We start from the raw sequence: 112,519 nt of genomic DNA on the forward strand, positions 1-112,519 counted from the left end.
CCAAGAAGTCACCCGTCTTGAACTCACTCTGGAGCTACTCCCTCGCAATCAATGGGGCGGGTTATCCCATCTTCCCGACATGACCGCGGCCTTCGTCCAGCCTAACGACCTCGCGGTTGAGCGGCTGCTGAAGAAGGCCGCGGAGTTACTGCGCGACCAAGGCAAGAACCCCGCGCTGAACGGTTACTCCAGCGGCTCAGCGCACGCCTGGGAGATTGCATCGGCGATCTGGGCCGCGGTCGCGTCCCTAAAACTAGACTACGCCCTCCCCCCAGCTAGTTTCGAGCAGTTCGGCCAGAAAGTGCGCAGTCCAAGCCACATCCTCGAGAGTGGCCTGGCGACGTGCTTCGACTTGTCGTTGCTGTTCTGTGCAGCGCTAGAGCAAGCAGGCCTGAACCCGCTGCTGATCTTCACTCGAGGCCATGCATTCTCGGGCTTCTGGCTCAAAGCCGAGGAGTTCTCCAACAGTACCGTCGATGACATCACCGCGCTGCGCAAACGCATGAAGCTCAACGAGCTGAAGCTGTTTGAGACCACACTGATCACCCAACCCAACATCCCGTCACTGTCCTATGCCATAGAGCGCGGTGCCCAACATCTGGCTGAGGGCCAGGCGCAGGAATTTGAGCTCGCCCTGGACATCCGGCGGGCCCGGCTGCAGCGGATCAAACCACTGGCCACTGCAGAGGCAGCTCCTGCTCTTGGTACCGCTAGTAGTGAGCAGAACCAGGCTGGCCAGGAACTACTCATCGACTGGCCACCCGAACTGCCTGACGAGGCCCCGGTTGAAGTTGACGTTGCGTCACTTGATCCCAAAGATCGCCTCGCCCGCTGGCAACGCAAGCTGCTCGATCTGTCCTTGCGCAACAACCTGTTGAACTTCAAGGCCGGCAAGAAAGCGGTTCGCCTGGAGGCACCCGATGCCGCGGCGCTTGAGGACATCCTCGCCAGTGGCCAGCAGCTCAAACTGCACACACGTCCTGACCTGATGGAAGGTGCTGACCCACGCGATCAAGCCCTGCACGAAGAAAGGGAACGCGAAGACCTTCGACGTCAGCATGCTTTGGATGCATTGAAGCGCAATGAAGTGTTCGTAGGCCTGCCGGTCACTGAGCTCGATGCCCGCCTCACCGAACTATATCGGGGAGCCCGCACGAACCTGCAGGAAGGCGGCTCCAACACGCTGTTCCTCGCGCTGGGCTTCCTGACCTGGACACGTGAGGACAGAGAAAGCCAACGCTATCGAGCGCCGCTAATACTGGTACCGGTAACGCTTGAGCGAAAGAGCGCTCGTGCAGGCTTTACTCTGGTGATTCACGACGACGAGCCACGCTTCAACCCAACCCTACAGGAAATGCTCCGTCAGGACTTTGAGCTAAGTCTGGGCATCGGAGATGGCGCGCTACCGAAAGACGACTCAGGTCTGGATGTCGCGTTGATCTGGAGAACGGTTGCCCACGCGATCAAGGACATCAAGGGCTGGGAGGTCAGCGAAGATGTCGTCCTGTCGATGTTCTCGTTCGCCAAATACCTGATGTGGAAAGATCTCTCGGAGCGCTCTGATGCGCTGCGTCAGAGCCCCGTGGTTAAGCATCTGCTGGATACCCCACGCGAGGCATTCAACGGCGGCGGTGGTGGGGCATTCCCGGAAGAGCGGAAGCTGGACACGCAATACAGCCCTCAGCAGGTCTTCTGCCCTCTTCCCTCTGACTCGTCACAACTCTCCGCGGTGCTGTCGGCAGCACAGGGACGCGACTTCGTTCTGATCGGGCCACCCGGCACCGGCAAAAGCCAGACGATCGTGAACATGATTGCTCAGTTCATTGCGCAGCAAAAACGCGTGCTTTTCGTCTCCGAAAAGATCGCCGCGCTCGATGTTGTGTACCGGCGCCTACGCGAGGTAGGCCTGGGTGAGTTTTGCCTTGAGGTTCACTCGAACAAGTCGAAGAAAACCGAAGTCCTTGCCCAACTGCACTCCGCCTGGGAGGCCCGTGGCACTGCTGACGCAGACACATGGCAGGCCGAGGCACAACGCCTGCAAGGGCATCGTGATGTGCTGAACCAGTATGCCGAGAGACTGCACGAGCGCTACCCCAATGGGTACACAATCTATGATGCCATCGGCATCGTCAGCACCAATCAGGATGTCGCTCCGATTAATCTCGCGTGGACATCGCACACGCAGCATCAGTCCGCGGATCTACTCGCTAAGCGGGAGATCGCCGATCGCCTGGAAGTCAATGCTCAGGCGGTCGGTTTCGGCACGCTGAACCAACACCCGCTGCATCTGATTGGTAACAACGATTGGTCTCCAACCTGGCAGCACCAGGTGATCGAGGCGGCACATGAGCTCGGCCCTGCCATCCATGCGGTGCAAAAGGCCAGTGAGCGTTACATCCAAATGTCCGGCCTACCCTCGCTGCCAGCCAATACCAGGACGCTCAAAGGTCTGGCCGCGTTGGCGAAGATCCTTCCCGCCGCCGTAGGGCATAACTGGAGCTTCGTGCTCCGTCCCGATTCCCGTGCAATCGGGCAACGTCTGGATGCAGGCCTGAAACTCATCGAGCAACACCGCACGCTCAACCAGACGCTCCCCGCATTCTGGACATCCAGTACGCTGGAGGAGTGCCAACGCGGACTGGGACTGCTGGCCCAGCATGCGGAGCTCAGATCTGGTCTTCCCCAACCCTGGCCAGTAGCGAGCATGATTCTGCTCAACCAGGGCCTGGAGACCCTTGCAGAGGTTGCACGAGTCACGCAAACGCTGTCCGTGGGTTACTCCGATGCCATTGAGGCACTGGATGTCCGTGCTCTGCTGCAGGAGTGGGATCAAGCCGGCAAATCGATGTGGCCGAAATCCTGGCTTGTCCAACGCAGAATCCGCGGGCAAGTGGTGAGCACTCAATCGACGCCAGCGCCGACGACCATTGCGGAAGATCTTCAGCGCTGGATCACCATTCGTGAACTCCGCGCTCGCCTCGACGCCATTGATCCAGAGCCCTCTTCCAGCGCTGTATGGAAGGGTCACAACACTGATCCAGCCCTTCTGTCGGTGGTCATGCGCCTGCAGGCTTCGCTCGCTGCGTGCGTTGAAGGCCGTGCTTGGTCAGACGACGGCTTCGACCTCATCAGTCAGGGGCAGGCGGGCCTCGCACTGAAGGAAACGCTAGAGCGAATGCGAGACGTCCGGGCGCTCGAGGGTGAGATTTCCACACTCAATCCACTCACCCCCGCGACAGGATCGCTTTGGGCCGGACTGCAGACCCAAACCAAAGCGCTCAACGCTGCGCTGGCCTTCCAACGCGGAAGACGGTCTATCCAGCAGGAAGGACGCCTGGAGGACGAGCATGAGCTCGTTGCTAGCGGCGCCTGTGGAGAGTGGCTCCAAGGTGAGCTGAAAATTCTCCGGCAGCGAGAAGCCATCGAGCGAGAACTAAGCGACCTGGCAGACCTGCGAGAACTGACATCCGGTCTGTGGCTGGGCCTGCATACGAAGGAAGACACGGTCTCCCGCGTACTCAAGTTCCACGCCCACCTCGCCAGCGCCATCTCTGCCCTTGTGCAAACACCAGAACATGTCGAGGGCATCAAATCAGCGTTGGGGCGTTTGCTAGGTGACGCCAATGCCCTGCTCGAGCCCGAGGGTCAGTTGGCCCAGGCCGGCGGGCAGTTGCTGGAGTCGCTTGATAAGTACGTCGCGCATACGCAGAAGCTCGTCGACGCCGGGCATTTCTTGGCCGAGGACGCGGCCGACTTCACGGAGCAGGAGCTGAGTCAGCAGCATGTGCAGTGTGAGCAGATCGTGCAATCCGGCAATGGCCTGCACGCCTGGTGCGCCTGGAAGAAAGCATGCGATGAAGCATCCGCTCTCGGCCTGCTTCCGCTGGTCGATGCGCTGAAAGCAGGGCATGTTCCACAAGGCTCTGTGCGCAAGGCATTCGAAACGAACTATGCCCGTTGGTGGTTGAACACGGCCGTTGATCACGAGCCTGTCATTCGCACATTCGTGAGCGTAGAACACGAGCAGCGCATTCGAGACTTCCGTGCCCTGGACGACCGCTTCACCGCGCTGACCCGTGATTTGCTGCGCGCACGCCTGTGTGCCGAGCTCCCCACACAGGACTCGGTGAGCAAGAACTCGGAATGGGGCGTCCTTCGGCACGAAATCACGAAGAAAACGCGCCACCTTCCGCTGCGCGAGCTGATGTCCAAAATCCCCGATGCCCTCACCAAGCTGACGCCGTGCTTGCTGATGAGTCCGCTCTCCATCGCTCAGTACCTGGCAGCGAACTCCAGCGTCTTCGATGTAGTGATCTTCGACGAAGCCTCACAGATTCCTGTATGGGATGCGATCGGCGCCATCGCTCGTGGCAAGCAGGTGGTGATGGTTGGCGACCCCAAACAGCTCCCCCCAACCTCCTTCTTCGATCGTGCCGAATCCACCCAGGATGACGTTGATGTCGAGGCCGACCTCGAAAGCATTTTGGATGAATGCATCAGTGCCAACCTGCCGATCCGCAACCTGAACTGGCACTACCGTAGTCGACACGAAAGCCTGATTGCGTTCTCGAACCAGCGCTACTACGAGTCCAAGCTGGTGACCTTCCCCTCCCCTGTTACAAATGATCGTGCCGTCAGCCTGCACGTCATCAACGGGGTGTACGAGAAAGGCTCTGCACGTACCAACCCTGCAGAGGCCAAGGCATTGGTCGCTGACCTGATCGGCCGGTTGCGTAGCCCTGGGTTCAAAGAGAGCAAGCTGACCATCGGCGTCGTGACATTTAACGGCGAACAGCAAAAGCTGATCGAGGATCTGCTCGACACCGAACGCCGAAAAGACCCGGCGCTGGAAAGCTACTTCTCGGAGAGCGAGCTTGAACCCGTCTTCGTGAAAAACCTGGAAAGTGTTCAGGGTGACGAGCGCGACATCATGTACTTCTCGATCACTTACGGCCCCGATGCTGCGGGCAACGTTGCCATGAACTTCGGCCCGCTCAATCGCACGGGAGGTGAGCGCCGGCTCAACGTCGCCGTCACCCGGGCTCGCCATGAACTTCGCGTCTTCAGCACCCTGCGAGCCGAGAAGATCGACCTGGCACGCACACAAGCTTTCGGCGTCCGCGACCTCAAGCACTTCCTCGAGTTTGCCGACCGTGGCGCTCGTGCACTGGCGGGAGCCGATACCGGAAGCCTGGGCGGTTACGACAGCCCCTTCGAAGAAGCCGTTGCGAATGCGCTTCGCCAAAAGGGCTGGCAGGTCGTCACCCAAGTCGGCGTGTCGTCGTTCCGCATCGACCTCGCAGTTGTCGACCCCGATGCGCCTGGGCGCTACCTCGCCGGCGTCGAGTGCGACGGAGCAACCTACCACCGCAGCGCAACAGCCCGTGATCGGGACAAGCTGCGCGAGCAAGTGCTACGAGGTCTTGGTTGGGAGATTCTGCGCATCTGGTCGACCGACTGGTGGATCGACTCCTTGGGCACGGCACAGAAAACCCATGAGCACCTTGAGGCTCTGTTGGTCGAAAGCCGTCAGCAACGTGCGGCTCGTGAAGCCCAGGAGCAGTTGGCCGCGAATGCCGCTGAGTACGAGTACCAAGCTCCGCTGGCCGACAACGTTGTAGCACTCCCTGTCGACCGTCCCCAGCTCAAAACCCCTGATGAGTCAGTGGAACCTGAAACCGAGAACGAGGCGTTGGACATGCCGAGCGTGCGCTACGCCGATATGCAGGCAGACGCAGCACGCACTTCGACAACCTTCCCTTTCTACCGAGGGAGCGACCCGCTGAGCGCCGTGGAAGGCGTGGATCCGGATGCATTCTTCGATGCGCGCTATGACACTGTCCTGGCGATGATGATCAAGCATGTGGTCGAAGAGGAAGGCCCCGTCCTCGATACCTCGCTCGCCCGCCGAATCGCCCGGGCACATGGCTGGACTCGTACTGGCGCACGCATTCGTGATCGTGTCGTCAGCGTGGCCGATCGCGTACACCGCAAGGTTGAAGATGACGCTGGACACTTCTATTGGCCCAGCCGCTTACCAAACTGCGAAGCCGTAGCGTATCGCCGACCGGCCGGCGCTGATCACACCCGTCCTGTCGACGAGATCTGCAGCTTGGAGCTCCTTGCCTTGGCACGTGCATTGGCAGACCAAAGCCTCGTCGGCGAAGACTTGCTCTACGCCATGGCACGAGAGCTCGGGCTGAGCAAAGTCTCGGCATCAACCCGGGCCAGAATCCAAGGCGTGATCGACCAGTTGTTCTCCTGACCAGCTCGTCGATCTCGAGGGTACAGAGTTGGCTGCGCAAGAAGACCGTACGATCGAGGGATGCCCCCGCTGCAAGGGGGCAGTTTCAAAGCCCGGAGGGAACATGGGATTGTCAGTGCGTAAGTCAGTGAGAGTGGGCCCGTTCAGGTTCAACCTCTCGAAGTCTGGAATTGGTGTTTCCGCCGGTATTAAGGGCCTCCGGGTTGGAACTGGGCCGAGGGGCAATTACATTCACATGGGGCGCGGAGGCTTTTACTACCGCCAAACCCTCCCATCCAATGGCTCGGCCCCTGCCATTGCACCACCCAAGCCGGCGAGAGCGCCTACCCCGCTAGTCGATATCCCATCGCATACACACGAGCCCCTCAAGGAAATCGATAGTGGCGAGATCGGCTTGATGGTGGATTCCTCATCGCAAGCGCTCGTCGACGAGCTGAATACCAAGCGAAAGCGCTTGCGCCTTTGGCCCTTCGTCGCCGCACTCACCGTTGGCGCGCTTCTCCTCTCAGCGAAGCAGCTACCACCCTGGGCACTACTTACCCTGCTCCTCGTTGGCGGTCTGCTGATGGCCGTAACGTACTACTGGGATCTGCTGAGAAAAACAACAGTCATGCTCTACGACTTCGAGTCGGAATTCGCCGGTGTTGTCGAGCAATTGCATACCGCCTTCGACGGCGTTCGAAGCTGTCGCGCAACCTGGCATCTTCAGGCTCAAGGGAAGGTGCTTGATAGCAAGTACCACGCCGGAGCCAGACACCTGGTAACCAGAAGCTCGATCGCACTCGGACTGCAAAACCCGCCCTTAGTAAAAACCAACGTTGCCACGCCCAGCATCCCCGTGGGCCGCCAGACCCTCTATTTCTTCCCGGACAAGGTGCTTGTGTTCGAAGCCAACGGGGTCGGCGCGGTGTCCTATGAAAACCTGCGAATCGACATCTCCACGACAAACTTCATCGAAGACGGCGCCGTTCCGAAAGACTCCGAGATCATCAGCAGAACCTGGAAGTTTGTGAACAAAAAAGGCGGCCCAGACAGGCGTTTCAAGAACAACCGAGAACTGCCTGTCGTGCGCTACGAAGAGGTGCAATTTGCGAGCGATACAGGCTTACTCGAACGCATCCAGATCTCCTGTGTAGGGCGTACATCCAGCTTCGCCCAGGCAATCGGCAGCATCGGTAGAGCGAAAGGCGAGCGCCAGTAGCCATTGCGTACTTGCTACCACAGGAGCAGATCGCTGAGCATTGGTCAGGCAACGCTTGTAAAACCTACTGTCAGTTCACTAGTTCAAATCCCAATAGCGCAGCGATTCCACCCAACCAGAATTAGCCACTCAACTACGGTTTTTCTTGTACCGTCCTTGACGCTCGCAGAATCCTTCCTATGTTTGAGCATTGAGAAAGCCAGACAACACCGGGCCTCGGCCCGCTCTCGGCTTGATCCCCAAGGCGCTGAAGATCCGATCCTGAAACCGAGGTCGGATCCCCCCGGCTCCACCAAACGCAAACGATAAGCCCCTGATTTTCCTAGTGAATTTCAGGGGCTTTTTCTTTGCCCAGTTCCTTGCCTGCTCCTCCAGCGCCGGGCCTTTCCTGTTGCCGGCTCGCCTTGCTGCTCCCTCCCCTACCGTGACCGGCACCCGGCGAGCTTCGCCAGCCCGCCCTTTTGGTTGCGGACGCGTGGAATGATATTTCCCGAATCTTTTAATGAGACCGTTCGATTCCGCCGCCAACAAGGCTCTGGAACGCTGGCAGGAAAACATTCATGGATTCAGGTTCGAAACTCCCCGCCCAAGAAAACGAGCCTCCGAGAAACCAACGCATACTTTTCGTCAAGCACAGAAAAAGAATTTGAGCTAGACACTCACTACCAGGGTAAGCAGGCGTCTTATATCCCTGGAAAGCGAAACCTAAAACAGAGATTCCAAAACACGATAAACCGGCCTCCACAGACGCTCGAAGGACAAGAAAAATGAAAAAGGAACCGAAAGGAGCAAAAAACAGGATAGTCATCGCCAAAGATGAGAAGAACGTTCTGACCTGCACCAGCGAAGGGTTCGAATATACGCCAGACATCGTCAAGAACGTCTACGGAAAGAGCAGCCGACCCGCACTGGAAGACTGGTTCCTGACGGAACTTGATTTCTTTCGCAGGTATTACCCGGGATACGAGATTTTCACCCTCGGCTCCAGTTGTGTCTTCGGCGAAAAGTTCGTGAACTACCTGACCATCTGCGAATTCGACATAGACAGTACCTACGCCTTCGACTGTCTCAAGAAGGCCCTGAGGGAGTCCGACCAGGCCATTAGGCGGAAACTCTCCGCCATGTGGAAATGGGACATAGCCGCCAGGAAGGACTGGAGCATCGTCTTCATGGTTGGGCACATGGACTTCGCCTACTTCCTCCAGCACAGGAAGGAGTTCCAGGGGGATGCCCATAAGCGCTTCATGAGTACATTCACCACGGCGGAGACGAAAATCACCTCTCGCGACTACAAGGTCATGCATGACGGCGCGATCCTGCCCTTCGACGAAACGGCCCTGTCGCCGGAAGACAGGTTCATTTTCGAGAACTATCAAAAGATAAAGTTCGAAACCACGCCACTATGAAGTTAACGGACAAAAGCGAAAGGCGCCCGGCCGGACGCCTTTCGCCAATAAACTCCAGCCACTCGCCAGTTTGTTTTAAGCGCTTCTACGAAGTCCAGGAGTTCCGACTCCTGGCCGACTCTTCCAGAGCCCCGCAATAAAACTACAAATCAAAAACATCCTCAGACTGGACGCTTGAAAAAACACCGTTGGCAACGTTTCAATTCCCACCATGTCTTCCGCATGGATCAGTGGGAAAACTCATGTCACTACAGTCTGAAATGCTCGTGGAGCAGAAAGTTTCCAACGCCCAGAAATCCACCGGCACCGCCTATCTTCTGTGGTTCTTCCTGGGCGGTTTCGGCGCACACCGCTTCTACCTGGGGAAAACCGGCACGGCGTTTACCCAACTGATCATCACGCTGATCGGTTGTTTCACCCTGTTCCCCCTGATCATTACCGGCATCTGGTGGATCGTCGATGCCTTCCTGATTCCCGGCATCATCCAGGGCCATACGGAGCAGACCCGCCGCGACGCCCGGCTGGAAGTTGCAGCGCTGCAGGTAGCCGGCGCTTCCGCGTCGCACCCTCAAGACTGACCGGCGCACCTCGCTACGGTCCTCGGCGGGCCGGAGAAGAAACCAATGCCGGGAGGTGGGACAAGGAGAAGTCCCCTTCTGCGTTTCTTCCGCTGGCGATAGGTGCCGACTCGTTCAATCCCGAATTGGCCGCCAGAGCGGCCAGCACATCTCACTGATGCAAGGACCCGCACATGAGTGGAAAACCCGCCGCCCGCGTCACCGATCCAACGACCTGCCCAGTGCCAGGGCATGGCAGCAACCCCATCGTCCAGGGCTCTCCCGACGTCGTTTTCGACGGCCTGCCGGCAGCACGGCAAGGCGACGCCTCAGCCTGCGGAAGCCCGATGATCTCAGCCGTTTCGTCGACGGTACTCATCAACGGCCTACCGGCGGTGACGCTGGGTAGTATCGGGGCGCACGGCAACGTGGTGATCGGCGGCTCGGGGACGGTACTCATCGGCGACGTCTTCACGCCCGCCCCGCGCGCTCCCGCCCTTCCCCTTAACCGCAACGGCGTGCCCTGTTCCGGGCGCTTCCAGCTCATCGACCACGAAACGGGCAAGCCCGTCGCCGGACGCCGGGTCAGGGTCTGGTCGAGTGGCGGCTGGAATGCGTTCGACACCACGGATGCCGACGGCATGACCTCCTGGATCGAGCGCCCCACCGCGGAGACCCTCTACATCGACCTGGTGCAGAGGTGCGACGCATGAGCGACCAGCCCAGCCTGTCCCGGGGAGGCATGAGCCCCGAAGGCAGGACCAACCCCGTCGGCACCCTGGAATCCAGGCTCGATCCGCAGGACAAGAAGGTGCTGTGCTCGGCGGTCTGCCATTGCAGCAGCACGCCCAACCTCAGCCAGGATGGCAAAAGCCTCAAGCAGGCGTGCGTGGCACAGCGGCTGGGAGAGTTGGACGAAGTTCTCCAGGGACGCAGCCCCTACAAGCCCGAGGTCAGCTACGACATGACCAAGAACCCACCGCAGCCGATTCTCGATAGCCAGACCGGTAACAGTCCACATGGCTGGATACCGGGATGGATCAGCAAGTATTGGGATGAAGATCCGGAGCATCCGCCGTTCAAGCCAGGGAAAGGAATGATTCGCAGGCCCGACGTGATCATCGTTCAGAATCCCAACAGGCCGCCAACCCAGGACAATATCAAACAGGTGGTGGAGATGAAGTTTCCGCCTGACCCACATAATAGGGAACAACTTGAGGATTATGCAGCGATTGCCGGCAACAAGAACAAGATTGTTGAAATGAAACCCTCCGACTGCGACTGTGGCCAGGAAAATCAACGATCCAAGGTGCCAGTAGAGCAAGCAGGGTGGGCCGTCGCCATCGCAGGTGGAGTGATGTTCGTCTTGACCCGAGGCCGTTCCCCTCGCCCGATGATTCCCGCCTATTGATCAAGAGGAAAAGCCCATGGAACAGCCATTCGATCTGGCTGCAGAGTTAGCCAAGCAACCCCATCTACTGGAAATAGCCGGCAACCTGTTGATGAAGGGCGGCCCCGAAGACTATATCGGTGCCGTGCTTTGTCTGCGCGGTACTCTCTACTTCAAAGATGCCCATACCCCACTGGTACGTGAGTCATTATGCCAATGCTTCGATGAGTTCAAGCGCCTAGCAGAGCCTCACCTCACCTGGCTCTGGCGTGAAGAGCCTGCACAAGGAAAGCCACTGACCGCATACCGTGACACCCAACCACTGCGCGAGATGATGGGGGCAATGGATGAAGACGATCATCTCAGCTTCTGCTACACCAGCGGCAAGAAATCCCGCGATGCAGGCGCCTGGCTGTTTGATATTTACGGCAAGCGGAGCTGGCAAGCCAAAATGGGCCATGATCTTAGTGTTCTGGAGTTCTCCGTACCTCTGCTATATCAAGAGCGGCAGCCATTGGATTTCCTACAGCTGTTTATTGACTTCGCACGGCGACTAGAGCCGGAGCAGGGGTATGCGGGGCATGCCTACAATCTCTCGCCGACCAGTTGGGACAATGACGAGCCCTCCGAAGCCTTTATGGCGGCGCGTATGCCGGGTTTGGATGTAGGGACGGCTTGTCTGCTGGCCAATACTCCCGAGTTCAAACCTACAAGAATCAAAACTGTCAGTTGGCTAACCCTCCTGAACAACGAGCGCCTGGCGCTGGCCGGCGGGCTCGATGCCCTGCGTGCGCAACTGCCCTCCAGCCACTTTGCCTTCTACCGCTACGGCGATGGCGTGGTAATCCAGGCCGGTGCCTATCCCTATATCGCGGGTGATGCGGAAGACTCCAGACCCGCTCCGTATGTGCTGCTGAACCACGCGCTCAAAGGCATTCGCTATGAAACCGTCGGCTCGCTACACGGCGGCTCCCACGACGGCGAATTGCGGCTGGTGGGCTGGGCGGCCGATCAATGGTTGAAACGGCTGGATGTGGAAGACAGCGAACTCCCCCGCTGGCGCGACAAATTGCTCAACACTGAGCCATGCTTGGACGCGACGAACTCACTGCCGGAGCGCCCGTAGGGGCTTACGTTTTCTGGGATCAAAAGTGCTCGCCAAGGCTACACTCCCTATGAGGCGAGCCTGACAGAAAAAATATCTGCACCTCACAAGAGTGCTTATAAGCAAGAATTCAACCTATCTAATCGTGCCTTCAATATCACCCAAACAGTATCTATTACTTATTATTCAACAACCATCCCTCTTTAATAGATTCGCGACTCGAAACCCAAACTCAAACTCAAAATCTGTCTTCTTTACACCTTACTAAAACTTCTTCAAACCCATAAGACCATCTCCATTGGCGTCATTTACTTCTTATCGGTGATATCTAAAATACCTTTAAATTGGAAACAGCTCTAAGGCTTTGAAGTCGAAGAACTGTCGTAACGAATAGCCTTAGGCGCCCGCCTCTTCGATATCAGCGAAGTTGCTGATTTTCACCGCGCCATCCGGGAAGCGTGCAATCACTTCCAGATGGCCGCCCATGGCTTCGATGTGGCTGCGCAAGGTGGAGATGTACATATCCGTACGCCGCTCCATCTTGGCAATTGCCGGCTGCTGCACCTGCAGCACTTCAGACAGCATCTTCTGCGACAAGCCTCTAGCCTGGCGCAACTCATTCAGGGGCATTTCAGCCAATAGTTTCTGGGCCTTGGCCTCGACGCGGGCCTGTGCCTCAGGCGACATTTGCGCCCGAAGGTCGGAGAATTTCTTAGCCATCGATCAGTCCTCCTCACGGAGCTGGTGCAAGTGTTCGTCATAGAGGCGGTCGGCAATGGGCACGTTCAATTCGTACCAACGATCATCGCCAGTCTTGTCGCCACCGATCGGCAGTATCGCGGAGCGTCTGGGGTCAAACGCGTAAAGCGTTCGGAAAGGTCGCCCGCCGTGTTGAGTCCGTAGCTCTCTCATATGGCCATGGCGGGAGCCATTGATGTCGCTGCTGTGGGGGTGCCCCAAGGATGGCCCCCGCTCCTCAAGCAAGCGAACCGTCACAGCTAGCGACTCCTGCTCATCCTCGGACAGAGAACCCCACCAATCACCGAACTCGTCGGTGTACTCGATATCCCACGCCACAAAATATAACCCCCAGGGAATATTCCATCAAAGGAATCCTACTCAAAGAGAGCGCTTCCCGACAACGGACCGAGCGCACGGAGTCCTGAAGACGATCCGGTCCCAGATGGACGCACCAGGACCCGCGAGGCAGCCTCATTCCGTGTGTCGAAAAAGTGTCGAAATTACTCGCCCATACAGGCCGGCATAGCACAGAGCTTGGCCCGTCCCCTCCTCTCCAGCCCCAGTCCTACCCAGCCTTGGCCATTTACCGCCTCCGTCGGTTATCGGTGTCTGCGTGCGTATTCCGCCTCGAACAGCGACAGCAAGGAGCCGGTGATGCGGCGGTGCTTTCGCCGGTCTTCGGTTTCGTCGAGCAGGTCGAGGACGCTCAGCGTTCCGATCGCCAACTCCAGCCGGCGGCGGGCGGTGTCGAACAGATCTTCGCTGGCTGCGCTGCAGTCCAGGTAGAGGGTGGCGCAGCCGGGATGCTGGTTGCATTGCGAGGTGCGTCGCAGGGGGATGAAGGTGGAAGGGGACTGTGCGGTGACAGTTTTGCCCGGCCAAGGCGTCGCTCGGGCAAGGTGCGAAGCGCTTCACAAAATGCCAAACAGAGGGCGAGCGCATCCCATCGCCAACACGTAATCGCCTTGAATGGCCGCTTCGATTCCTCGTCATGCGGGGATGCCGTGCCCGGCTCCAGCGCATCGCCACCCACACCGGAAACCCCATGCCCTACCGCGTTCTCCTGCTCATCCTGGCCCTGACGCCCGCCCTCGCCTCCTCCGCCACCCTGGACGAACGCCTGGGCGACCTTGAACACGCCTTCAAGCCCGACCTCGACGGGACGACAAGCGCAAAGCCGGCCAGCCCGCCGCCGGAGCGGTTCAAGCTGGCGCCGCTGGGTAGCGTGGTGCGCAAGAAAGAGTGCGCAACGTTGAACCTGCCGGATGAGCAGTCCAGCTGCGCGGCGCTGGAGTTCTGCACGGACTGCGCGCAGTAAGCGCAGCCTCCAGGCGGAGCGCCGGCAATCTCACTTGGCGAACAACTGGTCCATGTCGCGGAAGCTCTTGAACTCCAGCGCGTTGCCGCAGGGGTCGAAGAGGAACAGCGTGGCCTGCTCGCCGACCTGGCCCTTGAAGCGGATATAGGGCTCGATCACGAAGCGGGTGCCGCGCTGCTTCAGGCGTTCGGCCAGGGCGTGCCAGTCGTCCCAGGCGAGGACCACGCCGAAGTGCGGCACCGGCACGTCGTGGCCGTCCACCGGGTTGCTACCGGCGTGGCGCTGGGAGTCGGTCTGCGGGTGCTGGTGGATGACCAACTGGTGGCCGAAGAAGTCGAAGTCGACCCAGTGCTCGGCGGAGCGGCCTTCGCTCAGGCCGAAGACCTCGCCGTAAAAGCGCCGGGCGGCGGGCAGGTCGTGGACGGGGATGGCGAGGTGGAAGGGCATCAGGCTCATGGCGCGGTTCCTCTGTGGGTGTGCCGGGATTATTTGCCGTGCCGATTTCGATGGAAAGCGCATAATATTTCGCCTGAGCAATACTTTTTTCGAGGCTTGGATGATCCGCGAACTCCGCACCCTGGTCGCCGTGGCGCGCCGGGGCTCCTTCGCCGCGGCGGGGGAACAGGTGGGGCTGACGCAGTCGGCGGTGAGCGCGCAGATCCGCGCGCTGGAACGCAGCGTCGGCGTCGAGTTGTTCAAGCGCACGCCGCGCGCGGCACACCTGAACGAGGCCGGGCGGCAGGCGGTACGTACGGCCGAGCAGATCCTCGCGCTGTTCGACGGCATCGGCCAGGGCGACAGCCCGCGCGGACGCCTGCGCATCGGTGCGGTGAACACGGCGCAGACCGGGCTGCTGCCGGAGGTGCTCAAGCGCCTCGCCGAACAGGCGCCGCACATCGAGCCGCAGGTGGTGCCGGGCGTCTCGCTGCACCTGCTGGACCAGGTGGACGCCGCCGAACTGGACCTGGCGATCCTCATCCGCCCGCCGTTCAACCTGCCGCGCGGGCTCTTCGCGCAACGGGTCGAGCGCCAGCCGTTCGTGCTGATCGCGCCGCCGCAATGCACCGCGACGGATGCGCTGGAGTTGCTGCGCACGCAACCGTTCATCCGCTACGACCATGTGTCCTTCGGCGGTCGCCTGGTGGGCGATTTCCTCGAGGCGCAGCAGCTCAGGCCGCGCCAGGTGATGGAGCTGGACGAGATCGACGCGATCGCGCGGATGGTGGAGAACGGTCTCGGCGTGGCGCTGCTGCCCCGGGCCGGGCTGTGGCTACGCGAGCCGGCGCGGGTACGGGTGATCGAACTGGGCGCGCTGGAATTCCAGCGCGAGCTGGTGATGGTCAGCCGCAGCGGTTCGGCGCAGGACGACCTGGTCGGTGAATTCCGCCGCGCCCTGCTCGCCGAGACGGCGGCTCAGGAGGCCGCGCCGACCACCGCGTAGCGCGGCGCCGGGCGCGCCAGCTCGCCGAGGAAGGTCCACAGGCGTTCGGCCTCGCCGGGTAGCGGCAGGCGGCGACGGATCAGGGTGTAGCGCAGCGGTACGTCGAAGCGCTGGCCGCCGGCGCGCACCAGGCGACGGCTGGCGAGGTCCTCGCGGACCAGGGTATGCGGCAGCCAGGCGACGCCCAGGCGCGATTGGGCGAAGAAGCGCAGCCCCTCGGTCTGGCTGGAGCTGTGATGGCGCTGGAGGAACAGGCCGCTGTCGCGCAGCAGCGGTTCCAGGGCCCAGCCCAGGTGGCATTCCTCGGAGTAGCCGAGGAACGACAGCGCTTCGGTCTGCAGGCGGTCGAGGTTGAACAGCGGCTGGCCGGCGGCGTCCGGCGCGCAGACCGCCACCAGTTGTTCGTGACCAAGCTCCAGGCGCTGGAACTCGGCTTCGCTGTCAATGCCCAGGCGGCGCGACACCGCCTCGCCTTCGTCGAGCAACGCCACCACGTAGTCCACCGAGCCGTCGCGCAGGCGCGACAGGCATTGCGGCAGGTAATCGCAGTCGACGCTGAACTTGGCGCTGCGGAAGTCCGCCTGCAGACGCGGAATCCAGTGCGGGAAAAACACCGAGGAGAGGATGTGCGGGGCGCAGAAACGGATGCGCCGCTGGGCGTCTTCGTCGCGCTCGCGGATCGACTGGCGCAGGTTGTCCAGGGCGCGCACCGCGTCCTGCGCCACGCCTTGCAACTGGCGGCCGGCCTCGGTCAGTTCGAGGGCGTGCTTGTGGCGCTCGAAGACCGGCGCGCCGAGCCACTGTTCCAGGGTCTGGATACGCCGGCTGAGCCCGGACACGGAGACATGGCACTCCTGCGCCGCACGGCTGAAGCTCTTGATCCGACAGAGGACGAGGAAGTCCTTGAGCATCACCAGGTCGATCATCGTTGCGCGTTCCTCAACGGTCGGGCGTTTTCAGTCTACTTCGCGCGGCGGTGCCTGTTGCAAGGCTAAAGTTCGGTTTGTTTTGCCGATTTGGCAAGCAGCTCGTCGACTCCCGCAAAACAGACCGGGAAAACCGGCCCACAGTAGTGAGGTCGCGCTTTTCCAGCCATCGACCCGCCCGAGCATCGTGGCCGGGCGGGTCCGCCACGAGGACAGGACCATGCAGACATCCCCCGCTCCGGCCATCGTCGCCGGCGGCGCCTACCAGCCGGTGGTGCTCCACGCCGGCATCGCCTACGTCAGCGGCCAGTTGCCGCGCCAGCACGGCGAGCTGCGCTGGACCGGCAAGGTCGGCAGCGAACTCGACCTGGAACAGGCCCGCCAGGCCGCCCGGCTCTGCGCGGCGCGCTGCCTGCTGGCGCTGGAGGAGGCGCTGGGCGGCCTGCAACGGGTCGAGCGGCTGCTCAAGGTGACCGGCTACGTCGCCAGCGCGGCGGGTTTCGTCCAGCAGCCGGCGGTGATCGATGCCGCCAGCGAGTATTTCGACGAGGTGCTCGGCGCGCGCGGCGGCCACGCCCGCGCCGCCGTCGGCGTGGCCGAGCTGCCGCGCGGCGCCGCGGTGGAGGTGGAACTGATCGCGGCGGTGCGGCCATGAGCGCGCTCTTCCCCGCCGGCCCCGACGCCTTCGGTGCCGACGAACTGCTGCGCCTGCGCCGCGAGACCCCGGCCTGGGGCAGCTACGCGCACTTCGCCCATGGCTCCGCCAGCCTGCCGCCGCAGGTGCTCTACGACGCCCTCGACAGCTGGCTGGAAGCCGAGCGGCGCTGGGGCGTGCAGCGCGCCGCCGAGCATTTCGCCGAGCCCTTGCTGGCGGTCCGCGACAGCGTCGCGCGAGTGCTCGGCACCCAGCCACGGCACATCGCCCTGCTCGACTGCGCCAGCCGCGCCTGGTCGGTGGCCTTTGCCGCGGCCCTGGCCGCCCATCCACGGATACGGGCGATCAGCAGCTTCGACGAATATGGTTCCAACAGCCTGTGCCTGCTCGCCGCGCGCCAGCAGCGCGGGCTGGAGCTGCGCCTGATCGACGCACGCGGCGACGCCGCACAGCTGTTGCAACGGCTTGACGAACAGTTGCACGACCTCGCCCCCGGCCAGACGCCGCTGCTGTCGCTCAGCGCGGTGCCCACCGGGCATGGCGCGGCTACCGCGCTGGAGGGCGTAGCCGAGCGCATCCGCGCCCATGACGGGCTGTTCTTCCTCGATGCCAGCCATGCGGTCGGCCAGTTGCCGCTGGCGGTGGAGGCGACCGGCTGCGACGTGCTGGTGTTCCCGCCACGCAAGTGGCTGCGCGGGCCAAAGGGACTCGGCGTGCTCTATCTCGGCGAACGTGCCCTGGAGCGCCTAGCCCTGCCCGACGGGCTGGACGTCGGCGGCGCGCAATGGAGCGACGCCTTCGCCCTGCAGGCGCGGGATGACGCGCGGCGCTTCGAATGCTCGGAGTTCAACCCGGGGCTGCGCCTGGCGCTCAAGGCCAGTTGCGACTACCTGTTGCAGACCGATGTCCGGCGCATCGCCCGGCGTAACCGCCAGTTGCGCGAACGCATCGCCCAGCAGCTCTACCGCCGGCTCGGCTGGACGCCGCTGGAACAAGGGCCGCACGCCAGCGCGTTGATGACCTACGCGGCCCCCGAACTGAGCGGCGAGCAATGGCTGAAGCGCCTCCACGCGCGCGGCGTGAACGCCTCCTACATCGGCCCGCAGTATGCCCGCTGGGCGCTGCGCGAGCAGGCGCTGCCGGGGGTACTGCGCCTGACTCCGCACTACCTGACCGACGACGGCGAGATCGAGCGCCTCGGCGAGGCCCTGGAGGATTGCCTGCGACAGCGCGCCGCCAGTTGAGCGACCTTGCGCGAATGGCAACGTTGCGCCGCCGTGCCGGCGGTTGGCGCAACGCCGGGCGATTTGCGCAAGGTCTTTGTGCCGGCGGCAACGAGCGTTGCCGAATGCGCCGCGCACGGCCGCCGCCATGCGGTTTAAATCCCTCTCGTAGAACAACGCATAACGATCCCGCCAGCGACATCTTTCACCTGCCTGAGACACCGACGACTTTCGACGCCCTGGGCAGCCTTTCGGTCCGCCGCGGACCGCTCCGCCCTCAATGGAATGATGAATGGAGGAAAGACGACCATGACCGGATCCCGGAAAACCCTGATTCTCGGATGCGCCTCCACCGGCGCCAAGTTCACCCCGCGCAACCACGCCGCCACCGGCGACCGCCTGCTCGACAGCATCTGCACCGGCGCCACCATCCGCACCGCCCCCGGCGAACTGCTGGACGAAGCGCGCCAGCTCTACGAGATGGGTTGCCGCTACTACCACTACCACGCGCGCAACCCGCTGACCCAGGAACAGACCACCGACAACGACATCTACCAGGCGGTCAGCCGCGCCCTGCAGAACCGCTTCCCCGACCTGATGCTGAGCTTCGGCGCCAGCCGCAACGGCAGCGAGGTGCAGGAGAACATCCGCCGCTTCGGCGAGTGGGAGCGGGTCAGCCACTGCGCCATCCCGCTGCATCTGGGCGGTGCGCACTTCGTGACGATCCAGGCGGCCATCGAATTGCAGGTGATCTGCGAGCTGGAGAAGCAAAGGCGCAAGCTCGACCTCGACTATGCCTCCAGCCCGGCCTTCCTCGCCGACCTGCGCGACTACCAGCCGTCCACGGCGCTGGAAAAGGCCGAGTTGCAGACCCACTCCACCAGCAAGGGCGCCGACTACGGGGTGACCTCGCCGATGACCCAGTTCCAGGTCTACCGCAACGCCATCCAGGCGCGCCAGAAGCTCGGCCTGTTCCACGAGGTGGAGTGGGTGCAGCATGTGCGCAGCTACGCCATGACCCGTTTCGCCGTGGAGCACCCGCGCCTGCGCCTGGGCGGTTCCGGCCAGTTGAACGTGATCCTGCTGTTTGGCTTCTCGCCACGCCTGCCGTTCCCGGAGACCTACCAGCAGTTCCGCGCGGTGATCGAGAGCGCCAAGAGCCTGGAGTACGACATCGGCGAACCCGGCGTGCGCAAGCGCAAGGTCAGCATCACGGTCGGCGCGGCGGTGATGCCGCAGCATGCCGCGCAGCACTTCCGGCCGCTCGACGTCGGTCCTCGCGCCGGCACCCCGCTCTGCGCGGTGCGCCGGCTGGCCGCCTATGCCGCGCAGGCGGACAGCCAGGTCGATGTGCTGCGGGTCGGCATGGAGGACACGCCCTACGCGGTGGACGATGACGGCCGGGTGACGCTCAGCGACAACTGCCAGCTGCTGCGCCAGGCCCTCGACGAACTGCGCGCCAACGGCGCCGAGGCCGAGCTCGACGGCGAACGGATCTTCCAGCGCATGGGCATGGAACGCACCCTCGGCGAATACCTGTCGCTGCAGCGCCTGCATCCGCTCGGCGAAGCCAACTTCACCCTCGCACGGGAGTTCGTCCAGTGACCGCCGCCCTCGCCGCGAACCCGACCCAGCGCTACCGCTGGGTCATCCTGCTGATCGCCACCTTCGCCCAGGCCTGCGCCTGCTTCTTCGTCCAGGGCATCGGCGCGATCGCCGTGTTCATCCAGAACGACCTGCAACTCTCGTCGCTGCAGATCGGCCTGCTGGTGTCGGCGGCGCAGCTGGTGCCGATCGTCGGCCTGCTGGTGGCCGGCGAGCTGCTCGACCGCTACTCCGAACGGCTGGTGGTCGGCCTCGGCACGCTGATCGTCGCGCTGGCCCTCTGCGCCTCGCTGTGGGCCACCGACTACCTGACCATCCTGCTGTTCCTGGTGGTCGTCGGCGCCGGCTACAGCACGGCGCAGCCGGGCGGCAGCAAGTCGGTGTCGCGCTGGTTCGCCAAGACCCAGCTGGGCTTCGCCATGGGCATCCGCCAGGCCGGGCTGCCGCTGGGCGGCGCGCTGTCCGCCGCGCTGCTGCCGTACCTGGCGGGGATCTACGGCTGGCGCAGCGCATTCCTCGCCGGCGGCCTGGTGGCGTTCCTCGGCGCGCTGGCCTTCATGCTCTTCTACCGCACCCCGCCGGACGCCCCCGCGCCCGGCGCGAACCCCGCCGAACGCGACCTGGGCGCGGTGGTGAAGTCGCGGCTGGCGATGATCACCGATCCGGCGATGAAGAACATCGTCTGTTCCGGGGTGGCGCTGATCTCGGTGCAGTACGGCATCCTGGTGTTCACCGTGCTCTACCTGCACGAGACCCTGGAGATCGGCATCGGCATGGCCGCGACCCTGCTGTTCGTCGCCCAGGGCAGCGGCGTCGCCGGGCGCATCCTGCTGGCCGCCTGGAGCGACCGCTGCCGCGCCGGGCGCTACTTCCCGGTGATGGTCTGCCTCGGCGCGGTGATCCTCGGCCTGCTGGCGCTGGTCCTGCTGCCCCTGCAATCGCCGTTGGGGATGGGCCTGGTAGTGGCCTGGCTGGGCTTCTTCGGCTTCGGCTGGTACGGTCCCTGGGTGGCCTATGTGGCGGATACCGCGCCGGTCGGCAAGACCGGCTTCGCCCTCGGCCTGGCGATGGCCATCAACCAGTTGGCGATCGTTCTCGCGCCGCCGGCGCTGGGGCTGCTCAAGGACTTCAGCCACAGTTTCGTCCCCGGCTGGCTGGCACTCTGCCTGATGGCGGCGGTAGCCCTTGTGGTCACTGCCTGGAGCGGCCGCGGCCTGCCCACGGCGCTGCCACAGAAGCACTGAAGCGATGACGGCCACGGCCGAGGAGGCACGATGCGCGCGATCCTGTTCGATGTGTTCGGTACCCTGGTGGACTGGCGTTCCAGCCTGATCGAGCAGTTCCAGGCGTTGGAGCGCGAACTCGGCGGAACCCTGCCCTGCGTGGAACTGACCGACCGCTGGCGCCAGCAATACAAGCCGGCGATGGACCGGGTACGCAACGGTCAGGCGCCCTGGCAGCACCTCGACCAGTTGCACCGGCAGAGTCTCGAGGCCCTGGCCGGAGAGTTCGGCCTGGCGCTGGACGAGGCCCTGCTGCAACGCATCACTGGCTTCTGGCACCGCCTGCGGCCGTGGCCGGACACGCTCGCCGGGATGCACGCGCTGAAGGCCGACTACTGGCTCGCCGCGCTGAGCAACGGCAACACCGCGCTGATGCTCGACGTCGCGCGGCACGCCGGCCTGCCCTGGGACATGCTGCTGTGCGCCGACCTGTTCGGCCACTACAAGCCCGACCCGCAGGTCTACCTCGGCGCCTGCCGCCTGCTCGACCTGCCGCCGCAGGAGGTGATGCTCTGCGCGGCGCACAACTACGACCTCAAGGCCGCGCGCGCCCTCGGCCTGAAGACCGCGTTCATCGCCCGGCCGCTGGAATACGGCCCCGGCCAGACCCAGGACCTCGCCGCCGAGCAGGACTGGGACCTGATCGCCAGCGACCTGCCGGACCTGCACCGGCAACTGGCGGCCTCGGCCTGACCAACTTCCTCCTTCCTGCCCCCTGAACCGCTCGCCCAACCTGCGCGCCACGGCGCGCCGGGAAAGGCGCGCGCAGCGCCGGCACGCGTCCGGCAGGAGCTTCGTCATGTCCGCGAAGGATACCCCGGCCCCCCAGGCCGCCGAGCCCGGTCGCGCCCAGCCGGTCGAAGTCCCCGGTGGCGGCCACTGGTGGCGCCGCCTGCTGGCCTTCGCCGGCCCCGGCTACCTGGTCGCGGTGGGCTACATGGACCCGGGCAACTGGGCCACCGACGTCGCCGGCGGCGCGCAGCTGGGCTACCTGCTGCTCTCGGTGATCCTGCTCTCCAGCCTGATGGCGATGCTGCTGCAGGCGCTGTCCGCGCGCCTGGGCATCGCCAGCGGCCTGGACCTGGCCCAGGCCTGCCGCGAACGCTACTCGCCGAGCACCTGCCGCCTGCTGTGGCTGGCCTGCGAGACGGCGATCATCGCCTGCGACCTGGCCGAGGTGATCGGCACCGCCATCGCCCTGAAGCTGCTGTTCGGCCTGCCGCTGGCCTGGGGCGCGTTGCTCTGCGTGGGCGACGCGCTGCTGGTGCTGGTCCTGATCGGACGTGGCCAGCGGCCGCTGGAGGCCTTCGTGGTGGCGTTGCTGACACTGATCTTCGCCTGCTTCGCGGTACAGTTGCTGCTCTCGCGTCCCGAACTCGGCGAGGTGCTCCAAGGGTTCTTGCCGAGCCCGCGGGTGCTCAGCGATCCGGCTGCCCTGTACCTGGCGATCGGCATCGTCGGCGCGACCGTCATGCCGCACAACCTCTACCTGCATTCCTCGCTGGTGCAGAGCCGCGCCTACCCACGCAGCCTCGCCGGCAAGCGCCAAGCGCTGCGCTGGGCGGTGGCCGACAGCAGCCTGGCGCTGACCCTGGCGCTGCTGGTCAACGCGGCGATCCTGATCGTCGCCGCCAGCGTGTTCCACCGCAACGGGCACACCGAAGTGGTCGATATCGAGCAGGCCCACGCGCTGCTCTCGCCATTGCTCGGCCTGGAACTCGCCTCGCTGCTGTTTGCCGTGGCGCTGCTCGCGTCCGGCCTCAACTCGACGGTCACCACCACCCTAGCCGGGCAGATCGTCATGGAGGGCTTCCTCCGCCTGCGCCTGGCGCCCTGGGCGCGGCGCCTGCTGACCCGTGGCGTCGCGGTGCTGCCGGTGCTGCTGGTGACCCTGCTCTACGGCGAGGACGGCACCACGCGGCTGCTGATCTTCAGCCAGGTGATCCTGTCGATGCAGTTGCCGCTGGCGGTGATCCCGCTGCTACAGTTCGTTTCCGACCGGCGCCTGATGGGCCCGCTGGCGATCGGCACCGGGACCCGGTGGCTGGCCTGGGCGGTAGCGCTGGCGATCGTCGGCCTGAACCTGCAACTGCTGGCCGATTTCGCGTTCGGCTGAGCATTGCCTGAGGGCACGCTGCGCGGTGCGGGACGCGCACTCAGGCAATGCTCAGCCATCGAGACCGCGGGGAAAACGGTCGGCCACCAGGTTCAAGGCGATGCCATGCTCCAGGCAGGCCTTGAGTCCGGCCAGCACCAGGGTGAAACCTTCGGTGGCGTCTACCACCCGCGGGATGACCTCTTCCGGGGTGCCGACGAAACCGCTGTTGCGGATGCTGACGAAGGTCCCGGCGCCGGGCAGTTCCTCGAACAGCCACTCCACCTGGGAAGGGTTGCTGTCGCCATTCGGCCATTCGATGAGGATGCGGCGGTTCGTTTGCAGGTCTTTCACTTCGATTTCCTGGGAAACCCCGTACATGTCCCAGTGCCAGCGCAGCCGTTTCCCGGCTTCGAGGCGGGCATCGCCGCGGCTGAACCAGAACCTGGCGGTGATGGCCGGATCGACGAAGGCTTCGAAGACCTCGGCGATGGGGCGGCGGATCAGCATTTCCGCCTTGGCGACGACCTGTGCGACGGCAGTCATGGCAAGTCCTCCATGGGGGTGGGCAAGGGAGCGGCCGCCGCATCGGGCGGCCGCTCGCGGTTAATGGCTCAGGCCGGGTATTTCTCGTTCAGAGCGTAGAGGATCGCCGCCGTCTCCACATCCAGCGCGCCGTCGTAGTTCTCCGGGCGGAAATGCATCTGGAAGGCGCGCAGCAGGCTGGCGAAGTAGGCGTCGTCGACCGTCGCCGGCAGCGCATAGCCGTACAGGCGGAACGCCTCCAGCAGGTCGGCGCGCGGCGGCAGGCCGTCGCGCTCGAAGCCTTCGCGATAGCGATCGCGGGTGGCGTCGTCGTACCAGGCGCCGATACCGGCCTCGTAGAGTTCCTTCCAGGGCAGCTTCGGACCCGGGTCGGACTTGCGCCCGACGGCGATATCGGAGTGGCCGACCACGTTCTTCGGGGTCATGTCCGGGTAGCGCTGCAGGATGTTCTTCGCCAGTTGCTTGAGTGCGTTGATCTGCGAGCGCTCGTAGTCGGGGAAGGTGAACACGCCGTCGTCGTCGCGGGCGAGGTTGACGATCTCGATGCCGATGGAGGTGTCGTTGAGGTTGTCGCGGCGCGCCCAGCCGCTGACGCCGGCGTGCCAGGCGCGGTCTTCCTCGGCGACCAGGTTGAAGATGCGCTGGCCCTTGAAGCCGGCGGCCTTGTAGCTGGGGTCGTGCGGCGCCGGGATCAGGTAGTGGGCGCTGGCGGCGCCGGTGGTCAGCGCCTTGACCGAGGCGGCGAAGTCGAGCGCGGTGTAGTGCAGCACCAGGAAGCGCACGCGTTTGCCGTAGGGGGTAGTGGTGCGATAGCTGTTGTAGTCGATGGTCAGCATGGTTTTCACCTTTTTTCGGATGATGGAAAGCCTCCGGCCACAGGCTCGCCTGTAGCTAGGGACGTCGATGCAGCGATGAGGTTCAGGGGCCGGCCGAGGAAACGCGGGCCCCGGCTAAACCGGAAGGAAGAAGACCGGGCATAAAAAAGCCCGGCACGCGGCCGGGCAAAAGGGATACACCAAAGGCAAGCCCCAGCGAACTGGGGGTACGGGGGCTCACCGAGGCCACTGAACGATGGCGTTATGACAGCAGTCGGCACAACCGAACTTTAAGTTGGCCGGACGCCGTGCGGGCGCACGCCAGAGCCTTTCGCACCGGTCGCCGCCCGCTGCGTCCGGTTGCGCGGCGGGCGGAAACGACGAAGCCCGGCGCTGGGGCCGGGCTTCGAGGGCGACCACAGGAAACGTGATCATGGGAAAAAACTACCGCGAGCGTCCCGCCGCGTGCAACACCGTTCGTCCGTTGGCCGCTCTACTTTGCACTTCTTCACAAAGTTCACCAATAGCCATACAGACCCTCGACAGAGCGGCTACTACTCTATCCACGCCAGGTCCGATTGCTCCTCCATCTCCTGGCATTCCCGGCCACTGTCCACCCCCGCACAGTGGCTTTTTTTCGCCTGCGCCTAGCGTTGTGCCAGCGGCGCCTCGTCCCGCGCCAGCATCAGCGCCAGGATGCAGCCGAGGAGGAACGCCTGCAGCGCCAGGCGAGCGGCCAGCAGCGTCGGCGGGAAGGATGGGAACAGGTCGGGGTGCTGCCACATGTAGAGGTTGGCCGGGGTCACACAGAGGGTCAGGATGAACAGCCCGCACGCCGCCAGCCGGCGCCATGCCGGCACCAGCAGGGCGGCGGCGCCGAGCAGTTCGAAGACCCCGCTGACCCACACCGCCGCCAGCGGCCAGGGCACGTAGGGCGGGACGATGCCGACGAAGAAATCGGTGAAGACGAAATGGCCCAGCCCACCCAGCAGGAACCAGGCGGACACGAAGGCCACGAGCAGCGTGCGAGCGGGCGACGGCATGGATAACCTCGGCGCGGCGATGGAACGGCAATCCTGCCACGCGCCGCCGACGCCAGGCCCATAACCTTTGCCCGGTTGGCAGGCGTCCGCCGAAACAAATGCTCAAACATTCCCGCCGCCGGGGCGACATCTGCTCAAAAAATGTCCTGGCCTTTCTTCGTCGAAAGACATAGAATCCGGGACTGCGTACCAAACTGAAAGTCAATCAGGCTTTACCCCACGACCGGGCCCACAGATGAAAAGGGCTCTACCATCAGGGTTACAGCCTTCCGATGGTTCTTCGGTCGCCACTCTTCTGAAGCAATCCCCTGCCACGCAGGGCCGATGGGAAGACCGGCGTCCCGCAATACCACCCGCAGATTGATCAGGATCCTGGCCTGGAAACTTTCCTGCCAATCGATCCTCTGATTAGTACCTGAACTGCCAGCTTGCTCTTTTCGAAAAAAGCCGGCATAACCAGTACGTTCCCCCGACACAAAGCTTTCTTGGCACTGTCACGGAGCGGGAACATTTGCAATATACGCTGCTCCATAAGCGTGAAAGTAAAGGAACATAAGAATATGTCTATTCAACATCGTACTCAGGATGCAATTCGCACCCTAACCGCCGCATTTGCGCCGTTCGACTGCCTGATCCAGGCAACTCGTAAAGGAAACTTCAGTTTCACCATCGTTGACCAGCATGGCGTGGCCTGCCACAGCGAGCGCCTGTATCCGGAGCAGTACGACGACTCCGGCAAAATGGAAGAAGTGATCAATCGAGTTCGCAAGAAAACACTGGCTGCCTGAATCATGCAAGCATCAGCGCGAATGCAAGGAAAAGCCCCGTCCCCGACGGGGCTTTTTTGTGGGACAGCGAAAAATACAGGTTAAGTTGAAGAAAGTTCCCACGCAGGAAATAAATATTTACTTATTCCTTTTTAAATATTTCCTCGGCAACTTCGTCATATTCCCGCGGCCAGGGGAAACAAGCGCAGGCCGTTTCTCCCGTACTCCACTCAGACGATCGCCAGGTTTCGCTTGCGGGTAGGTGGCGGGAACGCCTGGTCGAGCGCCCGCAGGTCGTCGGCGCTCAGTTCCAGGTCGGCCGCCGCCGCATTCTGGCGGATGTGAGCGGACGTCACCGCCTTCGGGATCGCGATCACCCCCTGCTCCAGTAGCCAGGCCAGGGCGACCTGGGCGCTGCTGGCGTCGTGGCGCGCGGCGATCTCGCCGAGCGCCGGGTGCCGTAGCAGCCTGCCGCCCTGCCCCACCGGACAGTAGGCCATCACCGGCATGCCGCGCTCCTGGCACCAGGGCAGCAGGTCGTATTCGATACCGCGTTCCTCCAGGTTGTACATCACCTGGTTGGCGGCACAGGCGCTGCCGTCCAGTTCGTACATGTCGCCCAGGTCGAAGTTGGACACGCCCCAGCGCAGGATCTTGCCCTGGTCGCGCAACCGCTCGAAGGCTTCGATGGTTTCCTCCAGCGGATACCGGCCCTGCCAGTGCAGCAGGTAGAGGTCGATGGTTTCGCAACCGAGCCGGCGCAGGCTGCGCTCGCAGGCCGCCGGCAGGCCCTTGCGGCTGGCGTTGTGCGGGTAGACCTTGCTGACCAGGAAGACCTCTTCGCGGCGTCCCGCGATAGCCGCGCCGACCACGTCCTCGGCGCCGCCCTCGGCGTACATCTCGGCGGTATCGATCAGCGTCATCCCCAGCTCGATGCCTTCGCGCAGCGCCGCGACCTCGCGCTTGCGTTCGCCGGGCTGCTCGCCGATATGCCAGGTACCCTGACCGATGGCGGCGACCTCCTGGCCATCGATCAGCGTGAGCGTTTTCATGCAGCGTCTCCTGTGGTGAATGGACGGGGCCTCATGCCCAGGGATCATAGCTGCCGAAGCTCCAGACGTGGCCCTCCGGATCGCGGCAAGTGAAGCCGCGACCGCCGTAGTCCTCGTCCTTGATGTCGATGACGATCTCGGCGCCGGCGGCCTGGGCGCTGCGGAACAGGGCGTCGGGATCGGCGACCACCAGGTAGAGGCTCTGGGTATTGCCGCCGGCTTCGTCGACGTGCCGCATCAGCCGACCGTAGGCGTTGTCGCGGACGCTCGAACCGAGCATCAGCATGCCGTTGGCGCCGTTCGGGCTGGCGTAGGTCAACTCGGCGTGGAGCACCTGTTCGTCCTCGCCGGGCACCACCAGCCTGCGCTGGAAGCCAAAGGTCCGGCACAGCCAGTCGATGGCGGCCGGCGCATCGCGGTAACGCAGGCAGGGAATGACGCTGGCGACGGTGTTGCTGGCGGGCGTGTGCATGGCGCATACCTCCGGGGGAAAGCACGACCACCAGCATAGACGCTGGACCGGGCCGCCCCCGAGGCACGGATGGGCGGCGCGCCCTTCAGCGCAGCAGCGCCAGCACCCCGCCGAGCAACGGCACTCCGGCGGCGCAAGGCAATGCCCAGCGTGGCCGCCAGGCGAGCAGCAGGACCAGCGTGCCGGCCGCCAGCATCAGCAGGCAGGACCAGAAGACGATGCCGATCTCCACGCCCTGCCGGTGGATCGAGAAGGCCAGCGCCAGGCCCAGGTCGAGCAGCGCCACGCCGCGTAGCAGAAGCACCCGGGAAGCCGACGGCTGGTGGCCGAGGAGGTTCTTGTGGTGGCGGTTCATGGCCAGGCAGAGAGCGGTGAAGGCCAGCAGGTTGAGGCCGAAGACCAGCAGCATCAGGCCACCTCCTGGACGTTCAGGCGTCGCCGGGCGGGCTTGCTCGACGCTTGCCGACGTCGCCAGCCGAGCCAGGCGCAGAGCAGGCCGAGGCCCAGCAGGCTGAGGTCGACGCCGGCCAGCACCCAGTCACCGCGCTGCAGGCTGGCCAACAGGTTGCCTTCCGGGCTACGCAGCAGGCCGAGCAGCGGCAGGCCCAGCGCCAGCACGGCGGCGAGGCGCAGTTGCGTGCGACCGAGGGTCCCGCTGTTGCGGCGGACGATGGCCCACAGCGCGACCAGCGCCCAACTGGCGCAAAACACGCGGATCTCCCAGGTGTCGCGGCCGGCCAGTTGCGTCGGCAGCAGGCGGTTGCCCCACAGCAGCGCCAGGCTGGCCAGCGGCAGGCCGCCGCAGACCGCCAGGTTCAGCGCCCGCACCAGACCAACGCCACGACTGCCGCGGACCTCGCGCTTGGCCAGCCAGACCTGCAACCCGCCGAAGATCATCATCGCCCCGGACAGCCCGAGCAACAGGTACATCCAGCGCACCAACTGGCCGCCCCACTGGATCATGTGCAGGCCGGTCAGCCAGCCGTAGGTGGCGTAGCCGGGCGCATAGGACGGCTGGGCATGCAGCAGTTCGCCGCTGGAGGCATCGAAGTTGACCGTGCGCTGGTCGTCGAGGATGCGCGAGGCGTCGCGCCGGCGGATGTCCACGGTGGCCGCCTCGTCATAGGGATGGTGGACGCTGATCCAGCCCGGCGCGCCGCCGTCGGCCCAGACCTTGCCGGCCTCGACGATCAGGCCGTCGATGGACGCCGGCGGCCCCGCCGGGCGGCCGACTTCCTCGCGTTCGTAGGAGCCCTGCACTTCATGGAAGAAGCGCTCGCCATCGTTCTGGTAGACCACCTGCAGGCCCGCCTGCATGTAGTAGACGATGAAGATCACCAGGCCGGTGTAGGCGATCATCAGGTGGAACGGCAGGCCGATCACCCCCAGCACGTTGTGCGCGTCGAGCCAGGCGCGCTGCCGCGCCGCCTGCGGGCGCAGGGTGAAGAAGTCCTTGAAGATCCGCCGGTGCACGATGGTCCCGCTGACCAGCGCCACCAGCATCAGCATCCCGGCGATGCCGACGATGTACAGGCCGACCATGCCGGCGTGCAGGTCGTAGTGCAGGGTGAAGAAGAACTCGCCGCCGACCGTCTTCGGCAGCGGCTGGCCGCTCACCGCGTCCAGCTGGAAGACCTTGAACTCGCTACCGTCGCGCGGCTCCCAGCCGGCGTTCCAGTAGGGCGCCCGCTCGCTCGGCGGCAGCATCCACCAGGCATGGGCATCGGGCGCGCGCTGGCGCAACCAGTCGCGCACCTGGTCGGCGCCCAGCGACTGCGCGCCGGGCAGGTGCAGGTCCGGCTGCATCCAGCGGGTCAGCTCCTTGTCGAAGCTGGCCAGGCTGCCGGCGAAGACGATGACGAACAGCAGCCAGCTGACCAGCAGCCCCGACCAGGTATGCAGGCCGGACATCGATTGACGCAGGTTCATGGACGCGCTCCGTAGTCGAGGCCGAGCCAGGCCAGGCCGCCCAGCGCCAGGCTGGCCAGCGCCAGCACCCAGCAGGCGCGCCAGGCGCTGCGCGCGGCGAAGGCGTAGACGATGGCCGCGACCCACACGGCGAAGCAGCCGAGGCTGCCGAACGAGACCCGGTCGGGACGCGGCAGCGGCAGGTAGATGCTCAGGCAGGCGGTGACCGCATAGGCCAGCGCGTAGCCAAGCAGGACCGCGACGAGGATGCGGCCGGTGACGGATAGTCCGCCGGCCAGGGCCTGGCTGGTCATGGGGCGGCGTCCCGGGTGGAAACAGGGCCTTGCATCGTCGCTACCTCGTCTGGCTGGCACGGCGACGCCGCGCTCGCGGGTGGCGAGGCGGTCGTCGATTCGGAAGGTTTGCGACTGTATCTCAATTACGTTCGCATTTGTACTTGCTCCGGACGACCGCCAGGTCGCGGCACGCCTGGGATTGCCGGGGTCCGACGAGAGCGGGTCGTATCCCGCCGTCCCCGCCCGCCTCGCCATACGTCCATCTCCGCTCTGCGCAAGCGCGTCGAGCTTGGTAATATCGGCTGTTTGCGGTTTCGGCTGGTTCCGCCGAAGGACATACCGGATGACTTCACCCTCCGCCCCAGACACCCAGCTCAGCCTGGCCATCGACCCGGCCCGGCCGTATGCGCGGCTGACCCTCGGCAGCCACGTGCACAGCGGCTACGACCTGCGCAGCGGACGCATGCAGAGCATTTCCCGGCACCGCGCGGCGCTGGCCTTCATCTATGCCGGCGAGGCGGTTTCCGGGCGTCCCGGCAGCGAGCCACGGGTGGCCCAGCGGCGTATAGAACGGCGTCCGGCGCACGAGCAGGAATACCGCGAGACCCTGCGCCGCCTCGGCTTCAAGCCGGCGACCCGGCGCAGCGACGCGCTCGAGGAAAGCGCCGGCGAGATGTTCGAACTGCCCGGCGACAACGCCTGGCTGCACTTCATGCAGGACGACCTGCCGCGCCTGCGCCAGCAGGGCTGGTTCATCGACATCCGCGCCGACTTCGCCTACGACCTGACGCCCATCGACGCCTGGTACGCCGAGGTCGAGGAAGCCGACGACCGCCAGTGGTTCGAGCTGGAACTGGGCATCCAGGTCGCCGGACAGCGGGTCAGCCTGCTGCCGGCTCTGACCGAGCTGATCCGCCGCAGCCCGGCCCTGCTCGATCCGCGCGCCCTCGCCCGGCACGCCGACGAAGAGCAACTGGTGCTGCGCCTGGAACTCAACCCGCCGCTGCGCGTGGCGCTGCCCTTCGGCCGCCTGAAGCCGGTGCTGGCGACGCTTTCCGACTTCTACCTGGGCGACCCCGAACCGCAGCGCAAGCTGCGCCTGGGCGCGCCGGACGCGGCGCGCCTGGCCGATCTCGACGAGTTGCCGCTGGCCTGGGAAGGCGGCGACAACCTGCGCGACTTCGCCCGCCGCCTACGCAGTTTCCAGGCTCGTCCGGCGACCCCGCCGCAAGGCCTGCGCGCCGAACTGCGGCCCTACCAGCTCGAAGGCCTGAGCTGGATGCAGACCCTGCGCGAACTCGACAGCGGCGGCGTGCTGGCCGACGACATGGGGCTGGGCAAGACCTTGCAGTCGCTGGCCCACGTGCTCCTGGAAAAGCAGGCCGGGCGGCTCGACACGCCGGCGCTGGTGGTGATGCCCACCAGCCTGATCCCCAACTGGCTGGACGAGGCCGAGCGCTTCGCCCCCGATCTGCGCGTGCTGGCCCTGCACGGCGCCGGCCGGCGCCGCGACTTCGCCCGCATCGACGAGCACGACCTGGTGCTGACCACCTATGCCCTGCTGCCACGCGACGCCGCCGAGCTGGGCAAGCGGCGGTTCCACCTGCTGATCCTCGACGAGGCGCAGAACATCAAGAACGCCACCACCAAGGCCGCCGTCGCCGCCCGCGAGCTGGCGGCACGGCATCGCCTGTGCCTGACCGGCACGCCGCTGGAGAACCACCTCGGCGAACTCTGGTCGCTGTTCCATTTCCTGATGCCCGGCTGGCTCGGCGACGCCCGCCAGTTCGCCCAGGACTACCGCACGCCGATCGAGAAGCACGGCGACGAGGCACGCCTCAGCCACCTGGCCGCGCGCCTGCGGCCGTTCCTGCTGCGACGGACCAAGGAACAGGTGGCCTCGGAACTGCCGCCGAAGAGCGAGTTCACCCAGTTCGTCGAACTCAGCGAGGCGCAACGCGAACTCTACGAGACCGTGCGCCTGGCGCTGGACCGCAAGGTCCGCGAGGAGATCGCCCGGCGCGGCCTGGCGCGCAGCCGCATCGTGATCCTCGAGGCGCTGCTCAAGCTGCGCCAGGTCTGCTGCGACACGCGCCTGCTGCAACGCCAGGAAGACGGCGCGCGCAGCGGCCGGGCGCTCAGCTCGGGCAAGCTGGCCTACCTGCTCGACATGCTCGACGAACTGATCGCCGAGGGTCGCCGGGTCCTGCTGTTCTCGCAGTTCACCTCGATGCTCGCGCTGATCGAGGACGCCCTGCGCCAGCGCGGCGTCGACTACGTCCTGCTGACCGGCGAGACCCGCGACCGCCGCGCCCCGGTACAGCGCTTCCAGAGCGGCAAGGTGCCGGTGTTCCTGATCAGCTTGAAGGCAGGCGGGGTCGGCCTCAACCTGACCGCGGCGGACACCGTGATCCACTACGATCCCTGGTGGAACCCGGCGGTGGAGAATCAGGCCAGCGACCGCGCCTACCGCATCGGCCAGGACAAGCCGGTGTTCGTCTACCGGCTGATCGCCCGCGGCACGGTGGAAGAGAAGATCCAGCACCTGCAGCAGGAAAAGGCCGCCCTCGCCGACGGCCTGTTCAGCGAAGGCAACGGCGACGGCTGGAAGCTCGACGAGGCCGATATCGACGCGCTGTTCGCGCCCTTGCCCAAGGCGCTCTGAGCGCCGCCTGGATTCAGCGCGCGACGCCGCGGTAGACGTAGGTCATCGGCCGCGGCCCGGGCAGGTAGCCCTGTTCCAGCTCGTCGATGCGAAAGCCGGCCTCGCGCAGCAAGGCCGGCATGTCGCGGTCCAGGTGACAACCGCCGGCCAGCGGTTTCCACCAGGGCGTCAGGCGCCGTTGCCAGGCCAGCACCGAGGCGTCCGGCGCGCGCCCGTGCTCGCAGAACAGCAATTCGCCGCCACGCTTCAGCACCCGCCGCATCTCGCCCAGCGCCGGCAGCGGCGCGGCGATGGAGCAAAGGGTGAAAGTGCAGACGATGGTGTCGAAGCTTTCCGCCTCGGCGCGGATCTCGCCAAGCTCGAGGGCGACCATTTCCACCGGGATGCCGATTTGCGCCGCGCGCTCGCGGGCCAGCGCCTGCATTTGCGCGGCCGGGTCGACGCCGACAATCGCCGACACCTTCGCCGCGTCGTAGAAGCCCAGGTTGAGCCCGGTGCCCAGACCGATCTCCAGCACCCGCCCATGGGCGCGCGGCACCAGCAGCGAACGCTGCTTCATCACGTCGCCCATGCCGCAGGCGAAGTCGATCAGGCGCGGCAACACGTAACGGTCATAGATGCCCACGAAACTCTCTCCTGGCACAGCGGCTGGAGGGGAAAGCATAGACCAGCGATGCATTAGACGATTGTCGACAATCAAGCGACGAATGATTGACCCCACGCAATCCAGGCGGTAGCTTTCGCAAACATTGTCGACACATCGACCCAGGCAGCCAGTACCATGACCCAGAACCCGCCCCCTCTCGAAATTGCCCATGACGACGGCGAAACCTTGTCGGAACACGTCTTCCGCAAGATCCAGAGCGCCATCGTCAGCGGCGAGATCGCGCCGGGCAGCAAGATCTCCGAGCCGGAGCTGGCGCGCACCTACGGCATCAGCCGCGGCCCGCTGCGCGAGGCGATCCACCGCCTGGAAGGCCTGCGCCTGCTGGTGCGGGTGCCGCATGTCGGGGCGCGGGTGGTGTCGCTGAGCCACGCCGAGCTGATCGAACTCTACGAGATCCGCGAGTCCCTGGAAGGCATGGCCTGCCGACTGGCCGCCGAGCGCATGAGCCAGGCCGAGATCGACGAACTGCGCCGGGTGCTCGACACCCACGAGCGCGACGAGGCGTTCCAGGCCGGGCGCGGCTATTACCAGCAGGAAGGCGACTACGACTTCCACTACCGGATCATCCAGGGCAGCGGCAACGCCACCCTCACCCGCATGCTCTGCGGCGAGCTCTACCAACTGGTGCGGATGTACCGCATCCAGTACTCGACCACACCGAACCGGCCGCGCCAGGCCTTCGCCGAACACCACCGCATTCTCGACGCCATCGCCGACCGTGACGGCGAACTGGCCGAGCTGCTGATGCGCCGCCACATCAGTGCGTCGCGCCGCAATATCGAGCGCCAGCTGGAACCCCAGCCGGCGAAGCTCGCCTCCGCTTCCTCCACCGTCTAAGAGGTCCGTGATGAGCCAGACGTCCCTTACCCCCGGCCAGCGCTTCCGCGAAGCCGTGGCCACCGAGCACCCGCTGCAGGTGGTCGGCACCATCAACGCCAACCACGCCCTGCTGGCCAAGCGCGCCGGCTTCAAGGCCATCTACCTGTCCGGCGGCGGCGTCGCTGCCGGTTCCCTGGGCCTGCCGGACCTGGGCATCAGCGGCCTCGACGACGTGCTCACCGACGTGCGCCGGATCACCGACGTCTGCGACCTGCCGCTGCTGGTGGACGTCGACACCGGCTTCGGCTCCTCGGCGTTCAACGTCGCCCGCACGGTGAAGTCGATGATCAAGTTCGGCGCCGCCGCGATGCATATCGAGGACCAGGTCGGCGCCAAGCGCTGCGGCCATCGGCCGAACAAGGAGATCGTCTCGCAGCAGGAGATGGTCGACCGCATCAAGGCCGCCGTCGATGCCCGCAGCGACGACTCCTTCGTGATCATGGCGCGCACCGACGCGCTGGCCGTGGAAGGCCTGCAGGCCGCCATCGACCGCGCCTGCGCCTGCGTCGAGGCCGGCGCCGACATGATCTTCCCGGAAGCCATGACCGAACTGGCCATGTACAAGGAGTTCGCCGCCGCGGTGAAGGTGCCGGTGCTGGCCAACATCACCGAGTTCGGCGCCACCCCGCTGTTCACCACCGACGAACTGGCCTCCGCCGACGTGTCCCTGGTGCTCTACCCGCTGTCGGCCTTCCGCGCCATGAACAAGGCGGCGGAGAACGTCTACACCGCGATCCGTCGCGACGGCACCCAGAAGAACGTGATCGATACCATGCAAACCCGCATGGAGCTGTACGATCGCATCGATTACCACAGCTTCGAGCAGAAGCTCGACGCGCTCTTCGCGCAGAAGAAGAACGCCTGAGCATCGAGCCCGGCGTGCGCCTGAGCGCCGGTCCGCGAACCCCGTGAAACCGAGTTGCAGCATCCAGAAAAAATTCAAGAAAGGAGAGAGCAATGGCTGAAGCAAAAGTACTGAGTGGCGCCGGCCTGCGTGGCCAGGTGGCCGGCCAGACAGCCCTGTCCACCGTCGGCCAGGAAGGCGCCGGCCTGACCTACCGTGGCTACGACGTCCGCGACCTGGCGGCGGCGGCGATCTTCGAGGAGGTCGCCTACCTGCTGCTCTACGGCGAACTGCCGAACAAGCAACAGCTCGACGCCTACCTGAAGAAGCTCCAGGGCCAGCGCGACCTGCCGCAGGCGCTGAAGGAAGTTCTCGAACGGATTCCCAAGGACGCCCACCCGATGGACGTGATGCGCACCGGCGCCTCGGTCCTCGGCACCCTGGAACCGGAGCTGAGCTTCGACCAGCAGCGCGACGTCGCCGACCGCCTGCTCGCCGCCTTCCCGGCGATCATGACCTACTGGTACCGCTTCACCCACGAAGGCCAGCGCATCGACTGCAACAGCGACGAGCCGACCATCGGCGGGCACTTCCTCGCCCTGCTCCATGGCAGGAAGCCCAGCGAGCTGCACGTGAAGGTGATGAACGTCTCGCTGATCCTCTACGCCGAGCATGAGTTCAACGCATCCACCTTCACCGCGCGGGTCTGCGCCTCGACCCTGTCCGACCTGTACTCCTGCGTCACCGGCGCCATCGGCTCGCTGCGCGGCCCGCTGCACGGCGGCGCCAACGAGGCGGCGATGGAACTGATCGAACGCTTCTCTTCGCCGCAGGAAGCCACCGCCGAGCTGCTGAAGATGCTCGAGCGCAAGGACAAGATCATGGGCTTCGGGCATGCCATCTACAAGGATTCCGACCCGCGCAACGAAGTGATCAAGGGTTGGTCGAAGCAGCTCGCCGACGAGGTCGGCGACAAGGTCCTGTTCGCGGTTTCCGAAGCCATCGACAAGACCATGTGGGAGCAGAAGAAGCTGTTCCCCAATGCCGACTTCTACCACGCCTCGGCGTATCACTTCATGGGCATCCCGACCAAGCTGTTCACGCCGATCTTCGTCTGCTCGCGGACCAGCGGCTGGACCGCCCACGTCTTCGAACAGCGCGCCAACAACCGCATCATCCGCCCGAGCGCCGAGTACACCGGCGTCGAGCAGCGCGCGTTCGTGCCGCTGGAGCAACGCTGATCCATGCCGTCCGGCGCGCCGAACGCGAGCGCGCCGGACGGTTGCCGCACCCAGAATTCGAAAGGCCGGCGTGGGCTGCGCCACGGCGCGAGCGACACGCTTCCGAACACCCCGTGATTGAGTCCGAGCCATGAACAGCGCACACCGCAAACCGCTCCCCGGCACCCGCCTGGACTACTTCGACGCCCGCGAGGCGGTCGAGGCGATCCAGCCCGGTGCCTACGCCAAGCTGCCCTATACCTCCCGCGTGCTCGCCGAGAACCTGGTGCGCCGCTGCGACCCGGCGACCCTGGAGGCTTCGCTGCGCCAACTGGTCGAGCGCAAGCGCGACCTCGACTTCCCCTGGTACCCGGCGCGGGTGGTCTGCCATGACATCCTCGGGCAGACCGCGCTGGTCGACCTCGCCGGCCTGCGCGACGCCATCGCCGACAAGGGCGGCGACCCAGCCCAGGTCAACCCGGTGGTGCCGGTGCAACTGATCGTCGACCACTCGCTGGCGGTGGAATGCGGCGGCTACGACCCCGAGGCCTTCGCCAAGAACCGCGCCATCGAGGACCGCCGCAACGAGGACCGCTTTCACTTCATCGACTGGACCAAGCAGGCCTTCCGCAACGTCGACGTGATCCCGCCGGGCAACGGCATCATGCACCAGATCAACCTGGAGAAAATGTCGCCGGTGATCCAGGCGCGCGACGGCGTGGCCTTCCCCGATACCTGCGTGGGCACCGACAGCCATACCCCGCACGTCGACGCCCTGGGCGTGATCGCCATCGGCGTCGGCGGCCTGGAAGCGGAAAACGTGATGCTCGGCCGCGCCTCCTGGATGCGCCTGCCGGACATCGTCGGCGTCGAGCTGAGCGGCCGTCGCCAGCCGGGCATCACCGCCACCGACGTGGTGCTGGCCCTGACCGAGTTCCTGCGCAAGCAGAAGGTGGTCGGCGCCTACCTGGAGTTCTACGGCGAAGGCGCCTCCAGCCTGACCCTCGGCGACCGCGCGACCATCTCCAACATGGCTCCGGAATACGGCGCCACTGCGGCGATGTTCGCCATCGACCAGCAGACCATCGACTACCTGCGCCTCACCGGCCGCGACGACGAGCAGGTCGCCCTGGTGGAGGCCTATGCGCTCACCGCCGGACTCTGGGCCGACAGCCTGGTCGACGCCGAGTACGAGCGGGTGCTGAAGTTCGACCTGTCCAGCGTGGTGCGCAACATGGCCGGCCCGTCCAATCCGCACGCCAGGGTCGCCACCAGCGAACTGGCGGCGAAAGGCATCGCCGGCAACCTCGAGCGGGCCCGCGCCGAGGAAGCCGAGGGCCTGATGCCGGACGGCGCGGTGATCATCGCCGCGATCACCAGTTGCACCAACACCAGCAACCCGCGCAACGTGATCGCCGCCGGCCTGCTGGCGCGCAACGCCGACCGCCTCGGCCTGGTCCGCAAGCCATGGGTGAAGACCTCGCTGGCACCCGGCTCCAAGGTGGTCACCGAATACCTGCGCGAAGCCGGCCTGCTGCCGCACCTGGAAGCCCTCGGCTTCGGCGTGGTGGCCTACGCCTGCACGTCTTGCAACGGCATGTCCGGCGCCCTCGACCCGGCGATCCAGCAGGAGATCGTCGAGCGCGACCTGTACGCCACCGCGGTGCTCTCCGGCAACCGCAACTTCGACGGGCGCATCCACCCCTACGCCAAGCAGGCCTTCCTCGCCTCGCCGCCGCTGGTGGTGGCCTACGCCATCGCCGGGACCATCCGCTTCGACATCGAGCGCGACGTGCTCGGCGTGGTGGACGGCAAGGAGATCCGCCTGAAGGACCTCTGGCCGAGCGACGAGGAGATCGACGCAGTGGTCAGGGCGGCGGTGAAGCCCGAGCAGTTCCGCCAGGTCTACATCCCGATGTTCGACATCACCCACGGCGAGCGCGAGAAGGTCGACCCGCTCTACGCCTGGCGCCCGACGAGCACCTACATCCGCCGCCCGCCGTACTGGGAAGGCGCCCTCGCCGGCGAACGCACCCTGCGCGGCATGCGCCCGCTGGCGGTGCTGCCGGACAACATCACCACCGACCACCTGTCGCCGTCCAACGCGATCCTCGCCGACAGCGCGGCAGGCGAATACCTGGCGAAAATGGGCCTGCCCGAGGAGGACTTCAACTCCTACGCCACCCACCGCGGCGACCACCTCACCGCGCAACGCGCGACCTTCGCCAACCCGAAGCTGTTCAACGAGATGGTGCGCAACGCCGACGGCAGCGTGAAGCAGGGTTCGCTGGCGCGGGTCGAGCCGGAAGGCAAGGTGATGCGCATGTGGGAAGCCATCGAGACCTACATGGAGCGCAAGCAGCCGCTGATCATCGTCGCCGGCGCCGACTACGGGCAGGGTTCTTCGCGCGACTGGGCGGCCAAGGGCGTGCGCCTGGCCGGGGTGGAGGCGATCGTCGCCGAGGGCTTCGAGCGCATCCACCGCACCAACCTGATCGGCATGGGCGTGCTGCCGCTGGAGTTCAAGCCGGGTACCACCCGCCTGACCCTGGGGATCGACGGCAGCGAGACCTTCGACGTGCTCGGCGCTCGCCGGCCGCGCGCCGACCTGACCCTGGTCATCCACCGGCGCGACGGGGAGCGGCTCGAAGTGCCGGTGACCTGCCGCCTGGACAGCGACGAGGAAGTCTCCATCTACGAAGCCGGCGGCGTACTGCAACGCTTTGCCCAGGACTTCCTGGAGGCGACCGGCGCCTGATGGCGCCGGCGAAACACCCTGGTAGGACGGGCGACGCGTAGCGTCATCCGCCGACGACCGGCAGCGGCTGTCGAACGCAGCCGCTGCCCCTGAATTCGATTGCCGAGGACGACGACGCATGGCCCACCCACCCCAGATCCGCATCCCCGCCACCTACCTGCGCGGCGGCACCAGCAAGGGCGTGTTCTTCCGCCTGGAAGACCTGCCGGAATCCTGCCGGGTCCCCGGCGAGGCGCGCGACCGGCTGTTCATGCGGGTGATCGGCAGTCCCGACCCCTATGCCGCGCACATCGACGGGATGGGCGGCGCCACCTCCAGCACCAGCAAGTGCGTGATCCTCTCGAAGAGCAGCCAGCCGGGCCATGACGTCGACTACCTCTACGGCCAGGTCTCCATCGACAAGCCCTTCGTCGACTGGAGCGGCAACTGCGGCAACCTCTCCACCGGGGCCGGCGCCTTCGCCCTGCACGCCGGGCTGGTGGATCCGGCGCGGATACCGGAAGACGGCATCTGCGAGGTACGCATCTGGCAGGCCAATATCGGCAAGACCATCATCGCCCACGTGCCGGTGAGCGGCGGCCAAGTCCAGGAAACCGGCGACTTCGAGCTGGACGGAGTGACCTTCCCGGCGGCCGAGATCGTGCTGGAGTTCCTCGACCCGTCCGACGACGGCGAGGACGGCGGCGCCATGTTCCCCACCGGCAACCTGGTGGACGACCTGGAGGTGCCGGGGGTCGGCACCTTCAAGGCGACCATGATCAACGCCGGGATTCCCACGGTGTTCGTCAATGCCGAGGAGATCGGCTACCGCGGCACCGAGCTGCGCGAAGAGATCAACGGCGACCCGCAGCAACTGGCGCGCTTCGAACGGATCCGCGTCGCCGGCGCCCTGCGCATGGGCCTGATCAAGACCCCCGAGGAAGCCGCGACCCGCCAGCACACGCCGAAGATCGCCTTCGTCGCCCCGCCCCGCGACTACCGCACCGCCAGCGGCAAGCTGGTGGCGGCCGGCGATATCGACCTGCTGGTCCGCGCGCTGTCCATGGGCAAGCTGCACCACGCGATGATGGGTACCGCGGCGGTGGCCATCGGCACCGCCGCGGCCATTCCCGGCACCCTGGTGAACCTCGCCGCCGGCGGCGGCGAACGCAGCGCGGTACGCTTCGGCCATCCCTCCGGCACCCTGCGAGTGGGCGCCGAGGCCAGCCAGGCGAACGGCGAATGGACGGTGACCAAGGCGATCATGAGCCGCAGCGCGCGAATCCTCATGGAAGGCTGGGTGCGCGTACCCGGCGACGCCTTCTGAACCGACCTATCCTTGCTCCGGCCTTCCGCCACCGCGAAAGGCCGGGGCGTCTTGCAGCCACGACAAGAAAAACCATCCCCGAACCAGCCTGACCCGAGAGGAAACCCACCACTTACGAACCACTGGAGTACGCGATGAGTGCCAACGTCGATCTCAACCAACGTCCCGACTACGACGCCGTCCTGCAGGACATCGCCGACTACGTGCTGGACTACCGCATCGATTCCGCGGAGGCCCTGGACACCGCCCGCAACTGCCTGATGGATACCCTCGGCTGCGGCCTGCTGGCGCTGCGCTTCCCGGAATGCACCAAGCACCTCGGCCCACTGGTCGAGGGCACCCTGGTCCCGCACGGCGCGCGGGTGCCGGGCACCTCCTTCCGGCTCGACCCGGTCAAGGCCGCCTGGGACATCGGCTGCATCGTCCGCTGGCTGGACTACAACGACACCTGGCTGGCCGCCGAGTGGGGCCATCCCTCGGACAACCTCGGCGGCATCCTCGCCGTCGCCGACCACCTCTCGCAGAAACGCCTGGCCAACGGCGAAGCGCCGCTGAGCATGCGCCAGGTACTGGAAGCGATGATCATGGCCCACGAGATCCAGGGCGTGATCGCCCTGGAGAACTCGTTCAATCGCGTCGGCCTCGACCATGTGCTGCTGGTCAAGGTCGCGTCCACCGCCGTCTGCGCCAAGCTGATGGGGGCCGACCGCGAGCAACTGCTGGCCGCCCTCTCCCACGCCTTCGTCGACGGCCAGGCCCTGCGCACCTACCGTCACGCACCGAACGCCGGCTCGCGCAAGTCCTGGGCCGCTGGCGACGCGACGAGCCGCGGCGTACGCCTGGCGGACATCGCCTTGCGCGGCGAGATGGGCATCCCCGGCGTGCTCAGCGCGCCGCAGTGGGGTTTCTACGATGTCCTGTTCAGCCACACCAGCAAGGACCTGGCGACCAAGCCCGAGAACAAGCGGCGCTTCCGCTTCCCCCAGGGCTACGGCAGCTACGTGATGGAAAACGTGCTGTTCAAGATCAGCTTCCCCGCCGAATTCCACGCGCAGACCGCCGCCGAGGCCGCCGTGCGCCTGCATCCGCTGGTGAAGGACCGCCTGCAACGGATCAGCCGCATCGTCATCACCACCCACGAGTCGGCGATCCGCATCATTTCCAAGGTCGGCCCGCTGGCCAACCCCGCCGACCGCGACCATTGCCTGCAGTACATGACCGCCGTGCCGCTGATCTTCGGCGACCTGGTGGCCGAGCACTACGAGGACGCCTTCCACGCCGCCCACCCGCTGATCGACCGCTTGCGCGAGAAAATGGAGATCGTCGAGGAGCCGCGCTACAGCCGTGAATACCTGGAGGCGGACAAGCGCTCCATCGCCAACGCCGTGGAAGTGTTCTTCGACGACGGCAGCAGCACCGGCCAGGTCGCCGTGGAGTACCCGCTCGGCCATCGCCGCCGGCGCGCCGAAGGCATTCCGCTGCTGCAGGAGAAGTTCAAGGCCAACCTGGCCACGCGCTTCCCGCCGCAGCGCTGCCAGAGGATCTTCGACCTGTGCAGCCACCAGGCGTCACTGGAAGCCACGCCGGTGAACCGCTTCATGGACCTCCTGGCGATCTGAGCGCGCCCGCCTGGAAGGCGCTGGGCGGCTGGCCGAGGAGCCGGCGGAACATGGTCGAGAAGGCTGCCGGGCTCTCGTAGCCGCAGTCCAGGGCGATGGCGGTGACCGTTTCGCCGCCGGCCAGCCGCGCCAGTGCCTGCACCACGCAGGCGCGTTGCTTCCAGGCCCCGAAGCTGAGGCCGGTGTAGCGACGGAAGGTGCGGTTGAAACTGCGCAGGCTGGTATGCAGCAGCCCGGCCCAGCGCTCGGCGCTGGCGCGGATGTCGGGCTCGACGAGGAACGCCTCGCAAAGCGCCAGCCAGCGCGGCTCGGGCGGCAAGGGCACGTGCAGCGGCAGCGTCTCGGCCGCCGCCAGCTCATGGAGCAACAGCGTCGCCAGCGCGCCGTCACGACCTTCGGTGTCGTATTCCAGGGGCATGTCCACCGCCGCCAGCAACAGTTGCCGCAGCAACGGCGACACCGCCAGCACCTGGCAGTGCGCCGGCATCGCCGTGGCGCTGCCGGGCTCGATGTACAGGCTGCGGGTGCTCACCCCGAGCATTCGCACCTCGTGCTCGACGCCCGGCGGAATCCACACCGCGCGCTGTGGCGGCACCACCCAGCCGGCGTCGCCGGTACGCACCTGCATCACTCCGCTGGCACCGTACAGCAATTGCGCGCGACGGTGCCGATGGCGCGGCAGCAGGTAGCCGTCGGGATAGTCGGTACCCATGGCCACCACGGCCCGGGGCGTGGCGTCGTACTGCTCGATGGAAGCGTTGCGCATGGTCGAAGCACCTGGCCGAAACACGAATAGTATTGGCCAACCTCGCGAAGCGGGCCAACCCCGGGACACCTAAGCTGGCCTTCCGCTCTCGTTCCGGAAACCCGCCATGTTCTATCTCCTGCTCTTTCTCTGCGGCTGCCTCACCGGGGTCAGCGCCGTGTTGTTCGGCTTTGGCGGCGGCTTCGTGGTGGTGCCGCTGCTCTATCACCTGCTGCAACTCGGTCGCGCCGCCGACGACCCGCTGGCCCAGGCGGCCATGCAGGTCGCGGTGGCCACCTCGACCTGCGTGATGATCGTCAACGCCGCCCTCGCCACCTATCGCCACCGGCGCGCCGGCAGCCTGCTGCGCGCCTATGTCTGGCCGCTGGGCGCGTACATCGGTGTCGGCGCGGTGCTCGGCGCGGCGCTGGTCGGCCTGGCCAGCGGCGACTTCATCCGCCTGGCCTTCGTCGCCTACCTCGCCATCACCATCCTCGACTGCCTGTTGCGCCGCGGCTTCCTCAGCCGCGCCGAGGAGCGCCAGGCGCGGCCGCTGGGTGTCGGCGAGACGCGCCTGGGCGGAACGCTGATCGGTGCGATCGCCACCTTCCTCGGCGTCGGAGGCAGCGTGATGACCGTACCGCTGCTGCGCCGCTGCGGGCTGAGCATGACCCAGGCGACCTCCATGGCCAACCCGCTGAGCCTGCCGGTGGCTCTTGGCGGCACCCTTACCTACCTGGTCCTGGCCGGCTACCAGGAGCAAGGCCTGGGCCGAGGCTTCGTCGGCTACATCGACCTGCTGGCCTTCGCCACCCTGGCCGGCGGCGGCTGGCTCGGCATCCGCCTGGCGACCCCGCTGATCGGGCGGATTCCCGATGCGCTGCATGCACGGGTGTACGTCGGCCTGCTGGCGGCGGTGATGCTGAGCATGCTGGCGGGCTGATGCCCCAGCCTGGGTAGGGCGAATAACGCCAACGGCGTTATCCGCCGGATGCACCGGACCGGATATCGGCGCAACGAAAAAAGGGCCTCGTCCGAGGCCCTTCTTCCTTTCCGGCGCTACACCGCTCAGGACGCCGCGCGGCTTACCGCGCCGGCGCCGGCAGGCTCCTTCGGCGCCAGGTTGAAGGCGTAGTACAGGACAGTCAGCAGCAGGATGAACGGCGGGCCGATGTAGAGGGCGATGCGGGTGTCCTCGAAGAAGGCCATCAGCACCACTACCATCACCAGGAACGCCAGCGCCAGGTAGGAACTGAGCGGGTACAGCCACATGCGGTATTGCAGCTTGTCGCACTCGGCCGGGCTGAGCGTCTTGCGGAAGCGCAACTGGGCCAGCAGGATCATCGCCCAGGTCCAGATCGCGCCGAAGGTGGCGATGGAAGTCACCCAGACGAATACCTTCTCCGGCACCAGGTAGTTCAGCAACACGCCCAGCAGCAGCGCCAGGATCGACAGGATCAGCGCCCGGCGCGGTACGCCGCTGCGCGAGGCCTTGCCGAAGAAGGCCGGGGCCTGGCGATGCTGGGCCAGGCTGTAGAGCATGCGCCCGGTACTGAAGATGCCGCCATTGCAGGACGACAGTGCGGCGGTGATCACCACGAAGTTGATGATCCCGGCGGCGGTCTTGATGCCCATGCGCTCGAAGGTCATCACGAAGGGGCTGCCCTGGGTGCCGATCTCGTTCCACGGATAGAGCGACATGATCACGAACAGCGAGCCGACATAGAACAGCAGGATGCGCCAGAACACCGAGTTGATCGCGCTGGGAATGGTCTTGGTCGGGTTACGCGCTTCGCCGGCGGTGAGGCCGATCATTTCCACCCCGAGGTAGGCGAACATCACCATCTGCAGCGACATCAGCACGCCCTGGATGCCATTGGGCATGAAGCCGCCGTGGGCCCAGAGGTTGGAGATGCCGGTGGCGATGCCATCGTTGCCGAAGCCGAAGACGATCATGCCGATGCCGACCACCACCATCGCCAGGATGGTGACGATCTTGATCAGGGCGAACCAGAACTCGAACTCGCCGAAGGCGCGCACCGCGATGAGGTTGATCGTGCCCATGCTCGCCAGGGCCGCCAGGGCCCAGATCCAGCGCGGCACGTCGGGGAACCAGATGCCCATGTAGACGGCGACGGCGGTGATCTCGGCGACACAGGTCACCAGCCAGAGGAACCAGTAGTTCCAGCCGGTGATGAAGCCCGCCAGCGGGCCCAGGTAATCCTTGGCGTACTGGCTGAAGGAACCGGCCACCGGATTGTGTACCGCCATCTCGCCGAGGGCGCGCATGATCACCAGGATCGCCAGGCCGCCGAGGATGTAGGAGATCATGATGGCCGGGCCGGCCATCTGGATGGCCTTCGCCGAGCCCAGGAACAGGCCGACGCCGATACAGGCGCCGAGCGCCATCAGGCGGATGTGTCGCTCACCGAGCTCGCGCTTCAGGGAGCCGTCTTGAACCTTCTGTTCGCCGACAGACGACATGGGAACAACCTCATTTTGTTATTGAGATAGATCAGTTGCGGACTCGCTCGTGCGGTCGGGGTAGGGAAGCGGATTTCGCCAACGGCGCGGCCCCTGCGCGATACCGCACAGCGGGCGACGACGGGGCGTCATAGGTTCCAGGACTGCACACCGGAAGAGGCTGTCCGCTCTCGTGGAGCGAACGTGGGCATTGCGGGAGTCGACTACAACTGAGGTCGGGCCGGAGTTTTACACAAGATTTCGAGGCCGTCATGCCCCGCGACAGGGCAACTGGACCAAAGGCGTAAGCGCTCTGCAACGCCCATTGCGGGGCTGAAAGGTTTCACTCGGCGAGTCCCGCCCGCAGCAACAGGGACAGCGGCCTGCCGAGCCGGGGATGGACGGTTTCGCTCAGGCCCCGCAGGCACCAGCCGCTGCCGTCGAGCAGCGCCAGCCAGGACTCCAGGGTGCGGAAATACCAGGGCATGCTGTCGCGGAAGCCTTCGCCGAAGCCGTCGAAGCGCTCCTCGCGCCAGCCGTCGCGGTAGTCCTCGTCGCCGACGGCCCAGGGATGCAGGGTCTGGATCAGCAACTCGCCGCCGCTTTCCAGCAGCGCCGGCCAGGCCGCCAGGCAACCGGCAAGGTCTTCGTCGAGCAGGGAGAAATTGCACACCAGGGCGTCGAAACGACCGAGCCCCGAGGCCGCATCCAGCTCGCGGTAGGCCAGGCGCCGGAAGCTACCGCCGCCCGCCGCGCGGGCGAGTTCGATCAGTTCCGGCGAGGCGTCGATGCCGACGCATTCGCCGACCTCGCCGGCCAGCGCCCGGCACAGCCAGCCCTCGCCGCAGCCGATATCCAGCAGGCGCCGCGGCGCGCGCTGGCGCAGCGCCTGGAGAATCGCGTCGTCGGTGGCCAGGCGGCGGCTTTCCAGGCGTCCCTCGCGCACGGCGCGGGCCCAGGCCTCGGCATTGCCGCGCCAGCTGCGCTCGAGCCGTCGGCTGCGCTCCATGGGGTCAGCGCAGGGGTTCGCGGCAGCGGAGGTCGCGGTAGGGGCCGTCGAGCCTGACCCAGCCGTCTCCCGGCGAGGTCTGCATGCAGGCGACCTGGCCGTCGAGCTTGCTCTGCCATTTGTAGAAGGGCGCCGGCGCGGCCTGCGCCGCGAGGCCGGAGAAACCCGCCAGGACGACACCGACGAGAAGGGGGAAAAGTGTGCGCATCGACATTCCGGACCCGAAACACAAGGAACTCAGACAGACACTCTAACCCCTGCGCCACGCCGCTCCAATCCTCGGTCGTCCGATTGCCGCCGGGGAGATTTTCCTTGCACGAATGACAGCAGGGTTGCAGCGGGACAACTAGACTTCCCCCCAGGTGCGGATGAATTGCGCAGCTACAGGCGGTGCGAGCATGGGTGCATCAGAACGATCCACGAACGACCCTTCCGAGCTGCAACCCTGCAGTCTCCCTGCCTCCGCTTCTCCTCGAAAAAGCCGTCTCCGCCAACGCCTGATGCTGATCGGCTTCGCCTTGCCGATCCTCGCCGCGGTGGGCATCGTGGTCCTTCACGAAGCGCACACCTCGCGGCTGCAGGCACGCGAGCTGGCACGCTACGCCGCGACCCTGGACTACGAGGTGCGCCAGGGTCCCAGCGAGGCCATCCTGTTCCCGGCGGACGGCCCCTTCGACCGCCGCCTCGGCTACCAGTTGCTGCCTTCGTTCATGCAGCGCCTGTACGACCGCGACTACGCCATCACCCGCCAGGCGCACTTCTCCCCGGCGCTGATGCGCTACGCCGAACACCGGCTGTTCCCGCCCTACGCGGAAAAGGCCCAGGCCGGGCTGGACATCGCCGATTGCCGCGGCGTGCCGATCTACGACTTCCGCTATCCGCAACGGCGCTACGCGAACTTCGCCAGCCTGCCGCCGCTGGCGGTGCAGAGCCTGCTGTTCATCGAGAACCGCGACCTGCTCGATCACGAACGCCCCTACCTCAACCCGGCGGTGGACTGGGGTCGCTTCACCCAGGCGGCGCTGTCGCAGGTCGGCAAGATGCTCGGCTTCAGCGCGCACTCCTCCGGCGGCAGCACCCTGGCGACCCAGATCGAGAAATACCGCCACTCTGCCGAAGGGCGCACCGGCAGCATCGGCGACAAGCTGCGGCAGATGCTCTCGGCCAGCGTACGCAGCTATCGCGAAGGCCCGGCCAACTTCGCCGCGCGCCAGGACATCGTGCTCACCTACCTCAACTCGGTGCCGCTGTCGGCGGCGCCGGGCTACGGCGAGGTCACCGGCCTGGCCGATGGCCTGTGGGTCTGGTACGGCGCCGACTACCGGCAGGTCGGCGAGGCACTCGACGGCAAGGCCGGACTGGCCGCCCAGGGCCTGGCCCTGCGCCAGGTGCTGGCGCTGATGATCGCCCACCGCCGGCCTTCCTTCTATCTGGCGCCGCGCGGCCGCGACGAGCTGGACCGGATGACCGACAGCCACCTGCGGGTCCTGACCCAGGCCGCGTCATCGAGGCGCCGTTACGCGATGCGGCGCTGGCGCAGAAGCTGGCGTTCCGCGACCCACGCAGCCAGCCGACGGTGCAACCGCTGCCGACCAACAAGGGCGTGACCCTGGCTCGCACCCGCCTGGCCGGGATGCTCGGCGTGCCACTGTACGACCTCGACCGTCTCGACCTGCGGGCCAATACCACCCTCCAGCACGAGTTGCAGGAAAGCGTCACCGCCTACTTGCAGAAACTCGCCGACCCGGACTACGCCGCCCAACTCGGGCTGATCGGCGAACGCCTGCTGACCCCGACCTCGACCCGCTCGGTACGCTACAGCTTCACCCTGTTCGAACGTACGCCGAGCGGCAACCAGGTGCGGGTGCAGACCGACAACACCGACCAGCCCTTCGACATCAACGAAGGCAGCAAGCTGGAGCTGGGCTCCACCGCCAAGCTACGGGTGCTGGCCAGCTACCTGGAGACCGTCGCGCAGATCCACCGCGACTATGGCGGCATGAGCGTCGCCGAGCTGCGCAAGGTGGAAGTGGAGCCGCTCGATTTCATCCTCCGCTGGGGCATCGACCACCTGGTCGCCAGCCGCGACCGCGATCTTTCCGCGATGCTCCAGGCGGCCATGGAACGGCGCTATTCGGCCAGCCCCTACGAGAGCTTCTTCACCGGCGGCGGGCTGCACACCTTCAACAACTTCCGCAAGGAAGACAACGGCCGCCGGCCGATGCTGCTGGAAGCCCTGCGCGAATCGATCAACCTGCCCTTCGTGCGCCTGCTGCGCGACCTGATCCGCCACGACATCTACCAGAACGCCGGGAGCAAGGTGCAGTTGCTGGCCGATGATAAGGACCCGCGCCGCGCCGACTATCTCGACCGTTTCGTCGACAAGGAAAGCCAGGTCTACCTGCGCCGCTTCTGGGTCAAGTACCGCGACAAGGACGCCAACCAGCGCCTGGAGACCTTCCTCGACGGCCTGCGTCCCTGGCCGGTGCGGCTGGCTGCGATCCATCGCTACCTGCAGCCACAGGCCGACCTGGCGAGCTTCAGCGCCTTCCTCCGCGAACGCCTGCCCCGCGGCAGCCTGACCGACAAGCGCGCCGCCGAGCTGTACGAGCGCTACGGCCCGGGCAAGTTCAACCTCAACGACCAGGGCTACGTCGCCCGCGTGCACCCGCTGGAGCTATGGCTGCTCGGCTATCTGCAGAAGCAGCCGCAGGCGACCTTCGGCGAGGCGGTGGCGGCCAGCGGCGCCGAGCGCAAGGAGGTCTACGGCTGGCTGTTCAAGTCGCGGCACAAGAACGCCCGCGACAAGCGCATCCGCATCCTGCTGGAGGTGGAGGCCTTCCTCGACCTGCACCAGCAATGGAAGAAACTCGGCTATCCCTTCGATCACCTGGTGCCGTCCTACGCCACCGCCCTGGGCAGCTCCGGCGACCGCCCGGCGGCGCTGGCCGAACTGATGGGGATCATCGTCAACGATGGCGTGCGCATGCCGACCCTGCGCCTGGAGCACCTCGACTTCGCCCTGGGTACGCCCTACGAGACGCGCTTCGCCCCGGAAGCCACCCTCGGCCAGCGGGTGATGACCTCGGAGGTCGCCGCCACCCTGCGCAACGCGCTGTCCCAGGTGGTCGACGCCGGCACCGCGCGGCGCCTGCAAGGCACCTTCAGCCGTCCGGACGGCGCGCCGCTGGTGATGGGCGGCAAGACCGGCACCGGCGACAACCGCCTGCAGACCTTCAGCGCCGGCGGCCACGTGCGCAGTTCGAAGGCACTGAACCGCACCGCCACTTTCGTCTTCTACATCGGCCCGCGGCACTTCGGTACCCTCACCGCCTACGTCGACGGCAGCGAGTCGAGCCAGTTCAAGTTCACCTCGGCCCTGCCAGTGCAGGTGCTCAAGGGCATGGCACCGCTCCTCAGGGACTACCTCGACCCACGCACCGCCACCCGCTGCCAGGTACCGTTGTCGCCGCAACAGATCGGCCGCCTGTAGCGGTTCAGCGCACCGGCCAGTACCAGGCCGGCCGGTCCAGCTCGCGCAGCCCCTGGATGCGGGTCTCGCCGAAGTCCTTCTCCAGCCCCAGCGAATGGCATTCCGGGTGTTCTTCGAGCGTCGCGACAAGCCGCGCGGCGTGCGACACCACCAGCACCTGGGAGTGCTGCGCGGCCTGGCCGACCAGGCGCCCGAGGGCCGGCAGCAGGTCGGGATGCAGGCTGGTTTCCGGTTCGTTGAGCACCAGCAGCGCCGGCGGCCGCGGCGACAACAGGGCGGCGATCCACAGCAGGTAGCGCAGGGTGCCGTCCGACAGCTCCGCGGTGCGCAGCGGCCGCAGCAGGCCGGGCTGCTCGATCAGCACTTCGAAGCGCCCTCCCGGGTTGTCGATGTGCAGGCGGCTGCCGGGAAAGGCATCGTCCACCGCTTCGTCCAGCGCCGCCGCATCGCCGATCTCGCGGATGGTCTGCAGGGCCGCGGCCAGGTCGGCGCCGTCGGCGCCCAGCACCGGCGTATGGGTGCCGATCTGCGGACGCCGCGCCGGTGCCTCGGCGTCGCTGCGGAAATGGTCGTAGAAGCGCCAGGAGCGGATCCGCTCGCGCAGGCCGAGCAGTTCCGGCACCTGTCGCGGGTCCACCGCCGCGCCCAGCATGCTGTCGAAGGTGGCGAGGTGCTGCGCCGCCACTTCCCAGCGACCGCCGCCGCCGCGTGCCCGCAACAACGGCCCGCGACGGTCGACCAGGACATTGGCCGGGCGCAGGAACGGGCCGGCCCAGATGCATTCGCGCTTGATCACCGGGTCGAGACCGAACTTGCTCTGGCTTGGCTCCGGCAGGCCGAGGTCGATGCAATAACCGAAATCCTCCCCGGCGAAGCCCAGGCGCAGGTTCACCGACTGCCGGCGCACGCTGCCTTCGATCGGCTGGGCGCCACTGCGCATGGCCCGGCTGATGTCCTCCGGTCCCGCCCACAGGGTCGATGGCAGGCCGCCCTCGCGCGCCAGCGACGGGATCACTTCGCCGCGCGCGCTGTCCGCCAGCAGGCGCAAGGCCCGGTAGACGTTGGACTTGCCGGCGCCGTTGGCGCCGGTGATCAGGTTCAGGCGCCGCAGCGGCATCACCAGGTCGCGCAGGGTGCGGTAGTTGGACACCGCCAGGGTGGTCAGCATGGCTGCTCTCGAAGGAACGGAAACGCGGCCGATTGTAGGCCAAATGCCGCATCGCTTACTTGAGCCCGGCCACCCCGGCGACGATCAACCCGACAGAAACCAGCTTCACCGCCGTCAGGCTTTCGCCAAGCAGCAGGACGCCGAGGAACACCGTGCCCAGCGAGCCGATCGCGGTCCAGATCGGATAGGCGACGCTGACCGGCAACTCGCGCAGCGCCAGGGTCAGGAAATAGATCCCGCCGATCGCCGCGACCACCGTCAGTAGCGACGGCCAGAGTCTGCCGAAGCCGTTGGAGAACTTCATGCCCATGGCGAAGGCGACCTCGAAGGCCGCCGCCACCAGCAGATGGAACCAGGCCATGGCGGCTCCTCAGGCCGACCGCGCCAGCGCCAGCAGGCGCTGTTCCGCCTCGGCGCAGGATTCCTCGAAGGACCTGCCGCCGGATTCCTCGCCTTCCGCCGCGACCACCGTGACCTCGTCGATGCCGATGAAACCCAGCGCGGTGCGCAACCAGGGATCGGCGTGGTTCATCGCCTGGTTCTCGCCGCCCGGGCCGAAGCCATGGCCACCGCGACTGGTGACGATCAGCGCACGCTTGCCACGCAGCAGCGGCCGGTACTGGGCGACGCCATTGTCGAGGACGAAATCGAAGGTCACCCCGAGGCGCACGATCTGGTCGATCCAGGCCTTCAGGCCGCTGGGCACGCTGAAGTTATACATCGGCGTGGAGATCACCAGCAGGTCGCTGTCGAACAGTTCGCCGACCAGTTGGTCGCTCAGCGCCAGGTCGGCCTGCATCGCCAGCGAACGCTGTTCCGGCTGGGGATGGAAGGCGGCGGCGACGAAGGCCTCGGTGACCGCCGGAAGCGGTACCCGGCCGACTTCGCGGCGCGCCACGCGGGCCTGTGGATGGGCTTCGCGATAGGCCGCCAGGAAAACCTCGGTGAGACGCCGGGATTGCGAGCGCTCGCCTCGCGGGCTGGCATGCACTGCAAGAATTCTACTCATCTGTATCTCCTTGGATTCGGCTAGACTCGAATGGCCTCAAGGCCCTTCTCCTGGAGCCAGAAATTATTGGCAGCGGGGGTTCCCGACAAATGAGCAATAGTTGTTCAGGGTGAATTCAGTTCATCCATGGAGATTCCGATGTTCGCTTCCCTGCCGCTGACCGCGTTGCGCACCTTCGAATCGGCGGCCCGCCAGTCGAGCTTCAAGGCCGCCGCCGAGGAGCTTGCGGTAACGCCAACCGCGGTTTCCCACCAGATCCGTTCGCTGGAAGCCTGGCTCGGCGTTCCGCTGTTCCAGCGTCTGCCACGGAAAGTGCGCCTGACCGACTGCGGCGAACGGCTGTTCCGCAGCCTGCACGGGGCCCTGCTGGAAATTTCGCAGAGCGTCGACACGCTGCGTCCGCAGCGCAGCGGCGGCAACCTGACGGTCTCCACCACCCCGGCCTTCGCCGCCCTCTGGCTGGTGCCGCGTCTCGGCCGCTTCTACACCGCACACCCACAGATCAACCTGCGCCTGGACACCAACTGCGAAGTCCTCGACCTGCACCAGGACGCCAGCATCGACCTGGTGATCCGCTACAGCCTCGACGACTACCCGAACTTCTACGGTCTCTGCCTGTTCGACGAATGCTTCGCGGTCTATGGCTCGCCGGCCCAGGTCGCCCTGGCCGGAGAACGGCAGCCGACCCTGATCAGCGTGCGCTGGCACAACTCCAGGCTCTACGCCCACGGCTGGGAGGCCTGGTGCGCGCAGGCCGGCGAAAACTGGATGGAGGGCCAGCCGGTGATCCGCCAGTACGACGAGGAGCACTATGCCCTGCAGGCGGCCATCGCCGGCCAGGGACTGGTGCTGGCCAGTTCGATCCTGGTTTCGGAAAGCGTCGCCAGCGGCCTGCTGCAACCCTACAGAGCGGATATCAGTGTCGACGGCGCCGGCTACAGCGCGCTATGCGTGCCCGGACGGGAACGTCATCCGCCGGTGAAGGCATTCTTCGAATGGCTGAGGCTGGAGGCACGACAGTCGGGGCACGCTTGCCGGCTGGAGCGGGACGCCTGAGCGGCGCGGCGGGACAGGGACAACGCGGCTGCCGTTATCCGTCCTGCGCGGAGAGCGCAGCAGCCGCCGGAAAAAACGACGGCCCGCACCTTGCGGGGCGGGCCGTCTCCATGCGCGGGCGCTTCACCCGCCCGCAGGCTCGATCAGCGCTGGGTTACCGGAGCGGCGGAACCCTGGTGCGCCTCGCGGTACTCCTGCTCCGCATCGTCGAAGCGTTTGAGCATGCTCGTCGAAGGCGCCTTGCCGAGCAGGCTGAAGACGACGATGGCGACGCTGGCGAAGAGGAAGCCGGGGATGATCTCGTACAGGCCGGTCCAGCCCAACAGGTTCTTCCACAGGATCACCGTCGCCGCGCCGACGATCATGCCGGCCAGCGCGCCGTTGCGGGTCATCCGCTTCCACAGCAGGGAGAACAGCACCAGCGGGCCGAAAGCGGCGCCGAAGCCGGCCCAGGCATAGGACACCAGGCCGAGCACGCGGTTTTCCGGGTTGGCGGCCAGCCAGATGGCGATCACCGCCACCAGCAGCACCATGGCGCGACCGACCCAGACCAGTTCCAGCTGGCTGGCGCCCTTGCGCAGGAAGGCCTTGTAGAAGTCCTCGGTGAGCGCCGAGGAGCAGACCAGCAGTTGGCAGCTCAGGGTGCTCATGACCGCGGCGAGGATGGCGGACAGCAGCACGCCGGCGACCCACGGGTTGAACAGGATCTTGGCCAGCTCGATGAACACCCGCTCGGGGTTGTCGCTGACCGCGCCGGCCTGCTCCGGATGCGCCTGGAAGTAGGCGATGCCGAAGAAGCCCACGGCCACGGCGCCGCCGAGGCAGAGGATCATCCAGGTCATGGAGATGCGGCGCGCGGCCGGGATCGATTTCACCGAATCGGCGGCCATGAAGCGCGCCAGGATGTGCGGCTGGCCGAAGTAGCCCAGGCCCCAGGCCATCAGTGAGATCACGCCGATGAAGGAGGCGCCCTTGAGCATGTCGAAGCTGGTCGCGTCCTTCAGCTCGATGGCAGTGAAGGTCGGCTCGACGCCGCCGGTGGCGAGCATCACGATCACCGGGGTGAGGATCAGCGCGAAGATCATCAGCGAGGCCTGCACGGTGTCGGTCCAGCTCACCGCGAGGAAGCCGCCGATGAAGGTGTAGGCGATGGTCGCCGCGGCGCCGGCCCACAGCGCGGTCTCGTAGGAGAGGCCGAAGGTGCTCTCGAACAGGCGCGCACCGGCGACGATGCCGGAAGCGCAGTAGATGGTGAAGAACACCAGGATCACCAGGGCCGAGAAGATCCGCAGCAGGCGGCTGTTGTCCTCGAAGCGGTTGGTGAAGTAATCGGGCAGGGTCAGCGCGTTGCCGTTGTGCTCGGTCTGCACCCGCAGGCGGCCGGCGACGAACAGCCAGTTGAGGTAGGCGCCGACGATCAGGCCGATGGCGATCCAGCTTTCGGACAGGCCGGACAGGTACACCGCGCCGGGCAGGCCCATCAGCAGCCAGCCGCTCATGTCGGAGGCGCCGGCGGACAGCGCCGTGACGAAGCTGCCGAGGCTGCGGCCGCCGAGGATGTAGTCGGAGAAGTTGTTGGTGGAGCGATATGCCGCCAGGCCGATCAGGACCATGGCCGCGATGTAGATCACGAAGGTGATCAGCGTGGGCGTATTGACACTCATAGGGACTCCCCTATTGCTTGTTTTTATCCGGGCCCTTGCGTGTGCAAGCAACGGGTAGCGGGCCCTTGGTTGGCAGAATGGCGCTTGTGGCGTCACTCCGTGAGCGCTTGCCGGAGCAAGCCGGAAACGTGGGTGGCCTCAAACGAGTCCGAACAGGCCCACGCCTCACGATCCCTCCCCTGTCGGGCAGGGAAAATCGTCCTTTATGGTCCGCTCCGGGCACGCACCGGAACGGCGGTCATTTCCCTCGGCGTCCGCCACGGCGAACCCCGGAAACCGACCCGGGCGCCAAGGCGCCCGGGAACGGAGTATCACTCGGCGTCGGCCAGCGACAGCAGCGACGCGTTGCCGCCCACCGCGGTGGTGTTCACCGACGTGGTGCGCTCGCTGACGAAACGCAGCAGGTAGTTCGGCCCGCCGGCCTTGGGACCGGTGCCGGACAGCCCGTGGCCGCCGAACGGTTGCACGCCCACCACCGCGCCGATCTGGTTGCGGTTGATGTAGAGGTTGCCGACCCGCGCCAGCTCTTCGATGCGACGGGCGGTTTCCTCGTTGCGGCTATGGACCCCCATGGTCAGGCCGAAACCGGTGGCGTTGATCGCCTGCACGACCTTTTCCAGGTCCTGCGCGGCATAACGCACCACGTGCAGCACCGGGCCGAAGTTCTCTTTCTTCAGCTCGTCGATGCCGCTGATCTCGAACGCGACGGGAGCGACGAAGTGACCGTTCAGGTTGCCCGGCACCTTGGTCTCGGCGATCAGCTTGCCGGCGGCCTTCAGCGCGGCGATGTGCTGCTCCAGGCCGGCCTTGGCCTCGGCGTCGATCACCGGGCCGACGTCGCTGACGCGCACGTCGGTCGGGCCGACCTTCAGCTCGGCCATGGCGCCCTTGAGCAACTCGATCACCCGCTCGGCGATGTCCTGCTGCACGTACATCACGCGCAGCGCGGAGCAGCGCTGGCCGGCGCTGGTGAACGCGGATTGTACCGCATCCTTGATCACCTGTTCCGGCAAAGCGGTGGAATCGACGATCATCGCGTTCTGCCCGCCGGTCTCGGCGATCAGGGTGGCGATGGCGCCGGGCTTCTCGGCCAGTTGGCGGTTGATGATGCGGGCGGTGTCGGTGGAGCCGGTGAAGGCCACCCCGGCGACCCGCGCGTCACGGCAGAACACGCCGCCGAGGGTGGCGCCGTCGCCCGGCAGCAGGGCGATAACGTCCTTCGGCAGGCCGGCTTCGAACATCAGTTCGACGGTACGCGCGGCGATCAGGCTGGTCTGCTCGGCCGGCTTGGCCAGCACGGTGTTGCCGGCCACCAGCGCGGCGCTGATCTGGCCGAGGAAGATCGCCAGCGGGAAGTTCCACGGGCTGACGCAGGCGAAGATGCCGCGGCCTTCGTAGAACAGCTCGTTGCGCTCGCCGGTCGGGCCGCGCAGTTCCTCGCGGACCAGGCGCTGGCGGGCCTGCTGGGCGTAGTAGCGGCAGAAGTCGACCGCCTCGCGGATCTCGTCGATACCGTCCTGCAACGACTTGCCGGCTTCCAGGGTGCACAGCGCCATCAGCTCGCCGCGCTGGGCTTCCAGCAGGTCGGCGAGACGCTCGAGGATGCCGGCACGCTCGTCCACCGGGGTGGCGCTCCAGCGCGGCCAGGCCGCCTGCAACACGTCGAGGGCCTTGCCGGCCTGCTCGGCGGACGCGTACTGGACGCTGCCGACCAGCCTCTCCAGGTCGTACGGGCAACGCACTTCGTGGGCCGGGCCGGAAAGTTTCTCGCCGTTGACGATCGGCGCGGCTTGCCACTGGCGGGTCAGGTGCGGCTTGTAGGCGAGCTCCAGCTCGTTCCACTGGTTCTGGATGTTCATGTTGATGCCCTGGGAGTTTTTCCGCCCGGCGCCGAAGATCGCCTGGGGCAGAGGGATACGGTCGTTGGCCAGCGTCTTGAACTGGCGCAGTTGGGTAACCGGGTGCTGGATCAGCGTCTCCACCGGCACGCGCGGGTCCACCAGCTTGTGCACGAAGGAAGAGTTGGCGCCGTTCTCCAGCAGGCGGCGGACCAGGTACGGCAGCAGGTCCTTGTGCGCGCCGACCGGGGCGTAGATGCGCACGTTGCGGCGGTACTTCTCGATCACCGTGTCGTACAGCGCGTCGCCCATGCCGTGCAGGCGCTGGAACTCGAAGTCGCGCTCCTCGCCGCCGGCGGCCCTGGCTTCGTCGGCCAGGGCGAGGATGGCGGTCACGGTGTGGGCGTTGTGGCTGGCGAACTGCGGGTAGATCACCCCGCGGGTGTGCTCGCTGAGCAGGTAGCGGGCGCAGGCCAGGTAGGAAGTGTCGGTGCCTTCCTTGCGGGTGTAGACGGGGTAGCCGTCGGCGCCCTGCACCTGGCACTGCTTGATCTCGCTGTCCCAGTAGGCACCCTTCACCAGGCGCAGCGGGATGCGTGCGCCAAGCTCGCGGCCGAGCAGGGTCAGCCACACCAGCACCGGCAGGCAGCGCTTGGAGTAGGCCTGGATGACCAGGCCGAACTCGCCCCAGCCGGCGATGGCCGGGTCGCGCATCAGCTTCTCGTAGAGTTCGAGGGACAGCTCCAGGCGATCGGCTTCCTCGGCGTCGATGGTGATGCCGACGTTCAGCTTGCGCGCGCGCACCGCCAGTTCCAGGACGTTGGCGAACAGCTCGCTGAGCACCCGCTCGCGCTGCGCCACCTCGTAGCGCGGATGCAGCGCCGAGAGCTTGATCGAGATCGACGGCCGCGGCCCCGGACCGACCTGCGGCTCGGCGCCGACGGTGTCGATGGCCTGGCGGTAGTCGGCCATGTATTTCTCGGCGTCGGCGGCGGTCAGCGCGGCCTCGCCGAGCATGTCGAAGGAATAGGTGTAGCCCTGCTCGCGGCATGGACGACCGTTCTTCAGCGCTTCGGAGATGGTCCGGCCAAGCACGAACTGCTTGCCCATCAGCTTCATCGCCTGGTTCATCGCGGCGCGGATCACCGGTTCGCCAGAGCGCTGCACCAGCCGGCTGATGACGCTCGGGGCGCGGCCGTCGGTGCGTTCGTCGATGTTCACCACCTTGCCGGTCATCACCAGGCCCCAGGCGGCGAAATTGACCAGAACGTTGTCGCTCTGGCCGAGATGGCGCTGCCAGTCGGCGGCGGACAGCTTGTCGCGGATCAGCGCGTCGGCGGTCGCCGCGTCAGGCACACGCAACAGCGCCTCGGCCAGACACATCAGCAACAGGCCTTCCTGGGTGTCCAGGCTGTATTGGCGCAGGAGTGCGTCGAGGGTATCGACGGCGTTGTCCCGGCTGCGCACGGTTTCGATCAGTGCGCGGGCGTTGCGGCGGATAGCCTCGATGCCGTCGGGACCGGGGTCGGCGAGCTGCAGCAGTTCGCCCAGGTAGGCTTCCTCGTCGACCGCGTAGTTGGCGCTGATGACAGGGAAGAATTCGGCTGCGGACCGGGTCTGGTCCTCGCCCTGCAAGACGTGACTGGCTTTGAACATCACGCCCTCCTCTTGTGGAGCCATTGTTATTGAAAGAAGTCCGGCCAGGCGTCCATTGCCCGGGGCACCGCCGCCGGCGGGTTGTGCCGGCGGCGCGGCACGTCCTGTGGCGCGGGAATACGGATCAGTATGGGTCAGGCCCATTCCGCCGGCGCGAGGCACCAGCGGATAGCGGAATGTAGTGGCTGCGAGAGGGGCGATTCTTGCGAAAGACTCTGGAGTTTTTGCGGAAAACTCCTGGCTGCGGAACTTTCCCGTTCCTCTTCGCCGGCAGGCATGCGGACATTGCCGCTGCACGTCGGCACGACGCCATGCAGAGTGGCTACGCGGGTCTACCGACACAAAAAGAAATAATATAACATCCCAATAAATACGCCGATCCGACCCCGTCGCCCTTCCTCCGGGAAGGGCCTGGGTTCGCTTTGGCCTGAAAAAAGTCCGACCCATGACCATGGAGCCCGCAATGTCCTCTTCCGGCCTTTTCCCTTCCCGTCCGCTCTGGCCTCTCACGCCACTGGCGCTGGCCTGCCTGATCGTTTCGGGGGAAACGCTCGGCGCCGACGGCCGCCCCAGCGAATTGCCCTCCCAGGTGATCACCGCCAACCCGCTGGGCAACGAATCTCCCGCCACGCCCAGCAGCGTGCTCGAAGGCGACGAGCTGACCCTGCGACAGAAAGGCAGCCTCGGCGAAACCCTCAACGGCCTGCCCGGGGTGTCCTCCACCTACTTCGGACCGGGCGCCAGCCGACCGGTGATCCGCGGCATGGACGGTGATCGCATCCGCCTGCTGCGCAACGGCGTCGGTGCGCTCGACGCCTCGTCGCTGTCCTACGACCACGCGGTGCCGGAAGACCCCAACAGCGTCGAGCGCCTGGAAGTGGTACGCGGCCCGGCCGCCCTGCTCTACGGCGGCAATGCCATCGGCGGGGTGGTGAACAGCTTCGACAACCGCATCCCCAGCGAACCCGTCGACGGCATCCACGGCAGCGGCGAACTGCGCTACGGCGGCGCCGACACCACCCGTAGCCGCTCCGGCGCACTGGAGGCCGGCGACGGCAACTTCGCCCTGCACGTGGACGCCGCCAGCCGCGAGTTCAACGACGTCAGGATTCCCGGCTACGCCCATTCCAGCCGCCAGCGGCAGATCGACGGCGACACCGGCAAGCATCGGGTGCAGAACAGCGACGGCCGCCAGGACGGCGGCGCCGTCGGTGGCTCCTATCACTGGGAGCACGGTTACGCCGGCCTCTCCTACAGCGGCTACGACAGCAACTATGGCTCGCCGGCCGAGGACGACGTGCGCCTGAAGATGCAGCAGGACCGCTACGCCTTCGCCTCCGAGATCCGCGACCTCGAAGGCCCGTTCACCTCGCTGAAGCTGGACGCCGCCTATACCAAGTACGAGCACAAGGAAATCGAGGACGGCGAGACCGGCACCACCTTCAAGAACGAAGGCTACGAAGGCCGCATCGAGGCCCGCCACCGCCCGCTCGGCCCGCTGAACGGGGTGGTCGGTGCGCAGTTCGCCAACAGCCGCTTCTCCGCCCTCGGCGAGGAAGCCTTCGTGCCGCACACGGAAACCGACAGCGCCGCGCTGTTCGCCCTGGAGGAATGGAAGCTCAGCGACCGCCTCGACCTCAGCTTCGGCGCCCGCCTGGAGCACACCCGCGTGAACCCCGACGCCAAGGGCAACGAGCGCTTCGCCGAGAACGACGGTTCACAGAGCTTCACCACCGGCAGCCTGTCCACCGGCGCGGTGTACAAGCTGACGCCGATCTGGTCGCTGGCCGCCACCCTCAGCTACACCGAGCGCGCACCGACCTTCTACGAGCTGTACGCCAACGGTCCGCACGCCGCCACCGGCACCTACGAGGTAGGCGATGCCGACGCGGACAAGGAAAAGGCGGTCTCCACCGACCTCGCCCTGCGCTTCGACAACGGCGTGCACAAGGGCAGCGTCGGGGTGTTCTACAGCCGCTTCTCCAACTACATCGGCCTGCTCGCCAGCGGTCGCCATCGCAACGAGGAAGGCGAAGTGGTCGCCGCCAGCGATGACGAGGCGCTGCCGGAATACCTCTACAGCGGCGTTCGCGCGGACTTCTACGGCGTCGAGGCGCAGGACCGCATCCACCTGCTGGAAAGCCCGTACGGCAACTTCGACCTGGAACTCTCCGGGGACTACACCCGCGCCAAGAACAAGGACACCGGCGAACCGCTGCCACGCATCGCCCCGCTGCGCCTGAACACCGCGCTGATCTGGGAGTTGCAGCAGTGGCAGGCGCGGGTCGACGTCGAACACGCCGCCTCGCAGCACCGCGTGCCGGAGGAAGAACTCTCCACCGACGGCTACACCACCCTCGGCGCCAGCCTCGGCTACAACTTCGACCTCGGCGAGAGCCGCTGGCTGGCCTTCGTCAAGGGCACCAACCTGACCAACCAGACCGTGCGCTACGCCAGTTCGATCCTGCGCGACCGAGTGCCGGCGGCGGGACGCGGCATCGAGGCGGGGGTGAAGGTGGCGTTCTGAGACAGGCCGTGCGGGACGAATTCGCTCGGCGGATGACGTCCGCGCCGTTATCCGTATATGGACTCCTGCCGGTAGGGCGAATAACCGCCTGCGGTTATCCGCCGAAGGTGGCGGACGGCGCTCAGCCCTTGCGCAGCGACTTCGGCGTCAGCCCCAGGTAGCGGCGCATCGCCGTGGTCAGCGCGCTCTGGCTGGAGAAGCCGCATTCCTCGGCGATCCGCACCAGGGGCAAGCGGCTTTCCCGCAGCAACCGCGCGGCGCAGTCGAGGCGGACTTTGAGCAGGTACTGGTGCGGGGTCAGGCCGACGCTGTCCTTGAACTGCGCGTGGAAATGGCTCGGGCTGAGACAGGCGACCTGGGCCAGTTCGGCGACCGTGATGCGTCGCGCCAGGTTCCGCACGATATGCGCGTCCAGGCGCTCCAGGTCGAGCGGCCCGCTGGCCGCCAGGGGCTGCTGCTCGCCGAACAGGCGCAGGTGCAGGGCGCGGATCAGCACTCCGCCGAGGGCACGGGTCAGCAACGGGTCGCTGCCGTAGCGGGCCAGTTCGGCGCCGGCGTAGCTGAGCAGGTTCTGGAAGTCGGCGTCCAGGGTCGGGTAGCGCGGCGCCTCGAACAGGCGCGCGAGCAGGTCGGGGTCTTCCGGGGTCGGGTTGTCCTCGCCCAGGTCGATGATCAGCATGCGGTTGTCGCCCACCCCGGCGAACACGTGGCCCGCCTCGCCCGGCACCAGGCAGGCGCGCATCCGGCAGACTTCCCCGCCACAGCCGTTGACCTCGAATTCGGCGCGCCCGGCCAGCGACATCACCAGTTGATGATGTTCGTGGGCGTGGGTGTGCGACTGGTCGGGCAGACGGATGAGACGGGTGTCGAACATGAACGGCAACTGCTCAATTTTTGCGCACTCTACTCGACTTGCCCGACGCTGCCCAGCACCTTGCCGCAAGTGGTACCCGCGTACCGCGTGCTGCGTGGAAACCTTCGGCAACATCCTTGAACGGACAGGGATTGAAACCCGCCCCCGGGGCCCCATCTAGACTCTCATGTTTCAGTCAGTCAGGTGCCTCATGAGCGACCAGGACGTTAATCCCGAACACATCAGCGACGCGCAGCCCTCCGGCACCGGCCTGGTGCTGCCCGGCCAGACCCTGCCGACCACCCTCTACGTGATCCCGATCCACAACCGCCCCTTCTTCCCGGCGCAGGTGCTGCCGGTGATCGTCAACGAAGAACCCTGGGCGGAAACCCTCGAACTGGTGGCCAAGACCGACCACCATTCGCTGGCCCTGTTCTTCATGGACAATCCTCCGGAAGACCCGCGCCACTTCGACGTCAACAGCCTGCCCGAGCACGGCACGCTGGTCCGGGTGCACCATGCCTCGCGCGAGGGCGGCAAGCTGCAGTTCGTCGCCCAGGGCCTCTCGCGGGTGCGTATCCGGGGCTGGATCAAGCGCCATCGTCCGCCGTTCATGGTGGAGGTGGACTATCCGAAGACCCCGATCGATCCCAGTGACGAAGTGAAGGCCTACGGCATGGCCCTGATCAACGCGATCAAGGAGCTGCTGCCGCTCAACCCGCTGTACAGCGAGGAACTGAAGAACTACCTGAACCGCTTCAGTCCCAACGACCCGTCGCCGCTCACCGACTTCGCCGCGGCCCTGACCACCGCGCCCGGCGGCGAACTGCAGGAAGTGCTGGACACCGTGCCGATCCTCAAGCGGATGGAGAAGGTCTTGCCGCTGCTGCGCAAGGAGGTGGAAGTCGCGCGCCTGCAGAAGGAGCTGTCCGCCGAGGTCAACCGCAAGATCGGCGAACACCAGCGCGAATTCTTCCTCAAGGAACAGTTGAAGATCATCCAGCAGGAGCTGGGCATCACCAAGGACGACAAGAGCGCCGACGCCGACGAATTTCGCGCCCGCCTGGAAGGCAAGGTGCTGCCCGAGCAGGCGCGCAAGCGTATCGACGAAGAGCTGAACAAGCTGTCGATCCTCGAGAGCGGCTCGCCCGAGTACGCCGTCACCCGCAACTACCTGGACTGGGCCACCGCCCTGCCCTGGGGCGTGTACGGCAAGGACAAGCTCGACCTCAAGCATGCGCGCAAGGTCCTCGACAAGCATCACGCGGGCCTCGACGACATCAAGGATCGCATCCTCGAATTCCTCGCCGTGGGTAGTTTCAAGGGCGAGATCGCCGGTTCCATCGTGCTCCTGGTCGGCCCGCCGGGGGTGGGCAAGACCAGCATCGGCAAATCCATCGCCGAGAGCCTCGGCCGGCCGTTCTACCGCTTCAGCGTCGGCGGCATGCGCGACGAGGCGGAGATCAAGGGCCACCGCCGCACCTACATCGGCGCCCTGCCCGGCAAGCTGGTGCAGGCGTTGAAGGAAGTCGAGGTGATGAACCCGGTGATCATGCTCGACGAAATCGACAAGCTCGGCGCCAGCTACCAGGGCGACCCGGCCTCGGCGCTGCTGGAAACCCTCGACCCGGAGCAGAACGTCGAATTCCTCGACCACTACCTGGACCTGCGCCTGGACCTGTCCAAGGTGCTGTTCGTCTGCACCGCCAACACCCTCGACTCGATCCCCGGACCGCTCCTCGACCGGATGGAAGTGATCCGCCTGTCCGGCTACATCTCCGAGGAAAAACTGGCCATCGCCAAGCGTCACCTGTGGCCCAAGCAGTTGGAAAAGGCCGGCGTGCCCAAGGGCCGCCTGAGCATCAGCGATGCCGCGCTGCGTGCGGTGATCGAGGGCTATGCGCGGGAAGCCGGGGTGCGCCAGTTGGAGAAACAGCTCGGCAAGCTGGTGCGCAAGTCGGTGGTCAAGCTGCTGGAGGATCCCGAGTCGAAGGTGAAGATCGGTCCCAGGGACCTCGAGGACTACCTCGGCATGCCGGTGTTCCGCAGCGAGCAGGTGCTTTCCGGGATCGGCGTGATCACCGGGCTGGCCTGGACCAGCATGGGCGGCGCCACCCTGCCGATCGAGGCGACCCGCATCCACACGCTGAACCGTGGCTTCAAGCTCACCGGCCAGCTCGGCGACGTGATGAAGGAATCCGCCGAGATCGCCTATAGCTACATCGGCTCGCACCTGAAGAAGTATGGCGGCGACCCGACCTTCTTCGACCAGGCCTTCGTCCACCTGCACGTGCCGGAAGGCGCCACGCCCAAGGACGGCCCCAGCGCCGGCGTCACCATGGCCAGCGCCCTGCTCTCCCTGGCGCGCAACCAGGTGCCGAAGAAAGGCGTGGCGATGACCGGCGAACTGACCCTGACCGGCCAGGTCCTGCCCATCGGCGGGGTCCGCGAGAAGGTGATCGCCGCGCGCCGGCAGAAGATCTTCGAGCTGATCCTGCCGGAAGCCAACCGCGGCCACTTCGAAGAGTTGCCCGACTATCTCAAGGAAGGGCTCACCGTGCATTTCGCCAAGCGCTACGGCGACGTGGCCAAGGTGCTGTTCCCGGCCTGAGCCGGCGGCGGATGGCCGACCGGTTCGGCCATCCGCCGTGCCAACCTTGGCGCTCGGGCGCCGGCAGGGTTTATGCTGGCGCCCTTTCCATTCGAGCCGAGGAGCGCTGCATGTCCTTTTCCCCCTCCCGTCTGCTGCTGCCATTGTCCATCGTGGTCCTGGCCGGCTGCGCCGGGCAACAGAAGCCGGTGGTCACCCTGGACGACGCCGACGACTGTTCGCCGCTGAAGCTGACGCAAGGCCAGGAACTGGTGCTGACCCTGCCGAGCAATCCCACCACCGGCTTCCGCTGGGAACTGCGCAACCCCGCCGCCAGTGTGCTCAAGCGCCTTGGCCCGGAGGTCTACAGCAATTCCGAAGAAGACAGCGGCCTGGTTGGCAGCGGCGGCGAATCGACCTGGCGCTTCCGCGTCGCCGCCAGCGGCGACGACCGCCTGGAACTGGTCTACCGGCGGCCCTGGGAAAAGGACGCGGAACCGGCGGAAAGCTTTTCCTGCGCGATCCAGGTGCGCTGAAACCGCTGCCCGCGGCGGACACATTCTGTACGAAGACCGACGTCCTGCGCCGTGGCGACCTGGCCTATCCTGACAGGCCCCGTCGCCCCGAGGACTCCATGCTCCGCGCCTCCTTCGTCCTGCTCGCCCTGTCCTGCGCCGCTCCTCTGCCCTCGCTGGCCGAACCGTTGCGCTTCGCAGGCGACGACGGCTGCCCCTACCTGTGCCCTGGCACGCCGCAGCGGCCCGGCTACCTGGTCGAGGCGCTCAGCCAGGTCCTTCGGGAGCCACCGCACTTCGACAGCCTGCCCTGGCCGCGCGCCGTGCAGATGGTCCGCGACGGCCATCGCGACGGCCTGGTCGGCGCCTATGGACTCGACGGCCTGCGGGTCGGCAGCGAGCCCATCGGCTGGGTCGAGCTGGCCTTCTACACCCGCCACGACAGCGACTGGCGCTACTCCGGCGATGCATCCCTGCTCGGCCAGCGCCTGGGCCTCGCCCAGGGCTACGTGAACAATCCGCGCTTCGAAGCCTGGCGCAGCCAGGCCGGCGACGACGACCTGCACCTGCAGGTCCTCGGCGGCGAGCGCGTGCTGCCGCGCAACCTGCAGAAACTGCTGCTCGGCCGCATCGACGTGCTATTGGAAGACCGCGACATCATCGAGCACTACCTGGAGCATCATCCGCAGCTCGCCGGACAGGTCCGCCGCGCCGGCGAACTGCCCGGGCGGCAGCCGCTGCACGTCGGCCTCAGCCCGCACCTGCCGGAGGTCGACGCGCGTCTCGCGGAACTCGACGAAGGACTGCGCCAACTGCGTCGCGAAGGCACCCTGAAGGTCCTCGGCGAGCGCTATAGGCTTTCTTTCGAATGACTTTCCGGGCCGCCGGAAATCCGCCGCCAGACCAGCAACCACGCTGCTTTCAGCCGATTGAATAAATTCCGGCAGGCCTTTTTGGCGTCGTCTATTACTCAATCTACGACGGCACCGAAAGGAGGCGCGTCATGGGCACCGCTCTTCGTTACTCACTGCTCTGGGCATCCACTGTCTTCGTTTCCTCCTGCGGCAGCCTGCTGCCCAGCGAACGAGCGGAAGTCCAATCCCCCTTCGTCGACTACCTCGATGCCGAACTGCGCTATTCCCAGGCGCAACCCGGCAGCACGACCCGTTCGCAGCTGTTCGGGTTGGGTTTCGATCCATTGACCCAGGGCAACGGCCGCATGCTGTCGTTCATCGACGTGCGGCTCATGTTCATCCAGCCGAACATCCCCATCGATTACCTGCCGGGCGGCCTGGTGCAATGCCTGGAAGCGAAGGACCGTTGCATCGGCTACGCCTTCGATTTCAGCAAGACCGACACCCAGCGGGTCGGCAGCTTCTGGGCGGACGTGTTCAACTTCCGCAAGAAACGGGAGTTGCAGGGCTGGTCGTTCAAGGCAGTGTTCGTCTTCGTCAACGACGTGCTGGTGCACAAGGTCAGCAACGGCGAACCGAACATCCATCGCCTGGAAGACAAGAAGAACCCGCTGGGTCCGCTGCAGGGCGCGGGAGAGTACTTCTCCGACAAGCTCAGGTGATTCGCCTGCGCGCATGGGTGAATCGTCGCCGCGCAGTTGGGCGACGCTCGTCCCTCGGCTACAATTCGGCCCCCTGAAAAGCCGTGATGCCCGAGGTCACCCGCGTGAGCGAGTCCGATCGCCTGTTCGCCCAACCCCAGCAACGTGTCGCCGACTTCGTATTCAACGAAGACGTGGTGCGCGTGTTCCCCGACATGATCAAGCGCTCCGTGCCGGGCTACCCCACCATCGTCGAGAACATCGGCGTACTCGGCGCGCAGTTCGCCCAGCCGAACAGCGTGCTCTACGACCTCGGCTGCTCGCTCGGCGCGGTCACCCAGTCGCTGCGCCGCCACGTCCGCAACGACGGCTGCCGGGTGATCGGGGTGGACAACTCGCACGCGATGATCGAGCGCTGCAGTGAATACCTGCATGCCCAGGACGCCATGTACCAGGAGCTGCTGCCGGTCGAGCTGATCGAGGCCGACATTCTCGCCCTGGACCTGCAACCCACCTCGCTGGTGGCGATGAACTTCACCCTGCAGTTCGTCGCCCCCGACCAGCGCCTCGGCCTCCTGCGCAGGATCCGCCAGGCGCTGCTGCCCGGCGGCGCGCTGATCCTCTCGGAGAAACTGCGCTTCGCCGATGCGCAGGAGCACGCGCTGCTCACCGACCTGCACATCGCCTTCAAGCGTGCCAACGGCTACAGCGAGCTGGAGATCGCGCAGAAGCGCAGCGCGCTGGAAAACGTCATGCTCCCCGACACCTTCGAGGAACACCGTGAACGGCTGCTGGCCGCCGGCTTCAGCCGGGTCAGCCAATGGTTCCAGTGTCTCAACTTCGCCTCGATGATCGCCCTGCCATGATCCAGCACCTCGCCCTCGACGCCCTCCAGCGACACCTCGCCGGCTCGCCGCTGTACGGCTGGGCGACCAGCCTGCCCGCGCAGATCGCCGCGCGCATCGAGGAAGGCCACGGCGACCTGGCCCGTTGGTGGAGCGCGGTCCAGCGCCTGCCCCAGGTGCCCGCGCCGAAGGTCGAACTGGCCCAGCGCTTCGCCCTGCACAGCGACCACGATGCGGCGCTGCAAGCGCAGGTGAAGGAAGCGCTGCAAGGGCTGATTCCCTGGCGCAAAGGCCCCTTCGACTTCTTCGGCGTGCAGGTCGACACCGAATGGCGTTCCGACTGGAAATGGGAGCGTGTCTCGCCACATGTCGAACTGCGTGGCAAACGCGTCCTCGACGTCGGCTGCGGCAACGGCTACTACCAGTGGCGCATGCTCGGCGCCGGCGCGGAAAGCGTGGTCGGGGTCGATCCGAACTGGCTGTTCCTCTGCCAGTTCCTCGCCGCCAAGCGCTACCTGCCGGAGCTGCCGGCCTGGCACCTGCCGCTGGCCCTGGAAGACCTGCCGGAGAAGCTCGAAGGCTTCGACACGGTATTCTCCATGGGCGTGCTCTATCACCGTCGCTCGCCCATCGACCACCTGCTGGCGCTCAAGGACTGCCTGAAGCGCGGCGGCGAACTGGTCCTGGAGACCCTGGTGGTGGAAGGCGACGCCAGCACCGTGCTGGTGCCCGAGGACCGCTACGCGCAGATGCGCAACGTCTGGTTCCTGCCCTCGGTGGCAGCCCTGGAGCTCTGGCTGCGCCGCGCCGGGTTCGCCGACGCGCGCTGCGTCGACGTCAGCCTGACCAGCGTCGAGGAACAACGCTCCACCGAATGGATGCGTTTCCAGTCGCTGCCGGAATTCCTCGATCCGCAGGACCGTTCGCGAACCGTCGAAGGCCTGCCGGCACCGATGCGCGCCACGCTGGTGGCGCGCAAGCCCTGACAGCGAATAGGGAAAAGCCCATCCTCGGATGGGCTTTTTTTCATGGCTTCATCCGCCCCGCAGGTCGACGGGAAGCGGGGCGCGATTGCCTCAGCGCTTGGTCGCCGCGGCCAGCATCAGCGCTTTCATCTCGGCCACCGCCTGCCTGAAGCCGACGAACAGGGCGTGGGCGACGATGGCGTGGCCGATGTTCAGCTCGTTGATGCCGTCGATGGCCGCGACCGGCTCGACATTGTGGTAGTGCAGGCCATGCCCGGCGTTGACGATCAGGCCGAGGGAACGCCCGAGGGCCACGCCCTCGCGTACCCGCTGCAGCTCACGGGCCTGCTCCTCGGGGTCTTCGGCGTCGGCGTAGCGACCGGTATGCAGTTCGATAGCCGGCGCGCCGACCCGGGCGGAGGCCTCGATCTGCCGCGGATCGGGATCGATGAACAGCGACACTTCGCTGCCCACCGCAGCCAGGCGTCGCACCGCGTCGCGGATGCGCTGTTCCTGGCCAGCGACGTCGAGGCCGCCCTCGGTGGTCAGTTCCTCGCGGCGCTCGGGGACCAGGCAGCTATGCGCCGGCCGGATCTCCTCGGCGAAGGCGAGCATTTCCTCGGTGACCCCCATCTCGAAGTTCATCCGCGTCTGCAGCACTTCCTTGAGCACCCGCACGTCGCGTTCCTGGATATGCCGGCGGTCCTCGCGCAGGTGCACGGTGATACCGTCGGCGCCGGCTTCCTCGGCGTCCAGGGCGGCCTTCACCGGGTCCGGATAGCGGGTGCCCCGGGCCTGGCGCAGGGTGGCGACGTGATCGATGTTCACGCCGAGCAGAATTCGAGTGGCTTCAGTCACGGGGTGACTCCTTACGGTTCATGAACAGCTCGCGGCTGACCAGCGGCCGGCCGCCCAGATGGGGAGCGAGCGCCTGGCGCATCAGGCGCTTGGCCGCCGCCAGGGCGCCGGGGGCGCTCCAGTCGGCGTCGGCCATGGATAACAGTTCGGAGCCCTGGAACAGCCCGGGTTGCAGCTGCGCCACCGGCTCCAGGCCGGCCTCTGGCAAAAGCTGGTACAACGCCTGCGGCTCGATCGGGCGCCCATCGATGTCGACATCGAGAGCGAAACCATAGCCCAGTTGCTCCAGCAGGCGCCATTCGAACGCGCGCAGCAGCGGTTCGATGGGTCGCCCCGCCGCCAGCAGCGGCAGGGTCGCGGCGTAGTGGGCGAAGATTTCCGGCTGCGGGTCTTCCGCCGGCAACAGGCGGATCAACAGCTCGTTGAGATAGAGACCGCTGAACAGCGCCTGGCCATTGAGCAGGTTGGGAATACCGGCGCTTTCCAGGCGGGCCACGGTCTTCAGTTCGCCGCGCCCGCGCCACTCCGCTTCCAGCGGCACGAATGGCCGCGCCAGGGCGCCAGCCTTGCCGCGGGCGCCGCGCAGGACCGCGCGCAGGCGACCCAACGGGGTGAAGAAGTCCACCAGGGCGCTGGTTTCCTTGTACGGCCGGCTATGCAGCACGTAGGTGGCTTGGGCGGCGGCGAAGGACATGGCGGGTCGACCGGGCGCGAGAGGAATGGCGCCCGGCTGGCGCCGGGCTGCCGGGAACGGTCAGAGGTCGCCGTAGCCCAGCGAGCGCAGGGCACGCTCGTCGTCGGACCAGCCGCCCTTGACCTTGACCCAGAGGTTGAGCATGACCTTGGAGTCGAACAGCACTTCCATGTCCTTGCGCGCGTTCTGGCCGATGCTTTTGATCCGCTCGCCCTTGTCGCCGATGATGATCTTCTTCTGCCCCTCGCGCTCCACCAGGATCAGCGCATGGATATGCAGGATGCGACCTTCCTGCTTGAACTCCTCGATCTCCACGGTGATCTGGTAGGGCAGCTCGGCGCCGAGCTGGCGCATGATCTTCTCGCGGACCAGCTCGGCGGCCAGGAAGCGGCTGCTGCGGTCGGTGATCTGGTCTTCGGGGAAGAAGTGCTCGCTTTCCGGCAGACGCTCGGCGACCAGCTTCTCCAGCACGTCCAGGTTGGTCCCGTGCTGCGCCGAGATCGGTACTACCTCGGCCTTCGGCAACTGCTGGGTGAGCCATTCGAGGTGCGGCAGCAGGTCGGCCTTCTCCTCTATGCGGTCGGTCTTGTTCACCGCGATCAGCACCGGGCAACTGACGTACTGCACGCGCTCCAGGACCATCTGGTCCTCTTCGGTCCAGCGGGTGCGGTCGACCACGAAGATCACCACGTCGACATCCTTCAATGCCGCGCTGGCGGTACGGTTCATGTAGCGGTTGAGGGCCTTCTCGCCGCTCTTGTGCAGGCCGGGCGTATCGACGTAGACGGCCTGCACCTCGCCCTCGGTCTTGATCCCGAGCATGTTGTGACGGGTGGTCTGCGGCTTGCGCGAGGTGATCGCCAGCTTCTGCCCGAGGATGTGGTTGAGCAGGGTGGACTTGCCCACGTTGGGGCGGCCCACAATCGCCACGTAGCCGCAACGGCTGCCGGCGGGGATGTCGTCGTGCATGTCAGTCATGGCCATTCTCCACGCCCAGAGCCACCAGCGCGGCGGCCGCGGCCACCTGCTCGGCGATGCGGCGGCTGCCGCCGTGCCCGTGGGTCTTGTCGCTCAGCAGGGCCACTTCGCAATCGACGAAGAAGGTCCGGCAATGGGGTTCGCCCTGGATATCCACCACCTCGTAGCGCGGCAGGTCGCAGCCACGCGACTGCAGGAACTCCTGCAGGCGGGTCTTGGGGTCCTTGTTGGTGTCCACCGGGGTCAGCTCGCGCAGTTGCGGTCCGAGCCAGGCGATGATCCGCTCGCGCGCGGAGTCCATGCCGGTATCCAGGTAGATGGCGCCGATCAGGGCTTCCATCGCATCGGCGAGGATCGACTCGCGGCGGAACCCGCCGCTCTTCAGCTCGCCCGAGCCCAGCCGCAGGTAGTCGCCCACCTCGAAGCCGCGCGCCAGCAGGGCCAGGGTCTCGCCCTTGACCAGTCGCGCGCGCAGGCGCGAAAGCTGGCCTTCGCGAGCCTGCGGGAAGTGGTGGAACAGCGCCTCGCCGATGACGAAGTTGAGAATGGCGTCACCGAGGAACTCCAGGCGCTCGTTGTTGCGCCCGGCGTAGCTGCGATGGGTCAGGGCCAGGACCATCAGGTCCCGGTCTTTGAAGGTATAGCCGAGCTTGCGCTCGAGTCGGTCCAGCGAATTACTCACGGCATGCGTACACGGAATTCTTTGTCGAAGTGGACCACCAGGTCGATGTTGCTGATCAGTGGCTCGCGTTTTTCATATTTCAGGTGCGCCCGGAATTGGTTGTCTTCCAGTTGCACCTCCAGGGCCTTCTCCAGGTCCAGGTTGCGGATGCCGTTGATCTGCATCCCCTTGCCGACGTAGCTGTAGAACTCCGGCACGGAACGCACCTCGGCCGCCTTGTCGGTCTCCACGGAAGTGATCACCTTCTCCAGCGAGTAGTAATCCATGTAGTGCGGGATGATCTTGAATGCGGCGCTGGCGAAGAACGCCACCACGCCCAGCACCACCAGCCACCCCAGCAGGGACATCCCCTTCTGCGAACGCGCGAACCTCATGTCGGACCTCATGTCAGTGTAGTTATTCCGTCCAGCGAGCGGTAACGCCATCGGGCAGGGCCCTGCGGCGGCGTTCGCGGAAGTGAAAGCGGGGCTGCCCTCGGGAGCAGCCCCGCTTCGCGATTATTCAGCAGGAGCGCCCTTCCGCGTGGCGAACCTGCGCACAGGTCAGTGAATCACGCCGACCCGGGAGAAGTTCGGCAGGTTGCTCATCTTCGGATCGGGCCAGCTCATCCACACGGCGAAGGCCTTGCCGACGATATTGCGGTCCGGAACCATGCCCAGCAGATCCTTGGGGATCTTCGGATCGTTCCAGTAGCGGCTGTCGTTGGAGTTGTCGCGGTTGTCGCCCATCATGAAGTAGTGGCCGGCGGGAATGGTCCACTGGCGGTCGGGCTCGATGCGATAGCGGCTCATTTCCTTGCGGATCAGGTGCTCGGCCTGGCCCAGCTTCTCCTGGTACAGGGTCACGCTGCCCAGGGTACCCGGTTCCTCGCCGACCAGTTTCTCCGCCACCAGCTCGCCGTTGACGTACAGGCGCTTTTCCCTGGTGTAGCGCACGGTGTCGCCGGGCAGGCCGACCACGCGCTTGATGTAGTTGATGTTCGGTTCACTGGGATAGCGGAACACCATGACATCGCCGCGCTGCGGATCACCGATCGGGATCACCTTGGTGTCCAGCACCGGCAGGCGGATGCCGTAGGCGAACTTGTTGACCAGGATGAAATCGCCGACCTCGAGGGTAGGTTTCATCGACCCCGAGGGAATCTGGAACGGCTCGACCAGGAAGGAACGCAGCACCAGCACGATGAACAGTACCGGGAAGAACGACTTGCCGTACTCCACCAGCAGCGGTTCCTTGTTGAGCTTCTCCAGCACTGCCGGATCGGGCTCGTTCACCTGCCCTTCGTAGGAAGAGATCGCGGCCCGCCGACGCGGCGCGAACAGCACCAGGTCGACCAGGGCCAGGGCGCCGCATACAGCCACGGCGATGACCAGCAACAACGGGAAATTGAGTGTCATGGGTTCTAGCTATCCACTTTGAGCACGGCGAGGAAGGCTTCCTGGGGAATTTCCACGCTACCGACCTGCTTCATCCTTTTCTTACCAGCCTTCTGCTTCTCCAGCAGCTTGCGTTTACGGCTCACGTCGCCACCGTAACACTTGGCCAGCACGTTCTTCCTGAGCGCCTTGACCGTCGAGCGGGCGATGATCTGCCCACCGATGGCTGCCTGGATCGCCACGTCGAACATCTGCCGCGGGATCAGTTCCTTCATTTTCTCCACCAGCTGGCGGCCCTTGTAGGGGGCGTTGTCGCGGTGGACGATCAGGGCGAGGGCGTCGACCTTCTCGCCATTGATCAGCACGTCGAGACGAACCAGGTTGGACGGCTCGAAACGATCGAAGCTGTAGTCCAGGGAAGCATAGCCGCGGCTGGTGGACTTGAGGCGATCGAAGAAGTCGAGCACCACCTCGTTCATCGGCAGGTCGTAGACCACCTGCACCTGGCCGCTGAGGAAGTGCATGTCGCGCTGCACGCCGCGCTTCTCGATGCACAGTGTGATCACGTTGCCCAGGTGGTCCTTGGGCACCAGGATGGTGGCGCGGCAGATCGGTTCGCGCATTTCCTGGATGGACGCCAGGTCCGGGAGCTTGGACGGGTTGTCAACGTAGATGATCTCGCCGTTCTTCTGCACGATCTCGAAGACCACCGTGGGCGCGGTGGTGATCAGGTCCAGGTCGTATTCGCGCTCCAGGCGCTCCTGGATGATCTCCATGTGCAGCATGCCAAGGAAGCCGCAACGGAAGCCGAAGCCCAGGGCTTCGGAGCTTTCCGGCTCGTATTGCAGCGACGAGTCGTTGAGGGTCAGCTTCTGCAGGGCGTCGCGGAAGTCCTCGAAATCGTCCGAGCTGACCGGGAACAGGCCCGCGTAGACCTGCGGCTTGACCCGCTTGAAGCCCGGCAGGACCTCGACGTCCGGCGTGTTGTTAAGGGTCAGCGTATCGCCCACCGGCGCGCCGTGGATATCCTTGATACCGGCGATGATGAAGCCCACCTCGCCCGCCTTCAGGTCGACGGTCTCGGTGTGCTTCGGAGTGAATACCCCGACGCTGTCCACCTGGTGGACCTTGCCGGTGGACTTCACCAGGATCTTGTCGCCCTTTTTCACCCGGCCGTTCTTCACCCGCACCAGCGAGACCACGCCGAGGTAGTTGTCGAACCAGGAGTCGATGATCAACGCCTGCAGCGGCGCCTCGATCTCGCCTTCCGGGGCGGGGATGGCGGTCACTAGGCGCTCCAGCACCTCCAGCACACCCATCCCGCTCTTGGCGCTGCAGGCCACGGCGTCGGTGGCGTCGATGCCGATGATGCTCTCGATTTCCTCTTTCACCCGCTCCGGCTCGGCCTGGGGCAGGTCCATCTTGTTCAGCACGGGCATCACTTCCAGCCCCTGCTCGATGGCGGTGTAGCAGTTGGCGACGGACTGCGCCTCGACGCCCTGGCCGGCGTCCACTACCAGCAGCGCGCCCTCGCAGGCGGCCAGCGAGCGGCTGACTTCGTAGGTGAAGTCGACGTGGCCGGGGGTATCGATGAAGTTGAGCTGGTAGGTCTTACCGTCCTGCGCCTTGTAGTGCAGGGTCACGCTGTGGGCCTTGATGGTGATCCCGCGCTCGCGCTCCAGGTCCATGGAGTCCAGGACCTGGGCCTCCATTTCGCGATCGGAGAGGCCGCCGCACATCTGGATGAAGCGATCGGCCAGCGTCGACTTGCCATGGTCGATATGGGCAATGATGGAGAAATTGCGGATATGGCTCAGGTCGCTCACGGCTCAACACACTCGAAAAGGGCAAGGGCGGCAATCCGCCGAAAAATAGCCGGGGAGTTTACCTGATGCTCGGGCAAGGCGTCACGCAGGTAACGGATTGACGGGCATGAAAAAGGGCGGTGGAAACCGCCCTTTTTTCGCCAGCCGGCTTATTCGGCCAGCTTGAAGGTGATGAAGCTGGCGCGCCCCTGGCGCAGTACCCGCATCGAAACCGAACGGTTCTTCGGCAGGGCCTTGGCCACGTCGGCGAAGATCTTGGTCGAGGTCACCGCCTTGTTGTCCAGGTGGGTGATGACATCGCCCGGACGCAGGCCGATGACCGCGGCCGGACCGTCCTGGACTTCCTTGATCACCACGCCGCCCTGGATATCCAGGCTCTTGCGCTGCTCGGCGGTCAGGTCGGCGACGGTCACGCCCAGGCGGTTGCTGCTGCGCTCGGCGCCCGGAGCGCCCATCGAGGCGATTTCCTCGTCGTCGTCCGGAAGGCTGCCTACCGCCATGCTCAAGGACTTGCGCTGGCCGTTGCGAATCACGTCCAGGTTGATCTTGTCGCCCGGCTTCATGTTGCCCACCAGGTGCGGCAGGTCGGCGGACTCGTTGATCGACTGGCCGTTCAGGCTGAGGATCACATCGCCCACCTGCAGGCCGCCCTTGGCCGCCGGACCGTCTTCCACCAGCTGCGCCACCAGCGCGCCGGACGGCTTGTCGAGGCCGAAGGACTCGGCGAGATCCTTGTTCACTTCCTGGATCACCACACCCAGCCAGCCGCGGCTGACCTTGCCGGCTTTCTTCAACTGGTCGGCGACGTTCAGCGCGACATCGATCGGAATGGCGAAGGACAGGCCCATGAAGCCGCCGGAACGGGTGAAGATCTGCGAGTTGATGCCGACCACTTCGCCCTGCAGGTTCAGCAGCGGACCGCCGGAGTTACCCGGGTTGATCGCCACGTCGGTCTGGATGAAGGGTACGTAGCTCTCGTTCGGCAGGCTACGCCCCTTGGCACTGACGATACCGGCGGTGACCGAGTGATCGAAGCCGAACGGCGAACCGATGGCCAGGACCCATTCGCCCACTTTCAGCTTGTTCGAATCGCCCAGTTTCAGGGTCGGCAGGTTCTTCGCCTCGATCTTCAGCACCGCCACGTCGCTGCGCGGGTCCGCGCCGATCAACTTGGCCTTGTGCTCGCTACGGTCGGACAGGCGCACCAGGATCTCGTCGGCATCGGCCACGACGTGATTGTTGGTGAGGATGTAGCCGTCGTTGGAGATGATGAAGCCGGAACCCAGCGATTGCGCCTCGCGCTGCTGCCCGCGCGGATTGCGCGGAACCTGCGGGATGCTGCGCTCGAGGAAGTCGCGGAACATCGGCGGCAGCCCTTCGAGGTCGGGGATCGACAGCTGCCCGCGCGCCATGGCGCGATCCGGCAGCTTCTGCCGCGTACTGATATTCACCACCGCCGGCGACGCCTGTTCGACCAAAGGCGTGAAGTCCGGCAGTTCTGCCCGGGCCGTCATCGCCAGGCTCAAGGCCAGCAAGGCCACCATCGCAGCCATACAGCGTTTTAGGGTATGCATCGACTACAGCTCCCGTGATGTTCGAGGGAAGAGAAAGACTCAGGCCGAATCGGACGGCCCGGAAATCAGCGCTCGCAGAACCACCGGCTGCGAGGCTGGATCATCGGCATGACGACGAGCATGCCGACGCACCAATAGCCAGGCCGCCAGCAAACCCGCCAGCCCGGACACGATGATCAGAGGTTCGACAAGGCCCGCCCGGGTCGCCAGCAATGCTGCCACGAAAAACCCGAGCAGAGGGAAAAGATAGAAGAGGACGGAGGCGCGCAACAACAGGTCTTCATGAATTCCTAGGACGACCGCATCGCCGACCCGCAGGCTCAGGTCGCTCAACGCGCGCACCCGGGCACGCCCCGCGCCGACGCCCAGGCGCTGCATCAGCCCCTGGCCGCAACCGGCATTGGCCGAGCAGGACGAGCAGGTACTGCGGCGCACGGTCTCGACCCATACCGCTCCCGGCTCGGTCGCCACCACTCGCCCCTGCTCCTCGATCATTTCTGGGCGGCGGCCTCGGGCCGGATGGACAGCGCCACCCGCTCGGCGGTGCCCAGCGGCACTTCGCCGACGACGGTCACCATCTGGCCGCCGTCATCGGTCTGCAGGCGCTTGGAAACCACCACGGTCGGGCCGAGCTGGCTGCGCGCGTCGCCAACCATGGCACCGTGCAGCGGCTCGATGAACACCGAGAATCGTGCCAGGCCATCGCCATAGGTCAGGCAGGCGACCGGATCGGGGGTGACCGGACTGCGACGCATGAAACTGCGGGTCAGGGTGAAACCTGGCGGCAGCCACTCCGAGCGCCAGGCCACGGCCTTCTCGCCGTCGGCCTTGGCCGGGCCGACGACCTGGCATTCGGCGCCCGCCTGCAACTGGTCTTCGGCAGGTGCCGCGCCGGTATTCAACTGGGTGAACTGGAAGCGCTCGAGCAACTGCCCCTTCTCGTTCAGCAGCAGAGATTTCAACGGCAGGCCGGTGTCGCGGTCCAGGTGCAGCTCGAAGCCGTAGCGATGCTGGTCGCGCGGGGTCACCGCGAGGACCACTGCCGGGCGGCCGGCGACACGGGATTCGCCGACCAGGCGCAGGTCGTACCAGGAAGCCAGTTGGGAAGGATCGAACTTGCGCACCGGCCACAGCTGGGCATCGGCCAGTTGGTCGGCAAGGCCGCCGCTGATGCACTGGGTGCGCCCATCGACCCGGACCACTTCCTGGCGCGCGCCGTCGAGCTGAAGCAGGCGCTCGCGAACCGCGCCATCGCTCTCCACGCGATGCCAGATCTCATGGGTGGAGAAGCTGCCATTGCGCTCGTAGACGAAGGTGCCTTGGAAACTGTTCTGGCGATCGGCCTCGGCGAGACGATTCAGCCAGTCGGAAGCGTCGGCAGCCTGAGTGGCGGGAACCGCCATCAGGCTGCCAAGCAAAAGCAACAGGGAGGTGGTGCGCATGTCTCTCCTCAGCGGTTTTCCAGGCTGGCTGCCCGAGCGTAGGGCAGCGCGCTCTCTGTACCACTGACGGCGGATTGTTGCACGTGCTGACGCAGGTAGATCGGCAGACGCTGCTCATGCCAGCGGGTATCGCTGGACGAGGAGTTGGTGATCACCTGCGGCGCCCCCTGCTCTTCGCTGTAGCCGGCCAGCACGGCCGGGCCTTTCACCTGCGGCAGGGCGATCTGCGGGGTGGTCCCCTGTTGCGCCATCTGCGGCAGGGCGTCGTTCTGGTTGTACAGACGCACGCCGGCCAGCACCGCCAGGGTCACCGAGGCAGCGACCGCCAGGCGACCGACCATCCGCCACGGCCCCTTCTCCGCTTTCGGCGGAGCGGCCTCGTCGGCCAGGGCAGCCGAGACCGCCGCAGCGATATCCAGCTTCGGCAGGGTAGGCTCGCGGTGCATGACGGACCGCGCCAACTGGTAGCGCGACCAGGTGGAACGCAGCTCGGCATCCTCGCCGCAAGCTGCGAGCACCCGCCGCAACTCGAGTTCATCCGCTTCGTTATCCATCACAGCGGACAGAGTTTCCTGCAGGGCTTCACGACTCATAGCGATACCTCTCTTGGCATTTGCCGCTGTGTCAGGCTTCTCGCAACAAAGGCTGCAGAGCTTTGTCGATTGCTTCACGAGCGCGGAAGATCCGCGACCGCACCGTCCCCACCGGACACTGCATCACGGTGGCGATATCTTCGTAACTCAAACCTTCGAACTCGCGCAGGGTCAGGGCCGTGCGCAAATCCTCGGGCAACTGCTGGATGGTCTGGTGCACGGTGGCCTCGATCTCATCCCGCAACATCGCCCGTTCCGGCGATTCGATGTCCTTCAGGGCGTGGTCGCCCTCGAAGAACTCCGCATCCTCTGCGGTCACATCGCTGTCCGGCGGCCGACGCCCGCGAGCGACCAGGTGGTTCTTCGCGGTGTTGATGGCGATCCGATACAGCCAGGTATAAAAAGCACTATCGCCGCGGAAATTGCCGAGCGCGCGGTATGCCTTGATGAAGGCTTCCTGCGCTACGTCCTGGGCTTCCTGGGCGTCGTGCACGAACCGCACGATCAATCCCAGTATCTTGTGCTGGTATTTCAGTACCAGCAGATCGAAAGCCCGCTTGTCTCCGCGCTGTACCCGTTCAACCAGTTGCTGATCCTGTTCCTGGGTTAGCATGAAAGCTCCTCTTCGAACCTGGAGGAGCTTCGAGCGTCCCAGCGAATCGTCTTGCCAAGATAGACTCGGGCTTCTTGCAAAAGTTCTCCCCTCCAAGCATGCGTCACGAGTTTTTTCCTCGCTCGTGACGTGCGGCCCCGGACATCGTGTCCGGGCCCCGCGAAAATGGATTGCATCGGGCTCAGGGCCCGGCCTCTGTGCCGCTGGGTAGGCCAACCGGACGAGGTCTTCAGGCATCCTGCTTTGGAACCGATGCGTCTAAGAAAGTTCCAGCACTACATCGCCCCGCTCTGATGACGCCTGCCGATGACAGGCCCGCAGCTCATCCGCCGGACCGGCAGCGGGGGTGCGCTATTGTGCCGCCAGGCCCTTCTATATACTAGGGCTCCACCACGGGGAAATGCGGGCATGAGCCAACATTATCAACACGATGTACTGGTCATCGGCAGCGGCGCCGCCGGCCTGAGTCTGGCCCTGACCCTTCCGGAACACCTGCGCATCGCCGTCCTCAGCAAGGGCGAACTGTCGCAGGGCTCGACTTACTGGGCCCAGGGCGGCGTGGCCGCCGTGCTGGACGATACCGACACCGTGGAATCCCACGTCGAGGACACCCTGGTCGCCGGTGGCGGCCTGTGCCGCGAGGACGCGGTGCGCTTCACCGTGGAGCATAGCCGCGAAGCGATCCAGTGGCTGATCGAACAGGGGGTGCCCTTCACCCGCGACGAGCAGCACAACCACGAGGAAGGCAGCTTCGAATACCACCTGACCCGCGAAGGCGGGCACAGCCACCGGCGCATCATCCATGCCGCCGACGCCACCGGCGCCGCGATCTTCAATACCCTGCTGGCCCAGGCCCGGCGGCGACCGAACATCGAGCTGCTGTCGCAGCGGGTGGCGGTCGACCTGATCACCGAGCGCAAGCTCGGCCTGCCGAGCAAGCGCTGCCTGGGCGCCTACGTGCTGAATCGGGAAAGCGGCGAAGTCGATACCTTCCGTGCCCGCTTCAGCGTGCTGGCCTCCGGCGGCGCGAGCAAGGTCTACCTTTATACCAGCAATCCCGACGGCAACTCCGGCGACGGCATCGCCATGGCCTGGCGCGCCGGCTGCCGGGTCGGCAACCTGGAGTTCAACCAGTTCCACCCGACCTGCCTGTACCACCCGCAGGCCAAGAGTTTCCTCATCACCGAGGCATTGCGCGGCGAAGGCGCCCTGCTCCGCCTGCCCAATGGCGAGCGTTTCATGCCGCGCTTCGATCCGCGTGGCGAACTGGCGCCCCGGGACATCGTGGCCCGCGCCATCGACCATGAAATGAAGCGCCTGGGGATCGACTGCGTCTACCTGGACATCAGCCACAAGCCGGCCGAGTTCATCAAGGCGCACTTCCCCACCGTCTACGAGCGCTGCCTGGACTTCGGCATCGACATTACCCAGCAACCGATCCCGGTAGTGCCGGCCGCGCACTATACCTGCGGCGGCGTGCTCGTCGACCAGCACGGGCATACCGACGTGCCGGGCCTCTACGCCATCGGCGAGACCACCTTCACCGGCCTGCACGGCGCCAATCGCATGGCCAGCAATTCGCTGCTGGAATGCTTCGTCTATGCCCGCTCTGCCGCCGCCGACATGCTCCAGCGCCTGCCCGGCACGCCCCTGCCGGAAAGCCTGCCGAGCTGGGACGCCAGCCAGGTCACCGACTCCGACGAGGACGTGATCATCGCGCACAACTGGGACGAACTGCGGCGTTTCATGTGGGACTACGTCGGTATCGTGCGCACCAACAAGCGCCTGCAGCGCGCCCAGCACCGGGTGCGCCTGCTGCTCAGCGAGATCGACGAGTTCTACAGCAACTACAAGGTCAGCCGCGACCTGATCGAGTTGCGCAACCTGGCACTGGTCGCCGAACTGATCATCCGCTCGGCCATGCAGCGCCGCGAAAGCCGGGGCCTGCACTACACGCTGGATTATCCGGACCTGCTGCCCGAAGCCCGCGACACTATCCTGGTGCCGCCCATCTACGGCGACTGAAGCGCAGGCGGACACGCAGGCGCCGATGGCTGTCGGCCCCCAACGCATCGGCCGGGATACAGCAGCCAAGGATGCGCCAGCGGCCCGGCAGGCGCACGCGCAGTACGATCAGCCAGGGCAGCGCCAGGCTGTCAGGGCGCAATTGCACCGCTTGCCAGCCGCTTCCGGCGCTCCACAGCTGCCAGCCCTGCTCGTCATGGCGCAAGCCACGGAAGGCCCGCGAGCCGCGCAGCAGTACCTGGCGGTACAGCCCCCAGGCACCGTAGGCCAGGCAGACCAGCGCCAGCGGCAGCTTCAGCCAGACCGGCAGCGCCGCCAGCAGGATCGACAGCAGCGCCAGGGCCCACAGTGCCAGGCTCGCCGCCAGCAGGATCGGAGAGACCCGCCAGCGGCATTCGAACGGCTCAATCCGGCTGGACACGGTCCAGGATCATCCGCACCATCCGCCGCAGGTCGGCGTCTTCCGGCTCGCCGCGCTGCATGAACCAACCGAACATGTCCTGGTCCTCGCACTCCAGCAGCTTGCGGAAGCGCGCCTGGTCCTCGGCGTCCAGGCCCGGGTAAACCTCCTGCACGAAAGGCACCAGCAGCACATCCAGTTCCAGCATGCCGCGACGGCTGTGCCAGTAGAGTCGTTTCAGTTCGGTTTCATCTGCCATGTTCGGGCTCCTCGAAAACGCCCGGCATTATAGGGCGGTTGCGCTCGAATGGCGCGGCCTGATGACGAGGCGTCGCTCCGCCGGCGTCCGCCCTTGGTCGTATTGCCCGGCAAACCAAGGGCATCCGCGCGGGACGCAGGCCCATGCCGACGGCGGCCTCGGAAGTGTCCGACAACCGTCAAGGCGGATGCGCCAGGCATTCTTGCCCGCTGACAAGCCTCGGACCGAGTTCTATGATGACGGTCCTGACTGACTGACCGCGCAGCATCGCAATGGCCGACCCCGCTTTCCACACTCCGCTAGTCCATGAAGGCATCCTCGCCGTCCGCGGCCCGGACGCCGCCAAATTCCTCCAGGGCCAGTTGACCTGCAACCTCGCCTATCTGAACGACGAGACCTCCAGCCTCGGCGGCCGCTGCAACATCAAGGGCCGCCTGCTATCGAGCTTCCGCATCTTGCCCGAGGGCGACGGCCTGCTGCTGGCGATGGCCGGCGAGCTGCTCGAGGCCCAGTTGGCGGAGCTGAAGAAATACGCCGTATTCTCCAAGGCCAGCCTTGCCGACGAGAGCGCAGCCTGGCTCCGCGTTGGCCTGCGTGACGCCGGCGAGGCGCTACGCGCCCTGGGGATCGAGGCACCGGCAGAGAGCGGCAGGATCGCCCGCCACGGCGACCTGCTCGCCGTCGCCCTGGGCGACGCCCGCGTCGAGCTGTGGATTCCGGCGCAGCGCGCCGAGACGGTGCTTGCCACGCTCCGCGAGCACAGCCGCGAGGCGCCGCTTGACGATTGGCTGCTCGGCCAGGTGCGCGCCGGCGTCGGCCAGGTGTTCGGCGCTACCCGCGAGCTGTTCATCCCACAGATGATCAACCTGCAGGCGGTCGGCGGGGTCAGCTTCAAGAAGGGCTGCTATACCGGCCAGGAAATCGTCGCCCGCATGCAGTATCTCGGCCGCCTCAAGCGCCGCCTGTATCGCCTGGCGCTGGGCGGAGACGAGGTGCCGGCCCCCGGCACCGGGCTGTTCTCGCCGGTCCATTCCACCAGCGTCGGCGAAGTGGTACTGGCCGCCCGTACGCCGGAGAACAGCGTGGAATTGCTCGCCGTGCTGCAAGACGACGCCGTCGCCGACGGCCGGATCAGCCTCGGAAGCGCCGAAGGAGCGCCGCTCGTCCTCCTCAATCTGCCTTACACGCTGGACAGCGACCGCGAAATCCAGCGCTGACCGTAAACTGTGCCTCGCCGTCCGCGGACGGCCCGCCAGTATTCCCATGGCCGGTGCACGTAGAGCGTGCTCCGGCCATTGCGTTTTCAAAGGAAATGCCATGAGCAAGCTTGCCGACAAAGTCCAACAGGACCTGATCCGCGCCATCGATCAGGATGAACTGGTGCTGCCGACCCTGCCCGAGGTGGCCCTGCAGGTCCGCGAGGCGGCGGAGGACCCGGATGTCAGCATCCAGGCCCTGAGCAAGGTGATCGGCAACGACGCGGCGCTGACCGCGCGCATCATCCGCGTGGTGAACAGTCCGCTGCTGCGCAGCCCGAAGGAAATCACCGACCTGCAGATGGCGATCAGCCGGCTGGGCATCAACTACACCTGCAACCTGGCCACCGGCCTGGCCATGGAGCAGATGTTCCAGGCCACCACCGACGTGGTCGACCGCAAGATGCGCGAAGTCTGGAACAAGAGCACCGAGATCGCCGGCATCTGCCACGTGCTGGCCCGTCACTACACCCGCCTGGCGCCGGACCAGGCGACCCTGGCCGGGCTGGTGCACCAGATCGGCGTGCTGCCGATCCTCACCTACGCCGAGGATCACAACGAGCTGCTGTCGGACTCCATCAGCCTGAGCCACGTGATCGAGCGCATCCATCCGCTGATCGGCGAGCGCATCCTCAAGGCCTGGGATTTCCCCGCGCCGATCGCCGAGGTCCCGCGCCAGCACCTGGACTTCACCCGCAACTCACCGCGCGCCGACTATACCGACCTGGTCCAGGTCGCCACCCTGCAGAGCTACCTTGGCAGCGAGCATCCCTATACCCGCCTGGACTGGAGCCAGATCCCGGCGTTCGCCAAGCTCGGCCTCGAACCGACCGTCGACATGAAGGAAGACGAGGACCTCTCCAGCGCCCTGGAAGCCGCCACCAGCATGCTGCAATAGGCCCGCCCTACTCCGCCGGGAAGCGCACCCGCACCAGCAAGCCGCCCAGTTCGCCCTGGTCGAGCTGGATCTGCGCCCGGTGCGCCCGGCAGACCTCGCCGACGATCGCCAGCCCCAGGCCGCTGCCGGGGCTGTCGCCGCGCCGGTAGAAGCGCTGGAAGACCCGCTCGCGGTCGGCGGCGGGAATTCCCGGACCATCGTCTTCCACTTCCAGCACTCCCCCCTCCAGCACCCTGAGGATCACGTTGCCGCCCTGCGGGGTGTGCGCCAGCGCGTTGTCCAGCAGGTTGCTGAGCAATTCGTTGAGCAGCGTCGGTTCACCCTGGATCCACACCGGCCCGGCGCTTTCCAGCGCCAGCGAGGCTCCCCGCGCATAGGCCAGCGGCGCCAGCGCCAGGCCCAGTTCCCGGGCCAGGGCGGTCAGGTCGATACGCTCGGCGCCGCCCTCGGCGATGGCCTGGGCGCCGCTTTCGATGCGCGCCAGGGAGAGCAACTGGTTGGCCAGATGGATCAGGCGGTCGGTGTTCTTCGCCGTGGTCTCCAGGGTCGAACGCCAGGCTTCCGGCTCCTGCTCGCGCAGGCCCAGTTCCAGGCGCGCCTTGAGCGCCGCCAGCGGGGTGCGCAACTCGTGGGCGGCATCGGCGATGAACTGCGACTGCCGCTCGAACAGGCTGCGCAGGCGCTGGGTGAAGTGGTTCAGCGACTCCACCAGCGGCCGCAATTCATGCTGGACCTCGAGCATCGGCAACGGCCGCAGGTCGTCCGGCTGGCGCTCTTCCACCTCGCGGCGCAGGCGATCCAGCGGACGCAGCGCGGCGCTCACCGCCAGCCACACCAGCACCAGCGCGCCGACGCCGAGGACGCCCAGGCGCAACAGGGTATCGGTCATCAGGCTGCGCGCCATGCGCTCGCGGGCGCCTTCGGTCTCGGCCACGCGGATCTCCGCCATGCCGCTCATGCTCGGTTCGCTGACCGGCTGCAGCAGGCTCACCACGCGTACGTCGACGCCCTGGTAGACGCCGTCGTAGAACTTCGCCAAGGCCGGGTAGTCGTCGGTGCGCAGGGTCTCGGCGGGTGCTGCCGGAAGATTCTCGTAGCCGGAGATCATCCGACCATGGATGTCGTTGACCTGGTAGAAGATCCGCCCGGCGCTGTCGTAGGCGAAGGTATCCAGCGCCACGTAGGGGACGTCGGCGCGCAGGGTGCCGTCCTTCTCGTAGAGCCCGTCGGCGATCGCCCGCGCCGAGGCCAGCAAGGTCCGGTCGTAGGCGGTGTCGGCCACCTCGCGGCCGTTCCAGTAGGCGCTCAGGCCGCTCGCCAGGAGCACCAGCAGCAGGAGCAGGGCCAGCCACAGCAGCAGCCGTCCGCGCAGACTGCCGGCATCAGTCACCCTGCGCCTCCAGCAGGTAGCCGAGGCCGCGGAAGGTGACGATGCGCACGGCGCCGCCTTCCAGCTTCTTGCGCAGGCGGTGGACGTAGATCTCGATGGCGTCGGCGCTGGCCTCCTCGTCCAGGCCGAAGACCTGGGCGGCCAGTTGCTCCTTGCTCATCACCCGCCCCGGACGGGCGATCATCGCTTCCAGCACCGCCTGTTCCCGCGAGGTCAGGGTCAGCGGCTGCTCGTCGAGGCTGAAGCGCCGGGTGCCGAGGTCGTAGACCAGGGCGCCGCAGCGCTGCAACTGTTCGCCGCCGAGCACGCTGCGGCGCAGCAGGGCCTTGACCCGCGCCTCCAGCTCGGACAGTTCGAAAGGCTTTGCCAGGTAGTCGTCGGCGCCGAGATTGAGGCCGTGCACCCGGTCCTTCACCTCGCCGCGCGCAGTCAGCATCAGCACCGGCAGGGTCTTGCCGCGCCCGCGCAGGCGCGCCAGCACCTCGAAGCCGTCCATCCGCGGCAGGCCGACGTCGAGGATCGCCAGGGCGTACTCCTCGCTGGCCAGGGCCAGGTCGGCGGCCACCCCGTCCTGCAGCAGGTCTACCGTCCAGCCAGCGCCCTTGAGCGCCTGGACCACGCTTTCGGCGAGCTGCGGATGATCTTCCACCAGAAGGATGCGCATGGACGGTTCTCCACCACCGGATGAGGGCACAAGAGGCGAAGTGTACCGGGGAAAACCCTCCGGTAAATGGCTTCTCTGCCACCGGGGATTGCTGAAAGCCTGGCGAAAGCTTGGCGTCTTAGGATCAGTCGATGGACGGCGCAGATCGTCCGCCAAAACGCCCTGCAGCGTGGTGCTCGGCGTACAAGAACAAGAATCGGAGACCACTGCATGTCGACTTCCCTGCCGCAGGCCGCAAGGTCTGTACGTTTGTCCCGCAGCACCACCCTGACCACCACCGCCGTCGTGCTCGCCGGCATCGCGCCCCTGGGCAACGCCGCCGGCTTCCTCGAAGACAGCAAGGCCAGCCTGGAAACCCGCAACTTCTACATGAACCGCGACTTCCGCGACGGCCCCGGCCAGTCCAAGCGCGAGGAGTGGGCGCAAGGCTTCATCCTCAACCTGCAGTCCGGCTACACCCAGGGCACCGTCGGCTTCGGCCTCGACGCCATGGGCATGCTCGGCGTCAAGCTCGACTCCGGCCGCGGCCGCAGCGGTACCGGACTGCTGCCGAAGGATTCCGACGGCCGCGCGCCGGACACCTACTCGAAACTGGGCCTGACCGCCAAGGTCAAGGTCTCGCAGAGCGAGCTGAAGGTCGGCACGCTGATTCCGAAGCTGCCATCGGTACAACCGAACAACGGGCGGATCTTCCCGCAGATATTCGAAGGCGCGCTGCTCACCTCGAAGGAGATCAAGGACCTCGGCTTCACCGCCGGGCGCCTGGAAAAGACCAAGATCCGCGACTCCAGCGACTCCGAGGACCTCGCGCTGAACGACAAGAACGGCCGCTTCGCCGGGGTCAGCGCCGATCACTTCGACCTCGGTGGACTGGACTACAAGCTCACCGACCAACTCACCGCCAGCTATCACTACAGCAACCTGCAGGACGTCTACCGCCAGCACTTCGTCGGCCTGCTGCACAGCTGGCCGATCGGTCCCGGCGAACTGACCAGCGACCTGCGCTTCGCCCGCAGCACCGACAGCGGCTCGGCCAAGGCCGGCGGCATCGACAACAAGTCGCTCAACGGCATGTTCACCTACAGCCTTGGCAACCATGCCTTCGGCGCGGCCTGGCAGCGAATGAACGGCGACGACGCCTTCCCCTACCTGGAAGGCAGCAACCCTTACCTGGTCAATTTCGTCCAGGTCAACGACTTCGCCGGCCCCAAGGAGCGTTCCTGGCAACTGCGCTACGGCTACGACTTCGTCGGCCTCGGCATTCCCGGCCTGACCTTCATGACCCGCTACGTCAAGGGCGACAATGTCGAACTCGCCGGGCAGAGCGGCGAAGGCCGCGAATGGGAACGCAACACCGAACTGCAGTACGTGTTCCAGAGCGGCGCGCTGAAGAACCTCGGAATCCGCTGGCGCAACGCGACCTTCCGTTCCAATTTCACCCGCGACATCGATGAGAACCGCCTGATCGTCAGCTATACCCTGCCGATCTGGTAAGCCAGAACAAGAACTCCACAGGAGCACCGATGATGATGAAACTGTCTTTTCGTCCCCTCGCCTTGGTTGCCGCCGGCCTGCTACTGGCCGGCGCCGCCGTGGCCGAACCCAAGCGTCCCGAATGCATCGCCCCGGCGTCCCCCGGCGGCGGTTTCGACCTCACCTGCAAGCTGGCGCAGAGCGCCCTGGTCGAGGCCAAGCTGCTGAGCAAGCCGATGCGCGTCACCTACATGCCCGGCGGCGTCGGCGCGGTCGCCTATAACGCGGTGGTCGCCCAACGCCCGGGCGACGCCGGCACCATCACCGCCTTCTCCAGCGGCTCGCTGCTGAACCTGGCCCAGGGCAAGTTCGGCCGCTTCGACGAGAACGCGGTGAAATGGCTGGCCGCCATCGGCACCAGCTACGGCGCCATCGCGGTGCGCACCGACTCGCCCTACAAGAACCTCGACGACCTGGTGAAGGCGCTCAAGGCCGACCCGAGCAAGGTGGTGATCGGCTCCGGCGGCACCGTCGGCAGCCAGGACTGGATGCAGACCGCGCTGATCGCCAAGGCCGCCGGGATCAATCCGCGCGACCTGCGCTACGTGGCCCTGGAAGGCGGCGGCGAGATCGCCACCGCGCTGCTCGGCGGGCACATCCAGGTCGGCAGCACCGACATTTCCGACTCCATGCCGCACATCCTCAGCGGCGACATGCGCCTGCTCGCGGTGTTCTCCGAAGAACGCCTGCCGGAGGCGGCGATGGCCAACATCCCCACCGCCAAGGAACAGGGCTACGACATCGTCTGGCCGGTGGTTCGCGGGTTCTACCTCGGGCCGAAGGTCAGCGACGAAGACTACGCCTGGTGGAAGAGCGCCTTCGACCAACTGCTGGCCTCCGAGGACTTCGCCAAGCTGCGCGACCAGCGCGAGCTGTTCCCCTTCGCCATGACCGGCGAGGAACTCGACGGCTACGTGAAGCAGCAGGTCCAGCAGTACAAGCAACTGGCCAAGGACTTCGGCCTGATCCAGTAAGCCAGCCCGCGCGCGGCCGGGCCCCGGCCGCGCCACGAGGATAGTCCCATGACCCGTTCCAACCTGTACCAGCGCCTGTTCGCCGGGCTCTGGCTGCTCGCCTGCGTCGGCCTGGCGGTCGCCGGCTGGCGTTACCAGGCGCCGTTTTCCTACGAACCGGTCGGCCCGCGCGCCTACCCGCTGCTCTGCCTGGCGCTGATGGGCGCCGGCCTGGCCTGGTTGATCGTGCGGCCGACGCCGATCCGCCACGCCGAGGACGAACAGCCGCTGAGCGGCGCCGTGCTGCTCAAGGTGCTCGCCTGCATCGCCCTGCTGCTGGTGTTCGCCGGTCTGTTCGAAGCGCTCGGTTTCATCCTCAGCGCCGCCCTGGTCGGCTCCTGCATGGCCATTCTCTACGGCGCCCGGCCACTGCCCGCGGTGATCACCGCCAGCCTGCTCGGGATCGGCCTCTACTGGCTGTTCGACCGCGCCCTGGACGTCCCGCTGCCGCTGGGCGTTCTCGACTTCCTGCCGCTGTGAGGACTTCGCGATGGAAACCTTGAACTACCTCGGCCAGGGCTTCGGCGTCGCGATGACCCCGACCAACCTGATCACCGCGCTGATCGGCACCCTGATCGGCACTATCGTCGGCCTGCTGCCGGGCCTCGGCCCGATCAACGGCGTGGCGCTGCTGATCCCGGTGGCCTTCGCCCTGGGCCTGCCGCCGGAAACCGCGCTGATCCTGCTCGCCGCCGTGTACCTGGGCTGCGAGTACGGCGGGCGGATCAGCTCGATCCTGCTCAACATCCCCGGCGAAGCCTCGACCGTGATGACCACCCTCGACGGCTACCCGATGGCACGCAAGGGCCTGGCCGGCGTGGCCCTGTCGCTGTCGGCCTGGAGTTCCTTCATCGGCGCCTTCATCGCCACCTGCGGGATGGTCCTGTTCGCCCCGCTGCTGGCCAAGTGGGCGATCGCCTTCGGTCCGGCGGAATACTTCGTACTGATGGTCTTCGCCATCGTCTGCCTCGGCGGTATGGCCGGCGACAAGCCACTGAAGACGCTGCTGGCGGCGTTGCTCGGGCTGTTCCTGTCCTGCGTCGGGATCGACGCCAACAGCGGCGTGTACCGCTTCACCGGGGACAGCATCCACCTCGCCGACGGCATCCAGTTCGTGGTCCTGGTACTGGGTCTGTTCTCGGTCAGCGAGATTCTCCTGTTGCTGGAAAAGACCCACCACGGCCAGGAAGCGGTCAAGGCCACCGGGCGGATGATGTTCAACTTCAAGGAAGCCGCCAGCGTATTCCTGGTCAACCTGCGCTGCGGCGTGCTCGGCTTCGTCATGGGCGTGCTGCCCGGCGCCGGCGCGACCCTGGCCAGCGCCGTGGCCTACATGACCGAGAAGAAGCTGGCCGGCGCCAAGGGCGAGTTCGGCAAGGGCGACATGCGCGGCCTCGCCGCCCCGGAAACCGCCATTGGCGGCGCGGCCTGCGGCGCCATGGTGCCGATGCTGACCCTCGGCGTGCCCGGTTCGGGCACCACCGCGGTGATGATCGGCGCCCTGACCCTGTACAACATCACTCCCGGCCCGCTGCTGTTCCAGCAGCAACCGGACATCGTCTGGGGCCTGATCGCCTCGCTGTTCATCGCCAACGTCATGCTGATCATCCTCAACGTGCCGATGGTCCGTGTGTTCACCCGCATCCTCGCGGTGCCGAACTGGGCCCTGGTGCCGGCCATCGCGATCATCACCGGGATCGGCGTGTACGGCGTGCACGCGACCACCTTCGACCTGTTCCTGATGGTCGGCATCGGCGTGCTCGGCTACATCCTGCGCAAGCTCGACTTCCCGCTCTCGCCGCTGCTGCTGGGCTTCATCCTCGGCGGGCTGATGGAACAGAACCTGCGCCGCGCGCTGTCGATCTCCAACGGCGAACTGGGCATCCTCTGGTCGAGCCCGATCAGCCTGGTGACCTGGGCCCTGGTGGTGGTGATGCTGCTGTTGCCGCTGGTCCGCGCCTGGCGCCGCCGCGCGGCCCGTCGCACGACAGGGCTGGCCGATGCCTGAGCGCGTCACCTGGAGGCTGTACTGGGCGACGCCGTTGGTCGGCGCCCTCGGCGGCTGGCTGGCAAGCCTGGTCGGCTGGCCGCTGCCGTGGATGATCGGCTCGCTGCTGGCGGTGATGCTGGTGCGCTGCCTGGCCGACCTGCCGCTGGCCGAAGTGCCGGGGGCACGCAAGTGCGGGCAATGGATCGTCGGCATCGGCATCGGCCTGCACTTCACCCCGGCAGTGATCGAGCAAGTGCTGGCGCACAGCGCGATCATCGTTTTCGGCGCCGTGGCCACCACGCTTTCCAGCGTACTGGCGATCGCCTTCATGCGCCGCAGCGGCGAGGACCGCGCCACCGCGTTCTTCGCCAGCATGCCCGGCGGCGCCAGCGAGATGGTCAACCTCGGGCAGCGCCACGGCGCGGTGCTCAGCCGCGTCGCCGCAGCGCAGAGCCTGCGCCTGTTGCTGGTGGTGCTGCTGGTGCCGGCGGCGTTCCAGTACCTGCTCGGCGGCGGCCAGCCGGGCCCGCACCAGGCCGCGCCGGTGGACTGGCGCTGGCTGGCCCTGCTGTTCCCGGCCGGGGCGCTGGTCGCGCTGGGCTGGCAGAAGTTGCGCCAACCCAATCCCTGGCTACTCGGCCCGCTGCTGCTGGCGGCCAGCGTCAGCCTCGGCTTCGACCTGCATATCGGCCTGCCGGCCGGTTCCAGCGGCGTTGGCCAATGGCTGATCGGCAGCGCCCTGGGTTGCCATTTCAACCGCAGTTTCTTTCGCAGCGCTCCGGCCTTCGTCAGTCGCACCCTGGTCTGCACGCTGTGGATGATGTTCGCCGCGGCGCTCGCCGCCGAGTTGCTCGGCTGGCTGACCACCCTCGACCACCAGTCGCTGATGCTCGGCATGATGCCCGGCGGCATCGCCGAGCTGAGCCTGACCGCCGAAGCCTTGCAGCTCTCGGTGCCGCTGGTCACCGCCCTGCAGGTGCTGCGGCTATTGCTGGTGCTGTTCCTCGCCGAGCCGTGCTTCCGCTACTGGAGGAAGCGCGCCGGCTGATCGAGCCACGCCGCCACACTGGATGTGTGGCGTTTTCCAGCCCGCCTCGTGCGGGCTTTTTTATTCCGCGCGCGGCCAGAGGGCACACAGCGGCGCCCGCCATGTGATAGAGCTGGGCGACAGTGGTCAGAGGTCCGGCAGCGACCAGTCGATAGGCGTCTTGCCGTTCTGCTCGAGGAACTTGTTGGTGCGGCTGAAGTGACCGTTGCCGAGGAAACCGCGGTAGGCCGACAACGGCGACGGGTGCGCCGACTTGAGGATCAGGTGGCGCTGCGGGTCGATCAGCTTCTGCTTGCTCTGCGCGTGGCTGCCCCAGAGCAGGAACACCAGGCGCTCGCAACGCTCGTTGACCACCTCGATGACGCGGTCGGTGAACGGCTGCCAGCCGGCATTGGCGTGGGAGCCGGCCTTGGCCTGCTCGACGGTCAGCGAGGTGTTGAGCAACAGCACGCCCTGCTCCGCCCAACGCTGCAGGTAGCCGTTGTTGGGAATCGGGATGTTCAGGTCGCGGTTGAGTTCCTTGTAGATGTTCTGCAAGGACGGCGGCGTCGGCACGCCGGGCTGCACCGAGAAGCACAGGCCGTGGGCCTGGCCCGGCCCGTGGTAGGGATCCTGGCCGATGATCACCACCTTGACGTTCTCCAGCGGCGTGGTGTTCAGCGCGTTGAAGATCAACGGCCCGGGCGGGAAGATCGCCTTGCCGGCGGCTTTCTCCTGGCGCAGGAACTCGCCCAGTTGCTTCATGTAGGGCTTGTCGAATTCCTCGCGCAGCGCTTCCTTCCAGCTCGCCTCGAGCTTGATGCGGTCGTCGTTATCGGTCATGGAACCCCCTGTCTCGGTACTGAAAAAGTCGTCCGGCCTTTTTCAGAAGGTCGCCGACAGCCTGTGGCCGCGGAACCGTAGAAAAGCGCGCCGCGCTTGTCAATCTCGGGACAGGCGGGCCTCTTCCAGCGGATACTTCACGCGCACCCGGTTGCGGTACAGGCACTCGCTGGCCTGCAGGGTGCCGGCCTGGCCCTTTTCCCGGATGTCGCGCCAGATCTCGTTGAGCCTCAGCACTGCCTCGCCGTCGCGGACAAAACGCTGGGCCCTCTCGTAGACGTGGTAGCGCACAGGGCGCGGCGCGCTGCACAGCAGTTCGCCTTCCAGTTGGTGGGCGGCGATATGGAAGCGCAACTGGAAGGTATCCGCCGTCGGATTGTGCAGCACCAGGTCGATGAAGTTGTAGAAGATCGCCGCGCCCGAGCCGAACGGCAGGATCCGTCCCTCGTCGGGAAACGGGTCGAAGCTGTGGTTGGCCCGCTCCACCACGCGCAGCGGCGAATGCAGGGCCATCCAGTGGATCAGGTTGCTCAGTTGGCAGATGCCGCCGCCGATTCCGCTGCGCGCCTCGCCGAAGGACAGCTCCATGCCTTCGACGAAGCCACGCCGGGCGCAGGGCCGACCGACCAGCCGGCAGAACGAGAAGTACTCGCCGGGGCCAATGCGCACGCCGTTCATGCAGTCCACCGCCAGGCGCAGGTTGACCACCTTGTTGCGTTGCAGGGCGAGGTCGCTGTCGCCGAGGCGGCGGATCAACTTCGAGGTGTGCTTGATGTAGCGGTACGGCAGGCGCTCGTCGACCGATGGCAGCCGCACGTAGCGACGGCCGCCAAGACGCCAGCGGCAGTGCCGCCAGAGACGTCGTTGCCAGACCCGCAGCCAGTAGAGCCAGGGGTGGTAGAGCGATAGGCGTTTGCGCATCGACGATCCTTGTCGGTCTCGGCCCACGGGCCGGAGGCAGCATTATGCCCGGAGCACTAGCCCTGGTGCAGCGCCCGGTAGTGACTGGGCGCCATGCCCACCACCTTGCGGAACAGCCGCGAGAAGTAATAGGGATCGGCGTAGCCGAGCTGCTCGGCGATCTGCCGCACCTCCAGCGCGCCCTCGTCGAGCAGGCGGCAGGCGTGGGCCATCTTCATCTGGATGAAGTCCTGGATCGGCGCCTGGCCGGTCAGGGCGCGGTAGGTCTTGGCGAAATGGAAGCGCGACAGCTTGAACTGCGCCGCCAGCTCGTCGAGGTTGAGGCTGTCGTGCAGGTGCGCGCGCATCAGCGCCTGCACTGCGTCGATGTCCAGCACCCGCCCGGATTTCAGGCTGGCCCGCGCCGGACGCACCGCCAGCGAGGTGAGCAGGCCCTGCAACAGGTGCGCGGCATGGATGAAGTGCGGCAGGCTGAGGCCCTGGCGACGCAGCGCCAGCAGCGCGTCGAACTCCGCCAGCAGGCGCGGCTGCATGCCCAGGCGCAGGCGCGGAGCGCTGCCCAGCGGGCGCAGGAAGTCCTCCGCCAGGAGGCCTTCGAAATGTACCCAGTAGATGCTCCAGGGCCGCTGCGGGTCGGCGCCGTAGGCGTGTTCCAGGCCCTTGGGCAGGACCAGCAGGTCGCCGCCGCCGACCTCGACGCGCTCGTCGGCGCACTCCAGCCAGCCGCGTCCGGCACGGCAGTAGATCAACAGATGGTCGTCCGGCGCGCGCCGCTGCATGTGGTGGCCATGCGCCTCCGGGTAGTAACCGAGGGCCAGTGGGTAGCAGGCCTGGCCGAGCGGATGGCGGGCCAGGGCGCGACGCAGGCGGGGCGGCGTGATGAAACGCACCCCCTGGTTGGGCAGGGGCCAGGCGGAGGTCTGTACGGAACGCTTCACGGCGACGCGACTCGGCAGTCTGAATCCCAAGATCGTCCATCCCTTGCGCAAGATCGTCAATCCACAGGCGGCTTGCGGCCGGCTATAACGACTCAAAACAACATCCCGGTCCACCGGGAAGCGGAGGCGACGATGGCCAAGGCAATCCCCCAGCTGATCGACGGAGAATGGCGCGGCAGCCGTTCCCGCGAACTGATCGAAGTCACCGATCCGGCGACCCAGGACGTCCTCGCGCTGGCGCCGAAGGCCACCGCCGACGAGATCGAGCAGGCCATCGCCAGCGCCCAGCGCGCCTTCGAGACCTGGCGCGAAGTCCCGGCTCCCGAGCGAGCGCGGTTGATGCTGCGCTACCAGCACCTGCTCAAGGAACACCACGACGAACTCGGCGAACTGCTGGCCCGGGAGACCGGCAAGAACCTCGCCGATGCCAAGGGCGACGTGTGGCGCGGCATCGAGGTGGTCGAACACGCCGCCAACGTGGCCAGCCTGATGATGGGCGAGACGGTGGAAAACGTCGCCCGCGAGATCGACACCGCCAGTTGGATCCAGCCCCTCGGCGTGTGCGCCGGGATCACCCCGTTCAATTTCCCGGCGATGATCCCGCTGTGGATGTTCCCGCTGGCCATCGCCTGCGGCAACACCTTCGTCCTCAAGCCCTCCGAACAGGATCCGCTGACACCCAATCGCCTCGCCGAGCTGTTCCTCGAGGCCGGCGCGCCGAAGGGCGTGCTGCAGGTGATCCATGGCGGCCGCGAGCAGGTCGATGCCCTCCTCACCCACCCGGACATCCGGGCGATTTCCTTCGTCGGCTCGGTCGCCGTCGGCCAGCACGTGTACCGCACCGGCACCGCGCATCTGAAGCGGGTGCAGGCCTTCGCCGGGGCGAAGAACCACATGGTGATCCTCCCCGACGCGAACAAGGCCCAGGTCCTCGGCAACCTGGTCGGCGCCAGCTGCGGCGCCGCCGGCCAGCGCTGCATGGCGATCAGCGCGGCGGTGTTCGTCGGCGCGGCGCGCGAGTGGATTCCCGAGCTGGCCGAGCGGATGGCCGCCCTGCGCCCCGGCCACTGGCAGGACCCGGACGCCGCCTATGGTCCGCTGATCAGCCCGCAGGCGCGCCAGCGCGTGCTGCGCCTGATCGCCGAAGGCAAGGCAGAAGGCGCCGAGTGCCTGCTCGACGGCTCGCAGTGCCAGGTCGAAGGCTATCCCAACGGCAACTGGCTCGGTCCCACCCTGTTCCACGCAGTGACGCCGAAGATGGGCCTGTACCGCGAGGAGATCTTCGGCCCGGTGCTGGCTTGCCTGGAGGTCGATACCCTGGAAGAGGCGATTGCCCTGGTCAACGCCAATCCCTATGGCAACGGCACCAGCCTGTTCACCCGCTCCGGCGGCGCCGCTCGGCGCTACCAGCACGCGGTGCAGGTCGGCCAGGTGGGTATCAACGTGCCGATCCCGGTACCGCTGCCGTTCTTCTCCTTCACCGGCTGGAAGGGTTCCTTCTACGGCGACCTGCACGCCTACGGCAAGCAGGCGGTGCGCTTCTATACCGAGACCAAGACCGTCACCAGCCGCTGGTTCGACGATGAACCGACGACCGACGAATCGTCGGCCGGCCCGAACATGACCATCCATCTCAAGTGACCCGAGGGCCTATGGATTTCGACCTCACCGAAGAACAACGCCTGCTGGTGGAGAGCGCCCGCGCCTTCGCCCACCACGAACTGGCGCCGAAGGCGGCCGACTGGGACCGCGACCATCACTTCCCGGTGGAAGTCATCCGCGCCGCCGCCGAACAGGGCTACCTCGGCCTGTACATCGCCGAGGAAGACGGCGGCCTGGGCCTGTCGCGGCTGTCCACCTCGCTGATCTTCGAGCAACTGGCCGCCGGCTGCGTGGCCACTACCGCCTACATCAGCATCCACAACATGGCCGCCTGGATGCTCGCCTCGTTCGGCGACGCGGCGCTGAAGGAGGCCTGGCTGCCCGGCCTGATCGGCGGCGAGTCGCTCGCTTCCTATTACCTCACCGAGCCCGATGCCGGCTCCGACGCCGCGCGCCTGCGCACCCGCGCCCGCCGCGAGGGCGACGAATACGTGCTGGACGGCAGCAAGTGCTTCATTTCCGGCGCCGGCAGCACCCAGGTGCTGATCGTCATGGCGCGCACCGGCGAGGACGGCGCCAGGGGCATCTCCTGCTTCCTGGTGCCGGCCGACGCGCCCGGCATCCGCTACGGCCGCAACGAGGACAAGATGGGCTGGCGCGCGCAGCCGACCCGCACCATCACCTTCGAAGGCGTGCGCATCCCCGCCGGCAACCGCATCGGCCCGGAGGGCCAGGGCTTCGTCTATGCCATGAAAGGCCTCGACGGCGGCCGCCTGAACATCGCCAGTTGTTCCCTGGGCGCCGCCCAGGCGGCGCTGGAGCAGTCGATGCGCTACGTCGAGGAGCGCGAGCAGTTCGGCAAGCCGCTGGCGACCTTCCAGGCCTTGCAGTTCAAGCTCGCCGACATGCTCACCGAACTCACCGCCAGCCGCCAGATGGTCCGCCTCGGCGCCCATCGGCTGGACCGCGGCGACGCCGAGGCGACCCTGTACTGCGCAATGGCCAAGCGCTTCGCCACCGACCGCTGCTTCGATGTCTGCAACGAGGCCTTGCAACTGCACGGCGGCTACGGCTATCTCAACGATTATCCGCTGGAGCGCTGGGTACGCGACACCCGCGTGCACCAGATCCTCGAAGGCACCAACGAAATCATGCGGGTGATCGTCGCCCGCCGCCTGCTGGAGCAGGGCGGCATGCTCGATCGCCTGCTGTGAACGCCGCGAACCATCGCATCCGATAGTGCCGGGACGCCCCGGCCCATGATCCAGTGAGGGACTTCATGAACACTGCCGTCGAACCCTACAAGGCTTCCTCCTTCGACCTGACCCACAAGCTCACCGTGGAAAAGCACGGGCACACCGCGCTGATCACCATCAACCACCCGCCGGCCAACACCTGGGACCGCGACTCGCTGATCGGCCTGCGCCAACTGATCGAGCACCTCAACCGCGACGACGATATCTACGCCCTGGTAGTGACCGGCCAGGGGCCGAAGTTCTTCTCCGCCGGCGCCGACCTGAACATGTTCGCCGACGGCGACAAGGCCCGCGCTCGCGAGATGGCCCGCCGCTTCGGCGAAGCCTTCGAGGCGCTGCGCGATTTCCGCGGGGTGTCGATCGCGGCGATCAACGGCTACGCCATGGGCGGCGGCCTGGAGTGCGCCCTCGCCTGCGACATCCGCATCGCCGAGCGCCAGGCGCAGATGGCCCTGCCGGAGGCCGCGGTGGGCCTGCTGCCCTGCGCCGGCGGGACCCAGGCGCTGCCCTGGCTGGTGGGCGAAGGCTGGGCCAAGCGGATGATCCTCTGCAACGAGCGGGTGGATGCGGAAACCGCCCTGCGCATCGGCCTGGTCGAACAGGTGGTGGACAGCGGCGAGGCGCGCGGCGCCGCCCTGCTGCTGGCGGCCAAGGTGGCACGCCAGAGCCCGGTGGCGATCCGCACCATCAAGCCGCTGATCCAGGGTGCCCGCGAACGCGCGCCGAACACCTGGCTGCCGGAGGAGCGCGAGCGCTTCGTCGATCTGTTCGACGCCCAGGACACCCGCGAAGGGGTCAACGCCTTCCTCGAGAAGCGCGATCCCAAGTGGCGCAACTGCTGAGCCTTCCCATCGAACCCGGCGGGCTGCGCCACAGCCCGCCCGAGCCGAGAGCCCCGACATGAACGTGCTTTTCGAAGAACGCCCGAGCCTGCATGGCTTCCGCATCGGCATTGCCACCCTGGATGCGGAAAAGAGCCTGAACGCCCTGTCCCTGCCGATGATCGAGGCCCTGGCGGCGAAACTCGACGCCTGGGCCGAGGACGCCGGCATCGCCTGCGTGCTGTTGCGCGGCAACGGCGCCAAGGCCTTTTGCGCCGGCGGCGACGTGCGCAAGCTGGTGGACGCCTGCCGTGAGCAACCCGGCGAGGTACCGGCCCTGGCGCGACGCTTCTTCGCCGATGAATACCGCCTCGACTACCGCATCCACACCTACCCGAAACCCTTCATCTGCTGGGCCCACGGCTATGTAATGGGCGGCGGCATGGGGCTGATGCAGGGTGCCGGGATTCGCATCGTCACCCCGTCCAGCCGCCTGGCGATGCCGGAGATCGGCATCGGCCTGTACCCGGACGTCGGCGCCAGCTGGTTCCTCGCCCGCCTGCCCGGCAGGCTCGGCCTGTTCCTCGGCCTGAGCGCGGCGCAGATGAACGCCCGCGACGCTCTCGACCTCGACCTGGCCGACCGCTTCCTTCTCGACGACCAGCAGGACGCCCTGCTTGCCGGCCTGGTGCAGATGAACTGGAACGAGTCGCCCCAGGTGCAACTTCACAGCCTGCTTCGCGCCCTCGAACACGAGGCCCGCGGCGAACTGCCGGAGGCCCAGTTGCTCCCGCGCCGGCCGCGCCTGGACGCACTGCTCGACCAGCCGGACCTGGCGAGCGCCTGGCAGGCGCTGGTGGCGCTGCGCGACGACGCCGACCCGCTGCTTGCGCGTGGCGCGAAGACCCTGGCCGAGGGCTGCCCGATGACCGCGCATCTGGTCTGGCAGCAGATCGAGCGTGCGCGCTACCTGTCGCTGGCCGAGGTGTTCCGCCTGGAATACGCCATGAGCCTGAACTGCACGCGCCATCCGGACTTCGCCGAGGGGGTACGCGCAAGGCTGATCGATCGCGACAACGCACCGAACTGGCATTGGCCGCAGGTGGAATCGATCCCGCAGGCGGTGATCGAGGCGCACTTCGAGCCGACCTGGGAGGGCGAGCATCCGCTGGCGGGGCTCTGATCCGCCGCGCCGCCCTCTGCCGAAGGAGGGCGCGGGCCCGCCACGTCCATAGCGTCTAAGCTGTTTCACAGCATCCCCAAGAGGCCTCGCGGCCACCATAGGAGGAGCTCCATGAAACAGATCGCCTTCATCGGCCTCGGCCACATGGGCGCGCCGATGGCCACCAACCTGCTCAAGGCCGGCTACCTGCTGAACGTCTTCGACCTGGTGCAGAGCGCCGTCGACGGCCTGGTCGCCGCCGGCGCCAGCGCCGCCCGCAGCGCCCGCGACGCGGTGCAGGGCGCCGACGTGGTCATCAGCATGCTGCCGGCCAGCCAGCACGTCGAAGGCCTGTACCTCGACGACGATGGCTTGCTCGCGCACATCGCCCCCGGCACCCTGGTGCTGGAATGCTCGACCATCGCCCCGACCTCGGCGCGCAAGGTCCACGCCGCCGCCCGCGAGCGCGGCCTGGCGATGCTCGACGCGCCGGTGTCCGGCGGCACTGCCGGCGCGGCAGCCGGCACCCTGACCTTCATGGTCGGCGGCGACGCCGAAGCCCTGGAGAAGGCCCGGCCGCTGTTCGAGGCCATGGGTCGCAACATCTTCCATGCCGGCCCCGACGGCGCCGGCCAGGTCGCCAAGGTGTGCAACAACCAACTCCTCGCGGTGCTGATGATCGGTACCGCAGAAGCCATGGCCCTGGGCGTGGCCAACGGCCTCGAGGCGAAGGTGCTGGCCGAGATCATGCGCCGCAGCTCCGGCGGCAACTGGGCGCTGGAAGTCTACAACCCCTGGCCGGGGGTGATGGAGAACGCTCCGGCGTCGCGCGACTACAGCGGCGGCTTCATGGCCCAGTTGATGGCCAAGGACCTCGGCCTGGCCCAGGAAGCCGCCCAGGCCAGCGCCAGCAGCACGCCGATGGGCAGCCTGGCGCTGAGCCTGTACCGCCTGTTGCTGAAGCAGGGCTATGCGGAGCGGGACTTTTCCGTGGTGCAGAAATTGTTCGATCCGACACAAGGCCAATAGACAGGCAGGCGGGTCCGCGCCCAGGCTGGTCGATTCGACGATGCGAGGAGCCCGCCTTGAACGCCCTGCTGCTGCGTTACCGTTTCCGCCTGCTGTTCTTTTCCACCGTGCTGTTCACGGCGATCCTCGGCCTGCCGTCGAGCACCAAGCCACGGGTGCTCGGCAGCCTCCTGCTGCTGGTGCTGGCCGGGATGAACACCTTGCGCAGACGCAGCCCGCTGGTCTACCTGACGGCCTTCTTCGGCCTGTTCAGCCTGGCCCTGTACACCACTGCGGACTTCAGCAGTCCCTACTCCAGCCTGCCGCCCGGCCTGCTGCGCGGGCTGAGCCTGATCCTGCTGTACCTGACCCTGTTCGCCGCGCTGTTCCGCCGCGTCACCCAGGAGCGCCCGGTGACCCACGAGCTGCTCTACGGACTCTGCGCGCTCTACCTGCAGATGGCGCTGGCCTTCGCTCTCGCCTACTACATGGTCGAACAGATGCAGCCTGCCAGCTTCATCGCCAGCCATGGCGCACTCGGCCTGGATACCTTCGTCTACTACAGCCTGGTGACCCTGACCACCGTGGGCTACGGCGACATCCAGGCGATCAACCCGCTGGCGCGCCTGCTGGCCGGCAGCGAAGGAGTGATCGGGGTCCTGTTCATCGCCCTCGCCGTGGCCCGCAGCCTGACCCTGATGAGCGACAGCGAGGAGGTCTGATTATTAAGCTGGGCTAACGAGTGCATCCCCCTCGCAGCGGTTTATCCCGGCGAGCGCAGGGCGGATGATGCTGATCGACGCCGCTCTGCGGCATTTCTCGAACGGAAGGTGTAGCATGAAAATCGCCCTGATCGGCGCCACCGGCCACGTCGGCCACTATTTCCTCAACGAAGCCCTGCAACGCGGCCACGCGGTAACCGCCCTGGTCCGCGACCCGAGCAAGCTGGCGGCGCGCGACGGCCTCGGCGTAGTGCAGGCGGACGTCAGCGACCCGGCCCAGGTGGCCAGCGCCGTGGCAGGCCACGAGGTGGTCATCAGCGCTTTCAACGGCGGCTGGGGCAGCGCCGACCTCCGCGCCCGCCACGCCGCCGGCAGCCAGGCCATTCTCGACGGCGTGAAACGCTCCGGCGTGCCGCGCCTGCTGGTTCTCGGCGGCGCCGGGAGCCTGGAGATCGCCCCCGGCCAGCGCCTGGTGGACAGCCCGGAATTCCCCGAGCAGTGGAAGCAGGGCGCCCTCGGCGCCGCCGACGCCCTCGACCAACTGCGCGGCGAGCAACGACTGGACTGGGTGTTCCTCAGCCCTGCGATGCTCCTCGAACCCGGCCAGCGCAGCGGCAAGTTCCGCCTCGGCGGCGACCAGGTCCTGTTCGACGCCAAGGGCGAGAGCCGGATTTCCCTGGAAGACCTGGCGGTAGCCATGCTCGACGAGGCCGAGCAGCCCCGTCATCATCGCCAGCGCTTCACCGTGGCCTACTGAAAAGACCAGGCGCCCCTCTCGGGCGCCTTCGTCGTCAGCCTTCGGACTTCGCCGCCGGCGTGACGATATCGAACCAGAAGTCGAAGTCGCCGAGCATGCCGAACAGTTGCCCCAGCAACAGCGGATTGCCGGAACTCTTCAGTTTGCCCTCGAAGACCAGGCGTACCGCCGATACCTCCTTGAGCAGCAGCCGGTTGAGATCGGCGCGGTCGATGCTCACGGTCTGCCCGGCGTCCTCGCTCTGCACGCCGCGCAGGTTGTTCAGGTGCGAGTTCTTCAGTTCCAGCAGGTAGTTCTCGCCTATGTCCGGCAGGCGCAGGTTGATGCTCAGCGCCTTGCCCTCCGCAGCGCCGGCGTCCAGGCGCACGCCGAGATAGTCGAACAGCAGGCCGGTGTCCATCGCCGCCAGGGCATCGGCGCTGCCGGCCTTCATCGTCGGCTGGTCGCGCGGTACGCCGTGGCGCAGTTCGTAGGCGGCGCTGAGGTAGCTGTTGCGCCAGCCGGCGTTCTCCGCCTGGTAGCCGAGCTGCTCCAGGGCGTCGGCCTGCAGCTCGCGCGCGGCCCGGTTATCCGGCTCGGCGAAGACCAGCCTGTTGACCACCTCGACCACCCAGCGGTACTCGCCCCTGGCGTACGACGCCCGCGCTTGCTCCAGCAGGCGCTCGGCGCCGCCCATGTATTCCACGTAGCGGCCCGCCGAGTCCTCCGGGCTGAGCGGGTCGAGGGTCGCCGGGTTGCCGTCGTAGTAGCCCAGGTAGCGGTTCAGCACGGCCCGTGCGTTATGGCTGACCGAGCCGTGGTAGCCGCGGTCGTACCATTCCTGGTCGAGGCTGGGCGGCAGGCGCAGGCGGTTGTGCACCTGGCCGATGGTCACGCCCTGGTTGGCCAGGTGCAGGGTCTGGTCGTGCAGGTAGCCGTACAGGTCGCGCTGCTTCTCCAGCACCTCGACGATCTCCGCGTTGCCCCAGCGCGGCCAGTTGTGCACCGCGAACATCACCTCGGCCTGCCTGCCGAAACGATGCAGCGCCTGGTTGATGTACTTGCTCCAGCCCAGCGCATCACGTACCTCGGCGCCGCGCAGGGTGTACAGGTTGTGCAGGGTACCGACCACGTTCTCGGCCATCAGCAGGGCCTTCTGCCGCGGCAGCCAGATGTTCATCTCCGCCGGCGACTCGGTGCCCGGCGTGTTCTGGAAGGTGAACGGCACGCCGTCCAGCACCAGGTCCTCGCCCTCGCCTTCGATCAGGCGGGTCGGCGCCAGCAGGCTCAGCGGTCCGCGCGCCAATCCCTTGCCGATGGCCATGTCGACCTGCCCCTGCGGCCCCTTGGGCAGTTGCGTGCCGTACTGGTAGGTGGCGCGGCGCATCATGGCGTTGCCGGCCAGGACGTTCTCCTTGATCGCCGCCTCCATGAAGCCGGCCGGAGCGATGATCTGCACCGCGCCGCTGGCGACCTGCTGCGGCTCGACCAGACCGCGCACGCCTCCAAAGTGATCGGCGTGGGCGTGGCTGTAGATCACCGTACGGATCGGCCTCTCGCCCAGCTCGCGGCTGACCAGCTCGTAGGCCGCCCTGGCGGTGGCCGGGGTGGTCAGGGTGTCGACCACGATCCAGCCGCTGTCGCCGCGGATGAAGGTGATGTTGGCCAGGTCGAAGCCGCGCACCTGGTAGATACCCTCGGCAACCTCGAACAGGCCGTACTTGAGATTGAGCAGGGCCTGGCGTTGCAGGCTGGGATTGATGCTGTCCCGGGGCTTGCCGTCGAGGAGGAAGTCGTAGCCGCCGAGCTGCCAGGCGACGCTGCCGTCGGGGTTGCGGATGAGCACCCGCTCCGGGCGCCGGATCAGGCCGCGTTCGGCGCGCTCGAAGTCGGCACGGTCGGCGAACGGCAATTCCGCTTCGACCCGCCGCTGGGCCTCGACGGTGAAGGCGCTGGGCGGCTTGGACGCGGAGGGTTCGGCGGCGCCGGCGAGTAGCGGGGCGAGCGCCAGGAGTGCGAGCAGACGGCTCATCGGATGCTCCGTTTTATTGTTGTGAGGTTCGGCTGGCACTATGCCGAGCGGCACGTCAATAATTCCAATGCATTCCAGGTCCACATTCGATGCGGAGTCCGCATGAGCGATCTACGCCAGTTCCGCCACTTCGTCGCCCTCGCCGAGCACGGCCACTATGCCCGCGCCGCCGAAGCGGTGAATCTCAGCCAGCCGGCGCTGTCACGCAGCATCCAGGCGCTGGAGGGACAGTTGGGTTGCACCCTGGTGGAGCGCGGCAGCCGCGGCGTGGCCCTCACGGCCCACGGCCGGCTGGTGCTGGAACACGCTCGGCGCCTGCTGGCCGGGCATCGCGCACTGCACAACGCGGTAAGCCAACTGGGCAATCTCGACAGCGGCGAGCTACGCCTGGGCGGCGGTCCCTTCCCCGCCGCACGGCTGTTGCCCGAGGCACTGGCCGGTTTCTCCAGCGCCCACCCACGCGTGCGCGTCGTACTGCTCATCGAAGACTGGCAGACCCTACGCCAGCGCCTGCTGGATGACGCCGTCGAACTCTTCGTCGCCGATATCCGCGAGCTGCAAGGCGATCCGCAGTTGCGCATCCACCCGCTACGCGAGCATCCCGGCGTACTCTTCTGCCGCCCCGGCCATCCGCTGCTGGGTCTGGAGCGGCCGAGCGCCGGGCAATTGGCCGATTACCCGCTGGCCGGCCCGCGTCTGCCCGCGGAAGTCCGCGGCGACCTGGCGCGCCTGCTGCAACGCGACGAACCGCTCGGCATACAGTGCGACGATGTGCTGATGCTCAAGGGCCTGGTCGGCTCCAGCGAGCTGATCAGCCTGGCGCCCTGGGACGTGGTTGCCGCCGACGTCGAGGCCGGCCGCCTGGCGCTGCTGCCCTGGCCCGCCGGCGCCGAGCCCGCCCGCGCCAAGGGCTCCGCCTACGGTCTGGTCAGCCGTGCCGGCCGCAGCCTGTCGCCGGCCGCGGCAGTGTTCGTCGAGCGGGTGCTGGAACAGGACCGGCGCTTCGCCGCCACCTGAGGCTCAGCGCCAGCGAGCGTCGTCGCGGCGCTCCTGCCAGGTACGGTTCCAGTCGCGCCCGCGGTTGTCACGGTCACGGTCGTGATAGCGCTCGTAGCGGTAGTCGGGACGATACCGGTGGTCGTCGCGGTCGTAGACCACGCAGGCCGACAACGGCAGGACGAGGATCAGCAAGGAAAGCAAACGACGCATGGCGCCTCCTGTGCGGCTCCGGCCTCTCCTGCGGATGCCGGAGGAATGCCTGTTCCGGAGCCTGCACATCGGACTGCGCGGCGCGCGGGCGGTGCCCGCGGCGAGGGTAAAGCCTGGGTAAATCAGCCGAGGCTACGCAGGTGCAGGACGCCGAACAGCAGCACCTGGAGGCGCTCCAGCCAAGGTGCCGGGCGCGCCTTGAGACGCCCGTTGAGCAGCAGGATCTCGGCGGCATGGACCAGCACCAGCACGCCGGACAACAGCAGGATCGGTCGATGCAACTCGCCCAGCGGGTAGGCCAGGTTGACCAGCGCGACGAGCCAGAACATCGCCAGGGCGCCCTTGGCGAACGACAGGAAATGACTCATGGGGGAACCTCCTCGTTTCGATGTCGGCAGAGTGTGCCGAGCAAATGCGCCGAGGGGGTCCGCACTTTCGACTGGAAAGCACGACGGCGCCCGCAGGCGCCGTCTTTGCTTGCGCACCTCAGTTGCGCCAGCGAGGCGCCCCGCCCTGCTGGCCCCGGTGCCGCGGACGATCCTGCCCACCGTGTTGCTGCCAGCGTTGCGGAGAATGCCCGCGCCATTGCGGCTGGCCACCGCGCTGCCAGTTGCCCGGATGCCGCTCGCCGCGATGGGCCGGGCGCGATTCGTGGTGGCGCTGCGGGTAGCGATATTGCTCGCGCCGGTAGTCGCGGTGGCCATCGTAGCGGCGTGGCGCCGAGTAGTAGCGTTGGTCGTAGTAGCGCGTCGAGTAGTAGCGCCGTTCGCTACGCCAGCCATCGTCGTAGACGCGATAGCGTGGCACTTCGTAGGCGTAGGGCTGGCCGCGATAGCGGCGCCAGTCGCCGTCATCGTAGTCGTAGTCATACACCGCGCAGCCACCTAGGCTGGCGAGAAGCAGAAGAAGCGGGACTCTCAGGAATGTGCGCCACATGGCAGCCTCCTGCGGCCCCGCCGCCAGCCGGACGACCGGCGACGCTACGAGGCGCGCATACGACGTGAAGACTCGGGAAAAGGGAGCGGGCTCAGCACCAGCCTTTCTTGGCCTGGCCTGGAGGACAATGGGGCGGGCCGCCGCGATGGTAGCCGTAGTAACCCTGGTCGAAGTCCAGTTCGCCGCAGTCGCCCGGCCCCCCGCTGCAACCGCTCCCCAGGAAGGCCGCCGGCAGCAGCCCGATCAATCGCATGACCATCAGCATTCTCCTTCATCGCAGAACGCAGCCGAACCACGCCTGGACAAGATCCCGATGGAGCGGGAAGCCGGTTGCGGCGGTTGCAACCCGGCTGCACTAGAGACCGAAGGGAAAAACGGAAATTCCCTGAATCCGACCAACGACAGGCCCCTCCAGGGCGTGACCGCCGCCGGCGTTTCTCGGTAGAGTGCGCGGATCAAGGACTGTCGGCCCCGCCGGCAAGGCTCAAGGAGCATGCATGCAACCCATCGACCGCGCCCAGGCACAGCAGCGCGCCAACGACATCCTGGTGTTCCAGCGCGAGCTGCAACGCCTCGACCAGGAGCAGGCGTTCCGCCTCGAACCGACCCAGGCCCGGCAACTCGCCGACTATCACCTGGCCCTGCTGGACAGCTACCGCGACCGTTTCGACATCGACCACGACCTGCGCAGCCAGCAACTTTCGCTGGGCATGCGGGTGGCCTCGTTCTTCGGCGCCCTGGCCTTCGCCGCCAGCGTGTTCCTGCTGTTCTATCGCTTCTGGGGCCTGTTCCCTACCGTCGCCCAGGTGGCGATCCTGGTCGGCAGCGCCTTCGTCGCGTTCTTCGCCACACTCTGGGTCCAGGCCAAGGACACCTCTGGCTACTTCAGCAAGCTGGCGGCGATGGTCGCGTTCGCCTGCTTCGTCCTCGACCTGACCATGCTCGGGCAGATATTCAACGTCACCCCCAGCGACCTGGCCCTGGTGCCCTGGGCGCTCTACGCCCTGCTCCTGGCCTACCTGTGCAACGCCCGCCTGCTGCTGGCGGCGGCGATCCTCTGCGTGATGGGTTTCATCGCCGCGCGCGTCGGCACCTGGGGCGGCGGCTACTGGCTGGGCGTAGGCGAGCGACCGGAGAACTTCTTCCCCGCCGCCGCGCTGATCTTCGCCGTGCCGCTGTGCTTCGAGCAGCGCAACTTCAGCGGCTTCGCCGTGATCTACCGGGTGTTCGCCCTGCTCGGCCTGTTCCTGCCGATGCTGGTGCTGGCCAACTGGGGCTCAGGCAGCTACCTGGCGCTGCCGTCGGCGCTCATCGAGGGGCTCTACCAGGTCGCCGGCTTCGTCGCCGCCGCCCTGGTGATCTGGCTCGGCGCGCGACGCAACTGGGCCGACGTGAGCAATACCGGGATCACCTTCTTCGTCATCTTCCTCTACACCAAGTTCTTCGACTGGTGGTGGGAAGCGATGCCGAAGTACCTGTTCTTCCTGGTGCTCGGCCTCAGCGCCTTGCTGATCCTGCTGGTCCTGCGCCGCCTGCGCACGCCCCTGGGCATCGCCGCGAGGACTGACGCATGAATCGCAACCGTCGCAACGCCCTGATCGCCGGCAGCCTCCTGCTGCTGGCGGCGAACCTGGCCGCCCTCGGTGGCGTCGCCTGGAACCGGTCCGGCGAGGCCGAAAGCAAGCTGGTGCTCAGTCAGCGCGAACTCCAGCGCAACTGGTCCTACGGCTTCTGGAGCGAAGAGAACAGTGGCGTCGAACTGCGCCTGGAGCTTCGCTCGCCGAACGGCGAGCCGCCCAATGACCTCGCGCCCCCGCTGCCGCCCGAGCAGATGCGCGCCCTCGGTTTCAGCATCCCGGACGCGCTCGACGAAGAGAGCGTACGGCGCTACCGCCGCCAACAGGAAAAACAGGTGCTACTGGTCCTGGAGCTCGACGGCCCGGCCTATCGCCGCGAAGTACGCCTGGCCGAGGAGCGCCTGGCCGAGGCCCGCGCCCGCAGCAAGGCCCTGCCCAAGGACGAAATGCTGTCCAGCCAGATGGAGGCCGCTCGCCACCAACTGAAGCATGAGCAGGGAGAGGCCAGCCGACTGTTCATCGTCGACACCGGCCTCGACCTGGCCGCCCTGCGCCAGCGCTACCCCGAGCGCCAGCGCTACGCCATCGTCAAGGGCCGGGTGCGTCCCTGGTCCGCGGTCGACGAAGGCAGGACGCTGGTCGGCGGCTACATCAGCCGTACCGACCTCGCCGCGATCAACGTGCCACGACAATGGCACGCGGTATTCGCCAAAGTCGACGGACAAAACTACCGGCTAGCGCCGCTGGAACTGCACCTCAGCTTCGGCCAGCGCCTGGAGCCCTGGATCACCAACGCCGTTCGCCGCTGAAACGCCCCGCCTGGCGCACGATGCTTGCATCCGCGCGCCGGGCCCTGCACCCTGGGCACCCGCCAGCCATCCACCGCGCCATGAACAGCGAAATCGATCCAGGCCGCTGCCCGCTGTGCCAGCAATCCAACCGCTGCACCCTGGCCTATCCCGCTAGCGCCACCCAGGCTTGCTGGTGCTTCACCACGGAGATCGATGCGGCCGTGCTGGAGCGGATTCCCGCCGAGCTGCGCCGCCGCGCCTGCCTCTGCCCACGCTGCGCGCAACTGCTGCCGCCCGACGCCGACGACTGATGCGCCTGGACCGCTTCCTCGCCAACCTGCCCGAACTCAGCCGCCGCGACGCGCAGATGCTGATCGCCGGTGGACACTTGCGCGTGGACGGCCAGGTGGTGCGCGACGGCACCCACGAGGTGCGGGTGTTCAGCCGGGTGGAACTGGACGAGCGGCTGCTCCAGGCTGGCAAGCCGGCGCGCTACTACATGCTGCACAAACCGATGGGCTGCGTCAGCGCCACCCGCGACCCGCAACACCCGACCGTCCTCGACCTGTTCCCGGAAGACCTGCGCGACGACCTGCACATTGGCGGTCGTCTCGACTACAACACCACCGGCCTGATGCTGCTGACCAACGACGGCCAGTGGTCGCGCCGCCTGACCCTGCCGGGCAGCCGGCGCGACAAGGTCTACTACGTGGAAACCGAGGCGCCCATCGACCAACGCTACGTGGATGCCTTCGCCGCCGGCCTCCACTTCCGCTTCGAAGACCTGATCACCCTCCCCGCGCAGCTCGAACCGATCGGCCCACGCTGCGCCCGCCTGACCCTGCACGAAGGCCGCTATCACCAGGTCAAGCGCATGTTCGGCCACTTCGACAACAAGGTGCTGCGCCTGCACCGCGAGCGCATGGGCGATATTTGTCTCGACCCGCAGTTGCCGCCGGGTGCCTGGCGCCCCCTGAATGCTGAAGAAATCTGTTCGGTGTGAAACCCCGCCGCCCGCCGCTTGTCCACCGAAAGAGGCCGGACCGCAGGGGTTTGGCCGGCCGTCGCGAGCGACGCTAAGCTGAATGGCGTCTGTCGGAGCGACAGCCTTTCCCGCATGGAGCAAGAGAAAGCGCCGATGAAAAGATCCCTTGCCGTACTGCTGCTGGCCTTCGCCGTCGGCAGCCTCCACGCGGCGCCCGCCAGCCCAGCGAACGCGCCTTTGCCGCCGGCCGACATCAAGGCGCGGCTGAAGAGCATGAAGCCCGGCGAGTACCTCTGGTACCCGGAGGTTTCCCCGCAGGGACCAGTGACCATCGTGGTCAGCCTTACCGAACAGAAGGCCTACATCTACCGCAACGGTATCGCCATCGGGGTCAGCACCCTCAGCTCCGGCAAGAAGGGCCGGGAGACCCCGACCGGAGTGTTCTCGATCCTGCAAAAGAGCGTCGACCACAAGTCCGACCTCTACAATAGCGCGCCCATGCCCTACATGCAGCGCCTTACCTGGGACGGCATCGCCCTGCACGCCGGCAACCTGCCCGGCTATCCCGCCTCCCACGGCTGCATCCGCCTGCCCATGGCGTTCGCCAAGAAGCTCTACGGCATCACCGGATTCAGCTCCACCACGGTAATCATTTCCAACGCCAGCAGCGCGCCGAAGGAAGTCGACCACCCCGGCCTGCTGGCGCCGACGGTAGCGGACGGGCGACCGGTGACGCTGCCGGTAGAGCCCGGAGAGATCGCCTGGAACGACCCCGGCGCGGAGCGCGGTCCGTTGTCGGTGCTGATCAGCCGCGCCGACCAGCGCGCCTATGTCTACCGCGGCGGCCAGCGCATAGGCACCGCACCGGTGCAGTTGCCGGCACGCCCGCAAACCGGCATGGCAGTGTTCTCGCTGCTGGAAAAGCCGACCCTGGACGAAATCGGCGAGACCTCACCGAACCTGCGCTGGTCGGTGGTCCAGGTGAGCAACCCGGGACAGGGCCTGACACCCTCCGAGCAACTGGGCAAGATCCGCATGGACCCGACCTTCGTCCGCGAAATGCTCGGTGCCATGGACGTCGGCAGTACCCTGGTGATCACCGACTGGGCCTCGACCCGGGACACCCACAGCGACTCCGATTTCACAGTGATCGCCACGGAAACACCGAACAATCCGACGAAATCGCTTAAAAAGTAGTCGGCAAGTTGTTCAAAAATCGAGCACAATGCCTCTCATCCGGTAAAAACCACACTGAACCGATGGGAATACTGCTCGTATGCCAACCTTCCTCCGTGCCGCCCTGCGCAGGCTGAGCCTGGCGGGCGCCACCCTTTGCGCACTGGCCAGCGGGCCGGTGTTCGCCATGCCACTTCCCTCCGCCAAGGACCTTCAGAAACTCGCTCCCCAGGCCAGCCTGCCGACCCTCGAACTGGCCCTCACCGCCTATGCCTGCGCGAGTGCGAGCCAGGGTGACGACAACGGCCTGCTGACGGTGATCGACTACTCGCGGCCGTCGCGCGACAAGCGCCTCTGGGTATTCGACCTGAAGGCCCGCAAGCTGCTCTTCGAAGAGTGGGTGACCCACGGCAAGAACAGCGGCGATGACCTTGCCACCTCCTTCTCCAACCGGCCGAACAGCTACCAGTCGTCGATCGGGCTGTTCCAGACCGGCCAGCTCTATACCGGCAAGCACGGCCAGTCGCTGCGCCTGGTTGGCCTGGAGCCGGGTTTCAACGACAAGAGCGAAGAACGCGCCATCGTCATGCACTCCGCCGCCTACGCCGATCCCAGGGTGGTTCCCGGGCTCGGCCGCCTGGGCCGCAGCCAGGGCTGCCCTGCGGTACGCCCGGCCGTGGCCGCCCGGCTGATCAACACCCTCAAGCGCGGCAGCTACGTGTTCGCCTACTACCCACAGCCGAAGTGGCTGGAAACCTCGCGCTTCCTCGCTCCGCAGAGCTGCGCCGTGGCACGTGCGGCACGCACGTCGGAAGTCATCGCCAGCCTGCTCAAGTGAACCACCGGGGCGGCGGCCGCGCCGCCCCTCTCCTTCCCGGCCCCCCGAAATCGCGGCATCGGCGCTTGCCCGGCGGCATTTCGTCGGATTCCTTCCCTTCTTCCCCCATCCACAAGCGAAACAGGGCTTGCAGCCCGGCACGCCGGCTGCTTAACTGACGCTCACGTTGTGACCGATCGGTCACAAACGACTTCCAAGAAAGCCCGCGTGACTGCCCGCGCTTCGGCGCCGGCCTTTCCTGCCCGGCCAATAGCCGCATCGCCAAGACCCGAAAGGGTTTCTGACGAACTCTATTTGCCTGTAAGTCGTTGAAAATTAAAAGTTTATTAAATCCATCCGAATGACATTCAACTGTCATTGGGAGGCGCTTTCATCTGCCCATGAGCATTTTGTATTCGCCGCGACAAGCAGGTCGCCGCGTTCCCATCGAACGATTCCAGGAGGAAGCGACATGAGGCCGGAAACAGCCATCATCGAGATCCACGGGCAATACAGGATTCACACCGAGTTCTACGGCAACCCCTCGGCGCAGCAGACCATCATCCTGGTCAACGGCTCGCTGTCGACCACAGCGTCCTTCGCCCAGACCGTGAAGTACCTGCAGCCGCATTACAACGTGGTGCTCTACGACCAGCCGTATGCCGGCCAGTCCAAACCCCATAACGAAAACCGCACGCCGATCAGCAAGGAATGCGAGGCCAGGATCCTGCTGGAACTGATCGAACGCTTCCGCGCCGACGTGGTGATGTCGTTCTCGTGGGGCGGCGTCGCCACCCTACTGGCCCTGGCGCAGCGTCCCGGACGGATCCGCAGGGCGGTGGTCAACTCATTCTCGCCTCAGCTCAACCCGGCCATGCTCGACTACCTGCATCGCGGCCTCGACTACCTCGCCGCCTGCGATCGCACCCAGGTCGGCAACCTGGTCAACGAAACCATCGGCCGCTACCTGCCGCAGTTGTTCAAGCGCTACAACTTCCGCCACGTCAGCAGCCTGGACGAGCACGAATACCACCAGATGCACTTCCATATCCGCGAAGTGCTGCGCCTGAACGCCGATAGCTATACCGAGAGCTTCGCCGGTATCGAGATCCCGGTGCTGTTCATGAACGGCGAGCTGGACATCTACACCACGCCCCACGAAGCCCGCCAGTTCGGCCAACTGATCCGCGGCGCGGAATTTCACACCATCCGCAATGCCGGCCACTTCATCGACGTCGAGCACAAGGCCGCCTGGCAACAGACCCAGGACGCCCTGCTGGCCTTCCTCCGCCCGCAGCGCACGCAGCCGCTCAACCCGATCTACCGCCCCCAGCCCAACGGCGCCAGCGTCCCCCTCGCCGCCCTCGCCAGCTAACCGCCACCGCCACGGGGAGCCCCGCTCCCCTGGCGGAAAAACCCAGCGAAATCAACAAAAACCCCGCCCCGGGCTTCACCTGCCGCCGCGCATCTGGTAAAAAGGCGCCCTGGCCGCAAAAGCCGTCCGAGCGGGCGTCGTATAATGGCATTACCTGAGCTTCCCAAGCTCATGACGAGGGTTCGATTCCCTTCGCCCGCTCCAGATCCCAATGCAAAGGCCCCTGACACCAACCAGTGCCAGGGGCTTTCTGTTTTCAGGCTTTACCGCGTAAAGCCCGGGAAAGATCGGAAGCGCCCCATGGATTTCGGCGGAGGCGCAGCCGGAAGGTTCCTCTTCCTTACATCATCAGCGAGTAGGCCCGCTCCAACTGGTCCAGATCGATATCCAGAGGCAGCGGCAGGGGCGCTTCGCCGATGTGCTGCTCGCTGGCGAACTTTCCCTCGGCCAACACACGTGCCGGGTCGTTGAGGGCGAGGAAGTCACCCCCGTCGTATTCCCA

The 112,519-nt window shown here is 66.4% G+C and carries 104 protein-coding genes, 1 tRNA gene and 2 pseudogenes (2 of these 107 running past the window's edge); 58 read left to right on the forward strand and 49 right to left on the reverse strand.

Going from position 1 to position 112,519, the window contains the following annotated elements; genetic code table 11:
- The 8 genes and pseudogenes from M6E97_RS19655 to M6E97_RS19685 all read left to right on the forward strand — a co-directional run.
- Positions 1–6,265 carry the 3' portion of a DUF3320 domain-containing protein gene (locus M6E97_RS19655; RefSeq protein ID WP_049311175.1) on the forward strand. Its footprint begins 407 nt before the window's first position, so the window shows 6,265 of its 6,672 coding nt (coding positions 408–6,672); its start codon lies off the left edge, out of view; the stop codon is at positions 6,263–6,265.
- Between the two features lie 103 nt (positions 6,266–6,368).
- A pseudogene (locus tag M6E97_RS31240) lies at positions 6,369–6,515 on the forward strand (DUF4236 domain-containing protein); the annotation flags it as partial.
- 144 nt (positions 6,516–6,659) lie between these two features.
- Positions 6,660–7,466: a hypothetical protein gene (locus M6E97_RS19660; protein WP_235565026.1), complete on the forward strand. Its 807-nt coding sequence runs from the start codon at positions 6,660–6,662 to the stop codon at positions 7,464–7,466.
- A gap of 767 nt (positions 7,467–8,233) precedes the next feature.
- Positions 8,234–8,872 carry a hypothetical protein gene (locus M6E97_RS19665; protein WP_003109444.1) on the forward strand — a complete coding sequence of 213 codons (639 nt, stop codon included), beginning with the start codon at positions 8,234–8,236 and terminating at the stop codon, positions 8,870–8,872.
- A gap of 242 nt (positions 8,873–9,114) precedes the next feature.
- Positions 9,115–9,450: a TM2 domain-containing protein gene (locus M6E97_RS19670; RefSeq protein ID WP_023101493.1), complete on the forward strand. Its 336-nt coding sequence runs from the start codon at positions 9,115–9,117 to the stop codon at positions 9,448–9,450.
- Between the two features lie 173 nt (positions 9,451–9,623).
- Positions 9,624–10,142: a PAAR domain-containing protein gene (locus tag M6E97_RS19675; protein ID WP_033939107.1), complete on the forward strand. Its 519-nt coding sequence runs from the start codon at positions 9,624–9,626 to the stop codon at positions 10,140–10,142.
- Positions 10,139–10,840, forward strand: coding sequence for a VRR-NUC domain-containing protein (locus M6E97_RS19680; RefSeq protein ID WP_003111822.1), 702 nt, complete (start codon positions 10,139–10,141; stop codon positions 10,838–10,840). The genes M6E97_RS19675 and M6E97_RS19680 overlap by 4 nt, the downstream gene beginning before the upstream one ends.
- A 16-nt stretch (positions 10,841–10,856) precedes the next feature.
- Complete coding sequence (locus M6E97_RS19685; protein WP_009315279.1) at positions 10,857–11,945, forward strand: DUF3396 domain-containing protein; 1,089 nt, start codon at positions 10,857–10,859, stop codon at positions 11,943–11,945.
- 375 nt (positions 11,946–12,320) lie between these two features.
- Here M6E97_RS19685 and M6E97_RS19690 read toward each other — a convergent pair whose 3' ends face one another.
- The 3 genes from M6E97_RS19690 to M6E97_RS19700 form a co-directional block, all read right to left on the reverse strand.
- Positions 12,321–12,644 (reverse strand): XRE family transcriptional regulator, encoded by a 324-nt coding sequence (locus M6E97_RS19690; protein ID WP_009315278.1) that lies wholly within the window; start codon positions 12,642–12,644, stop codon positions 12,321–12,323.
- Positions 12,645–12,647: 3 nt separating this feature from the next.
- Positions 12,648–13,001, reverse strand: a complete 354-nt coding sequence (locus tag M6E97_RS19695; RefSeq protein WP_023875759.1) for a type II toxin-antitoxin system RelE/ParE family toxin — start codon at positions 12,999–13,001, stop codon at positions 12,648–12,650.
- A gap of 263 nt (positions 13,002–13,264) precedes the next feature.
- Positions 13,265–13,504, reverse strand: a complete 240-nt coding sequence (locus tag M6E97_RS19700; protein WP_052154497.1) for a hypothetical protein — start codon at positions 13,502–13,504, stop codon at positions 13,265–13,267.
- Between the two features lie 206 nt (positions 13,505–13,710).
- Between M6E97_RS19700 and M6E97_RS19705 the strand changes: the two genes are divergently transcribed.
- On the forward strand, positions 13,711–13,983 hold the full coding sequence (locus tag M6E97_RS19705; protein WP_022579809.1) for a hypothetical protein: 273 nt from the start codon (positions 13,711–13,713) through the stop codon (positions 13,981–13,983).
- Positions 13,984–14,013: 30 nt separating this feature from the next.
- Here the strand turns inward: M6E97_RS19705 and M6E97_RS19710 are convergent, their stop codons facing one another.
- A complete protein-coding gene (locus M6E97_RS19710) occupies positions 14,014–14,439 on the reverse strand; it encodes a VOC family protein (protein WP_003116492.1) in 426 nt (141 codons plus the stop codon).
- 100 nt (positions 14,440–14,539) lie between these two features.
- Between M6E97_RS19710 and M6E97_RS19715 the strand changes: the two genes are divergently transcribed.
- Complete coding sequence (locus tag M6E97_RS19715; protein WP_033939105.1) at positions 14,540–15,424, forward strand: LysR substrate-binding domain-containing protein; 885 nt, start codon at positions 14,540–14,542, stop codon at positions 15,422–15,424.
- Here M6E97_RS19715 and M6E97_RS19720 read toward each other — a convergent pair.
- The gene (locus M6E97_RS19720) at positions 15,397–16,350 is read right to left on the reverse strand and encodes a LysR family transcriptional regulator (RefSeq protein ID WP_003085661.1); all 954 of its coding nucleotides are present in this window, start codon (positions 16,348–16,350) and stop codon (positions 15,397–15,399) included. The genes M6E97_RS19715 and M6E97_RS19720 overlap by 28 nt on opposite strands.
- Positions 16,351–16,570: 220 nt before the next feature.
- On the opposite strand from M6E97_RS19720, the gene M6E97_RS19725 reads away from it, so the two are divergent.
- The 6 genes from M6E97_RS19725 (at position 16,571) to M6E97_RS19750 (ending at position 23,232) form a co-directional block, all read left to right on the forward strand.
- Positions 16,571–17,005 carry a RidA family protein gene (locus tag M6E97_RS19725; protein WP_003158601.1) on the forward strand — a complete coding sequence of 145 codons (435 nt, stop codon included), beginning with the start codon at positions 16,571–16,573 and terminating at the stop codon, positions 17,003–17,005.
- Positions 17,002–18,249 (forward strand): aminotransferase class V-fold PLP-dependent enzyme, encoded by a 1,248-nt coding sequence (locus M6E97_RS19730; protein ID WP_003140896.1) that lies wholly within the window; start codon positions 17,002–17,004, stop codon positions 18,247–18,249. The genes M6E97_RS19725 and M6E97_RS19730 overlap by 4 nt, the downstream gene beginning before the upstream one ends.
- A 288-nt stretch (positions 18,250–18,537) precedes the next feature.
- The gene (locus tag M6E97_RS19735; RefSeq protein ID WP_003118649.1) at positions 18,538–19,833 is read left to right on the forward strand and encodes a 3-keto-5-aminohexanoate cleavage protein; all 1,296 of its coding nucleotides are present in this window, start codon (positions 18,538–18,540) and stop codon (positions 19,831–19,833) included.
- Positions 19,830–21,077: an MFS transporter gene (locus tag M6E97_RS19740; RefSeq protein ID WP_003085654.1), complete on the forward strand. Its 1,248-nt coding sequence runs from the start codon at positions 19,830–19,832 to the stop codon at positions 21,075–21,077. The genes M6E97_RS19735 and M6E97_RS19740 overlap by 4 nt, the downstream gene beginning before the upstream one ends.
- Positions 21,078–21,107: 30 nt before the next feature.
- Positions 21,108–21,809 (forward strand): haloacid dehalogenase type II, encoded by a 702-nt coding sequence (locus M6E97_RS19745; RefSeq protein WP_003116497.1) that lies wholly within the window; start codon positions 21,108–21,110, stop codon positions 21,807–21,809.
- 106 nt (positions 21,810–21,915) lie between these two features.
- A complete protein-coding gene (locus M6E97_RS19750; RefSeq protein ID WP_017002477.1) occupies positions 21,916–23,232 on the forward strand; it encodes an Nramp family divalent metal transporter in 1,317 nt (438 codons plus the stop codon).
- A 51-nt stretch (positions 23,233–23,283) separates the two neighbouring features.
- On the opposite strand, the gene M6E97_RS19755 is transcribed toward M6E97_RS19750, so the two are convergent.
- The 3 genes from M6E97_RS19755 to M6E97_RS19765 all read right to left on the reverse strand — a co-directional run bounded on the left by M6E97_RS19755 (position 23,284) and on the right by M6E97_RS19765 (position 25,615).
- Positions 23,284–23,757: an SRPBCC family protein gene (locus M6E97_RS19755; RefSeq protein WP_003085649.1), complete on the reverse strand. Its 474-nt coding sequence runs from the start codon at positions 23,755–23,757 to the stop codon at positions 23,284–23,286.
- A gap of 68 nt (positions 23,758–23,825) precedes the next feature.
- Entirely contained in the window at positions 23,826–24,593 is a 768-nt protein-coding gene (gene ampDh3, locus M6E97_RS19760) for an N-acetylmuramoyl-L-alanine amidase AmpDh3 (protein WP_003114198.1), read from the reverse strand.
- 626 nt (positions 24,594–25,219) lie between these two features.
- Entirely contained in the window at positions 25,220–25,615 is a 396-nt protein-coding gene (locus M6E97_RS19765; protein WP_004364129.1) for a hypothetical protein, read from the reverse strand.
- A gap of 560 nt (positions 25,616–26,175) precedes the next feature.
- Here M6E97_RS19765 and M6E97_RS19770 point away from each other — a divergent pair.
- Positions 26,176–26,403, forward strand: coding sequence for a hypothetical protein (locus M6E97_RS19770; protein ID WP_003085644.1), 228 nt, complete (start codon positions 26,176–26,178; stop codon positions 26,401–26,403).
- A 209-nt stretch (positions 26,404–26,612) separates the two neighbouring features.
- On the opposite strand, the gene M6E97_RS19775 is transcribed toward M6E97_RS19770, so the two are convergent.
- From M6E97_RS19775 to M6E97_RS19795, 5 genes are all read right to left on the reverse strand, one after another.
- Positions 26,613–27,434, reverse strand: a complete 822-nt coding sequence (locus M6E97_RS19775; RefSeq protein ID WP_003109743.1) for an aldo/keto reductase — start codon at positions 27,432–27,434, stop codon at positions 26,613–26,615.
- Positions 27,435–27,465: 31 nt separating this feature from the next.
- Positions 27,466–27,906: a VOC family protein gene (locus tag M6E97_RS19780; protein ID WP_023112319.1), complete on the reverse strand. Its 441-nt coding sequence runs from the start codon at positions 27,904–27,906 to the stop codon at positions 27,466–27,468.
- Between the two features lie 85 nt (positions 27,907–27,991).
- Entirely contained in the window at positions 27,992–28,315 is a 324-nt protein-coding gene (locus M6E97_RS19785; protein WP_004364132.1) for a DUF3325 domain-containing protein, read from the reverse strand.
- Entirely contained in the window at positions 28,315–29,835 is a 1,521-nt protein-coding gene (locus M6E97_RS19790; protein WP_016253809.1) for a PepSY-associated TM helix domain-containing protein, read from the reverse strand. Before M6E97_RS19790 ends, M6E97_RS19785 begins: the two co-directional genes overlap by 1 nt.
- Positions 29,832–30,128, reverse strand: coding sequence for a DUF3649 domain-containing protein (locus M6E97_RS19795; protein ID WP_003085639.1), 297 nt, complete (start codon positions 30,126–30,128; stop codon positions 29,832–29,834). Before M6E97_RS19795 ends, M6E97_RS19790 begins: the two co-directional genes overlap by 4 nt.
- A gap of 655 nt (positions 30,129–30,783) precedes the next feature.
- Here M6E97_RS19795 and M6E97_RS19800 point away from each other — a divergent pair.
- Entirely contained in the window at positions 30,784–32,775 is a 1,992-nt protein-coding gene (locus M6E97_RS19800) for a DEAD/DEAH box helicase (protein ID WP_003140910.1), read from the forward strand.
- A gap of 13 nt (positions 32,776–32,788) precedes the next feature.
- Here M6E97_RS19800 and M6E97_RS19805 read toward each other — a convergent pair whose 3' ends face one another.
- Positions 32,789–33,439, reverse strand: coding sequence for a class I SAM-dependent methyltransferase (locus tag M6E97_RS19805; RefSeq protein ID WP_003118644.1), 651 nt, complete (start codon positions 33,437–33,439; stop codon positions 32,789–32,791).
- A gap of 117 nt (positions 33,440–33,556) precedes the next feature.
- Between M6E97_RS19805 and M6E97_RS19810 the strand changes: the two genes are divergently transcribed.
- The 6 genes from M6E97_RS19810 to prpD all read left to right on the forward strand — a co-directional run bounded on the left by M6E97_RS19810 (position 33,557) and on the right by prpD (position 42,068).
- Positions 33,557–34,279 (forward strand): GntR family transcriptional regulator, encoded by a 723-nt coding sequence (locus M6E97_RS19810; protein ID WP_003085635.1) that lies wholly within the window; start codon positions 33,557–33,559, stop codon positions 34,277–34,279.
- 10 nt (positions 34,280–34,289) lie between these two features.
- Positions 34,290–35,186: a methylisocitrate lyase gene (gene prpB / locus M6E97_RS19815; protein ID WP_003103044.1), complete on the forward strand. Its 897-nt coding sequence runs from the start codon at positions 34,290–34,292 to the stop codon at positions 35,184–35,186.
- A gap of 92 nt (positions 35,187–35,278) precedes the next feature.
- On the forward strand, positions 35,279–36,406 hold the full coding sequence (gene prpC / locus M6E97_RS19820) for a bifunctional 2-methylcitrate synthase/citrate synthase (RefSeq protein WP_003085628.1): 1,128 nt from the start codon (positions 35,279–35,281) through the stop codon (positions 36,404–36,406).
- Between the two features lie 130 nt (positions 36,407–36,536).
- Positions 36,537–39,143: a Fe/S-dependent 2-methylisocitrate dehydratase AcnD gene (gene acnD, locus M6E97_RS19825; RefSeq protein WP_023094167.1), complete on the forward strand. Its 2,607-nt coding sequence runs from the start codon at positions 36,537–36,539 to the stop codon at positions 39,141–39,143.
- A 118-nt stretch (positions 39,144–39,261) separates the two neighbouring features.
- Positions 39,262–40,449, forward strand: a complete 1,188-nt coding sequence (prpF, locus tag M6E97_RS19830; RefSeq protein WP_003103056.1) for a 2-methylaconitate cis-trans isomerase PrpF — start codon at positions 39,262–39,264, stop codon at positions 40,447–40,449.
- Positions 40,450–40,583: 134 nt separating this feature from the next.
- A complete protein-coding gene (prpD, locus tag M6E97_RS19835; RefSeq protein WP_033989662.1) occupies positions 40,584–42,068 on the forward strand; it encodes a 2-methylcitrate dehydratase in 1,485 nt (494 codons plus the stop codon).
- Here prpD and M6E97_RS19840 read toward each other — a convergent pair.
- Positions 42,046–42,834, reverse strand: a complete 789-nt coding sequence (locus M6E97_RS19840) for an AraC family transcriptional regulator (RefSeq protein ID WP_033989661.1) — start codon at positions 42,832–42,834, stop codon at positions 42,046–42,048. The genes prpD and M6E97_RS19840 overlap by 23 nt on opposite strands.
- A 106-nt stretch (positions 42,835–42,940) precedes the next feature.
- Here M6E97_RS19840 and M6E97_RS19845 point away from each other — a divergent pair, with 106 nt between their 5' ends.
- Positions 42,941–43,756: a sulfite exporter TauE/SafE family protein gene (locus tag M6E97_RS19845; protein WP_003085615.1), complete on the forward strand. Its 816-nt coding sequence runs from the start codon at positions 42,941–42,943 to the stop codon at positions 43,754–43,756.
- Between the two features lie 125 nt (positions 43,757–43,881).
- Here the strand turns inward: M6E97_RS19845 and M6E97_RS19850 are convergent, their stop codons facing one another.
- The 3 genes from M6E97_RS19850 to M6E97_RS19860 form a co-directional block, all read right to left on the reverse strand.
- Entirely contained in the window at positions 43,882–45,297 is a 1,416-nt protein-coding gene (locus M6E97_RS19850; protein ID WP_023092181.1) for an amino acid permease, read from the reverse strand.
- A gap of 322 nt (positions 45,298–45,619) precedes the next feature.
- Positions 45,620–46,285, reverse strand: a complete 666-nt coding sequence (locus tag M6E97_RS19855; RefSeq protein ID WP_033989659.1) for a class I SAM-dependent methyltransferase — start codon at positions 46,283–46,285, stop codon at positions 45,620–45,622.
- A gap of 4 nt (positions 46,286–46,289) precedes the next feature.
- Entirely contained in the window at positions 46,290–46,499 is a 210-nt protein-coding gene (locus M6E97_RS19860) for a hypothetical protein (protein WP_009875978.1), read from the reverse strand.
- A 154-nt stretch (positions 46,500–46,653) separates the two neighbouring features.
- On the opposite strand from M6E97_RS19860, the pseudogene M6E97_RS19865 reads away from it, so the two are divergent.
- Positions 46,654–49,778 (forward strand): annotated as a pseudogene (locus M6E97_RS19865) (transglycosylase domain-containing protein).
- Positions 49,779–49,782: 4 nt separating this feature from the next.
- Here the strand turns inward: M6E97_RS19865 and M6E97_RS19870 are convergent.
- Genes M6E97_RS19870 through azoR1 form a run of 3 tightly spaced genes read right to left on the reverse strand, consistent with a single transcriptional unit; the run spans position 49,783 to position 51,955 of the window.
- Positions 49,783–50,946, reverse strand: coding sequence for an AAA family ATPase (locus M6E97_RS19870; RefSeq protein ID WP_003109755.1), 1,164 nt, complete (start codon positions 50,944–50,946; stop codon positions 49,783–49,785).
- Between the two features lie 55 nt (positions 50,947–51,001).
- Positions 51,002–51,307, reverse strand: a complete 306-nt coding sequence (locus M6E97_RS19875; protein ID WP_003103070.1) for a DMT family transporter — start codon at positions 51,305–51,307, stop codon at positions 51,002–51,004.
- Positions 51,308–51,316: 9 nt separating this feature from the next.
- A complete protein-coding gene (azoR1, locus tag M6E97_RS19880; protein ID WP_033989658.1) occupies positions 51,317–51,955 on the reverse strand; it encodes an FMN-dependent NADH-azoreductase AzoR1 in 639 nt (212 codons plus the stop codon).
- A 126-nt stretch (positions 51,956–52,081) separates the two neighbouring features.
- On the opposite strand from azoR1, the gene M6E97_RS19885 reads away from it, so the two are divergent.
- Positions 52,082–53,011, forward strand: coding sequence for a LysR substrate-binding domain-containing protein (locus M6E97_RS19885; RefSeq protein ID WP_079382493.1), 930 nt, complete (start codon positions 52,082–52,084; stop codon positions 53,009–53,011).
- 143 nt (positions 53,012–53,154) lie between these two features.
- Here M6E97_RS19885 and putP read toward each other — a convergent pair whose 3' ends face one another.
- Together putP and putA are read right to left on the reverse strand one after the other, a co-directional pair.
- Positions 53,155–54,675, reverse strand: a complete 1,521-nt coding sequence (gene putP, locus M6E97_RS19890) for a sodium/proline symporter PutP (protein WP_003085592.1) — start codon at positions 54,673–54,675, stop codon at positions 53,155–53,157.
- Positions 54,676–54,986: 311 nt separating this feature from the next.
- On the reverse strand, positions 54,987–58,169 hold the full coding sequence (putA, locus tag M6E97_RS19895) for a bifunctional proline dehydrogenase/L-glutamate gamma-semialdehyde dehydrogenase PutA (protein WP_034005567.1): 3,183 nt from the start codon (positions 58,167–58,169) through the stop codon (positions 54,987–54,989).
- Between the two features lie 463 nt (positions 58,170–58,632).
- Between putA and M6E97_RS19900 the strand changes: the two genes are divergently transcribed.
- On the forward strand, positions 58,633–60,696 hold the full coding sequence (locus tag M6E97_RS19900; RefSeq protein WP_033989656.1) for a TonB-dependent receptor: 2,064 nt from the start codon (positions 58,633–58,635) through the stop codon (positions 60,694–60,696).
- Positions 60,697–60,817: 121 nt separating this feature from the next.
- On the opposite strand, the gene M6E97_RS19905 is transcribed toward M6E97_RS19900, so the two are convergent.
- Positions 60,818–61,570: an AraC family transcriptional regulator gene (locus M6E97_RS19905; RefSeq protein ID WP_003085585.1), complete on the reverse strand. Its 753-nt coding sequence runs from the start codon at positions 61,568–61,570 to the stop codon at positions 60,818–60,820.
- 190 nt (positions 61,571–61,760) lie between these two features.
- Here M6E97_RS19905 and lon point away from each other — a divergent pair, with 190 nt between their 5' ends.
- From lon to cmoB, 6 genes are all read left to right on the forward strand, one after another.
- A complete protein-coding gene (gene lon / locus M6E97_RS19910; protein ID WP_034005568.1) occupies positions 61,761–64,160 on the forward strand; it encodes an endopeptidase La in 2,400 nt (799 codons plus the stop codon).
- 110 nt (positions 64,161–64,270) lie between these two features.
- The gene (locus M6E97_RS19915; protein WP_003085581.1) at positions 64,271–64,675 is read left to right on the forward strand and encodes a protease inhibitor I42 family protein; all 405 of its coding nucleotides are present in this window, start codon (positions 64,271–64,273) and stop codon (positions 64,673–64,675) included.
- 98 nt (positions 64,676–64,773) lie between these two features.
- Entirely contained in the window at positions 64,774–65,526 is a 753-nt protein-coding gene (locus M6E97_RS19920; RefSeq protein WP_034005570.1) for a substrate-binding periplasmic protein, read from the forward strand.
- Between the two features lie 131 nt (positions 65,527–65,657).
- Positions 65,658–66,230: a hypothetical protein gene (locus M6E97_RS19925; protein WP_003085577.1), complete on the forward strand. Its 573-nt coding sequence runs from the start codon at positions 65,658–65,660 to the stop codon at positions 66,228–66,230.
- 104 nt (positions 66,231–66,334) lie between these two features.
- Positions 66,335–67,075, forward strand: a complete 741-nt coding sequence (gene cmoA / locus M6E97_RS19930; protein WP_003123029.1) for a carboxy-S-adenosyl-L-methionine synthase CmoA — start codon at positions 66,335–66,337, stop codon at positions 67,073–67,075.
- On the forward strand, positions 67,072–68,040 hold the full coding sequence (gene cmoB, locus M6E97_RS19935) for a tRNA 5-methoxyuridine(34)/uridine 5-oxyacetic acid(34) synthase CmoB (RefSeq protein WP_003085573.1): 969 nt from the start codon (positions 67,072–67,074) through the stop codon (positions 68,038–68,040). Before cmoA ends, cmoB begins: the two co-directional genes overlap by 4 nt.
- 90 nt (positions 68,041–68,130) lie before the next feature.
- Here the strand turns inward: cmoB and pdxJ are convergent, their stop codons facing one another.
- The 12 genes from pdxJ to rpoE form a co-directional block, all read right to left on the reverse strand.
- Positions 68,131–68,877, reverse strand: a complete 747-nt coding sequence (pdxJ, locus tag M6E97_RS19940; RefSeq protein ID WP_003101974.1) for a pyridoxine 5'-phosphate synthase — start codon at positions 68,875–68,877, stop codon at positions 68,131–68,133.
- On the reverse strand, positions 68,870–69,571 hold the full coding sequence (recO, locus tag M6E97_RS19945; RefSeq protein WP_003085569.1) for a DNA repair protein RecO: 702 nt from the start codon (positions 69,569–69,571) through the stop codon (positions 68,870–68,872). Before recO ends, pdxJ begins: the two co-directional genes overlap by 8 nt.
- Positions 69,572–69,631: 60 nt before the next feature.
- Positions 69,632–70,549 (reverse strand): GTPase Era, encoded by a 918-nt coding sequence (gene era, locus M6E97_RS19950; RefSeq protein ID WP_003085566.1) that lies wholly within the window; start codon positions 70,547–70,549, stop codon positions 69,632–69,634.
- Positions 70,542–71,231 (reverse strand): ribonuclease III, encoded by a 690-nt coding sequence (gene rnc / locus M6E97_RS19955; protein WP_003085565.1) that lies wholly within the window; start codon positions 71,229–71,231, stop codon positions 70,542–70,544. Before rnc ends, era begins: the two co-directional genes overlap by 8 nt.
- Positions 71,228–71,605, reverse strand: coding sequence for a DUF4845 domain-containing protein (locus tag M6E97_RS19960; RefSeq protein ID WP_003085562.1), 378 nt, complete (start codon positions 71,603–71,605; stop codon positions 71,228–71,230). The genes rnc and M6E97_RS19960 overlap by 4 nt, the downstream gene beginning before the upstream one ends.
- A gap of 168 nt (positions 71,606–71,773) precedes the next feature.
- Positions 71,774–72,628: a signal peptidase I gene (gene lepB / locus M6E97_RS19965; RefSeq protein ID WP_003085558.1), complete on the reverse strand. Its 855-nt coding sequence runs from the start codon at positions 72,626–72,628 to the stop codon at positions 71,774–71,776.
- A 5-nt stretch (positions 72,629–72,633) separates the two neighbouring features.
- Complete coding sequence (gene lepA, locus M6E97_RS19970; RefSeq protein WP_003085555.1) at positions 72,634–74,433, reverse strand: translation elongation factor 4; 1,800 nt, start codon at positions 74,431–74,433, stop codon at positions 72,634–72,636.
- Positions 74,434–74,582: 149 nt separating this feature from the next.
- On the reverse strand, positions 74,583–76,007 hold the full coding sequence (gene mucD / locus M6E97_RS19975) for a serine protease MucD (RefSeq protein WP_022579820.1): 1,425 nt from the start codon (positions 76,005–76,007) through the stop codon (positions 74,583–74,585).
- 39 nt (positions 76,008–76,046) lie between these two features.
- Positions 76,047–76,502 carry an alginate biosynthesis regulator MucC gene (mucC, locus tag M6E97_RS19980; RefSeq protein ID WP_003110245.1) on the reverse strand — a complete coding sequence of 152 codons (456 nt, stop codon included), beginning with the start codon at positions 76,500–76,502 and terminating at the stop codon, positions 76,047–76,049.
- Complete coding sequence (gene mucB / locus M6E97_RS19985) at positions 76,499–77,449, reverse strand: sigma factor AlgU regulator MucB (protein ID WP_003085548.1); 951 nt, start codon at positions 77,447–77,449, stop codon at positions 76,499–76,501. Before mucB ends, mucC begins: the two co-directional genes overlap by 4 nt.
- An 8-nt stretch (positions 77,450–77,457) precedes the next feature.
- Complete coding sequence (mucA, locus tag M6E97_RS19990; RefSeq protein WP_003101958.1) at positions 77,458–78,042, reverse strand: anti-sigma factor MucA; 585 nt, start codon at positions 78,040–78,042, stop codon at positions 77,458–77,460.
- A gap of 31 nt (positions 78,043–78,073) precedes the next feature.
- Complete coding sequence (gene rpoE / locus M6E97_RS19995; RefSeq protein ID WP_003085543.1) at positions 78,074–78,655, reverse strand: RNA polymerase sigma factor RpoE; 582 nt, start codon at positions 78,653–78,655, stop codon at positions 78,074–78,076.
- A gap of 408 nt (positions 78,656–79,063) precedes the next feature.
- Here rpoE and nadB point away from each other — a divergent pair, with 408 nt between their 5' ends.
- Complete coding sequence (gene nadB / locus M6E97_RS20000; protein WP_003110247.1) at positions 79,064–80,680, forward strand: L-aspartate oxidase; 1,617 nt, start codon at positions 79,064–79,066, stop codon at positions 80,678–80,680.
- Here the strand turns inward: nadB and M6E97_RS20005 are convergent.
- Positions 80,649–81,101 carry a protein YgfX gene (locus M6E97_RS20005; RefSeq protein WP_033939072.1) on the reverse strand — a complete coding sequence of 151 codons (453 nt, stop codon included), beginning with the start codon at positions 81,099–81,101 and terminating at the stop codon, positions 80,649–80,651. The two genes, nadB and M6E97_RS20005, sit on opposite strands and share 32 nt — an antisense overlap.
- Entirely contained in the window at positions 81,085–81,339 is a 255-nt protein-coding gene (locus tag M6E97_RS20010) for a succinate dehydrogenase assembly factor 2 (protein ID WP_003085532.1), read from the reverse strand. The genes M6E97_RS20005 and M6E97_RS20010 overlap by 17 nt, the downstream gene beginning before the upstream one ends.
- Positions 81,340–81,611: 272 nt before the next feature.
- Between M6E97_RS20010 and M6E97_RS20015 the strand changes: the two genes are divergently transcribed.
- Together M6E97_RS20015 and M6E97_RS20020 are read left to right on the forward strand one after the other, a co-directional pair.
- Entirely contained in the window at positions 81,612–82,556 is a 945-nt protein-coding gene (locus M6E97_RS20015; RefSeq protein ID WP_023099917.1) for a YgfZ/GcvT domain-containing protein, read from the forward strand.
- A gap of 100 nt (positions 82,557–82,656) precedes the next feature.
- Positions 82,657–83,493 carry an HDOD domain-containing protein gene (locus M6E97_RS20020; protein WP_003085528.1) on the forward strand — a complete coding sequence of 279 codons (837 nt, stop codon included), beginning with the start codon at positions 82,657–82,659 and terminating at the stop codon, positions 83,491–83,493.
- A gap of 7 nt (positions 83,494–83,500) precedes the next feature.
- Here the strand turns inward: M6E97_RS20020 and M6E97_RS20025 are convergent, their stop codons facing one another.
- A complete protein-coding gene (locus M6E97_RS20025; protein WP_003085526.1) occupies positions 83,501–84,883 on the reverse strand; it encodes a sensor histidine kinase in 1,383 nt (460 codons plus the stop codon).
- Positions 84,876–85,547, reverse strand: coding sequence for a response regulator (locus M6E97_RS20030; RefSeq protein ID WP_003085524.1), 672 nt, complete (start codon positions 85,545–85,547; stop codon positions 84,876–84,878). The genes M6E97_RS20025 and M6E97_RS20030 overlap by 8 nt, the downstream gene beginning before the upstream one ends.
- 210 nt (positions 85,548–85,757) lie before the next feature.
- Here M6E97_RS20030 and M6E97_RS20035 point away from each other — a divergent pair, with 210 nt between their 5' ends.
- The 5 genes from M6E97_RS20035 to M6E97_RS20055 are packed head-to-tail and all read left to right on the forward strand — an operon-like array spanning position 85,758 to position 91,131.
- Positions 85,758–87,041, forward strand: a complete 1,284-nt coding sequence (locus M6E97_RS20035) for an OprD family porin (RefSeq protein ID WP_033939070.1) — start codon at positions 85,758–85,760, stop codon at positions 87,039–87,041.
- Positions 87,042–87,070: 29 nt separating this feature from the next.
- Positions 87,071–88,054 (forward strand): tripartite tricarboxylate transporter substrate binding protein, encoded by a 984-nt coding sequence (locus tag M6E97_RS20040; RefSeq protein ID WP_079381510.1) that lies wholly within the window; start codon positions 87,071–87,073, stop codon positions 88,052–88,054.
- A 48-nt stretch (positions 88,055–88,102) separates the two neighbouring features.
- Entirely contained in the window at positions 88,103–88,573 is a 471-nt protein-coding gene (locus tag M6E97_RS20045) for a tripartite tricarboxylate transporter TctB family protein (RefSeq protein ID WP_003085516.1), read from the forward strand.
- A gap of 10 nt (positions 88,574–88,583) precedes the next feature.
- On the forward strand, positions 88,584–90,101 hold the full coding sequence (locus tag M6E97_RS20050) for a tripartite tricarboxylate transporter permease (RefSeq protein ID WP_003110251.1): 1,518 nt from the start codon (positions 88,584–88,586) through the stop codon (positions 90,099–90,101).
- Entirely contained in the window at positions 90,094–91,131 is a 1,038-nt protein-coding gene (locus tag M6E97_RS20055) for an AbrB family transcriptional regulator (protein ID WP_003134364.1), read from the forward strand. Before M6E97_RS20050 ends, M6E97_RS20055 begins: the two co-directional genes overlap by 8 nt.
- A 126-nt stretch (positions 91,132–91,257) precedes the next feature.
- Here the strand turns inward: M6E97_RS20055 and ung are convergent, their stop codons facing one another.
- The 3 genes from ung to M6E97_RS20070 all read right to left on the reverse strand — a co-directional run bounded on the left by ung (position 91,258) and on the right by M6E97_RS20070 (position 93,812).
- On the reverse strand, positions 91,258–91,953 hold the full coding sequence (gene ung, locus M6E97_RS20060) for a uracil-DNA glycosylase (RefSeq protein ID WP_003085510.1): 696 nt from the start codon (positions 91,951–91,953) through the stop codon (positions 91,258–91,260).
- Positions 91,954–92,052: 99 nt separating this feature from the next.
- Positions 92,053–92,874 carry a VanW family protein gene (locus tag M6E97_RS20065; RefSeq protein WP_033939068.1) on the reverse strand — a complete coding sequence of 274 codons (822 nt, stop codon included), beginning with the start codon at positions 92,872–92,874 and terminating at the stop codon, positions 92,053–92,055.
- Positions 92,875–92,930: 56 nt separating this feature from the next.
- The gene (locus M6E97_RS20070; protein WP_010793852.1) at positions 92,931–93,812 is read right to left on the reverse strand and encodes an AraC family transcriptional regulator; all 882 of its coding nucleotides are present in this window, start codon (positions 93,810–93,812) and stop codon (positions 92,931–92,933) included.
- Positions 93,813–93,944: 132 nt separating this feature from the next.
- Between M6E97_RS20070 and M6E97_RS20075 the strand changes: the two genes are divergently transcribed.
- The 7 genes from M6E97_RS20075 (at position 93,945) to M6E97_RS20105 (ending at position 101,140) form a co-directional block, all read left to right on the forward strand.
- Positions 93,945–95,453 carry a CoA-acylating methylmalonate-semialdehyde dehydrogenase gene (locus M6E97_RS20075; RefSeq protein ID WP_033939066.1) on the forward strand — a complete coding sequence of 503 codons (1,509 nt, stop codon included), beginning with the start codon at positions 93,945–93,947 and terminating at the stop codon, positions 95,451–95,453.
- Between the two features lie 11 nt (positions 95,454–95,464).
- Positions 95,465–96,628 (forward strand): isobutyryl-CoA dehydrogenase, encoded by a 1,164-nt coding sequence (locus M6E97_RS20080; protein ID WP_049311081.1) that lies wholly within the window; start codon positions 95,465–95,467, stop codon positions 96,626–96,628.
- Between the two features lie 65 nt (positions 96,629–96,693).
- Complete coding sequence (locus tag M6E97_RS20085; RefSeq protein WP_003085498.1) at positions 96,694–97,512, forward strand: enoyl-CoA hydratase; 819 nt, start codon at positions 96,694–96,696, stop codon at positions 97,510–97,512.
- A gap of 58 nt (positions 97,513–97,570) precedes the next feature.
- Positions 97,571–98,674, forward strand: coding sequence for an enoyl-CoA hydratase/isomerase family protein (locus M6E97_RS20090; protein WP_003114169.1), 1,104 nt, complete (start codon positions 97,571–97,573; stop codon positions 98,672–98,674).
- 111 nt (positions 98,675–98,785) lie between these two features.
- The gene (mmsB, locus tag M6E97_RS20095) at positions 98,786–99,682 is read left to right on the forward strand and encodes a 3-hydroxyisobutyrate dehydrogenase (protein ID WP_003116513.1); all 897 of its coding nucleotides are present in this window, start codon (positions 98,786–98,788) and stop codon (positions 99,680–99,682) included.
- A gap of 56 nt (positions 99,683–99,738) precedes the next feature.
- Complete coding sequence (locus M6E97_RS20100) at positions 99,739–100,383, forward strand: potassium channel family protein (protein WP_003085490.1); 645 nt, start codon at positions 99,739–99,741, stop codon at positions 100,381–100,383.
- A gap of 115 nt (positions 100,384–100,498) precedes the next feature.
- Positions 100,499–101,140: an NAD(P)-dependent oxidoreductase gene (locus tag M6E97_RS20105; protein WP_003098346.1), complete on the forward strand. Its 642-nt coding sequence runs from the start codon at positions 100,499–100,501 to the stop codon at positions 101,138–101,140.
- Positions 101,141–101,174: 34 nt separating this feature from the next.
- On the opposite strand, the gene M6E97_RS20110 is transcribed toward M6E97_RS20105, so the two are convergent.
- Positions 101,175–103,151: an alkyl/aryl-sulfatase gene (locus M6E97_RS20110; RefSeq protein WP_003085484.1), complete on the reverse strand. Its 1,977-nt coding sequence runs from the start codon at positions 103,149–103,151 to the stop codon at positions 101,175–101,177.
- A gap of 102 nt (positions 103,152–103,253) precedes the next feature.
- On the opposite strand from M6E97_RS20110, the gene M6E97_RS20115 reads away from it, so the two are divergent.
- Complete coding sequence (locus tag M6E97_RS20115) at positions 103,254–104,168, forward strand: LysR family transcriptional regulator (protein ID WP_023092195.1); 915 nt, start codon at positions 103,254–103,256, stop codon at positions 104,166–104,168.
- Positions 104,169–104,171: 3 nt separating this feature from the next.
- Here M6E97_RS20115 and M6E97_RS20120 read toward each other — a convergent pair whose 3' ends face one another.
- The 4 genes from M6E97_RS20120 to M6E97_RS20135 form a co-directional block, all read right to left on the reverse strand.
- Positions 104,172–104,360, reverse strand: a complete 189-nt coding sequence (locus M6E97_RS20120) for a hypothetical protein (protein ID WP_009315243.1) — start codon at positions 104,358–104,360, stop codon at positions 104,172–104,174.
- Between the two features lie 122 nt (positions 104,361–104,482).
- A complete protein-coding gene (locus M6E97_RS20125; RefSeq protein ID WP_003085479.1) occupies positions 104,483–104,728 on the reverse strand; it encodes a DUF1145 domain-containing protein in 246 nt (81 codons plus the stop codon).
- 118 nt (positions 104,729–104,846) lie between these two features.
- Positions 104,847–105,296: a hypothetical protein gene (locus M6E97_RS20130; RefSeq protein WP_033939061.1), complete on the reverse strand. Its 450-nt coding sequence runs from the start codon at positions 105,294–105,296 to the stop codon at positions 104,847–104,849.
- Between the two features lie 91 nt (positions 105,297–105,387).
- The gene (locus tag M6E97_RS20135) at positions 105,388–105,561 is read right to left on the reverse strand and encodes a hypothetical protein (RefSeq protein WP_073668223.1); all 174 of its coding nucleotides are present in this window, start codon (positions 105,559–105,561) and stop codon (positions 105,388–105,390) included.
- A gap of 232 nt (positions 105,562–105,793) precedes the next feature.
- On the opposite strand from M6E97_RS20135, the gene M6E97_RS20140 reads away from it, so the two are divergent.
- The 8 genes from M6E97_RS20140 to M6E97_RS20175 all read left to right on the forward strand — a co-directional run bounded on the left by M6E97_RS20140 (position 105,794) and on the right by M6E97_RS20175 (position 112,221).
- Positions 105,794–106,870 (forward strand): DUF2157 domain-containing protein, encoded by a 1,077-nt coding sequence (locus M6E97_RS20140; protein WP_009315241.1) that lies wholly within the window; start codon positions 105,794–105,796, stop codon positions 106,868–106,870.
- Positions 106,867–107,682 (forward strand): DUF4824 family protein, encoded by an 816-nt coding sequence (locus M6E97_RS20145; protein ID WP_033939058.1) that lies wholly within the window; start codon positions 106,867–106,869, stop codon positions 107,680–107,682. The genes M6E97_RS20140 and M6E97_RS20145 overlap by 4 nt, the downstream gene beginning before the upstream one ends.
- A gap of 80 nt (positions 107,683–107,762) precedes the next feature.
- Positions 107,763–107,975, forward strand: coding sequence for a cysteine-rich CWC family protein (locus M6E97_RS20150; RefSeq protein WP_003098360.1), 213 nt, complete (start codon positions 107,763–107,765; stop codon positions 107,973–107,975).
- Positions 107,975–108,667 (forward strand): pseudouridine synthase, encoded by a 693-nt coding sequence (locus tag M6E97_RS20155; RefSeq protein ID WP_023464303.1) that lies wholly within the window; start codon positions 107,975–107,977, stop codon positions 108,665–108,667. The genes M6E97_RS20150 and M6E97_RS20155 overlap by 1 nt, the downstream gene beginning before the upstream one ends.
- 135 nt (positions 108,668–108,802) lie before the next feature.
- A complete protein-coding gene (locus tag M6E97_RS20160; protein WP_003110811.1) occupies positions 108,803–109,846 on the forward strand; it encodes a L,D-transpeptidase in 1,044 nt (347 codons plus the stop codon).
- Positions 109,847–109,925: 79 nt separating this feature from the next.
- A complete protein-coding gene (locus M6E97_RS20165; protein ID WP_009315238.1) occupies positions 109,926–110,663 on the forward strand; it encodes a murein L,D-transpeptidase catalytic domain family protein in 738 nt (245 codons plus the stop codon).
- A gap of 451 nt (positions 110,664–111,114) precedes the next feature.
- Positions 111,115–112,017, forward strand: coding sequence for a (R)-3-hydroxydecanoyl-ACP:CoA transacylase (gene phaG / locus M6E97_RS20170; RefSeq protein ID WP_003085447.1), 903 nt, complete (start codon positions 111,115–111,117; stop codon positions 112,015–112,017).
- 130 nt (positions 112,018–112,147) lie between these two features.
- Positions 112,148–112,221, forward strand: a tRNA-Gly gene (locus M6E97_RS20175).
- A gap of 136 nt (positions 112,222–112,357) precedes the next feature.
- On the opposite strand, the gene M6E97_RS20180 is transcribed toward M6E97_RS20175, so the two are convergent.
- On the reverse strand, positions 112,358–112,519 hold the final stretch of the coding sequence (locus M6E97_RS20180; RefSeq protein ID WP_003085438.1) for a hypothetical protein. Its footprint extends 315 nt past the window's final position; the window shows 162 of its 477 coding nt (coding positions 316–477); its start codon lies beyond the right edge, outside the window; the stop codon is at positions 112,358–112,360.

This window comes from Pseudomonas sp. B111, from assembly GCF_026428275.1.
GTDB classification, from domain to species: Bacteria; Pseudomonadota; Gammaproteobacteria; order Pseudomonadales; family Pseudomonadaceae; genus Pseudomonas; species Pseudomonas aeruginosa.

Bases quoted from the DNA above. Each gene is read 5' to 3' on its own strand.
- M6E97_RS19870 (WP_003109755.1), bottom strand. From the start codon at position 50,946: ATGCTGACCACCCTGGCGGTGTCCAACTACCGCACCCTGCGCGACCTG.
- M6E97_RS19665 (WP_003109444.1), top strand. From the start codon at position 8,234: ATGAAAAAGGAACCGAAAGGAGCAAAAAACAGGATAGTCATCGCCAAA.
- acnD (WP_023094167.1), top strand. From the start codon at position 36,537: ATGAACAGCGCACACCGCAAACCGCTCCCCGGCACCCGCCTGGACTAC.
- M6E97_RS19925 (WP_003085577.1), top strand. From the start codon at position 65,658: ATGGGCACCGCTCTTCGTTACTCACTGCTCTGGGCATCCACTGTCTTC.
- prpC (WP_003085628.1), top strand. From the start codon at position 35,279: ATGGCTGAAGCAAAAGTACTGAGTGGCGCCGGCCTGCGTGGCCAGGTG.
- M6E97_RS20020 (WP_003085528.1), top strand. From the start codon at position 82,657: ATGAGCAAGCTTGCCGACAAAGTCCAACAGGACCTGATCCGCGCCATC.
- phaG (WP_003085447.1), top strand. From the start codon at position 111,115: ATGAGGCCGGAAACAGCCATCATCGAGATCCACGGGCAATACAGGATT.
- M6E97_RS20015 (WP_023099917.1), top strand. From the start codon at position 81,612: ATGGCCGACCCCGCTTTCCACACTCCGCTAGTCCATGAAGGCATCCTC.
- M6E97_RS19750 (WP_017002477.1), top strand. From the start codon at position 21,916: ATGTCCGCGAAGGATACCCCGGCCCCCCAGGCCGCCGAGCCCGGTCGC.
- M6E97_RS19720 (WP_003085661.1), bottom strand. From the start codon at position 16,350: ATGATCGACCTGGTGATGCTCAAGGACTTCCTCGTCCTCTGTCGGATC.
- M6E97_RS19885 (WP_079382493.1), top strand. From the start codon at position 52,082: ATGGAGATTCCGATGTTCGCTTCCCTGCCGCTGACCGCGTTGCGCACC.
- M6E97_RS20150 (WP_003098360.1), top strand. From the start codon at position 107,763: ATGAACAGCGAAATCGATCCAGGCCGCTGCCCGCTGTGCCAGCAATCC.
- M6E97_RS19905 (WP_003085585.1), bottom strand. From the start codon at position 61,570: ATGTTCGACACCCGTCTCATCCGTCTGCCCGACCAGTCGCACACCCAC.
- M6E97_RS20165 (WP_009315238.1), top strand. From the start codon at position 109,926: ATGCCAACCTTCCTCCGTGCCGCCCTGCGCAGGCTGAGCCTGGCGGGC.
- cmoB (WP_003085573.1), top strand. From the start codon at position 67,072: ATGATCCAGCACCTCGCCCTCGACGCCCTCCAGCGACACCTCGCCGGC.
- M6E97_RS20135 (WP_073668223.1), bottom strand. From the start codon at position 105,561: ATGCTGATGGTCATGCGATTGATCGGGCTGCTGCCGGCGGCCTTCCTG.
- M6E97_RS19780 (WP_023112319.1), bottom strand. From the start codon at position 27,906: ATGCACACGCCCGCCAGCAACACCGTCGCCAGCGTCATTCCCTGCCTG.
- M6E97_RS19715 (WP_033939105.1), top strand. From the start codon at position 14,540: ATGATCCGCGAACTCCGCACCCTGGTCGCCGTGGCGCGCCGGGGCTCC.
- M6E97_RS19685 (WP_009315279.1), top strand. From the start codon at position 10,857: ATGGAACAGCCATTCGATCTGGCTGCAGAGTTAGCCAAGCAACCCCAT.
- M6E97_RS20115 (WP_023092195.1), top strand. From the start codon at position 103,254: ATGAGCGATCTACGCCAGTTCCGCCACTTCGTCGCCCTCGCCGAGCAC.
- M6E97_RS20125 (WP_003085479.1), bottom strand. From the start codon at position 104,728: ATGAGTCATTTCCTGTCGTTCGCCAAGGGCGCCCTGGCGATGTTCTGG.
- M6E97_RS19690 (WP_009315278.1), bottom strand. From the start codon at position 12,644: ATGGCTAAGAAATTCTCCGACCTTCGGGCGCAAATGTCGCCTGAGGCA.
- mucA (WP_003101958.1), bottom strand. From the start codon at position 78,042: ATGAGTCGTGAAGCCCTGCAGGAAACTCTGTCCGCTGTGATGGATAAC.
- M6E97_RS19755 (WP_003085649.1), bottom strand. From the start codon at position 23,757: ATGACTGCCGTCGCACAGGTCGTCGCCAAGGCGGAAATGCTGATCCGC.
- rpoE (WP_003085543.1), bottom strand. From the start codon at position 78,655: ATGCTAACCCAGGAACAGGATCAGCAACTGGTTGAACGGGTACAGCGC.
- M6E97_RS19805 (WP_003118644.1), bottom strand. From the start codon at position 33,439: ATGCTTTCCCCTCCAGCCGCTGTGCCAGGAGAGAGTTTCGTGGGCATC.
- M6E97_RS20160 (WP_003110811.1), top strand. From the start codon at position 108,803: ATGAAAAGATCCCTTGCCGTACTGCTGCTGGCCTTCGCCGTCGGCAGC.
- M6E97_RS20105 (WP_003098346.1), top strand. From the start codon at position 100,499: ATGAAAATCGCCCTGATCGGCGCCACCGGCCACGTCGGCCACTATTTC.
- prpD (WP_033989662.1), top strand. From the start codon at position 40,584: ATGAGTGCCAACGTCGATCTCAACCAACGTCCCGACTACGACGCCGTC.
- putP (WP_003085592.1), bottom strand. From the start codon at position 54,675: ATGAGTGTCAATACGCCCACGCTGATCACCTTCGTGATCTACATCGCG.
- M6E97_RS19730 (WP_003140896.1), top strand. From the start codon at position 17,002: ATGAGCGCGCTCTTCCCCGCCGGCCCCGACGCCTTCGGTGCCGACGAA.
- M6E97_RS20120 (WP_009315243.1), bottom strand. From the start codon at position 104,360: ATGCGTCGTTTGCTTTCCTTGCTGATCCTCGTCCTGCCGTTGTCGGCC.
- M6E97_RS19705 (WP_022579809.1), top strand. From the start codon at position 13,711: ATGCCCTACCGCGTTCTCCTGCTCATCCTGGCCCTGACGCCCGCCCTC.
- M6E97_RS19785 (WP_004364132.1), bottom strand. From the start codon at position 28,315: ATGCTGCTGGTCTTCGGCCTCAACCTGCTGGCCTTCACCGCTCTCTGC.
- M6E97_RS20040 (WP_079381510.1), top strand. From the start codon at position 87,071: ATGATGATGAAACTGTCTTTTCGTCCCCTCGCCTTGGTTGCCGCCGGC.
- M6E97_RS20155 (WP_023464303.1), top strand. From the start codon at position 107,975: ATGCGCCTGGACCGCTTCCTCGCCAACCTGCCCGAACTCAGCCGCCGC.
- M6E97_RS20075 (WP_033939066.1), top strand. From the start codon at position 93,945: ATGGCCAAGGCAATCCCCCAGCTGATCGACGGAGAATGGCGCGGCAGC.
- recO (WP_003085569.1), bottom strand. From the start codon at position 69,571: ATGTCCTTCGCCGCCGCCCAAGCCACCTACGTGCTGCATAGCCGGCCG.
- M6E97_RS19775 (WP_003109743.1), bottom strand. From the start codon at position 27,434: ATGAAAACGCTCACGCTGATCGATGGCCAGGAGGTCGCCGCCATCGGT.
- M6E97_RS20110 (WP_003085484.1), bottom strand. From the start codon at position 103,151: ATGAGCCGTCTGCTCGCACTCCTGGCGCTCGCCCCGCTACTCGCCGGC.
- M6E97_RS19860 (WP_009875978.1), bottom strand. From the start codon at position 46,499: ATGTCGATGCGCACACTTTTCCCCCTTCTCGTCGGTGTCGTCCTGGCG.
- nadB (WP_003110247.1), top strand. From the start codon at position 79,064: ATGAGCCAACATTATCAACACGATGTACTGGTCATCGGCAGCGGCGCC.
- M6E97_RS19770 (WP_003085644.1), top strand. From the start codon at position 26,176: ATGTCTATTCAACATCGTACTCAGGATGCAATTCGCACCCTAACCGCC.
- M6E97_RS20065 (WP_033939068.1), bottom strand. From the start codon at position 92,874: ATGCGCAAACGCCTATCGCTCTACCACCCCTGGCTCTACTGGCTGCGG.
- M6E97_RS19675 (WP_033939107.1), top strand. From the start codon at position 9,624: ATGAGTGGAAAACCCGCCGCCCGCGTCACCGATCCAACGACCTGCCCA.
- M6E97_RS20035 (WP_033939070.1), top strand. From the start codon at position 85,758: ATGTCGACTTCCCTGCCGCAGGCCGCAAGGTCTGTACGTTTGTCCCGC.
- azoR1 (WP_033989658.1), bottom strand. From the start codon at position 51,955: ATGAGTAGAATTCTTGCAGTGCATGCCAGCCCGCGAGGCGAGCGCTCG.
- M6E97_RS19810 (WP_003085635.1), top strand. From the start codon at position 33,557: ATGACCCAGAACCCGCCCCCTCTCGAAATTGCCCATGACGACGGCGAA.
- M6E97_RS19795 (WP_003085639.1), bottom strand. From the start codon at position 30,128: ATGACCAGCCAGGCCCTGGCCGGCGGACTATCCGTCACCGGCCGCATC.
- M6E97_RS19790 (WP_016253809.1), bottom strand. From the start codon at position 29,835: ATGAACCTGCGTCAATCGATGTCCGGCCTGCATACCTGGTCGGGGCTG.
- M6E97_RS20045 (WP_003085516.1), top strand. From the start codon at position 88,103: ATGACCCGTTCCAACCTGTACCAGCGCCTGTTCGCCGGGCTCTGGCTG.
- M6E97_RS19745 (WP_003116497.1), top strand. From the start codon at position 21,108: ATGCGCGCGATCCTGTTCGATGTGTTCGGTACCCTGGTGGACTGGCGT.
- mmsB (WP_003116513.1), top strand. From the start codon at position 98,786: ATGAAACAGATCGCCTTCATCGGCCTCGGCCACATGGGCGCGCCGATG.
- M6E97_RS19850 (WP_023092181.1), bottom strand. From the start codon at position 45,297: ATGTCGTCTGTCGGCGAACAGAAGGTTCAAGACGGCTCCCTGAAGCGC.
- M6E97_RS19855 (WP_033989659.1), bottom strand. From the start codon at position 46,285: ATGGAGCGCAGCCGACGGCTCGAGCGCAGCTGGCGCGGCAATGCCGAG.
- ung (WP_003085510.1), bottom strand. From the start codon at position 91,953: ATGACCGATAACGACGACCGCATCAAGCTCGAGGCGAGCTGGAAGGAA.
- M6E97_RS19710 (WP_003116492.1), bottom strand. From the start codon at position 14,439: ATGAGCCTGATGCCCTTCCACCTCGCCATCCCCGTCCACGACCTGCCC.
- M6E97_RS20085 (WP_003085498.1), top strand. From the start codon at position 96,694: ATGAACACTGCCGTCGAACCCTACAAGGCTTCCTCCTTCGACCTGACC.
- M6E97_RS19875 (WP_003103070.1), bottom strand. From the start codon at position 51,307: ATGGCCTGGTTCCATCTGCTGGTGGCGGCGGCCTTCGAGGTCGCCTTC.
- mucD (WP_022579820.1), bottom strand. From the start codon at position 76,007: ATGCATACCCTAAAACGCTGTATGGCTGCGATGGTGGCCTTGCTGGCC.
- prpB (WP_003103044.1), top strand. From the start codon at position 34,290: ATGAGCCAGACGTCCCTTACCCCCGGCCAGCGCTTCCGCGAAGCCGTG.
- M6E97_RS20090 (WP_003114169.1), top strand. From the start codon at position 97,571: ATGAACGTGCTTTTCGAAGAACGCCCGAGCCTGCATGGCTTCCGCATC.
- M6E97_RS19765 (WP_004364129.1), bottom strand. From the start codon at position 25,615: ATGCCGTCGCCCGCTCGCACGCTGCTCGTGGCCTTCGTGTCCGCCTGG.
- M6E97_RS20145 (WP_033939058.1), top strand. From the start codon at position 106,867: ATGAATCGCAACCGTCGCAACGCCCTGATCGCCGGCAGCCTCCTGCTG.
- M6E97_RS20080 (WP_049311081.1), top strand. From the start codon at position 95,465: ATGGATTTCGACCTCACCGAAGAACAACGCCTGCTGGTGGAGAGCGCC.
- putA (WP_034005567.1), bottom strand. From the start codon at position 58,169: ATGTTCAAAGCCAGTCACGTCTTGCAGGGCGAGGACCAGACCCGGTCC.
- prpF (WP_003103056.1), top strand. From the start codon at position 39,262: ATGGCCCACCCACCCCAGATCCGCATCCCCGCCACCTACCTGCGCGGC.
- M6E97_RS20140 (WP_009315241.1), top strand. From the start codon at position 105,794: ATGCAACCCATCGACCGCGCCCAGGCACAGCAGCGCGCCAACGACATC.
- era (WP_003085566.1), bottom strand. From the start codon at position 70,549: ATGACTGACATGCACGACGACATCCCCGCCGGCAGCCGTTGCGGCTAC.
- M6E97_RS19800 (WP_003140910.1), top strand. From the start codon at position 30,784: ATGTTCGAACTGCCCGGCGACAACGCCTGGCTGCACTTCATGCAGGAC.
- lon (WP_034005568.1), top strand. From the start codon at position 61,761: ATGAGCGACCAGGACGTTAATCCCGAACACATCAGCGACGCGCAGCCC.
- M6E97_RS19960 (WP_003085562.1), bottom strand. From the start codon at position 71,605: ATGAGGTTCGCGCGTTCGCAGAAGGGGATGTCCCTGCTGGGGTGGCTG.
- M6E97_RS19900 (WP_033989656.1), top strand. From the start codon at position 58,633: ATGTCCTCTTCCGGCCTTTTCCCTTCCCGTCCGCTCTGGCCTCTCACG.
- M6E97_RS20030 (WP_003085524.1), bottom strand. From the start codon at position 85,547: ATGCGCATCCTTCTGGTGGAAGATCATCCGCAGCTCGCCGAAAGCGTG.
- M6E97_RS19725 (WP_003158601.1), top strand. From the start codon at position 16,571: ATGCAGACATCCCCCGCTCCGGCCATCGTCGCCGGCGGCGCCTACCAG.
- M6E97_RS20055 (WP_003134364.1), top strand. From the start codon at position 90,094: ATGCCTGAGCGCGTCACCTGGAGGCTGTACTGGGCGACGCCGTTGGTC.
- M6E97_RS19670 (WP_023101493.1), top strand. From the start codon at position 9,115: ATGTCACTACAGTCTGAAATGCTCGTGGAGCAGAAAGTTTCCAACGCC.
- M6E97_RS20050 (WP_003110251.1), top strand. From the start codon at position 88,584: ATGGAAACCTTGAACTACCTCGGCCAGGGCTTCGGCGTCGCGATGACC.
- M6E97_RS19680 (WP_003111822.1), top strand. From the start codon at position 10,139: ATGAGCGACCAGCCCAGCCTGTCCCGGGGAGGCATGAGCCCCGAAGGC.
- M6E97_RS20010 (WP_003085532.1), bottom strand. From the start codon at position 81,339: ATGGCAGATGAAACCGAACTGAAACGACTCTACTGGCACAGCCGTCGC.
- M6E97_RS19915 (WP_003085581.1), top strand. From the start codon at position 64,271: ATGTCCTTTTCCCCCTCCCGTCTGCTGCTGCCATTGTCCATCGTGGTC.
- mucB (WP_003085548.1), bottom strand. From the start codon at position 77,449: ATGCGCACCACCTCCCTGTTGCTTTTGCTTGGCAGCCTGATGGCGGTT.
- M6E97_RS19840 (WP_033989661.1), bottom strand. From the start codon at position 42,834: ATGCGCAACGCTTCCATCGAGCAGTACGACGCCACGCCCCGGGCCGTG.
- M6E97_RS19920 (WP_034005570.1), top strand. From the start codon at position 64,774: ATGCTCCGCGCCTCCTTCGTCCTGCTCGCCCTGTCCTGCGCCGCTCCT.
- lepB (WP_003085558.1), bottom strand. From the start codon at position 72,628: ATGACACTCAATTTCCCGTTGTTGCTGGTCATCGCCGTGGCTGTATGC.
- mucC (WP_003110245.1), bottom strand. From the start codon at position 76,502: ATGATCGAGGAGCAGGGGCGAGTGGTGGCGACCGAGCCGGGAGCGGTA.
- M6E97_RS20130 (WP_033939061.1), bottom strand. From the start codon at position 105,296: ATGTGGCGCACATTCCTGAGAGTCCCGCTTCTTCTGCTTCTCGCCAGC.
- M6E97_RS19845 (WP_003085615.1), top strand. From the start codon at position 42,941: ATGTTCTATCTCCTGCTCTTTCTCTGCGGCTGCCTCACCGGGGTCAGC.
- ampDh3 (WP_003114198.1), bottom strand. From the start codon at position 24,593: ATGCTGACCATCGACTACAACAGCTATCGCACCACTACCCCCTACGGC.
- M6E97_RS19735 (WP_003118649.1), top strand. From the start codon at position 18,538: ATGACCGGATCCCGGAAAACCCTGATTCTCGGATGCGCCTCCACCGGC.